This window comes from Thauera carbonicopians (assembly GCF_025699485.1).
Taxonomy (GTDB): Bacteria; Pseudomonadota; Gammaproteobacteria; order Burkholderiales; family Rhodocyclaceae; genus Thauera.
Genome location: NZ_JANUXN010000018.1, coordinates 1 through 81658, shown reverse-complemented (window position 1 = coordinate 81658; position 81658 = coordinate 1). Strand labels below are relative to the sequence as shown.

The 81658-nt window shown below is 67.0% G+C and carries 80 protein-coding genes and 1 pseudogene; 25 read left to right on the top strand and 56 right to left on the bottom strand.

Annotation, left to right across the window (positions count from 1 at the left end):
- Nucleotides 1-150: 150 nt before the first annotated feature.
- Complete coding sequence (locus tag NX068_RS17775) at nucleotides 151-2271, top strand: WD40 repeat domain-containing protein (RefSeq protein WP_263462598.1); 2121 nt, start codon at nucleotides 151-153, stop codon at nucleotides 2269-2271.
- 9 nt (nucleotides 2272-2280) lie between these two features.
- Here NX068_RS17775 and NX068_RS17770 read toward each other — a convergent pair whose 3' ends face one another.
- The 12 genes from NX068_RS17770 to NX068_RS17715 form a co-directional block, all read right to left on the bottom strand.
- Nucleotides 2281-2907 carry a hypothetical protein gene (locus tag NX068_RS17770; protein ID WP_263462597.1) on the bottom strand — a complete coding sequence of 209 codons (627 nt, stop codon included), beginning with the start codon at nucleotides 2905-2907 and terminating at the stop codon, nucleotides 2281-2283.
- Between the two features lie 14 nt (nucleotides 2908-2921).
- On the bottom strand, nucleotides 2922-3563 hold the full coding sequence (locus NX068_RS17765) for a hypothetical protein (RefSeq protein WP_263462596.1): 642 nt from the start codon (nucleotides 3561-3563) through the stop codon (nucleotides 2922-2924).
- A 30-nt stretch (nucleotides 3564-3593) separates the two neighbouring features.
- Nucleotides 3594-5183 carry a hypothetical protein gene (locus NX068_RS17760; RefSeq protein ID WP_263462595.1) on the bottom strand — a complete coding sequence of 530 codons (1590 nt, stop codon included), beginning with the start codon at nucleotides 5181-5183 and terminating at the stop codon, nucleotides 3594-3596.
- A gap of 192 nt (nucleotides 5184-5375) precedes the next feature.
- Nucleotides 5376-5630 (bottom strand): hypothetical protein, encoded by a 255-nt coding sequence (locus NX068_RS17755; RefSeq protein WP_263462594.1) that lies wholly within the window; start codon nucleotides 5628-5630, stop codon nucleotides 5376-5378.
- A gap of 57 nt (nucleotides 5631-5687) precedes the next feature.
- Entirely contained in the window at nucleotides 5688-7214 is a 1527-nt protein-coding gene (locus NX068_RS17750; RefSeq protein ID WP_263462593.1) for a tetratricopeptide repeat protein, read from the bottom strand.
- A gap of 8 nt (nucleotides 7215-7222) precedes the next feature.
- On the bottom strand, nucleotides 7223-7471 hold the full coding sequence (locus NX068_RS17745; protein ID WP_263462592.1) for a hypothetical protein: 249 nt from the start codon (nucleotides 7469-7471) through the stop codon (nucleotides 7223-7225).
- A 245-nt stretch (nucleotides 7472-7716) separates the two neighbouring features.
- Entirely contained in the window at nucleotides 7717-8016 is a 300-nt protein-coding gene (locus tag NX068_RS17740; protein ID WP_263462591.1) for a hypothetical protein, read from the bottom strand.
- Nucleotides 8017-8077: 61 nt separating this feature from the next.
- Nucleotides 8078-8281: a hypothetical protein gene (locus tag NX068_RS17735; protein WP_263462590.1), complete on the bottom strand. Its 204-nt coding sequence runs from the start codon at nucleotides 8279-8281 to the stop codon at nucleotides 8078-8080.
- On the bottom strand, nucleotides 8278-9015 hold the full coding sequence (locus NX068_RS17730) for a hypothetical protein (RefSeq protein ID WP_263462589.1): 738 nt from the start codon (nucleotides 9013-9015) through the stop codon (nucleotides 8278-8280). The genes NX068_RS17735 and NX068_RS17730 overlap by 4 nt, the downstream gene beginning before the upstream one ends.
- 13 nt (nucleotides 9016-9028) lie before the next feature.
- Entirely contained in the window at nucleotides 9029-9478 is a 450-nt protein-coding gene (locus NX068_RS17725; RefSeq protein ID WP_263462588.1) for a phosphatase domain-containing protein, read from the bottom strand.
- 150 nt (nucleotides 9479-9628) lie between these two features.
- Complete coding sequence (locus NX068_RS17720; RefSeq protein ID WP_263462587.1) at nucleotides 9629-10993, bottom strand: sensor histidine kinase; 1365 nt, start codon at nucleotides 10991-10993, stop codon at nucleotides 9629-9631.
- Nucleotides 10990-11715, bottom strand: a complete 726-nt coding sequence (locus NX068_RS17715; RefSeq protein WP_263462586.1) for a response regulator transcription factor — start codon at nucleotides 11713-11715, stop codon at nucleotides 10990-10992. The genes NX068_RS17720 and NX068_RS17715 overlap by 4 nt, the downstream gene beginning before the upstream one ends.
- A 134-nt stretch (nucleotides 11716-11849) precedes the next feature.
- Between NX068_RS17715 and NX068_RS17710 the strand changes: the two genes are divergently transcribed.
- Nucleotides 11850-12620: a hypothetical protein gene (locus NX068_RS17710; protein ID WP_263462585.1), complete on the top strand. Its 771-nt coding sequence runs from the start codon at nucleotides 11850-11852 to the stop codon at nucleotides 12618-12620.
- 148 nt (nucleotides 12621-12768) lie between these two features.
- On the opposite strand, the gene fba is transcribed toward NX068_RS17710, so the two are convergent.
- On the bottom strand, nucleotides 12769-13833 hold the full coding sequence (gene fba, locus NX068_RS17705) for a class II fructose-bisphosphate aldolase (protein ID WP_263462584.1): 1065 nt from the start codon (nucleotides 13831-13833) through the stop codon (nucleotides 12769-12771).
- 104 nt (nucleotides 13834-13937) lie between these two features.
- Nucleotides 13938-15398 (bottom strand): pyruvate kinase, encoded by a 1461-nt coding sequence (pyk, locus tag NX068_RS17700; RefSeq protein ID WP_263462583.1) that lies wholly within the window; start codon nucleotides 15396-15398, stop codon nucleotides 13938-13940.
- Between the two features lie 190 nt (nucleotides 15399-15588).
- On the opposite strand from pyk, the gene NX068_RS17695 reads away from it, so the two are divergent.
- On the top strand, nucleotides 15589-15981 hold the full coding sequence (locus NX068_RS17695) for a hypothetical protein (RefSeq protein WP_263462582.1): 393 nt from the start codon (nucleotides 15589-15591) through the stop codon (nucleotides 15979-15981).
- Nucleotides 15982-16040: 59 nt separating this feature from the next.
- Here NX068_RS17695 and NX068_RS17690 read toward each other — a convergent pair whose 3' ends face one another.
- From NX068_RS17690 to NX068_RS17670, 5 genes are all read right to left on the bottom strand, one after another.
- A complete protein-coding gene (locus NX068_RS17690) occupies nucleotides 16041-17225 on the bottom strand; it encodes a phosphoglycerate kinase (protein WP_263462581.1) in 1185 nt (394 codons plus the stop codon).
- 65 nt (nucleotides 17226-17290) lie between these two features.
- On the bottom strand, nucleotides 17291-18319 hold the full coding sequence (gene gap / locus NX068_RS17685) for a type I glyceraldehyde-3-phosphate dehydrogenase (RefSeq protein WP_263462580.1): 1029 nt from the start codon (nucleotides 18317-18319) through the stop codon (nucleotides 17291-17293).
- Between the two features lie 45 nt (nucleotides 18320-18364).
- Entirely contained in the window at nucleotides 18365-20380 is a 2016-nt protein-coding gene (gene tkt / locus NX068_RS17680) for a transketolase (RefSeq protein WP_263462579.1), read from the bottom strand.
- Nucleotides 20381-20496: 116 nt separating this feature from the next.
- Nucleotides 20497-21372, bottom strand: coding sequence for a phosphoribulokinase (locus tag NX068_RS17675; RefSeq protein WP_263462578.1), 876 nt, complete (start codon nucleotides 21370-21372; stop codon nucleotides 20497-20499).
- A 168-nt stretch (nucleotides 21373-21540) separates the two neighbouring features.
- Nucleotides 21541-22350, bottom strand: a complete 810-nt coding sequence (locus NX068_RS17670; protein ID WP_263462577.1) for an inositol monophosphatase family protein — start codon at nucleotides 22348-22350, stop codon at nucleotides 21541-21543.
- A 49-nt stretch (nucleotides 22351-22399) separates the two neighbouring features.
- On the opposite strand from NX068_RS17670, the gene NX068_RS17665 reads away from it, so the two are divergent.
- The 5 genes from NX068_RS17665 (at nucleotide 22400) to NX068_RS17645 (ending at nucleotide 27828) form a co-directional block, all read left to right on the top strand.
- Nucleotides 22400-23122 carry a 16S rRNA (uracil(1498)-N(3))-methyltransferase gene (locus NX068_RS17665; protein ID WP_263462576.1) on the top strand — a complete coding sequence of 241 codons (723 nt, stop codon included), beginning with the start codon at nucleotides 22400-22402 and terminating at the stop codon, nucleotides 23120-23122.
- A 37-nt stretch (nucleotides 23123-23159) separates the two neighbouring features.
- Nucleotides 23160-24647, top strand: coding sequence for a polyphosphate:AMP phosphotransferase (gene pap, locus NX068_RS17660; protein WP_263462575.1), 1488 nt, complete (start codon nucleotides 23160-23162; stop codon nucleotides 24645-24647).
- Nucleotides 24648-24761: 114 nt separating this feature from the next.
- Nucleotides 24762-26111 (top strand): amino-acid N-acetyltransferase, encoded by a 1350-nt coding sequence (gene argA / locus NX068_RS17655; RefSeq protein ID WP_263462574.1) that lies wholly within the window; start codon nucleotides 24762-24764, stop codon nucleotides 26109-26111.
- Entirely contained in the window at nucleotides 26108-27553 is a 1446-nt protein-coding gene (locus NX068_RS17650; RefSeq protein ID WP_263462573.1) for a diguanylate cyclase domain-containing protein, read from the top strand. Before argA ends, NX068_RS17650 begins: the two co-directional genes overlap by 4 nt.
- A 2-nt stretch (nucleotides 27554-27555) precedes the next feature.
- Nucleotides 27556-27828 (top strand): oxidative damage protection protein, encoded by a 273-nt coding sequence (locus tag NX068_RS17645; RefSeq protein ID WP_068635574.1) that lies wholly within the window; start codon nucleotides 27556-27558, stop codon nucleotides 27826-27828.
- 254 nt (nucleotides 27829-28082) lie between these two features.
- Here the strand turns inward: NX068_RS17645 and phoU are convergent, their stop codons facing one another.
- The 4 genes from phoU to NX068_RS17625 all read right to left on the bottom strand — a co-directional run bounded on the left by phoU (nucleotide 28083) and on the right by NX068_RS17625 (nucleotide 31557).
- Nucleotides 28083-28778 carry a phosphate signaling complex protein PhoU gene (phoU, locus tag NX068_RS17640; protein WP_263462572.1) on the bottom strand — a complete coding sequence of 232 codons (696 nt, stop codon included), beginning with the start codon at nucleotides 28776-28778 and terminating at the stop codon, nucleotides 28083-28085.
- A gap of 89 nt (nucleotides 28779-28867) precedes the next feature.
- A complete protein-coding gene (gene rpiA, locus NX068_RS17635) occupies nucleotides 28868-29530 on the bottom strand; it encodes a ribose-5-phosphate isomerase RpiA (protein WP_263462571.1) in 663 nt (220 codons plus the stop codon).
- A 16-nt stretch (nucleotides 29531-29546) separates the two neighbouring features.
- Nucleotides 29547-30794, bottom strand: a complete 1248-nt coding sequence (gene moeA / locus NX068_RS17630; protein ID WP_263462570.1) for a molybdopterin molybdotransferase MoeA — start codon at nucleotides 30792-30794, stop codon at nucleotides 29547-29549.
- A 133-nt stretch (nucleotides 30795-30927) separates the two neighbouring features.
- Nucleotides 30928-31557: a c-type cytochrome gene (locus NX068_RS17625; protein WP_263462569.1), complete on the bottom strand. Its 630-nt coding sequence runs from the start codon at nucleotides 31555-31557 to the stop codon at nucleotides 30928-30930.
- A gap of 123 nt (nucleotides 31558-31680) precedes the next feature.
- Between NX068_RS17625 and yihA the strand changes: the two genes are divergently transcribed.
- From yihA to NX068_RS17610, 3 genes are all read left to right on the top strand, one after another.
- Nucleotides 31681-32364, top strand: coding sequence for a ribosome biogenesis GTP-binding protein YihA/YsxC (yihA, locus tag NX068_RS17620; RefSeq protein WP_263462601.1), 684 nt, complete (start codon nucleotides 31681-31683; stop codon nucleotides 32362-32364).
- A 200-nt stretch (nucleotides 32365-32564) separates the two neighbouring features.
- Nucleotides 32565-33569 carry a porphobilinogen synthase gene (gene hemB, locus NX068_RS17615; protein ID WP_263462568.1) on the top strand — a complete coding sequence of 335 codons (1005 nt, stop codon included), beginning with the start codon at nucleotides 32565-32567 and terminating at the stop codon, nucleotides 33567-33569.
- Nucleotides 33566-34087, top strand: coding sequence for a GNAT family N-acetyltransferase (locus tag NX068_RS17610; protein ID WP_327084836.1), 522 nt, complete (start codon nucleotides 33566-33568; stop codon nucleotides 34085-34087). The genes hemB and NX068_RS17610 overlap by 4 nt, the downstream gene beginning before the upstream one ends.
- Here the strand turns inward: NX068_RS17610 and NX068_RS17605 are convergent.
- Complete coding sequence (locus NX068_RS17605; protein WP_263462567.1) at nucleotides 34084-34749, bottom strand: pyrimidine 5'-nucleotidase; 666 nt, start codon at nucleotides 34747-34749, stop codon at nucleotides 34084-34086. The genes NX068_RS17610 and NX068_RS17605 overlap by 4 nt on opposite strands.
- Before the next feature lie 12 nt (nucleotides 34750-34761).
- Nucleotides 34762-35685: a methyltransferase domain-containing protein gene (locus NX068_RS17600; RefSeq protein WP_263462566.1), complete on the bottom strand. Its 924-nt coding sequence runs from the start codon at nucleotides 35683-35685 to the stop codon at nucleotides 34762-34764.
- 161 nt (nucleotides 35686-35846) lie between these two features.
- Here NX068_RS17600 and NX068_RS17595 point away from each other — a divergent pair, with 161 nt between their 5' ends.
- Complete coding sequence (locus NX068_RS17595) at nucleotides 35847-36566, top strand: ComF family protein (RefSeq protein ID WP_263462565.1); 720 nt, start codon at nucleotides 35847-35849, stop codon at nucleotides 36564-36566.
- 50 nt (nucleotides 36567-36616) lie between these two features.
- A complete protein-coding gene (locus tag NX068_RS17590; protein WP_263462564.1) occupies nucleotides 36617-37111 on the top strand; it encodes a tRNA (cytidine(34)-2'-O)-methyltransferase in 495 nt (164 codons plus the stop codon).
- A 39-nt stretch (nucleotides 37112-37150) separates the two neighbouring features.
- Here NX068_RS17590 and NX068_RS17585 read toward each other — a convergent pair whose 3' ends face one another.
- The 6 genes from NX068_RS17585 to NX068_RS17560 are packed head-to-tail and all read right to left on the bottom strand — an operon-like array spanning nucleotide 37151 to nucleotide 40201.
- A complete protein-coding gene (locus NX068_RS17585) occupies nucleotides 37151-38161 on the bottom strand; it encodes an NAD(P)H-dependent glycerol-3-phosphate dehydrogenase (protein ID WP_263462563.1) in 1011 nt (336 codons plus the stop codon).
- Nucleotides 38158-38628, bottom strand: coding sequence for an SH3 domain-containing protein (locus NX068_RS17580; RefSeq protein WP_263462562.1), 471 nt, complete (start codon nucleotides 38626-38628; stop codon nucleotides 38158-38160). Before NX068_RS17580 ends, NX068_RS17585 begins: the two co-directional genes overlap by 4 nt.
- Before the next feature lie 14 nt (nucleotides 38629-38642).
- The gene (secB, locus tag NX068_RS17575) at nucleotides 38643-39104 is read right to left on the bottom strand and encodes a protein-export chaperone SecB (RefSeq protein WP_263462561.1); all 462 of its coding nucleotides are present in this window, start codon (nucleotides 39102-39104) and stop codon (nucleotides 38643-38645) included.
- A 46-nt stretch (nucleotides 39105-39150) separates the two neighbouring features.
- Complete coding sequence (grxC, locus tag NX068_RS17570) at nucleotides 39151-39420, bottom strand: glutaredoxin 3 (RefSeq protein WP_263462560.1); 270 nt, start codon at nucleotides 39418-39420, stop codon at nucleotides 39151-39153.
- A gap of 2 nt (nucleotides 39421-39422) precedes the next feature.
- A complete protein-coding gene (locus NX068_RS17565) occupies nucleotides 39423-39839 on the bottom strand; it encodes a rhodanese-like domain-containing protein (protein WP_263462559.1) in 417 nt (138 codons plus the stop codon).
- Between the two features lie 32 nt (nucleotides 39840-39871).
- Nucleotides 39872-40201, bottom strand: coding sequence for an ArsR/SmtB family transcription factor (locus tag NX068_RS17560; protein ID WP_068635587.1), 330 nt, complete (start codon nucleotides 40199-40201; stop codon nucleotides 39872-39874).
- Between the two features lie 164 nt (nucleotides 40202-40365).
- Here NX068_RS17560 and NX068_RS17555 point away from each other — a divergent pair, with 164 nt between their 5' ends.
- The 3 genes from NX068_RS17555 to NX068_RS17545 all read left to right on the top strand — a co-directional run bounded on the left by NX068_RS17555 (nucleotide 40366) and on the right by NX068_RS17545 (nucleotide 44049).
- The gene (locus tag NX068_RS17555) at nucleotides 40366-41712 is read left to right on the top strand and encodes a murein hydrolase activator EnvC family protein (protein ID WP_263462558.1); all 1347 of its coding nucleotides are present in this window, start codon (nucleotides 40366-40368) and stop codon (nucleotides 41710-41712) included.
- A gap of 46 nt (nucleotides 41713-41758) precedes the next feature.
- Nucleotides 41759-43147, top strand: a complete 1389-nt coding sequence (locus NX068_RS17550) for a S41 family peptidase (protein WP_263462557.1) — start codon at nucleotides 41759-41761, stop codon at nucleotides 43145-43147.
- A 143-nt stretch (nucleotides 43148-43290) separates the two neighbouring features.
- Nucleotides 43291-44049 (top strand): HesA/MoeB/ThiF family protein, encoded by a 759-nt coding sequence (locus NX068_RS17545; RefSeq protein ID WP_263462556.1) that lies wholly within the window; start codon nucleotides 43291-43293, stop codon nucleotides 44047-44049.
- 44 nt (nucleotides 44050-44093) lie between these two features.
- Here the strand turns inward: NX068_RS17545 and ribD are convergent, their stop codons facing one another.
- The 7 genes and pseudogenes from ribD to NX068_RS17510 all read right to left on the bottom strand — a co-directional run bounded on the left by ribD (nucleotide 44094) and on the right by NX068_RS17510 (nucleotide 51448).
- Complete coding sequence (gene ribD, locus NX068_RS17540; RefSeq protein ID WP_263462555.1) at nucleotides 44094-45203, bottom strand: bifunctional diaminohydroxyphosphoribosylaminopyrimidine deaminase/5-amino-6-(5-phosphoribosylamino)uracil reductase RibD; 1110 nt, start codon at nucleotides 45201-45203, stop codon at nucleotides 44094-44096.
- The gene (nrdR, locus tag NX068_RS17535) at nucleotides 45184-45696 is read right to left on the bottom strand and encodes a transcriptional regulator NrdR (RefSeq protein WP_263462554.1); all 513 of its coding nucleotides are present in this window, start codon (nucleotides 45694-45696) and stop codon (nucleotides 45184-45186) included. The genes ribD and nrdR overlap by 20 nt, the downstream gene beginning before the upstream one ends.
- 51 nt (nucleotides 45697-45747) lie before the next feature.
- On the bottom strand, nucleotides 45748-46998 hold the full coding sequence (gene glyA, locus NX068_RS17530) for a serine hydroxymethyltransferase (protein WP_263462553.1): 1251 nt from the start codon (nucleotides 46996-46998) through the stop codon (nucleotides 45748-45750).
- 111 nt (nucleotides 46999-47109) lie between these two features.
- Nucleotides 47110-48822, bottom strand: coding sequence for a TRAP transporter large permease (locus tag NX068_RS17525; protein ID WP_263462552.1), 1713 nt, complete (start codon nucleotides 48820-48822; stop codon nucleotides 47110-47112).
- Nucleotides 48819-49430, bottom strand: a complete 612-nt coding sequence (locus NX068_RS17520; RefSeq protein WP_263462551.1) for a TRAP transporter small permease subunit — start codon at nucleotides 49428-49430, stop codon at nucleotides 48819-48821. The genes NX068_RS17525 and NX068_RS17520 overlap by 4 nt, the downstream gene beginning before the upstream one ends.
- Nucleotides 49431-49579: 149 nt before the next feature.
- Nucleotides 49580-50661 (bottom strand): annotated as a pseudogene (locus NX068_RS17515) (TRAP transporter substrate-binding protein).
- A 118-nt stretch (nucleotides 50662-50779) separates the two neighbouring features.
- Nucleotides 50780-51448, bottom strand: coding sequence for a histidine phosphatase family protein (locus NX068_RS17510; protein WP_263462550.1), 669 nt, complete (start codon nucleotides 51446-51448; stop codon nucleotides 50780-50782).
- Between the two features lie 142 nt (nucleotides 51449-51590).
- On the opposite strand from NX068_RS17510, the gene NX068_RS17505 reads away from it, so the two are divergent.
- Both NX068_RS17505 and NX068_RS17500 read left to right on the top strand, forming a co-directional pair.
- On the top strand, nucleotides 51591-52199 hold the full coding sequence (locus NX068_RS17505; protein ID WP_263462549.1) for a TRAP transporter small permease subunit: 609 nt from the start codon (nucleotides 51591-51593) through the stop codon (nucleotides 52197-52199).
- Nucleotides 52196-53833, top strand: a complete 1638-nt coding sequence (locus tag NX068_RS17500; RefSeq protein ID WP_263462548.1) for a TRAP transporter large permease — start codon at nucleotides 52196-52198, stop codon at nucleotides 53831-53833. The genes NX068_RS17505 and NX068_RS17500 overlap by 4 nt, the downstream gene beginning before the upstream one ends.
- 106 nt (nucleotides 53834-53939) lie before the next feature.
- Here NX068_RS17500 and NX068_RS17495 read toward each other — a convergent pair whose 3' ends face one another.
- Both NX068_RS17495 and pmbA read right to left on the bottom strand, forming a co-directional pair.
- The gene (locus NX068_RS17495) at nucleotides 53940-55076 is read right to left on the bottom strand and encodes a TRAP transporter substrate-binding protein (RefSeq protein WP_263462547.1); all 1137 of its coding nucleotides are present in this window, start codon (nucleotides 55074-55076) and stop codon (nucleotides 53940-53942) included.
- Between the two features lie 49 nt (nucleotides 55077-55125).
- Nucleotides 55126-56472, bottom strand: coding sequence for a metalloprotease PmbA (gene pmbA, locus NX068_RS17490; protein ID WP_263462546.1), 1347 nt, complete (start codon nucleotides 56470-56472; stop codon nucleotides 55126-55128).
- Nucleotides 56473-56534: 62 nt separating this feature from the next.
- Here pmbA and yjgA point away from each other — a divergent pair, with 62 nt between their 5' ends.
- Genes yjgA through NX068_RS17475 form a run of 3 tightly spaced genes read left to right on the top strand, consistent with a single transcriptional unit; the run spans nucleotide 56535 to nucleotide 59026 of the window.
- The gene (yjgA, locus tag NX068_RS17485; protein ID WP_263462545.1) at nucleotides 56535-57140 is read left to right on the top strand and encodes a ribosome biogenesis factor YjgA; all 606 of its coding nucleotides are present in this window, start codon (nucleotides 56535-56537) and stop codon (nucleotides 57138-57140) included.
- 51 nt (nucleotides 57141-57191) lie between these two features.
- Nucleotides 57192-57782: a molybdopterin adenylyltransferase gene (mog, locus tag NX068_RS17480; RefSeq protein WP_263462544.1), complete on the top strand. Its 591-nt coding sequence runs from the start codon at nucleotides 57192-57194 to the stop codon at nucleotides 57780-57782.
- A 59-nt stretch (nucleotides 57783-57841) separates the two neighbouring features.
- Nucleotides 57842-59026, top strand: coding sequence for a methyltransferase (locus NX068_RS17475; protein WP_263462543.1), 1185 nt, complete (start codon nucleotides 57842-57844; stop codon nucleotides 59024-59026).
- Nucleotides 59027-59154: 128 nt separating this feature from the next.
- Here NX068_RS17475 and msrQ read toward each other — a convergent pair whose 3' ends face one another.
- From msrQ to NX068_RS17445, 6 genes are read right to left on the bottom strand one after another with little or no spacing between them, the layout of a single operon-like run.
- On the bottom strand, nucleotides 59155-59835 hold the full coding sequence (msrQ, locus tag NX068_RS17470; protein WP_263462542.1) for a protein-methionine-sulfoxide reductase heme-binding subunit MsrQ: 681 nt from the start codon (nucleotides 59833-59835) through the stop codon (nucleotides 59155-59157).
- Between the two features lie 15 nt (nucleotides 59836-59850).
- Nucleotides 59851-60801 carry a protein-methionine-sulfoxide reductase catalytic subunit MsrP gene (gene msrP, locus NX068_RS17465; RefSeq protein ID WP_263462541.1) on the bottom strand — a complete coding sequence of 317 codons (951 nt, stop codon included), beginning with the start codon at nucleotides 60799-60801 and terminating at the stop codon, nucleotides 59851-59853.
- Between the two features lie 57 nt (nucleotides 60802-60858).
- A complete protein-coding gene (locus tag NX068_RS17460; RefSeq protein ID WP_263462540.1) occupies nucleotides 60859-61827 on the bottom strand; it encodes a GGDEF domain-containing response regulator in 969 nt (322 codons plus the stop codon).
- Nucleotides 61824-64922, bottom strand: coding sequence for a response regulator (locus NX068_RS17455; protein ID WP_263462539.1), 3099 nt, complete (start codon nucleotides 64920-64922; stop codon nucleotides 61824-61826). Before NX068_RS17455 ends, NX068_RS17460 begins: the two co-directional genes overlap by 4 nt.
- A 3-nt stretch (nucleotides 64923-64925) precedes the next feature.
- The gene (locus NX068_RS17450) at nucleotides 64926-65468 is read right to left on the bottom strand and encodes a YfiR family protein (protein ID WP_263462538.1); all 543 of its coding nucleotides are present in this window, start codon (nucleotides 65466-65468) and stop codon (nucleotides 64926-64928) included.
- Nucleotides 65469-67625: a TonB-dependent receptor plug domain-containing protein gene (locus NX068_RS17445; RefSeq protein WP_263462537.1), complete on the bottom strand. Its 2157-nt coding sequence runs from the start codon at nucleotides 67623-67625 to the stop codon at nucleotides 65469-65471.
- 305 nt (nucleotides 67626-67930) lie between these two features.
- Here NX068_RS17445 and aroG point away from each other — a divergent pair, with 305 nt between their 5' ends.
- A complete protein-coding gene (gene aroG, locus NX068_RS17440; RefSeq protein ID WP_263462536.1) occupies nucleotides 67931-69016 on the top strand; it encodes a 3-deoxy-7-phosphoheptulonate synthase AroG in 1086 nt (361 codons plus the stop codon).
- A gap of 52 nt (nucleotides 69017-69068) precedes the next feature.
- Complete coding sequence (gene gabD, locus NX068_RS17435; RefSeq protein WP_263462535.1) at nucleotides 69069-70526, top strand: NADP-dependent succinate-semialdehyde dehydrogenase; 1458 nt, start codon at nucleotides 69069-69071, stop codon at nucleotides 70524-70526.
- Nucleotides 70527-70664: 138 nt separating this feature from the next.
- On the opposite strand, the gene NX068_RS17430 is transcribed toward gabD, so the two are convergent.
- Genes NX068_RS17430 through NX068_RS17420 form a run of 3 tightly spaced genes read right to left on the bottom strand, consistent with a single transcriptional unit; the run spans nucleotide 70665 to nucleotide 73086 of the window.
- A complete protein-coding gene (locus NX068_RS17430) occupies nucleotides 70665-71561 on the bottom strand; it encodes a ketopantoate reductase family protein (protein WP_263462534.1) in 897 nt (298 codons plus the stop codon).
- Between the two features lie 54 nt (nucleotides 71562-71615).
- A complete protein-coding gene (locus tag NX068_RS17425; protein WP_263462533.1) occupies nucleotides 71616-72875 on the bottom strand; it encodes an Hsp70 family protein in 1260 nt (419 codons plus the stop codon).
- A 46-nt stretch (nucleotides 72876-72921) separates the two neighbouring features.
- On the bottom strand, nucleotides 72922-73086 hold the full coding sequence (locus NX068_RS17420; protein WP_263462532.1) for a PIN domain-containing protein: 165 nt from the start codon (nucleotides 73084-73086) through the stop codon (nucleotides 72922-72924).
- 37 nt (nucleotides 73087-73123) lie between these two features.
- Here NX068_RS17420 and NX068_RS17415 point away from each other — a divergent pair, with 37 nt between their 5' ends.
- Together NX068_RS17415 and NX068_RS17410 are read left to right on the top strand one after the other, a co-directional pair.
- Nucleotides 73124-73678, top strand: coding sequence for a DUF2242 domain-containing protein (locus NX068_RS17415; RefSeq protein ID WP_263462531.1), 555 nt, complete (start codon nucleotides 73124-73126; stop codon nucleotides 73676-73678).
- Between the two features lie 609 nt (nucleotides 73679-74287).
- The gene (locus NX068_RS17410) at nucleotides 74288-75160 is read left to right on the top strand and encodes a hypothetical protein (protein ID WP_263462530.1); all 873 of its coding nucleotides are present in this window, start codon (nucleotides 74288-74290) and stop codon (nucleotides 75158-75160) included.
- Between the two features lie 14 nt (nucleotides 75161-75174).
- On the opposite strand, the gene mnhG is transcribed toward NX068_RS17410, so the two are convergent.
- The 7 genes from mnhG to NX068_RS17375 form a co-directional block, all read right to left on the bottom strand.
- Nucleotides 75175-75546, bottom strand: coding sequence for a monovalent cation/H(+) antiporter subunit G (gene mnhG, locus NX068_RS17405; protein WP_263462529.1), 372 nt, complete (start codon nucleotides 75544-75546; stop codon nucleotides 75175-75177).
- The gene (locus NX068_RS17400) at nucleotides 75543-75827 is read right to left on the bottom strand and encodes a K+/H+ antiporter subunit F (protein ID WP_263462528.1); all 285 of its coding nucleotides are present in this window, start codon (nucleotides 75825-75827) and stop codon (nucleotides 75543-75545) included. The genes mnhG and NX068_RS17400 overlap by 4 nt, the downstream gene beginning before the upstream one ends.
- Nucleotides 75824-76348, bottom strand: a complete 525-nt coding sequence (locus NX068_RS17395; RefSeq protein WP_263462527.1) for a Na+/H+ antiporter subunit E — start codon at nucleotides 76346-76348, stop codon at nucleotides 75824-75826. Before NX068_RS17395 ends, NX068_RS17400 begins: the two co-directional genes overlap by 4 nt.
- The gene (locus NX068_RS17390; protein WP_263462526.1) at nucleotides 76348-77976 is read right to left on the bottom strand and encodes a monovalent cation/H+ antiporter subunit D; all 1629 of its coding nucleotides are present in this window, start codon (nucleotides 77974-77976) and stop codon (nucleotides 76348-76350) included. The genes NX068_RS17395 and NX068_RS17390 overlap by 1 nt, the downstream gene beginning before the upstream one ends.
- Nucleotides 77973-78314, bottom strand: coding sequence for a Na+/H+ antiporter subunit C (locus NX068_RS17385; RefSeq protein ID WP_263462525.1), 342 nt, complete (start codon nucleotides 78312-78314; stop codon nucleotides 77973-77975). Before NX068_RS17385 ends, NX068_RS17390 begins: the two co-directional genes overlap by 4 nt.
- Nucleotides 78314-81223: a monovalent cation/H+ antiporter subunit A gene (locus tag NX068_RS17380; RefSeq protein ID WP_263462599.1), complete on the bottom strand. Its 2910-nt coding sequence runs from the start codon at nucleotides 81221-81223 to the stop codon at nucleotides 78314-78316. Before NX068_RS17380 ends, NX068_RS17385 begins: the two co-directional genes overlap by 1 nt.
- Before the next feature lie 155 nt (nucleotides 81224-81378).
- On the bottom strand, nucleotides 81379-81658 hold a 280-nt coding region (locus tag NX068_RS17375), incomplete at its 5' end, for a hypothetical protein (RefSeq protein WP_263462524.1).

The window sequence follows — 81658 nt, the reverse complement described above, 5'->3', positions numbered from 1 at the left end:
CGTTTCATAACCCGGCTCGGGGTCGTATGACCACCCCCCAATGTGGTCAACTGTCAGGGGAATACCGTATCAGCACAATCAGGCGTTCTCGAGGTCACGCGGGCCGGCGGTTCGGCCACGAGCCTCTGCCTGCCCGGAAGTGAGACAGCCATGTCCATCGAACTCAGCAACCGCCGCCGCCTGGTCTGGGACTGGAGCAATTTCCTTCACAACGACCTCAGGCTGAGCATCATCGACACGCTCACCGACGCCGAGCTTTGCGCGCTGGAAGGCCATGCCGACTGGGTGCGCGGCGCACTGGAACTCCGGGACGGCCGGCTGCTGACCTGGTCCAGCGACCAGACGCTGCGCATCTGGCGCATGAGCGACGGCGCCTGCGAGACGGTGTTCCGCGCGCACCGGGCCTGGATCTGCGGTGCCCTGGAGGCAGCGCCGGGCATCATCCTTTCCTGGGACGGCGACGGCTGGCTCCACCGCTGGAGCACCGCGACCGGGGAAAGCCGGAATACGCTTGCGCCGTTGGAGGGACCATCGATTCACGATACCGGCTTCCGTGACATCCTCGCGGCCGGCAGCGATCGCCTGCTCACCGTCCATGAATGCCAGGCCCGTCTGATCGATACAGCCGATCTGACCGTGATCCGGACCTGCGAATGGGCGTCGGACGAGAGCGGCTTCTGTTCTTTGAAAGCAGGGTATCTGCCGCCGGCCCATTTCCTGATCCACGACCATGACCGGGCTATCGTGCACTCGCTGGAAGATGGCCACCCCGTGACGGTCTTCAAGCTCCGGGGCCACGAGACGAAGGTTCTGCCGCTGTGCGACGGGCGTCTGCTGTTCCTGCACTGGTCGCACCGGACGAAACGACACGTGATCGACCTGCGGGAACTGCCACCGGCCGGGCGCATCACCAGCAAGCTCATCGCTACGCTGGAATTCGATGGCGAAAGAGTGGAGCACGTCGTCGAACAGGCGGATGGCGAGGTGCTGCTGGCGTTCAAGGACTACCGGGCATTCCTGCTCGGCACGCAGCCGCTGGCGCTGCGCCGCGAGGCGGCACTGGCGCCGGACGGATCGAGCGGTTTCCTGAGCTTCGATCCCGAAGTAGCGGAGAGGGCCGAACTGCTGGCAGATGGTCCGCGAGACCGGCGCGCCCTGCGGGCACATTGGCTGGGTGCCACCGAGACCGGGTTCATGGCGCTACCGCCGAATCGGCATCCCGCTGGCGAGCCCGTGCGTGACGGGCGCTTGCTGCTGGAGGCGGATGGGGGCTTCGAACTGTTCGATCTGCGCAGCGGAACCTGCGAAGAGATTCCTGCGGTCGCCCGCGAAGCCGTCGCCCACAGGGCGCTGGATCGGGGTGCCTGCAACTGGGCTGCGGTCAATGGCAGGAGCGATGGCGTATCATGGCGCATGGCCCGTCTCACCGGCGTGGCGCCGGAAGCGGTGACCGAAGCCATTGCGCCATTGGGGGAACTCCACCAGGAGGGGAGGCAGCGGTTGTGGCTCGTTCCCGCCGAGGGCGGCGCCATCGTCGGCTGGCAGCGCGGACCCGAGCCGGCAGCATGGTGGATCGACCGCAAGGCCGGCGGCGACAGCGTCGAGGTGCTGCCGATTTCCATCGACGCGACCCAGTTCGAGGCGTTCAACGGCTGTCCGCTGATCGCGCCGGACGGCACGGTGCATGCCCTGCGCGGCGGCCGGCTGGCGCCGCTCACGCGGCCTGACCGCAACGATACGCTGCGCGTGCTGCCCGCGTACCGGGACCAGCTCCCCTTCCTGCGCTGGTGCGCCGGCAACCGCATCCTGGCTCGGGATTTCGATGGTGTGGCCGTGCACGATGCCACCAGCCTGAAGTGGATCACCCGGCTCGACGGCGGCCACGGCGTTGCCATCCGGGGCATTCATGAACTGCGCGACGGCACTCTGGTGATCTACAGCCGGTCGGCGCTGCGCAGTTGGCGCACCGCCGATCTGGCGCCGCTGGTGGAGCTGAAAGACCCCGAGGACTGGGGCCCCGGCTGCGAGACACTGGTTTCGCTGCGCCACATGACGGGACTGGCTTTCTGCGTCGGGAAATACTCGATGGATTCGCGTGTGGTGCTGTGGGACGGCGCCACGCAATTACTCGTCCTCGGCGCACATACGGAAGAAGTGGTGAGCATCATGGAGCTGGGAGACGGATACATGGCGTCCTGGTGCGAGGACAGGCGCAAGGGCGACGCCTGGCACATCTGGCGCATTCCGCAGGCGCTGTGGTTCGATCGGTAGAAGCCCGGCCTATCGAACCCTGAGCAGGATCGCCTGGCTTTCCCACGCCGTGCTCCCCAGCATCCCATCCGCCAGGACGCTCTTCACTTCGTCGTCGAGCGCCTTGATGAAGACGTCGCCTGTCTGAGGGGGGTATGCGATCTTGTCCCGCTTCGGATGCAGCCTGGACAAATGCGCGGCCGCAGCCTTGGGGTTCAGAAGCATGATGCCCAGCGTACGTCCGTCCTCGGTGACGAGATACTGCAGCAACCGGCAACCAGCGCCGCCGTCCACGTCGCAATTCTGGGGGCGACCGTTCAGAACGTAGCGGTTGTCGCCGAAGCGGTAGACGGTGAAGAAGTCCTTCGTATAAGCCTTGAACTGCGGATTCTTGCTGATGATCTCGTAGACGTGCTTGCCGTCATGGAGCCGCTCTTCGATTCTGAAAAACCGATCGCTGCCCTTGTACGAACCGGGCCTGGAAAACCATTGCAGCACTTCCCACTCCCCGACCAGGGAGGGGTCCCGCGCAATGTTCCGTTCCAGCCCGGCCTTGTCCGAGACGAACAAACAGCCCGCCAACGACAGGCAAACGACTGCGGCGGGAAACAAGCGGGCGATCCATCGAAAGCGTGTCATGGCAGATTCCCAGGGCATTCGAAACTTCCGGGTCAGCGCGATGGCGCAACCGTCGCGCTTTCCTTCACCTTCCGCGCCAACTCCTCGTCGAAAGCGCGCTGCCCCTCGGCATTCGACAATGCGCTGACGTGCCATACCGGCACATCGACGTGAGTGTCCGCAACCACCGTGAAGAACGCCCGAAGCGACTGCGCATCCAGGGTCTTGGGGCGGCAACGCTTCTCGTTCGAAGCCGGATTCAGTGCCACCCCGGCGGCGGAAAGCTTCTGGGCCGCACCGAGAACGATCTTGCATTCGGGAGCGGTCAGGATGACCTCTCCACCGGGTCCGCGCTTGCCTAGCAGGTAGACGAACCTTTTCTGCCCGCCTGTCTGCCCCCCGATCTGGACCACGAATCTGTCCTGGTCCATTCTCTCGAATGCCACGGTGGAGGATGTGCTCTCGCCCGGCCCCCACCACAATCCGGTATTGGCGCCCAGCCTCTCGATGCGAATGGTGTCGCAGTCACCCACTTCGAGTCCATGAACCAGACACGACCGCGCGTAGCCTTGTGCGATGGGCTGGAACGGCACACCGCCTTTCCCGAAGACCGGCTCCGCAGTCTCCACGCAGCCCGCGATCAATACGACGCCGGCAAGCGTCGGCAACCTGGACATCAAGCCTTTGAACCGCACGTCGACTCCTTCGTGAAACAGCCCTGGATTTCATTGGACCACGGTAGGCCGTGATTGAAGCACGTGCGCGCGCTCCTGGCGATAGGCGCCAGCAAACACCGGGGCCGACGAGCCGGCTTCGCCAGCCCTGACCAGCCGCTGCTTGCGCGTGTCGTAGCGGCCGGTCAGCGCCGCTTGCCCGCGTGAGAAGCGCAACAGATTATCCTGCACGGTCCGCTGGCGATCGCCAAGGCAATCGGCTCCCACGAAAGCCTCGACCTGCGTTTGCAGCATGTACAGGTGTCCGGCCGCCGCCATCGCCGCGTCCATGGTGTCTGCGGTGGATCGTCCGCCCGCGCCGCCGAGCGTTGCCTGGAGAGCCAGGGCCGTGGCCCAGGCGCCGGCCGGGCCGGCGTGGCGTTCGAACACCTCCAGGTGCGCGCGCTCCAGGATCACCTCGACTGGCTGCTCGCGTACCTCGCGCGTGACCGCGCCGAAACGGTCGCGGGTCACCTGCACCAGTTGCGTCGTGCGTTTCACCGGGTGCTGCAGATAGCGTGTGCAGATCCGGCCATGGCTGGCCAGCACGCGCACGAGCACGTAGCTGAAGAACTGGCGATAGTCGGCAACGATGTCGAAACGCCCGGCAGCCAGCACCTCCAGCATGTCGTTGGCGTCCTGCACCGGCCCCCGCTGCTGGTAGGCGCGCATCTGGCTGCGATCCACGACCCACTGGCCGCGTTCGCGGCGTGCCAGCAGGAAGCAGTCTCCCGGCTGCACGCACTGGATATCCCTGGGCATCGGCGAGATCGCGAAGCGGATCGTGGTGGCCTGCGGACAGCGCTGGGCATAGACCGGCGCCACGTCCCGCGCCACCATCTCGAAGTTGCCGATGCTCGGCGGCGGCGACAGCCGGCGCTCGGTCTCGTTGCTGAACATCGGCTCGATCAGTAGGGCCGGGTTGGCCTCGCACAGGCCGACGTGGTGCACACCGGCCACGCTCATCATGTCGCGGTAGCGGATCTGGAAGGGACGTGCCTGGTCGAAGGCAGTGGCCACGCGCCCGTCCTGCAGGGCCCATGCCGCGCGCTTCATCAAGGTGCCCTCGTAGACGAAGTCACCCTGGTGCGCGTATACGGGGCGAAAGCGCAGGCGCACCACTTCCAGCGCGTCGCACTGGCCGGCGAGGGCACGCTGCATCAGGCGCGCCAGTTGATGAACCGAGGCCGGCAGATCCTTGCCGGCGCGCGAGGTCAGAAAGGGCGCCAGGTCCAGCTTGCGCGTGTCCTGGGCCTCGACGAGGAGGTCCATTTCCTGGCTGCAACTGCCCTGAAAGAAGCTGCGCAGGTCGGCGCCCCGGGAGCCGCCCTGGACCATGAAGCCATGCGGCCCGCCACCCGGAACGATGCTTCTCGCCACCCTGGCCACGGCCGCGCCATCCTGGAGCACCAACCCGTCGTCATTGCGTTCCCAGACCTTGAGCTGCTCGCTGGCCGGCGCGGCCGCGGGCGCCGAAGGCCGCGAACCGGGCGACAGGCGTTCGGAAACCTGCTGGGAGACGGTGGCCACGGTTGCGCAGCCGCCCAGCAGGGTGGAGGCAAGCGCGAACGGAAACAGCTTGGTCAGTCGCCCGGCGAACATATGGAAATCTCCTCGGTAACCACGCTTCGTTCCTCGATTCGAGGACAGTAGCAGTTGGCCGTCGATGCGTCGCGTAACAATGACGGTTAGCGGTGTTTGACGCCTGCCATTCACAGTCGCTGGACATGTTCCGCATTCTTGCGGCGCCGGTGCCCGCATCCAGCTGATTCACACGGCTGCATGGCCAAATCGTCAGGTCGATGCGATGACGTAACCCGCCTTCAGTCCGTGTTCCGCACTGATTTCCGAGACATGGTCATGCGCGCCAATCCTTTGATACAGCTTGGCCAGAATGTCTATTGCTGCCTGCACTTCTGCCTCGTAGGCCGCGACGGCATTTATCAGCGCGTGCTCCGCCAGCGCGGCCTGGAGATAGTTTATCGACACATCGATCCTGTCGATGGCCTCGTGTATGTGGCCGTCATTGAGTTCGCAATCTTCAGTCATGGTGAATCCTGACGCTGCGGGAATCGCGGGTTGATCTGACACTACTTCATGGACCATTCAGCGCCTTCTGCGAGCGTGCTCGTAGAGCGCCCGGGCGTCGGATTCATTATCGACGATATAGAACTCACCAGTATCTTGTGAGGACCCCCAGGCGTGGCAGGCAACCTCGCGGCGGCACTGGAGGTCGATCTCCATCGATATGCACCAGCGCCCCGTGTCCGGCTTGCGGTGTGCCGGTGATCGGCCGGTTTTGCGCCACACGCGCAGAGTGCGACCACCGACCTCGATTTCGGCCGGCGCGTATTGAGGGGTCCAACCACTATGTTTCCAGTAGGTGCACCTCGGGGCCGGGAAGGCGGCCTCCTCATCGAACTGCTGCGTGTCGGGCCACCAACGGCCTCGGGTGGCAGCCCGGCCAATGGCAAAATCATTGCGCGAATCAGTGGTAGCCAAGGCGATTGTCTCGTATGAGAAACCAGACCCTGCGTTGCCGCCACGGACCTCGATACGCCCCAGCACTGCTTTGCGCTCCGAATCTTCCACTACGTAGAAGCCATGCGGTGAGTTGATCGTTCTCGTTGTAGCCGCGGTGGTGGGGGCTTTCTCGGGTTTCTTGTCCGACGACAAGATCGTGCCGACAATGACTGCTCCTACAGCGACAGCACCGAGCGCCGTGGCGAAATCATCTTTCGACGTTGGCCGTGCCGCCACGGTTGCCAGTGTTTCCGCTGCCTTGGAATGACCCTGCCGAGCCGCCTTCTCGAGCCAGAATTCGGCCTGGGCAAGATCACGCGGGACGCCATACCCCCCGCCGTAACTGATCGCCAGGTTGTGCTGAGCATTGGCATCTCCTTGCTCCGCAGCTCGGCGAAACCAGCGTACCGCTTCGGTGTCGTTCTGCGCGACGCCTCGTCCGCTTCCGTACATAACGCCCAGACTGTTCTGTGCGTCCGCGTTACCCTGCTCTGCCGCTTTGCGGTACCAATGCAGCGCCTGCCCGGTATCTCGGGCGACACCCTGCCCGTTCTGGTACATCAAACCCAAATTGTTTTGTGCGTCCGCATGACCCTGCTCGGCCGCCTGGCGAAACCAACGTGCCGCTTCGGCATGGTCTTGCATGCCTCGTGCGCTATTTCTATACGCCACGCCAACGTTGTACTGCCCGTACATATTTCCCTGCTCCGCCGCACGCAAGTACCAGCGCGCTGCTTCGGTAGCGTCTCGAGGGACGCCTCGCCCGTTTTCGTACATCAGGCCAAGCTCGATCTGCGCACCTGCGTGACCTTGTGTTGCCGCTTGGCGATACCAATGCACCGCTTCGGTATCGCTTTGCGCAACGCCATGCCCGGACAGATACCTCATGCCCAAGTCGAATTGCGCGACCGCATTCCCTTGGTTTGCACTCGCCATCGTCATCTCGACACGCATCGCCTCAATGGCTTCCTCATGGATCTGCTGCTCGGTCCGGACTGGCGCCGCGGTTTCCTGCGCCGGCACAAGGGTGGGCAACCCGGAAAGCACTGTCGCCGCGAGAACTCCCGACATGCGGACTACACCCAGCAAAGGCTTCATGTATCTGCTCATGCAATCCTCTATCTCGTAAATGCGCGATGCGCGTCCCAGGCCAGGCACGTCATTGCTGCGGTCTCCTTGGCAGACTTGCGTGCGTCGCCACAAAGCGTAACGTGCACGGCGGCCTTGTCGATGAATCCCCAGTCATCGTAGTGGTCCGCGAAGTGCTGAAGATTGTCCACGACAAGGACCAGCGTCGGCCTGTCCAGTTCGATCTCGACGTACTGCCTGTCGCTGCCCGCCGCCCGACGACTGTCTGCCGATTCCATGAATCATCTCCTTTCGGATACTGCGGCCGCGATACTCACTCGAATGTCGGGCCAAGGATGAACCAGACCCGGTTATCTCCGTGACGGATCCAGTAGAGGAAGCTGCCAAACTCGACTTCCCAGTCGGTAGCGACTCCTGCCGAATTGCGCTTGGTGACCGAGAACTGTTTGCCGGGGACGCAGACCGCAACCTGTGCGCGCAGCCGGTCCGCGAATTGGCCGGCGTCGGCCGCCGAGCCGGCGATCTAGTGGCAGGAAAAAGCGCGCTCTTCGAAATACTTCCCCGGAGCGACGCTGCACGACTTTGCACCGGGCAGGGTCAGCGTCGAGATGTAGTTGTGCTTGGGGATGTCTTCGACAGCACTCTTCAGCCGCGGGAAATCCGCGATCATCTCCGTCTCCACCGTGTCGAGCAGCCGGCATAGGGACTGTGCGGCCACCGGCAGCGGCAGGAGGAGGACGGCCATGGCAAACGCCAGGGATTTCGGGGCGTGGCCAGGAGGAACAGGATCAGGCCGATGGATGCAGGTGAGTCTGGATTTCATCGTCGGCTCCGGTGAGGTGGGGGCAATGCCATGCGTTTCTCCATCCATGCGTTTTCACGTTTCAGCGGCGACCTTCATCGGCCGGGCGCCCTGTGGTCAGGTTTGCATCTTTCCCGATAGGGCAGACGAAGGGCGGCGACATCCCCGGCAGTTCGCCGCAGATCGCCCCGTCCGTAGCCGGCACCTGCGCGTGCTGCGACGCGCAGCCCGCGATGACGACGCTGCACGCGCCGAGCCCCACCCACCGCACGATCCGGCGGCTCATCGGACGGCCACCAGTTGTGCGCTCCAGGGAAGGTCCAGCGCCTTAAGTGCCTCGTCCTTCGTCACCGTGGGCAGGCGGTCGCGGGGCACCGGCTGCGGCGATTGCCAGTCGGTTTCGCCGACCGCGAAGAAGCGGTCGATCGCCGCTTCGATGCTGGGACGGTCGATCCGGTCGACATCGAGCACGATACGAAGACCGATGCCGTTGCTGTAGCTGCGGTCCATGCGGAACGACTCGTGAATGACCGGTGGTTCGTCGCGGATGATCTGCGCTTTCAGGCGGTCCTTGTACTCGGAGAATGTCAGCCCGCCGAACTGTTCGTAGCGCACCGGTTCCTTCCAGATCATCCGCACCGTGAGCACCTTGCCGGTGGGCGATACGGTCGCGGGCACGGACTCATGGCTGAATTCCCTGCTTTGCTCACAGGCATCCAGCTGCGCGTAGGCGCGGTCGAACGCCAGATGCCAGACGGCATCCCAGAATGCCATCCGAGCCGTGATCATCTCCGCGTTCCACCAGGTGAACCGATCTCGCCCCGGAAACTGGAAATCGTCCCACTGGCAGCACAGATCGGGCCGGTCGGGATCGGGCGGCACGTGGTAGCTGGTGTAGCGCCCGCCGTACACGGCCGCGTCGCGGCGAATCCGGCCCTTCAGGCGGACGACCTCATCGCTGCGCCGGTGCCGGGGCAGCGTGACGAAGGGGCGGCGCTTGCGGTCGAACCGATCGGTCATGGTCGATGCACTTCTAGAAATCTCCGTCGGCCACCTGAAAGCAGGAGAGCCCTGCTTCTCGCCACATCCCGACAACCTTTCTTCTGTCGTCGAAAATGCAGAACACCTGATCCCTGCCGATCAGCGTCTCCATCCACCCTTTCTTCAATTCTTCGTCAGGCGCGTAGTTGCCCTGCGGCCGCATGACCAGAAGCTCGAACTCGATGCCGTGGCCTCGCAGCCAGGCTTCGGTTTGCGCTCTCACCCTCTCGGATCTCCCGGAGAAGATGACCATCCGATACTTGCCCGTGGACTGGATGATCCTGTAGACATCCATGACGGCCACATTGGGGGAGTCGCCCGTGCAGGCTGCGTCGAATGCGTGAAAATCCTTCTTCTTGCCGCTGACCAGGTGCCTGCGGTGATCGATGAGGGCCAGGGTTCCGTCCAGATCGAAAATCACTGATTGCTTCATCGAGGCCATCCCCTTTTCTCCGCCAGCGGCTGCGCTTCGTTTTTCGATTGGGGGACAGTAGCAGTTGGCCGTCGATGCGTCGCGTAACAATCACGGTTAGGCCGGGCGCCGATGAGCCGCAACGCGCGCGCGCTGCGCCGGGCAATGGGCCGACGAGCCTTACGCCGCCGCCGGCGCGGTATCGGCACGCGGGAAACGCAGCGTCACCTCGAAACCGGGATGCGTGTTGCGCAGCTGGATCCTGGCGCCGTGGCGAATGGCGACCGCCTGCACGAAGCGCAGCCCGAAGCCATGGCCCGCTGCCGGGCCCTGCGCGCCGGCAACGATCAGTTCGGTCAGGTCCTCGCTCGCCGCTCCCGGTCCCTGGTCCCGCACCGAGACGGTCACGGCCTGCGCTTCTGCCCGCACGACAACCCTGACCGTGCTTTCCGGCGGTGAGTGCTTCAGCGCGTTCTCGATCAGGTTCATCACCGCGCCGCGCAGATGCTCCTCCACGCCATGGACCCTGGCGCCCTCGCTGCCCGCGGCATCAACCGCCAGCTCGACGCCAGCGGGCAGCGCCGCATCGCGGTAGAGCTCGGCAGCGGCCGCAACGAACGCCACCGGATCGAGCACCCGGTTCTCGAAGCCCGAGCCGCTCTCCACCTTCGCCAGCGTCAGGATCTCCTGCAGCAGGTCGATCAGCCGCCCCGAGGCGTTCGCCAGGCGTGGCACACCGGCCGCCCGGGCCTCGTCGCGCAGATGCGAGAGCTCGCGGTTCAGCTCATGCGCCGCCGTCTGGCTGAATGCATCCAGCCCATGCACGAGCCGCTCGTTCTCTGCCAGCGCCTCGTTGATGTTGCCCGCCAGTTCCGCCAGTTCGTCACCGTCCTGGGTGATCTCGGGCGCGACGCGCTGCTTCAGGTCCCCGCGGCGCAGCGCCTCGAAGACGGCGTTGGTAGCGGCGATGCGCCGGCGGAACTGCTGCGCGGTGCTGAGCGTGAGCACCGCCGCCAGGGCGAGGAAGCCCGCGAGCAGCACCGCTGCTGCCGGCACGAAGCGGCGCAGCATCGTATCCACCAGTTCCAGGCGGCGTCCGACGAGCAGTAGGAAGCCTCCATCGAGCCGCGTCGCCTCCGCAACGATGCGGCCTGCGGATATGCCGGCTTGGGCGCCATCGAAGCGTAGCCCTCCTTCCACCGCGGGCAGGCCCCGGGGCCAATACGCCAGATTGCCGACGACCTTCGCGCCATCGTGGTGCAGGAGCAGGTAGAGGCTCTGTGTAGGTGCGTCACCCGGTTCGATCTCGATGCGGTAGTCGATCGCGTCGGCGAAGGCGACCACCTTCAGCTCTTCCGCCCGTCGGGCCAGCACACGCAGTTCTGCAGCGATATCGGCGCGGGCCATGCGCTCGGCGGTCTGTGTCAGCGTGAACAGGGCAGCGGCGACCAGCGCGGCATAGAGCAGCAGCGCCAGCAGCAGATTGACGATCAGCAGCCGCAGCAGCAGCGGTCGTCGAGCGGCTGCCGGCGCCGCTGCATTCATTTGGGTATCACCAGCCGGTAGCCGAGGCGCGGGCCGGTCTCCACGCGCGGCCCGTCCGCGCAGGCCGCGAGCGCCTTGCGCAGATTGGAGACGGCGACATTGATCACGTAGTCGCGCGGAGCCACCCGGGCCTGATCCGGCCAGACCAGGCGCCACAGGACCGGGCGGCTCACCCACTCGCCCCGGTGCTCCGCCAGCGTCACCAGCAGCTTGAACCACAGTGGCATCAGGTCGAGCCGCCGTCCGGCCCAGACCGCCACCTGGCTGTCCCTGCGCAGTTCGAGCTGGCTCCACACGACGACCGACGGCGGCACACGTACTGGCGACACGCGGCGGGCCAGGGCACGCAGCCTTGCCCCGAGTTCGTCTGCATCGAAAGGCTTGTCGATGTAGTCGTCGGCGCCCTGGTCGAGGCCGTAGACATGGTCGCTGGCGCTGGACAGGCGGCTCGCGACCAGCGTGCCGGGTGCCGCCCCCTCGATATCCCGGAACCAGGCCAGCAGGTTCAGGCCGTCCTCGCCATCGGCCAACATGCGGTCGAGGTAGATCAGGTCGACGGCTTCGCACGCCAGCAATTCGCGCGCGCCCTGGGCCGTGTCCGCGTGCAGATGCCGCCAACCGAGCCTATCGATGGCGTCGGCAACCTGGCGCGCCAGGCTGCGGTCGTCCTCGACCACGAGGACCGCCAATGTGCGGGCCGTGCCGGCCGTTTCCGTTTCCATGCCTTTCCTGCCACAATTTTCACGAAGAAGTTGAGATGCGACGGAACCAAGCGTAGCGGAACTGCGGCGGTTTCGGGACAGGCACAGCCGTGGGGGCTGCTAACAATTTCGATGATGGAAGGATTTCGACCCATATGCAGGCCCGACACACGATGCTCGGCGTTCTGGCCCTTCTGCTCCTGCTGAGTGCCTGCGCCGGAACCCGGAAGGCGGAAATTCCGCAGGACTCGACACCAACGCTGGAGCAGATGCGGCAGGCAGTGTTGGATTTCGCTCGCGCCAGTGATGCTGGCGATGCGCTGGAAATGGCGCGCGCGGCGGCGGCGCGCAGGCCTTTCGACGTACTGGCGCGTGATGCCAGCTTTCTGACCTCCTCCGCCATGTTCGAAAAAGCCCGGCAACGCGCGGCCGGCGACAGCGAACTGCTGAGGCAGATCGCCAGGCTGGAACGCACGGGTAGTTCGCTGGGTGGCTTGATGGGAGGAGCGCAATCATCGCTGCTACGCCGCTTCGCCGAGCGCAGCGTCCCCTTCGTGGTGGTCGAGGATGAGCTTGTCCTGCGCGAGCCCGATTCGGGAGCACCGCCCGCTATGCCGAGTGATTGCGGTGCCCAAGGGTTCGGGCCTTCATCGAGCCGTGTCCTGAAAGTGGGTGCGAAATCCAGCCTGGTGCTGTGTGGTGACGTGCGCGCGGGACGAACCTTGTTCGTCTACGCGGAAGGCGGTTTGGATGTCCGCCTGATGCTGAGAGTCTTCGATCTGGGAACCGCCGAACGGATCTGCGCGGAGAACCAGCCCAATCCGATCTGCAAATGGCCGCGGCCAGCGAAGGCGACCCGGGCAGTCGTCGAGATCGGCAACCCGGGCAGGGCGGACGTGTCCGTGACATTGATCGCGCATCAGTAGCCGAGATCACCCCCGCTGCGGCGTTGCCTGCGGGGGTTGGTCCGGCAGGCTGCTGGCGGCGTGCGCAGTTGCCCTTCGAAAGCATCCAGGCGGGCGATGTGCGGGACACGCCGGCCGCCCTGTGCGGTGGAAAGGCGCGGCAAGGGCGTCAGCGCACGATCTGGCTCAGTTCGCCGGCCTTGTAGCGCGCGGCCATCTTTTCCAGCGACACCGGCTTGATCCGGCTGGCCTGGCCGGCGCTGCCGAAGGCTTCGAAGCGGGCCTTGCACACCAGCTTGGCGGCTTCGCGCGCCGGCTTGTTGAATTCGCGCGGGTCGAACTTGGACGGGTTCTCGACGAAGAACTTGCGCACCGCGCCGGTCATCGCCAGGCGGATGTCGGTGTCGATGTTGATCTTGCGCACGCCGTACTTGATGCCCTCGACGATTTCCTCGACCGGCACGCCGTAGGTTTCCTTCATGTCGCCGCCGTACTGGCGGATGATCTCGAGCAGTTCCTGCGGCACCGAGCTGGAGCCGTGCATCACCAGGTGGGTGTTGGGAAGGCGGGCGTGGATGGCCTTGACGCGCTCGATCGACAGGATGTCGCCGGTGGGCTTGCGACTGAACTTGTAGGCGCCGTGGCTGGTGCCGATGGCGATGGCGAGCGCGTCGCAGTCGGTCTGCTTGACGAAGTCGGCGGCTTGGTCGGGGTCGGTCAGCATCTGCGAATGGTCCAGCGTGCCTTCGGCGCCGATGCCGTCTTCCTCGCCGGCCTGGCCGGTTTCGAGCGAGCCGAGGCAGCCGAGCTCGCCTTCGACGCTGACGCCGATGGCGTGCGAGAACTTGACCACTTCACGGGTGACGGCGATGTTGTATTCGTAGGAGGACGGCGTCTTGCCGTCTTCCAGCAGCGAGCCGTCCATCATCACGCTGGAGAAGCCGGAGCGGATCGCGCCCATGCACACCGCCGGGCTCTGGCCGTGGTCCTGGTGCATGACGATCGGGATGTGCGGATAGGCTTCGACGGCGGCGTCGATCAGGTGGCGCAGGAAGGCTTCGCCGGCATATTTGCGGGCGCCGGCCGAGGCCTGCATGATCACCGGGCTGTCGCATTCGGACGCCGCTTCCATGATGGCCTGGACCTGTTCGAGGTTGTTGACGTTGAACGCGGGCAGGCCATAGCTGTGTTCGGCGGCGTGGTCGAGCAGCTGGCGCATGGAAACGAGGGGCATGTAGGTTCTCCTGGTGACGGGCGATGGTCGAATCTAACCTCGCATTCTAATACACGAGCCGATGCTGCGTTGCGCGCGGGCGACGGCTTCGGCATGCCGTGGTGTTACAAATCCTGTGATGTCCAGGCACCCTGGACAGGATGGTCGCCGACGCGCACGATCTTGAGCGTGTTGGTGCCGCCCGCGGCGCCGATCGGCTCGCCGATCGTCAGCACAATCAGGTCGCCGTACTCGACCACGCCCTGTTCGAGCAGGATCTGCTCGGCCTCCCACAGCAGCACGTCGCGGTCCTGGTGGGTCTGGCTCATCAGCAGCGGATAGACTTCGCGGTACAGCGTCATCTGGTTGCGGGCGCCGACTTCGGGGGTGAGCGCATAGATCGGCACGCCGCAGTTCAGCCGGCTCATCCACAGCGCGGTCGAGCCGGTCTGGGTCAGCGAGGCGATGGCTTTGACCTTCAGGTGGTAGGCGGTCCACATCGCCGCCATCGCGATCGACTGGTCGATGCGGGTGAATACGCGGTTCAGCACTTCGCGGTCGAGCGTGACCTCGCTCGACTTCTCCGCTTCCACGCAGACCCGGCTCATCGCCTCGACGACTTCGACCGGGAAGCGGCCCGAGGCGGTCTCGGCCGACAGCATCACCGCATCGGTGCCGTCGAGCACCGCGTTGGCGACGTCCGACACCTCGGCGCGGGTCGGCACCGGGCTGGTGATCATCGATTCCATCATCTGCGTCGCGGTGATCGTGAGCTTGTTGCGGTCGCGCGCCGCGCGCAGCATCCTCTTCTGCAGTGCCGGCACGGCGGCGTCGCCGACTTCGACCGCGAGGTCGCCGCGCGCGACCATGATGCCGTCGGACGCGTCGAGGATCTCGTCGAGGTTGGCCACGGCTTCGCTGCGCTCGATCTTGGCGATCAGCAGCGCGTCGCCGCCGCCCGCGGCGCGCATCAACTGGCGCGCCATGTACATGTCGGCCGCGCTCTTGGGGAAGGACACGGCGACGAAATCGACGCCGATCCGCGCCGCGGTGCGGATGTCGTCCATGTCCTTGGCGGTCAGCGCCGGTGCGGTCAGGCCGCCGCCCTGGCGGTTGATGCCCTTGTTGTTCGACAGTTCGCCGCCGACCCTGACGATGGTGTGGATCTCGTGGCCGGCCACACGCTGCACGCCGAGCTTGAGCCGGCCGTCGTCGAGCAGCAGCACGTCGCCCGGTTTCACGTCCTTGGGCAGGTCCTTGTAGTCCAGCCCGACGCGCTGCGCATTGCCGAGCTCGCAACGGGCGTCGAGGATGAAGGCCGCATCGCGTTCCAGCGTGATGCGGCCTTCGGCGAACCGGCCGATGCGGATCTTGGGGCCCTGCAGATCGGCGAGGATGCCGACCGGGCGGCCGACGAGCGCCGCAGCCTGGCGGACGGCGTCGGCGCGGGCGATGTGGGCCTCGGCGGTGCCGTGGGAAAAATTCATGCGCACGACGTCGACGCCGGCGCCGACCATGCGCTGCAACACTTCGAGATCGGACGAGGCAGGGCCGAGGGTGGCAACGATCTTGGTGTGGCGTGGCATGCGGACTCCCGGAAGCGTGTTCCTGCGAACGGCGCGAACTGTGGCATTGCCCTGCATTCTAAACCGGAGTCGGACGACGGCTGCCGCTGCCGCGGGGCTTGCGTCCAGTGCGATGGCATCGTCGCCGGAATGGAAAATCCAGCTTTCGGTGACTAGACTGGAAATCGGCGCACAAGCCTGGGGAAGGACCATGGAATTTGCAGTCGTGCTCGCCCTGATCGCCGGTGTGCTGGCCGGCTGGCTGCTGCTGCAGCGGCGGACGCCGCCGGCGCCCGCACGTACGGAGATGCCGCAGCATCCATATCATTGCGTGGCGCTCGAAGCCCGCGGCGATGGCTGCGAGGCGGTGCGCAAGCTGGCGGGACAGCGCTTCCTTGCCGCCCATGCTCCGCATCTGCCGCTGGCGGACTGTGAAAGCAGCCGTTGCGAGTGCATCTACCGGCACCACGAAGACCGCCGCCACTACAATCGCCGCGATCCTTACGTCCATGCCCAGCGGATGCAGTTCATCGACGCCCGGGAGGACCGCAGGAGCGCGTCTGGCCGGCGCAAGACCGACCTGATGCTGCACCCGATGCCCTGAAGCCATCCCGGCCCGGCAACGGAAAAGGGGCGCCGCGGCGCCCCTTTCGTCGATGTCCTTCAGTCGGCGTAGCGCGCTTCCAGCGCGGCGATCGCCGGCAGGGTCTTGCCTTCGAGGAACTCCAGGAAGGCGCCGCCGCCGGTCGAGATATAGCCCACGTCGTCGGCGATGTTGAACTTGGCGATGGCCGCCAGGGTGTCGCCGCCGCCGGCGATCGAGAAGGCTTCGGAGTGGGCGATGGCCGAGGCCATCATCTTGGTGCCGCCGGCGAACTGGGCGTGTTCGAAGACGCCGACCGGGCCGTTCCAGACGATGGTGCCGGCGTGGGCGATGATGTCGGCGAGCCTGGCCGAGGACTTGGGACCGAAGTCCAGGATGCGGTCGTGCGGGCCGACTTCGTCCACCGAAATGCGGTTGGCACGCGCCAGCGCCGAGACCTCGTCGGCCACCACGACGTCGGTGGGCAGCGGCACTTCGGCGCCGCGCTCCTTCATGATGTCCATGACCTGCTGGGCTTCGCGCACCATTTCGGGTTCGGCCAGCGATTCGCCGATGCGCTTGCCGGCGGCGAGCAGGAAGGTGTTGGCGATGCCGCCGCCGACGATGAGCTGGTCGACCTTGGCCGCCAGGGTCTTCAGGATGGTCAGCTTGGTCGACACCTTGGCGCCGCCGACGATCGCGACCAGCGGCCGCTTGGGATCGTGCAGGGCCTTGCCGAGCGCGTCGATCTCGGCGCCCATCAGCATGCCGGCGCAGGCCACCGGCGCGAAGCGGGCGATGCCGTGGGTGGTGGCTTCGGCGCGGTGGGCGGTGCCGAAGGCGTCATTGACGTAGATGTCGCACAGCGCGGCCATCTTCTTCGCCAGTTCTTCGTTGTCCTTCTTCTCGCCCTTGTTGCAGCGGCAGTTCTCCAGCAGCACGACTTCGCCCGGCTTGACTTCGAAGTCGCCATCGACCCAGTCGGCGATCAGCTTGACCGGCTTGTTCAGCAACTGGCCCAGGCGCACGGCAACCGGCGCCAGGGTGTCGTCGGGGCCGACCGTGCCTTCGGTCGGGCGGCCGAGGTGGGAAGTGACCATCACCGCCGCGCCCTTGTCCAGGCAGTACTGGATCGACGGGATGGAGGCGCGGATGCGGGTGTCCTCGGTGATGTTGCCGGCTTCGTCCTGCGGCACGTTGAGGTCGGCGCGGATGAAGACCTTCTTGCCGCGCACGTCGAGTTGGCTGAGTTTCTTGACTTGCATGATCGTGTGAGTCTCGTGAAAACGCCCTGCGGGGCAGGGCGTCGATGGTTTGCGGTTGCGAACGCTTACTTGGCGTTGACGAAGGCGCGGGCGGCGTCGAGCATGCGGCAGGAATAGCCCCACTCGTTGTCGTACCAGGCCAGCACCTTGACCAGCACCGAGCCGTCCTCGCCCTTGATGACGCGGGTCTGGGTGGCGTCGAAGGTGGAGGAGACGGTGGTGTGGTTGAAGTCGGAGGACACCAGCGGCTCGGTGTTGACCGCCAGGATGCTCTTCAGCGGGCCGTTGGCCGCGGCGGTCATCAGCTCGTTGATCTCTTCCTTGGTGGTGGCGCGCTCGGCGGTGAAGGTCAGATCGACCAGCGAGACGTTGATCGTCGGCACGCGCAGGGCGAAGCCATCGACCTTGCCGACCAGTTGAGGCAGCACCAGGCCGACGGCCTTGGCGGCGCCGGTCTTGGTCGGGATGATGTTTGCGGCGGCGGCGCGGGCACGGCGCAGGTCCTTGTGGCGGACGTCGACGGTGACCTGGTCGTTGGTGTAGGCGTGGATGGTGGTCATCAGGCCTTGCTTGATGCCGACGCTGTCGGCCAGGATCTTGGCGACCGGGGCCAGGCAGTTGGTGGTGCACGAAGCGTTGGAGACGACGGTCATGCCGGCCTTCAGCGCTTCTTCATTGACGCCCATGACGATGGTGGTGTCCACGTCGTCGCCGCCCGGCGCCGAGATCAGCACGCGCTTGGCACCCTGGTCGAGCAGCGCCTGGGCCTTGGCCTTGGTGGTGTAGGCGCCGGTGCATTCCAGCAGCACGTCGACGCCGTGGCTGCCCCAGTTGACGCCCTTGGGATCCTTGGTGGAGTAGAAGGGAATCTTCTTGCCGTCGATGATGATGATGTTCTCGCCTTCGGTGTCGACCGAGGTGGCGAAGCGGCCATGGGTGGTGTCGTACTTCAGCAGGTGGGCGTTGGTGGCCAGATCGCCGGAGGCGTTGATGGCGACCACTTCGAATTCGTTCTGCAGCCCCTGCTCGTAGATGGCGCGCAGCGTGCAGCGACCGATACGACCGAAACCGTTGATGGCGACCTTGATGCTCATCGATGCTTCTCCCTCTTCATGGATACACGAAACCGATTGCTCGCCTCAGGCGAGCACTTTCCTGACCGCGGCCACGACGGCCTCGGTGGTGATGCCGAAATACTTGAACAGCTCGCCGGCCGGCGCGGACTCGCCGAAGCGGTCGATGCCGACGACTTCGCCTTCCAGGCCGACATACTTGCGCCAGCCGTCGCTGACGCCGGCCTCGACCGCCACGCGCGGCAGGCCCTTGGGCAGCACGGCCGCCCTGTACGCTTCGTCCTGGCGGTCGAAGACGTTGGTGCTCGGCATCGACACGACGCGGACGGCGATGCCTGCCTCGGCCAGTTGCTGCCGGGCGGCCAGCGCCAGCGCGACTTCGGAGCCGGTGGCGAGGATGACGGCCCGGGCCGTGCCGTTCGCTTCGGCCAGCACGTAGCCGCCGCGGCGGATATCGGCCAGCTGTTCGGCGCTGCGGGTCTGGAAAGGCAGGTTCTGGCGCGAGAAGCACAGGCTGCTCGGGCCGCTCTTGCGTTCGATCGCGCAGGCCCAGGCGACGGCCGATTCGGTGCTGTCGCAGGGGCGCCAGACGTCCATGTTGGGGATCAGCCGCAGCGTGGCGATCTGCTCGACCGGCTGGTGGGTGGGGCCGTCCTCGCCGAGGCCGATCGAGTCGTGGGTGAACACGAAGATCTGGCGGATCTTCATCAGCGCAGCCATGCGCAGGGCGTTGCGCGCGTATTCGCTGAACATCAGGAAGGTGGCGGTGTAGGGGATCAGGCCGCCGTGCAGGCTGATGCCGTTGGCGATCGCGGCCATGCCGAATTCGCGCACGCCGTAATACACGTAATTGCCGCCGTTGGTCTTGCTCACGCCCTTGGCGCCCGACCACAGCGTGAGGTTGGAGCCGGCCAGGTCGGCCGAGCCGCCGAGCAGCTCGGGCAGCTTGGGCGCGTAGGCTTCGATGCTGTTCTGGCTGGCCTTGCGGGTGGCGATGGTTTCGGCCTTGTCGGTCACCTTGGCCAGCACGGCGGCGACGTGGGCATCCCAGTCGGCGGGCAACTCGCCGGCCATGCGGCGCTCGAACTCGGCGGCGAGTTCGGGGTGGGCGCTGCGGTAGGCGGCGAAGCGGGTGTTCCACTGGGCCTCGGCTTCGGCGCCCTCGGTGCGGGCGTCCCAGGCGGCATAGACCTCGGCCGGGATCTCGAACGGCGGGTGGGTCCAGCCGATGTGGGCGCGCGCGGCCTCGATTTCGGCGGCGCCGAGCGGGGCGCCGTGCACGTCGTGGCTGCCCTGCTTGTTGGGCGCACCGGCGCCGATCACGGTCTTGCAGCAGATCAGCGTGGGCTGGGCGAGGTTGGCCCTGGCCTGCTGGATGGCGGCTTCGATCTCGGCCGGGTCATGGCCTTGCACGTCGCGAATCACCTGCCAGCCGTAGGCTTCGAAGCGCTTGGGGGTGTCGTCGGTGAACCAGCCCTCGACGTGGCCGTCGATGGAGATGTTGTTGTCGTCGTAGAAGGCGATCAGCTTGCCCAGGCCCCAGGTGCCGGCGAGCGAGCAGGCTTCGTGCGAGATGCCTTCCATCAGGCAGCCGTCGCCGAGGAAGACATAGGTGTGGTGATCGACGATCTCGTGGCCGGGGCGGTTGAAGTCGGCAGCCAGCAGCTTTTCGGCCAGCGCCATGCCCACCGCGTTGGTGATGCCCTGGCCGAGCGGGCCGGTGGTGGTCTCGACGCCGGGCGCGTAGCCGTATTCGGGGTGGCCGGGGGTCTTGCTGTGCAGCTGGCGGAAACGCTTCAGCTCCTCGATCGGCAGGTCGTAGCCGGTGAGGTGCAGCAGCGCGTAGATCAGCATCGAGCCGTGGCCGTTGGACAGCACGAAGCGGTCGCGGTCGGCCCACTTCGGGTTGGCCGGGTTGTGCTTCAGGTGGTGGCGCCACAGCACTTCGGCGATCTCGGCCATGCCCATCGGCGCACCGGGGTGGCCGGAGTTGGCCTGTTGCACGGCGTCCATCGCGAGGGCGCGGATTGCGCCGGTGACAGGGTTGAAGACCGGAGGCTTGACGTTGCGGGTCGACTGCATGCTGTGTTCTCGGGCCGGAGGCCACCATCGGAAAAACCGCAATTATCCCTTAAAAGCCCTTGCCGATGCCAATGCCGCAATGGCGCATCGGCCTGTCCGGCGCACCGTTGCGCTGCTCATACCGATTGCCGGCGCCGCTCCATCAGCTTCCAGATCAGCGGCGTCAGGATCAACTGCATCGCCAGGTCGAGCTTGCCGCCCGGAATGACGATGGTGTTGGCGCGGCTCATGAAAGCGTTGGGGATCATGTTCAGCAGGTAGGGGAAGTCGACGCCGCGCGGATCCTTGAAGCGGATCACCACCATCGATTCGTCCTGCGTCGGTACGTCGCGGGCAATGAAGGGGTTCGAGGTATCGACGATCGGCACGCGCTGGAAGTTGATGTGGGTGCGGGCGAACTGCGGCACGATGTAATGCACGTAGTCGTGCATGCGGCGCAGGATGGTGTCCTGCACCGCGTCGGCCGAGTAGCCGCGGATCCGGGTGTCGCGGTGCAGCTTCTGGATCCATTCGAGGTTGATCGTCGGCACCACGCCGATCAGCAGGTCGACGTGGCGCGAGACATCGACATCGTCGGTGACGACCGCGCCGTGCAGGCCCTCGTAGAACAGGCAGTCGGTGCCGACCGGCAGGTCTTCCCATTCGGTGAAGGTGCCCATCGGCAGGTTCCAGCGCATGGCCTGCGCCTCGTTGTGGATGTAGTGCCGGCGCCGGCCGGTGGCGGCTTCGCCATAGGAGCGGAACAGGCTTTCCAGCTCGGCGAACAGGTTGGCTTCGGGGCCGAAATGGCTGATGCCGCGCTGTCCGGCACGTTCGGCCTCTTCGATCTGCTCCTTCATCTCCGCACGCGTGTAGCGGTGGAAGCTGTCGCCTTCGACGATCGCGGCGTTGACGTGCTCGCGGTGGAAGATCGCTTCGAAAGTGTGCTTGACCGTCGTCGTGCCGGCGCCGGATGAGCCGGTGACGGCGATGATCGGGTGTTTCATGGTCATGATGGTCTCCACGCCGCACCAGCTGGTGCCCGTGCTTTAGTATATTGCGGTGCAGCAAAACGGAACAGATCGCAGGCGCCCGGCGAGGAGGCGCCCGGACACCCTTTGCTCAGCTATGCCCTCGCCGCTTGCTGCTCAGCCGGGCGCCCCTGGCCAGGCGCCCATTGCTCAGGATCGCGCCTTCACCCATGCAGACCATTCGGTGAACAGGCTGGGATTGACGGCGGCGATGACGCCGCGCTTCAGCGCCGGGCCGGCCATCAGCGAGCCGCCGTCCAGCGCTTCGGCCACGCCGCCCGCTTCGGCCAGGATCAGCCTGCCGGCGGCGTAGTCCCACAGCATCTGGCCGCCATGCAGGTAGACGTCCAGCCGGCCGGCGGCGACGAAACACCATTCCAGCGCGCTGGAGCCGAAGTTGCGCTGCGAGTAATAGGGCGGACGCACCGCCAGTTCGTCGCCCAGGTGATGGCTGATGCGCTTGAAGTCGACGCCGGCCACCGCATCGCGCAGGCTGGACGCACCTTCGCGCAGCGGCAGTTCGGTGCCGTTGAGAAAGGCGCCGGCGCCGCGCGCGGCATAGAAGGATTCGTCGGTGATCGGGTTGTAGACCACGCCCAGCACCGGCTCGTGGTCGATCAGGTAGGCGATCGACACGGCGAACAGCGGAATGCCGTTGGCAAAGTTGGTCGTGCCGTCGATCGGGTCGATGCACCACAGGCCGCGCCCGCCTTCGTTCCACAGGTGGGCCTGTTCGGTGGCGGTCATTTCCTCGCCGAGCACCTCGCCGGCGAGGAATTTCGGCAAGGCTTCGCTGAAGCAGCGCTGCGAGGCCAGGTCGGCCTCGGTGAACAGCGAACCGTCCGGTTTGCGGTTGCGCGCCGACTTCAGGTAGCGGGGCAGAATTTCGTCGCGCGCGATGTCGCGCACCAGCGATTCGAGGGCTCTGGCACGGGCGAGGCGTTGGGCTGCGGTGGGCATGCGGGCTCCTGGCCGGTCGGCTGCTTGATGCGAGGCCTATAATCTTACGATGATTTCACGTTTCCATTTCCCGGCTCGTCTGCCCGATGGTGGCGAAGTTGCGCTGCCCGACGATCTCGCCCATCACGCGCTGCGCGTGCTGCGCCTGCGCGACGGCGAGCCGCTGGTGCTGTTCGACGGCGAAGGCGGCGAAGTCGAGGCCCGCCTGGTGGTGCGTGGCAAGGCCGGTTTTGCCGTGCTCGGCGAGCGGCGTCCGTTCGATCGCGAATCTCCCTTGCGTGTGGTGCTGGTGCAGGCGCTGGCGGCGGGCGACAAGATGGACTGGGTGGTGCAGAAGGCGGTGGAGCTGGGGGCGGCGGCGATCCAGCCGGTGCAGGCCGAGCGTTCGGTGCTGCGGCTGGCGGGCGAACGTGCGGACAAGCGGCGCGTCCACTGGCAGCAGGTGGCGGTGTCCGCCTGCGAGCAGAGCGGGCGCAACCGTATTCCGGAAGTGGCGCCGATCCGGCCGCTGCTGCAATGGCTCGCTGCCGTGCGTGGGCAGGCTGCCTGGGTGCTGGCGCCGGGGGGGAGCGACGGTTTGCCGGCGGGCGAGCGGCCGGAGGGGGACGTGCATGTGCTGGTCGGCCCCGAAGGCGGCTGGACCGAAGGCGAGCTTGCTGCCTGCGATGCGGCAGGCGTGCGGCGGGTGACGCTGGGACCGCGGGTGCTGCGGACCGAAACCGCGGGACTGGCGGCGCTGGCGGTACTGCAGGCGCGCTGGGGAGATTTCTGACTGGACCCATGCGGTGCTGCAAGGACGGGAGGATGGGATGTTCGAAACCGCGGAGCTCGGCCACAGGACCGACAAGGAAGAGTACGAGACCGCCGTGCCGCCGCTGCGCATGGCCTTGCTCGATGCCCAGTACGAAATCCTCGAGCTGAAGCAGTTCGCCGTCGTCGTGCTGATCAACGGCATCGACGGCGCGGGCAAGGGCGAGACCATGAACCTGCTCGACGAGTGGATGGATTCGCGCCACATCGAAGGCTGGGCCTTCGACCAGCCGACCGCCGAGGAGAGCGAGCGTCCGTTCATGTGGCGTTTCTGGCGGGCGCTGCCGCCGCGCGGCAAGATCGGCGTGATGTTCAACAACTGGTATTCGCAGCCGATCCGCGACCGGGTCGGGCGCATCGGCAGCAAGGCCCGCTTCGAGCAGCGCCTCGGCGAGATCCGCCGTTTCGAGGACATGCTGACGCAGGAAGGCGTGCTGCTGGTCAAGTTCTGGTTCCACCTGCCGAAGAGCGGGCAGAAGAAGCGCCTGCGCGAACTGGAAAAGGATCCGCGCACGCGCTGGCGCGTCACCGAGCGCGACTGGCATTTCTACCGGCAGTACGCGCGCTATCGCGACGTCGCCGCACGCGCGCTGCGCCAGACCAGTACCGGCAATGCGCCGTGGATGATCGTCGATGGCAGCGATCCGCGCTTCCGTGCGCTGTTCGTCGGCCGCACGCTGCTCGCGGCGTTGCAGAAGCGCCTCGAGGCCGCCTGCCGCAAGCACGCGCCGCGCCAGCTGGCACCGCCGCTGCCGCCGTTCATCGACCGGCGCAACCTGCTCGACAGCCTGGTGCTGCGCCGGGAAATGGGCAAGAAGGAATACGAAGAGGCACTCGAAAATCTCCAGGGCCGGCTGGCGCTGCTGACGCGCGAGGCGGCGTTCCGCAGCAGGCATGCGCTGGCGCTCGTGTTCGAAGGCGTGGACGCCGCCGGCAAGGGCGGTGCCATCCGCCGTGTCACCGCGGCGCTGGACATCCGCCAGTACAGCGTGGTGCCGGTTTCGGCGCCGACCGAGGAGGAGTGCGCGCAGCCCTATCTGTGGCGCTTCTGGCGCCACCTGCCGGCGCGCGGCAAGACCGTCGTGTTCGACCGTTCGTGGTACGGCCGGGTGCTGGTCGAGCGGGTCGAGGGCTTCTGCTCGGAAGCCGACTGGATGCGGGCCTACGCCGAGATCAACGACTTCGAGGACCAACTCGCCGACGCCGGCATCATCGTGATCAAGTTCTGGCTGGCGATCGGCAAGGATGAACAGCTGGCGCGTTTCGAAGCGCGCGAGGCCGAGCCGCACAAACGCTTCAAGATCACCGCGGAAGACTGGCGCAATCGCGAGAAGTGGGACGACTACGTCCGTGCCGTGTGCGACATGGTCGATCGCACCAGTACCGAGCGCGCGCCCTGGATCTTGGTCGAGGCGGAGAACAAATATTTTGCCCGGATCAAGGTTCTGCGCACGATTTGTGAGCGCATCGAAGCGGAGCTGGCCTGATTTGGGCGTGGCGATGTCGCCGCGCGCACGCATCCGCTAGAATCCCGCCATCCGAAATTCCGTCGGTTCGGTGGCTTCGCATGCCGCTGGTCCGGCTTCTGCCGCGGTGACTGCGTGAACGCTGAAACGACCTCTGCCGTACCGGTGCCCGACGACCCCACTTCCCAGTTCGTCGCCTGGGTGCGTGGCGCTGCGCCTTACATCCACGCCTTTCGCGGCAAAACTTTCGTCGTCGGCTTCGGCGGCGAAGTGGCGGCGGGCGATCGCGCGCAGCGCCTGGCCTACGACTGCAACCTGCTCGCCGCGCTCGGCATCCGCCTGGTGCTGGTGCATGGGGCGCGGCCGCAGATCGATGTCGAGCTGGCCCGCCGCGGCCTGGAGCCGCGTTTCCACCACGGCCTGCGGGTGACCGATGCCGAGGCGCTGGAGTGCGTGAAGGCAGCGATGGCGGTGACCCGCTTCGAAGTCGAGGCGCTGCTGTCGCAGGGGCTGCCGAACACGCCGATGGCGGGCAGCTACATGCGCGTGACCGGCGGCAACTTCATCACCGCGCGTCCCGTCGGCGTCGTCGATGGCGTCGATTACCAATACACCGGCGCGGTGCGCAAGATCGTCGCCGAGGAGATCAACGCCGACCTCGACCAGCACAACGTGGTCCTGATCACGCCGCTCGGCGTCTCGCCCGCGGGGGAAATCTTCAACCTGGCGATGGAAGAGGTCGCCGAAGCGGTGGCGGTGGCGGTGAAGGCCGAAAAGCTCATCTACCTGTGCGATGCGCCTGGGCTGCTGGATGCCGACGGCGGCCTGGTCGAATCGGTGACCGCGGACGAGGCGCAAGCCAGGCTCGCGAGCGGGGACGGCCTGACCGAGGACCTGGGGCTGTTCCTGCCGTGTGCGATCCGCGCGGTGCGCCGCGGCGTGGCGCGCTGCCACCTGATCGATCACGACAAGGACGGCGGGCTGCTGCTCGAGTTCTTCACCCACGCCGGCGTCGGCACCGTGGTGTCGCGCGACCCCTTGTTCCGCCTGCGCGAGGCGACGGTCGACGACGTCGCCGCGCTCGTCTCGCTGATCACGCCGATGGAGGCCGACGGCACGCTGGTGCGCCGCGGCCGCGAGCTGCTCGAACAGGAAATCGAGCGTTTCACCGTGGTCGAGCACGATGGCGTGCTGGTGGGCTGCGCGGCGCTGTACCCGTTCTCGGAGGACAATGCCGCCGAACTCGCCTGTCTCGCGGTGACGCCGGAATATCGCCGCGCCGGGCTGGGCGACCAGTTGCTGAAGCGCATCGAGCGCCGTGCCCGCGTGCAGCGGCTCGAGCGGCTGTTCGTGCTGACGACGCGCACCGCGCACTGGTTCCGCGAACGGGGCTTCAGCGAGATCGGCCCCGAAGCCCTGCCGCGCAAGAAGCGTGAGCTGTACAACCTGCAGCGGCGCTCGAAGGTATTCGTGAAGCTCCTATGATCCTCTGGCCCAGACGTGCGATGCGGCGGCAGGCCGATGTCGAACTGGCGCTTCTGCGGCAGGTGGCGGAGGGTGTCCACGGCATCGAGGCGGTGTTCGACCGCGACCTGCGCCTGCTGTGGATCAGCCCCTCGATCGAGCGCGTCACCGGGCTGGAGCCGCGGGAGTGCATGGAGGCCGAGGACGCGCTGGATCTGCTCGTACACGAGTCGGACCGCAGCTACTGCCGCCGCATGCTGACGCAGATGGTGGTGGACGGCGTGGCGCAGGATTTCGAGCTGCGGCTCAGGCGGCGGGACGGCGAAGCGGCCTGGGTCGCCTCCCACTGGCGGGCGATGCCGGATGCCGCGCCGGGGCTGGCCGCCCTGCGGTTGTCGGCCGAGGACATCCAGTCGCGCAAGGAAACCGAGTACAAGCTGCTCGAAACGGTCACCGAGCTTCGCCGCGCCCAGGCGCTGCGCGAGCACTACCTGCTGCGCAGCAACGACGAGCGCCAGCGCCTCGCCGCGCTGCTGAACCTGATCCGGCTGGGCATCCTGTTCATGGACCAGGAGCGGCGGGTGTTGTACTACAACCGGGCGATGCTCGAAATCTGGGGCTATCCGGAGGATACGCACCTGATCGGCATGCGCGAGAGCACGCTGCAGAACAAGGCCGCGTCGCTGCTGGAAGATGCCCAGGCCTATTTCGCCCACATCGCCGAGGTGCTGGACGCCAAGCAGCCGATGAGCGACGAGTACGAATTCCGTTTCGCCGATGGACGTGTGATCACCGACCGTTCGGCGGTGGTGGCCGGGGCGGGCAAGGATCAGCGCATCGGCCGGGTCTGGATCTATGAGGACGTGACCGAGGCCCGGCGCATCTCGGCACAGCTGATCTCGATGGCGGAGCGCGACCCGCTGACCAACATCTTCAACCGGCGCCGTTTCCACGAGGAGCTGGAGCGCATGCTGGCCGACGCCGCGCGGCGCGGTACCTCGGTCGGCTTGCTCGGCATCGATCTCGACGGCTTCAAGCCGATCAACGACGCCTTCGGCCACCAAGCGGGCGACGAAGTGCTGGTGAAGCTCGTCGAGCGGGTCGGCAGCGTGGTGCGCCGCAATGAAATGTTCTTCCGTGTCGGTGGCGACGAGTTCTCCATCCTGGTGCCCGATGCCGGGGCTTCGGCCCTGTCGGAGCTGGCCAATCGCCTGTGCGAGTCGATCGGCAATCTGGTGTTCGAGTTCGATGGACACAAGACGGGCGTCACCGCAAGCATCGGCATCGCCCTGTTTCCCGAGCATGGCCGTGACGAGGAAAGCCTGATGGCGGCCGCCGACGAGGCGATGTACCGCTCGAAGGCAGAAGGGCGCAATCGTTGGAGCCTGTCGGCGAGAGGCGGGGGTGAATCCGCTAGAATGCCGGCTTCGAGCTCCGATGAACCCGTTAGCAGAGAGGATTGAACATGGCTCGCATGGTGAATTGCGTGAAACTCGGCCGTGAGGCGGAAGGGCTGGATTTCCCGCCGGTGCCGGGCGCGCTGGGCAAGCGCATCTTCGACAACGTGTCGAAGGAAGCGTGGCAGCAATGGGTCAAGTACCAGACCATGCTGATCAACGAGAACCGTCTGAACCTGATGGATGCGCGCGCGCGCAAGTATCTGGCCGAGCAGATGGAAAAGCACTTCTTCGAAGGCGGCGCGGACCAGGTGAGCGGCTATGTGCCGCCCGCGCAGTGACGCAGCTCTCCTGTAGGCTTTAGCCGCGAAAGCAGTGTTTTGGGGGCAGCAAAGCCGCATTCGTGGCTAGGCGCCCCCGACTCGGTGCTCCCGGCTGGGCGCCCCCGACCAGAGCCGTTCCCGGCGGGACGGTGGCCGATGGGCCGGGCCGCGTGGCCGGCGCGCAGCGAAACTCATCGAGTGCAGCGAAGCGGCACATACGAAAAAGGATGGCCTGGCCATCCTTTTTTATTGTCGAGCAGCCTTTCGGCTACTCAGTTGCCGCTGCGCAGCGCCTCTTCCGACTTGCTGTAGCGCACGTCCTCGCCCTGGGCCAGGAAGACCACGTACTCGGCGATGTTCATCGCATGGTCGCCGATGCGCTCGATCGCCTTGGCGTTGAACAGCAGTTCGAGGCTGCTGGTGATCGTGCGCGGATCTTCCATCATGTAGGTGATCAACTGGCGCATGATCGCCTTGAAGCTGGCATCGACTTCGGCGTCCTCGCGCTCGATGCGCGGCGCCGCGGAGGCGTCGGCACGGGCAAAGGCGTCGAGCGCCGAGTGCAGCATCGCCAGCGCAGCCTGGGCCGAAGGCGACAGGTCGATGCGGGGGGCGAAGCTCAATTCGGCCGAATGCAGGCGCTTGGCCGACTTGGCGATCTTCTTGGCTTCGTCGCCGATGCGCTCGAGATCGGCCACCGACCTGATCACCGTCATCACCAGGCGCATGTCCGTTGCGGTCGGCTGGCGCAGGGCGACGATGTGGTTGCAGGCGTCGTCGAGCTGCTTCTGCATCAGGTTGATGCGCTGGTCGCCTTCGATGACCTGATTGAGAAGGGTGAGGTTGCCGGTGCGCAGGCCTTCGAGTGCGTTCGCGGCCTGCGCTTCGACCAGCCCGCCCATGCGCAGCACGCCGCTGCGGATTTCTTCCAGTTCGCTGCTGAACTGTTTGTAGGTGTGTCCAGTCATCTTCGCCATGTTCCTGTCGATGGAAGCACGCAGGCTAGCACCGCAAGGTTAAGGTTTTGTTGCATGTCACACGGCGATCGAGCGTCGCCTCAGCTGCGCTGCAGGCGCTCCACGCCGGTGCTGCCGGCCAGCAGCAGCAGATCGGCGCCGCGGGCGGCGAACAGGCCGTTGGTGACCACGCCGACGATCTGGTTGATGCGCTGCTCGGTACCGACCGGATCGTCGATCGCCAGGCCATGGGCGTCGAGGATCAGGTTGCCGTTGTCGGTGACGAAGCCTTCGCGCAGGCGCGGCTCCCCGCCCAGGCGGGCGAGTTCGCAGGCGACGTGGCGGCGCGCCATCGGGATCACCTCGACCGGCAGCGGGAAGCGGCCCAGTGTCTGCACGCGCTTGCTGGCGTCGCAGATGCAGATGAAGCGCCGGGCGACCGCGGCGACGATCTTTTCGCGCGTCAGCGCGCCGCCGCCGCCCTTGATCATGGCGAAGCCGCCGTCGATCTCGTCGGCACCGTCGACATAGACCGGAATGCTGTCGATGTCGTTGAGATCGAACACCGGGATGCCGTGGGCGGCGAGCCGCTTGGAGCTGGCTTCGGAGCTGGAGACCGCGCCGCGGATGCGCTCGCGCATGCCGGCGAGGCCGTCGATGAAGTGGTTCACCGTCGAGCCGGTGCCGACGCCGACGATGCTGCCGTCCTCGATGTAGTCGAGTGCGGCGAGGGCGGCGGTTTTCTTGAGTTCGTCCTGGGTCATGTTCGTTTCCCGGTCCTCAGACCAGGCCGTGGAAAGGTTGGATGAAGACGGTGTCGCCGGCCTGCACCGAAGTGCAGTCTTCCGGCAGCACGATGAGGCAGTCGGCCTCGGACATCGAGCGCAGCACGCCCGAGCCCTGGGCGCCGGCCAGCGTGACGCCGGGTTCGGTGCCGTCCCGCAGCAGACGTCCGCGCAGGTATTCGACGCGGCCTGCCGGCTTGCGCAGGGCGAAGTCGGCGCGGACGGCGAAACGTTCGGCCGGCGGCAGCGGCGTCACGCCCATCAGGCTCAGCAGGGCATCCTGGACGAACTGGTAGAAGCTCACCATCGTCGCCACCGGGTTGCCGGGCAGGCCGAACAGCACGGCATCGCCGATGCGGCCGAAGGCCATCGGCCGCCCGGGCTTGATCGCCAGCTTCCAGAACGAAACCTCACCCATGCGCGCCATCAGCTCGCGGATGAAGTCGGCGTCGCCGACCGAGACGCCGCCGCTGGTGATGACGACATCGGCGGTGCCGGCCGCTTCGGCGAAAGCGGCTTCGAGCGCGGCGGGCCGGTCGGGCACGATGCCCATGTCGAGCAGCTCGCAGCCCAGCCGCGCCAGTGCGCCGGACAGGGTGTGGCGGTTGCTGTCGTAGATCGCGCCGGGTGCCAGCGGCTGGCCGATCGAGGCCAGTTCGTCGCCGGTCGAGAAGAAAGCGACGCGCAGGCGGCGGCGCACCACGACCTCGCCGATGCCGAGCGAGGCGATCAGCCCGAGTTCGGCAGGGCCGCAGCGTCTGCCGGCGGCCAGGGCGACGCTGCCGGCAGCGAGATCCTCGCCGGCGCGCCGCAGGTTGCGGCCTTTCTGCTGGCCGGCGGGGATGAAGATCCTGTCGTCTTCGCGGCGGACGATTTCCTGCATCACGACCGTGTCGGCGCCGTCCGGGATGACCGCGCCGGTCATGATCCGCACTGCCTCGCCCGCGCCGAGGCAGGCAGCAAAGGGATGGCCGGCAAGGGCGCTGCCGACCACGGCCAGCATGGTTTCGCTGCCGGCCCTCAGGTCTTCGGCGCGCACCGCGTAGCCGTCCATCGCCGAGTTGTCGTGCATCGGCACGTCGAGCGGGGCGATCACGTCCTGCGCCAGCACGCGCCCGAGGGCGGCATGCAGCTCGACGCGTTCGCTGCCGGTGACCGGGGACAGGCCGTCGAGGATCAGCCGGCGCGCGTCGGCGGCCTTCAGGGGGTCCTGTGCCGTGCTGCTGGGGGATGGATGGTTCATCTGCTGCGTGCTAGTGAAACCGGAAGTTGCCGGGGCGGGCCGGCACAGCCGCCATTTTCACACAAGGGTGGGCACATGAAAAAAGGGGTGGATCGCTCCACCCCTTTTCTGTCCGCACGACGGCCGGCAGCGCTCAGCGCAGGCCGGCGGCGAAGTCCGAGACGGCCTTCATTTCGGCGTCGGTCATCTTCAGCGCGATCATGCGCATCATGCGGTTCGGGTCGTTCTCGCGGCCGCCGTCGCGGAAGGCCTTGAGCTGGGCTTCGGTGTAGTCGGCGAACTGGCCGGCGATGCGCGGATATTGCGCCGGCAGGCCGGCACCGGCGGGACCGTGACAGGCGGCACAGGCGGGAACGCCCTTGGCGGCGATGCCGCCGCGCCAGATGCTCTGGCCGAGTTCGATGGTGTCGAGGCTCTTCGCCGGCTCGGGTTGCAGCTCGAAGGAGGCGAAGTACTTGGCCAGCGCGCGCATGTCGGCTTCTTCGAGGCTGTCGACCATTGCCGTCATGACCGCGTTTTCGCGTGCCGGGGGCTCGCCGTTCCAGCCCTTGAACTCGCGCAGCTGCTTGTAGAGGTAGTCCTCATGCTGCCCTGCGATCTTCGGGTTGGCCGACAACTGGCTGTTGCCATCCGTGCTGTGACAGGCGGCGCAGAGTGTTTCGACAGTCTGTTTTGCCTTGGCGAGGTCCGGAGCCTGTTCCTGGGCCTGCAGGCCGCCGGCGACAAGCAACAGGGACGAGAGCAGCAGGGAACGCTTGGTCATGATGTCCTCGGAAAGCCGTGAGTGATTGTTTCAAACGCGGTATTCTATAACAGGAAACCCGCCTTGCGCGACGCGATGTGGGCTTTGTGGCGCATCCGCCCGGTCTTTCCCCTTCTTTTTTTCATGCCCATCTTCCGCAACGCACAATTCGAGATATCCATCGCCAAGCCGTCCGGCCTGCCGCCGCCTTCCGGGGCGGAAATCGCCTTCGCCGGGCGCTCCAACGCGGGCAAGTCGAGCGCGATCAACACGCTGGCCGGACATGTCCGGCTGGCTTTCGTGTCGAAGACGCCGGGGCGCACCCAGTTGATCAACTTCTTCCGCCTCAACAGCGGTGCGCTGCTGGTCGACCTGCCGGGCTACGGCTATGCCGCGGTTCCCGAGAAGATCCGGCGCGAGTGGCAGGGCCTGATCGAGCACTATCTGCGCAAGCGGGAAAGCCTGATCGGCCTGGTGCTGATCATGGATTCGCGCCATCCCTTGACGCCGCTCGACCGCCAGATGATCGACTGGTTCGCACCGTCGGGGCGGCCGATGCACGTCCTGCTGACCAAGAGCGACAAGCTGTCGCGCGGCGCCGCCAGCGCGGCGCTGCAGGACGTGCGGCGCCAGCTCGCGCCGCTGGGACCGCAGGTGACGGTCCAGCTCTTCTCCAGCCTGAAGAAGACGGGCGTCGAGGATGCCGAACGCGTCATCGGCGGCTGGCTCGGCCTCGCCGGGGCGGATGCCGGGCAGGAAGCTCCGTCCGCGGATCGGGCGGAGGAGGGGCAAATAAAAACCCCCGACCAGGGGAGTAGCCGGGGGTGAAAAACGCCCCGCTGGCGCGAGGCACCCGCTCAGGGAGGTGAAGCGGGAGACATGGCAGCACGCGAGCGCGCCGCCGTCTGCTTGATAAGATAAGACACTTTGCCCGGAAGTTCCGCTGCCAATGCGTTACTTCATGTGTTTCCGGCGTGCGCCGACACGCCGGCCCGGGCCGTTTCGAAACCGACAAGCGAGATCCACAGATGCGACCGACCGGAGCCTTCCCTTCCACCCGCATGCGCCGCATGCGCCGTGACGATTTTTCCCGTCGCCTGATGCGCGAGAACGTGCTGACAGCCAACGACCTGATCTATCCGGTGTTCGTGCATGACAAGCCCGGCCGCGAGGCGGTTGCGGCGATGCCCGGCGTGGAGCGGCTGTCGATCGACGAACTGCTGAAGGTGGCCGAGCAGGCGCTCGAGCTCGGCGTGCCGGCGGTCGATCTCTTCGGTGTCCCCGATCCGGCGGCAAAGACCGCGGACGGCGCCGCAGCCTGGGACGAGGACGGCATCGTCCAGCGCGCGATCCGTGCGCTGAAGGCGCGCTTCCCCGAGCTGGGCGTCATCACCGACATCGCCCTCGACCCCTACACCACCCACGGCCAGGACGGTCTGCCCGACGACAGCGGCTACATCCTTAACGACGAAACCGTCGATGCGCTGGTCAGGCAGTCGCTGTCGCATGCCGCGGCGGGCGCCGACGTGGTGTCGCCCAGCGACATGATGGACGGCCGCATCGGCACCATCCGCGCCGCGCTCGAGGATGCCGGCTTCATCCATACCCGCATCCTCGCCTACAGCGCCAAGTACGCCAGCAGCTTCTACGGCCCCTTCCGCAGCGCGGTCGGCTCGGCGGGCAACCTGGGCAAGGGCAACAAGTATTCCTACCAGATGGATCCGGCGAACAGCGACGAGGCCTTGCGCGAAGTGGCGCTCGACATCGCCGAAGGGGCGGACATGTTCATGGTCAAGCCCGGCCTGCCCTATCTCGACATCGTGCGCCGCGTGAAGCACGAACTCCAGGTGCCGACCTACGCCTACCAGGTCAGCGGCGAGTACGCGATGCTGAAGGCGGCCGCGGCCAACGGCTGGCTCGACGACCGGGCCTGCGCACTGGAAGCCTTGCTGTCGTTCAAGCGTGCCGGTGCCGATGGCATCCTGACCTATTACGCGCTGGAAGCCGCACGCTGGCTGAAGGCCGGCGCGTGATCGTGCCGGGCGCTCCGGCCTTGCCCGCAGTGGGGCTGCGGACGATGCGGAGCAGCGATCTCGATGCCGTGCTCCGCATCCAGCGCGAAGCCTATGGCGACGCCTACCAGGAGTCCGCCGAGGTGCTCGCACGCAAGCTGAGCCTCGCGCCCGAAGCCTGCTGGCTGGCCGAGCGCGGCGGTGAGGCGTTCGGTTATGTCTTCGCCCATCCGTGGCAGGCCGGCGTACCGCAGCTGCATGCGCTGATCGACCGCCTGCCAGGGCAGGCGGACCACGGTTTTCTGCACGATCTCGCGGTGTCGCCGCGCGCCCGCGGCATGGGCGTGGGCCGTGCCCTGTTCGGCACGGTTCGAGCCTGGTCGGAGCAGGCCGGGCACCGCGCCTTGACCCTGGTGGCGCTGGCCGATGCGGCGGCCTACTGGCGCGGATTCGGCTTCGTGCCGCAGGCCCTGAGCCTGCCCGACGGTTACGGTGCCGGTGCGGTGTTCATGCGGCGCAGCCTTGCCGCAGCGGGCTAGTAGGCGTTCGGTCGTCCGCCGAGCAGCCGGCCGTATTGGCGGCGAAGGTCGAGGATGGAGGCCAGCTTCATATCCACATAGGCCGGCGTGCGCAGGTTGCGGCTCACCAGCACGGTGCGCATTCCCAGCCGTTTCGCGGTGCGCAGGTTGACGGCCGAATCTTCCAGCATCACGCAGCGGGCTGGGTCCAGGCGCCGCGAGGACAGCAGCTTGCGGTAGCCGCGGATGCCGGGCTTGGGGTGGTATTCCAGGTCCTCGATGGCGATCACGTCCTCGAACAGCTCGTGGATGCCCATCAGCCCCAGCACGGCCAGGGCGTAGTGGCGCGGTGCGTTCGAGAACACGAAGCGACGGCCCGGCAGCTTGCGCAGCATGCCGCGCAGCGCGCGGTCGAACACCATCATCTCGTGCAGGCGATCGAAGCGATGGGTCTCGATCAGGAAGTGCGCCGGGTCGGTGCCGTGATGGCGCATCATGCCGAGCAGGGTGGCGCCGTAGCGGCGCCAGTAGTTCATCCGCAGGGCATTGGCGTCCTCGGGGGACAGCGACAGGTGCTGTTCGAGATAAGCCGTCATGCTGCGGTTGATGTGCGGAAAGATGTGCGGGCTGGCGTTGTGCAGCGTGTTGTCGAGGTCGAACAGCCAGACGGTACGGTTGGGCATGGCGACGTCGGTTCAGCGCGGCGTGGGCCGGGGCTGGAAGCGGACGACGCTGCGGCCGTCCTCGGTGGTCTTCGGCGCGGCTTTCCAGGCATGGCCCTGGATGATCTCGAAGGTGGCGGGCAGCCGTCCGTCCCGGCGCAGGGCTTCGTAGGCGGCGCGCGCCTGTGCCCAGCCGCTGCGGCCGGACAGGCCGCGCGGGCGGCCGACGGCGGCATTGGCGGCGCCGCTGGCGCGCAGGTCGGACAGCAGGCCGTCGAGTTCGGCATAGGTCAGCGTCAGCATCTCCATGTCCATCACCGGGTCGGCGAAGCCGGCCTTGACGAGGGCGTCGCCGAGGTCGTGCATGTCGATGAAGCGGTGCACGCGTTCGCCCGCCGTGCGGGGCAGGGCGTCGCGCAGTTCGCGCAGCGAATCTGGGCCGAGGGTGGAAAACATCAGCAGGCCGCCGACTTCCAGCGCGCGGTGGATCTCCTGCAAGGCCGGCAGCGGATCGTCCAGCGCCGGCAGCATCAGGTTGGACCACACCAGGCCGAGGCTGCCGCGGGCGAAGGGCAGGCGGCGGGCGTCGGCGACGGCGTGGGGCAGGGGCACAGCCTTGCCGCCGAGCAGGCGGCGCAGCAAGCCGGGAGCGGGGGCGCCGTCGCGCAGGCGCTGGCCGGCGCGGGCCAGCATCGGCACGGCGAAATCGGCTGCCAGCACGCAGGCCTGAGGGAAGCGCTGCACCAGGCGGGGCAGGTCGGCGCCGGTGCCGCAGCCGAGGTCGAGCACGCGCTTCGGCTCGATGCGGATGTAGTCGAGGCGCTCGTCCATCCGGCGGGCGATTTCGCGCGCCAGGACGTCGGCGCCGTCGGCCGTCGCCGCGGCGCGGGCGAAGCGGCGGCGCAGCAGGCCGTGGTCGAGCGCGAAATTCGCGTCGCTGTCGCCCGTTTCGCTCATCGCGCGCTCCGCGGGCGAGCAAGGCCCGCGGCCTTGCCGTCGTGAGCGGTGGCCGTGTCGCGTCGGTGCGCTACACGGTCGGCTTTGATCGAAGTCATTGTCATTTCCGGCGCCGGGGGCTGTAATGGCGAACCCCGAATGTTCTGCCATTGATCAAAATCTTGTCAAACCGAACTCGAGACCTGCGCCGCCTGCTGGCCCGCGTGCTGGACGTGCTGATGCCGCAGGACTGCCTCGTCTGCGGCGAGGCGGCGCAGGCGTGCGGCGTGTGCACCGCCTGCCTGGCCGAAATGCCGCGGCGGTCGCCCAGTGCGTGCCCGGTCTGCGCCCTGCCGGGGCTGGATGGCGGGCCCTGCGGGCAATGCCTGCGTCAGCCGCCGGCCTACGATGCGACGCTGGCCTTGTTCGACTACGTGTTCCCGGTCGATGTGCTGGTTCTCGCGCTCAAGTATCGGCACCAGTTGAGCGTGGCCACTTTCCTCGCGGCCGAACTGCGCGTGCTCGGCGAGCAGATCACGACCGATACCGACGTCATTCTTCCGATGCCCTTGCATGCGCGCAGGCTGGCCGAACGTGGCTTCAACCAGGCGGTGGAGCTTGCGCGTCCGCTGGCCCGTGAGCAGGCCTTGCCGATGGAACTGGCCTGCGTGCGCAAGCTGCGCGACACGCCGCCGCAGGCTTCGCTGAGCCGCGAAGAGCGCCTGCTGAGCCCGGCCGGTGCCTTCCGCTGCGATCGTGCACTGGATGGCCTGCATGTACTGGTGGTCGATGACGTGATGACCACGGGGGCGACGCTGGACGAACTGGCGCGCTGCCTGAAGGCGCAGGGCGCGGCGCGGGTCACGAATCTGGTCGTTGCCCGCACGCCGGCACCGGCCTGAGCTACAGTGCCGGCTTCGCGCGCAAGGCGCTGTCCGCCACTTCCGTCCCGATGTTCGAGATCGTCCTCTACCAGCCCGAGATTCCGCCCAACACCGGCAACATCATTCGCCTCGCCGCCAATAGCGGCAGCCGCCTCCATCTGATCGAGCCGCTGGGTTTCGACCTGTCCGACAAGCAACTGGCGCGCGCGGGGCTGGACTATCACGATCTGACCTGCGTCACCGTGCATCCGGATTGGGCGCAGTGCCGTGCGGCGCTGGAGGGGAGGCGCTTCTTCGCGTTGTCGACCCGGGGTGTGCGGCGGCACGACGCTGTGGCTTACCGCGAAGGCGACGTGTTCGTGTTCGGGCCGGAGAGCCGCGGCCTGCCGGCGGAACTGCTGGCAGGTTTCGAGCCCGAGGCGCGCATCCGCATTCCGATGCGGCCGACCAACCGCAGCGTCAATCTGTCGAATGCGGTGGCGGTGGTGGTCTATGAGGCCTGGCGCCAGCATGGCTTTGCCGGCGCTGCCCAGGCGGAGCCGCCTCACGCAGGGCCGCTTTAAGCGGGGCGCTGCAGGCGGGGTTGTCTCGGGCTGGGCGCTCTATTCGTGGCGCGGGTCGCGTGCCAACAGTTTCTCGACTGCGGTTCGTGCATCGAGGCCGTGATGCAGCAGCGCATCGACCGCTTCGCAGATCGGCATTTCGACCCCATGGCGCCGGGCCAGGCCGACGACTTCGCGCGCGGTGGAGACGCCTTCGGCAACGTGGCCGAGGTCGCGCAGGATGTCGGCCAGCGTGCTGCCCTTGGCGAGCTCCAGGCCGACGCGGCGGTTGCGCGAGAGGTTGCCGGTGCAGGTCAGGATCAGGTCGCCCATGCCGGTCAGGCCCATCAGCGTTTCGCTGTTGCCGCCCAGCGCGGCGGCGAGGCGGGAGATTTCGGCCAGGCCGCGGGTGATCAGCGCGGCGCGGGCATTGAGGCCGAAGCCCATGCCGTCCGACACGCCGGCGGCGATGGCCATGACGTTCTTGACCGCACCGCCGACCTCGCAGCCGACGACATCGGTATTGGCGTAGATGCGCAGGCGCGGCTGGTGCAGGGTCGCCACCCAGTGATGGGCGAAGGCCGCATCGGCGGCGGCGAGGGTGATCGCGGTCGGCAGGCCGCGCGCGACTTCGGCGGCGAAGCTGGGGCCGGTCAGCACGCCGCTGGTGGCCGCGTCGCCGAGCTCTTCGGTGACGATTTCATGCGGCAGCCGCCCGCTTCCGGCTTCGAGCCCCTTGCAGGCCCACAGCAGCGGCGTGCCGGGCTGCAGGCGGTGGAGGGCGCGCGCGGTGTCCCGCAAGCCGGCCAGCGGCGTGACAACCAGGTGGAGATCGGCGCCTTGTGCCGCACGGGAGAAATCGGCTTCGAAGCGCAGTGTGTCGCTGAGGCGGATGTCCGGCAGATAGCGGCGGTTCTCGTGCGTCAGGGCGAGTGCCCGCAGGTGTTCCGCGTCCCGTCCCCACAGGCATACCTCATGGGCGGCACTGAAGGCCTGGGCCAGCGCAGTGCCCCATGCGCCCGCGCCGAAAACGGCGATGCGGTGGCGGCAGGGCTGCGTGTCGGCGGTCACAGTCCCCAGACCTCGTTGATGCGGATGTAGCCTTCCTCGCCGTCCCGATGGCGTACCTTGGCCCAGCCGAGCGAGGGCGGCTCGACCAGGTCGAGCACGACGTTGCGCACCGCTTCGAAGCTGGGTGCCGCGTCGTCGCGGGCTTCACGCCGGATGACGGCGCGGTCCGCGGCGACGAGCACGGTGCGGCGGTTGGAGAGCACGCGGCTTTCCAGCCAGTTCAGGGAGCCGCCGGGCTCGCGCACCTTGACCCACTTGTCGAGCCTGACGACGACTTCGACCGGGGTGCCGGAGCGCAGGATGAAAAGGCGCTTGCCCTGCTCCGAAGGGGTGTCGTACAGGATTGCCTGCTCGGTCAGCGAGCGGAATTCGATCGCCTGCGCCAGCGCCGGCCCCGCCACCACGCCGGCGAGTACGGCGAGCATCGTGATCAGGCGGGGCAGGATGGGGCGGCGCAGGGATGTCATGGCGGCAGGCCTCGTCACTGGATCGGCGTTTCGCCCTGCTGCGCGGCGGCCTGCTGGCGCTGCGACTGGTACAGCGCCTCGAAGTTGACCGGCGACAGCAGCACGGGCTGGAAGCCGGCGCGGGTGACGGCGTCCGACACGGCTTCGCGGGCATAGGGGAAGAGGATGTTGGGGCAGCCGATCATCATCACCGGTTCGAGGTCGGCTTCGGGCACGTTGCGGATCTGGAAGATGCCGGCCTGGGCCACTTCCACCAGGAACAGCGTGCGGTCTTCGCCGATGGTGGCGGAGACGGTGACGGTCAGCGTGATCTCGAAGACGCCGTCGTCGATGTTCTTGCCTTCGGTGCGGAGCTGGACATTGACTTTCGGCGCCTCGCGTTCGAGGTAGATCTGCGGTGCACCCGGCACTTCGACCGACAGGTCCTTGACGTACAGTTTTTCGATCGAGAAGACGGGTTGGGTGTTTTCAGACATGGGATGGGTATCCGGTGAGTGAGGATTGGACTGCGGGAAGGAAGGCTCAGGCGGGTTCGCCGCGCAGCATCGGTTCGAGCTTGCCGGCGCGGTCGAGCGCCATCAGGTCGTCACAGCCGCCGACATGGTAGCCGCCAATGAAGATCTGCGGAACCGTGCGCCGCCCGGTTTCCTCGATCATGCGCCCGCGCTGGGCGGGATCGAGATCGGTGCGGATCTTGTCGATCTGCGTCACGCCCTTGCTGCGCAGCAGCTGTTCGGCGCGGATGCAGTAGGGGCAGGTCGCCGTGGCGTACATGCGGATCGCGGCGGGCATGCTCATTTCCTCTTGCGGCTGACAGGCTGGCCGGCCTTCTGCCATTCCATCATGCCGCCGCGCAGGTTATAGACCTTCTCGAAGCCGGCCTTGCGCAACTGCGTGGCGGCCGAGGTCGAGCGCGTGCCGGTGGCGCAGCAGAGGATCAGCGGATGGCTCTTCCACTTGTCCAGCTCGCCGCTGCGGCGCTCGAGGTCGCCGGCGGGAATGTGGCGGGCGTTGGGAATGTGGCCCTGGGCGTATTCGCCCTGGTCGCGCACGTCGATGACGACGGCGTCTTCGCGGTTGATCAGCATCGTGGCTTCGACCGGGGAAAGCTGGCCGCCGCCGCCTCGGCCGCGTGCCAGGTCGACGAGCAGCCAGCTGCCGCTTGCGGCGGCCAGCGCCGCCCAATACCAGTTCTGTTGCAGGAATTCCACGAAAAACGGTGCTCCGGTAAGGGGAAGGGAAATCAGCCTTGCTCGTCATCGACGCCGCAGAACACTTCGCGCATCAGCGCGATGAGCTGCAGCGTGCGCGGATCGCCGACGCGGTAATAGACGCGGTTGGCATCCTTGCGCGTCTGCAGCACGTCCTTGTCGCGCAGGATGGCGAGATGCTGCGAGATGTTGCTCTGCGAAGTGCCCACCGCATCGACGATGTCCTGCACGCAGACTTCGCCGTCGCCGAGCACGCACAGAATCTTCAGGCGCAGCGGATGGGCGATTGCCTTGAGCGCGCGCGCGGCGGTTTCTATGTGCTCGTTCTTGTCGATGAGCGTGAAGATGTCGTCTTTGTTCACGGTAGGGCCGGCGGAGCAAAGCGCTAGTATAAAATAAGGCGTCTCCGTCTTGCGCGCTCGGCAACGTGCCGGGCGCGGATCCGCTCTTCGTTCGTGTCCCCTTGGCCTCGTTCGGCTTTCTTCCTGCAACTTCGCTCATTCCCTTGAATCGGAATTCTCGCTTCATGCGTATCGCTGGCCGTGGCTATCTGGCTGCTTTCGTCCTTGGCTGCATGCTGGCGTCGGCGGTGGCGCCGAATGCCGTTCGCGCACAGGCCACGGGCGACATCGCCGACAAGCGCTCGGATCTCGACGACCTCAAGAAGCGTATCCGCGACCTGCAGCAGGAAATGTCGCGCACCGAGGCGAACCGTTCCGATGCGGCAAAGGCGCTGACCGAGTCGGAGCGCGAAGTGTCGCGCGCGCAGCGCCGGGTGTTGCAGCTGCAGCGCGAGCGCGCCGAGGCCGATGCGCGGCTGGCCGAACTGGAACGGGAGCAGCAGCAGGCGGGCGCGCGCATCGATGCCCGTCGCGGAGAGTTGGCCGAGTGGCTGCGGCGGCACTACGTGCATGGTGCGGCGGATGGCGTGGCGCCCTTGCTGTCGGCGCGCGATCCGAACCAGATCGCGCGCGACGCCTATTATCTCGAACAGCTCGGCCGTGCCCGCCTGGGCCTGATCGAACGCATGCGCGCCGATCTGCGCGAAACCGAGCTGCGTGCGCAGGAAATCGGCCGCCGGCGGGACCGCGTGGCCGAGCTCGAAACCCGGCAGCACGAGCAGCGCAAGCAGCTCGAAGCCAGCCTGCTCCAGCGCAAGGCTGCGCTGGCCGAAATCTCGAAGCAGCTGCAGAGCCAGAAGCGCGAAGTGGCGACCTTGCGCGAGGACGAGCAGCGTCTGGCGAAGGTGATCGACACCCTGGTCAAGCGTGCCCGCGAAGCGGCTGCACGCGAGGCAGCAAGGAAGCTGGCGGAACAGCGCGCGGCCGAGGCGCGTGCCGCCGCCGCGGCGGCCCAGGCGAAGGCGGCCGGGAATGCCACGCCGCCGTCGGCTGCGGCCCGCCCGCCGGCGCGGCGTGCGGAGCCGGTCGTCGGTGAAGCGCGCAGCAGCGCAGGGGCGACGCCGACCGGCGTGCGCTTCGCCCAGCTTCGCGGCCAGTTGCGCTTTCCGGTGCGCGGCGAACTCGTCGGGCGCTTCGGCGCTCCAAGGGCGGAAGGTGGCACGACGTGGAAAGGCGTGTTCATCCGGGCGGGCACCGGAGCGGACGTCAAGGCGGTCGCGACGGGCGAGGTCGTGTATTCGGACTGGTTGCGCGGCTACGGCAATCTGATCATCATCGACCATGGCGGCGACTACCTCACCGTGTATGGCAACAACGATACCTTGCTGAAGGAAGTGGGCGACGCGGTGTCCGGCGGCGACGCGATCGCCAGCGTGGGCACCAGCGGAGGGGGTGGAGAATCGGGTTTATACTTCGAACTCCGCCATCAGGGCCGCCCGCTCGACCCGATGCAGTGGGTGCGACTCAACTAGATCAAACGGTGCGAAGGGCAGGAGCCGCTTCCCCGATGGAGTTCTCATGCGCAGCAAGCTGAAACAGCTCGGCCTCGTCATGACCGGCGTGTTCGCCGGCGTGGCGCTCAGTCTCAATTTTTCCGCCAACGCCGACCGCACGACCCAGATGCCGCTGCCGGTCGAGGAATTGCGCGCCTATGCCGACGTGTTCAATGCGATCAAGCAGGGTTACGTCGAGCCGGTCGAGGACAAGAAGCTGATCGTCGATTCGATCAGCGGCATGCTGTCGGGGCTCGATCCGCATTCGGCCTACCTGGACAGCGAAGCCTTCAAGGAACTCCAGGTCGGCACGCAGGGCGAGTTCGGCGGGCTGGGCATCGAGGTCGGCATGGAAGACGGCTTCGTCAAGGTCATCTCGCCGATCGAGGACACGCCTGCCTTCCGCGCCGGTGTCCAGGCCGGCGACCTGATCGTCAAGCTCGACGACACGCCGGTGAAGGGCATGAGCCTGAACGATGCGGTGAAGCGCATGCGCGGCAAGCCCAACACCACCATCGAACTGACGATCATGCGCAAGGGCGAATCGCGGCCGATCGTGCTCAAGCTGACGCGTGAAGTCATCAAGGTGCAGAGCGTCAAGTCCAAGCTCGTCGAGCCGGGTTATGGCTACCTGCGCGTCGCGCAGTTCCAGGAGAACACCGCGGCATCGGTGGTCCAGCATCTGAACAAGCTGAGTGCCGAAGGGCCGCTCACCGGACTGGTGCTCGACCTGCGCAACGACCCGGGCGGCCTGCTGCATGGCGCGGTGGGTGTGTCCGCTGCCTTCCTGCCGCTGGGGGCGAGGGTGGTATCCACCGACGGCCGCACCGAGGACGCCAAGCGCGAATACCGCGCGATGCCGGACGACTACCTGCGCGGCACACGCGACGATTTCCTCCGCCGCCTGCCCGCGGGCATCAAGGAGGTGCCGATGGTCGTGCTGGTCAATGCCGGTTCGGCTTCCGCGTCCGAGATCGTCGCCGGCGCGCTGCAGGACCACAAGCGTGCCGTCGTGATGGGCACGCAGACTTTCGGCAAGGGCTCGGTGCAGACCATCCTGCCGCTCAACAACAGCACCGCGATCAAGCTGACCACGGCGCGCTACTACACGCCGAACGGCCATTCGATCCAGGCCAAGGGTATCGAACCCGACATCGTCGTCGAGGAGAGCGCCAATGGCTCGAACCGCCGGCTTCGCGAAGCCGACCTGCAAGGCCACTTGGGCAACGACAAGGATCCCGAGGCCGAGCTCAGGGCCAAGGAGGCCGGGCAGAAGGACGGTGCTACCGACGAGGCCGAGCCGGTACGCTTCGAGCTTGCCGGCCAGGACGATCACCAGTTGCAGCAGGCGATCAACCTGCTCAAGGGCCTGCAGATCGTCCAGGGCAAGAAGGCGTCCGAGCCGAAGCCCTGACCGGGCACCCTTGAGCCGGACGCCCCTGGCCGGGCGCCCCTGATTCCGGTGGGAATGTACCGGGTGCCCGCCTTCTCGGGCGGGCTCCGGTCGCCGCATAGACTGCGCGAGTTCCCGCTCATTTCACGCATATTCTCCGCCGCATGAACGACGATCAGTTGCTGCGCTACAGCCGCCACATCCTGTTGCCCGAAATCGGCGTCGAGGGGCAGGAGGCGCTGCTCGGCGCGAAGGTCCTCATCGTCGGTGCCGGCGGCCTCGGTTCGCCGGCGGCGATGTATCTCGCCGCGGCCGGCGTCGGTTCACTGGTGATCGCCGACGACGACGACGTCGACCTCACCAACCTGCAGCGCCAGATCCTGCATTCGGCCGAGACGGTCGGCCGGCCCAAGGTCGAATCGGCGCGGATCGGCCTGCAGCGCCTCAACCCGCTGGCCGAGGTCGTGCCGCTGCAGGCGCGGCTCGATGGCGATGCGCTGGACGAACAGGTGGCGGCGGCCGACGTCGTGCTGGACTGCTGCGACAATTTCGCCACCCGCCATGCGGTCAACCGCGCCTGCGTGAAGCTGCGCAAGCCGCTGGTGTCCGGTGCCGCGATCCGCTTCGACGGGCAGGTCTCGGTGTTCGACCTGCGGCGGCCGGAGGCGGCCTGCTATCACTGTCTGTTTCCGGAAGGTGAGGACATCGAGGAGGTGCGCTGCGCGGTGATGGGCGTGTTCGCGCCGATCGTCGGCCTGATCGGCACGACGCAGGCCGCCGAGGCGCTGAAGCTGATCATCGGCTGCGGCACGCCGCTGGTCGGGCGCCTGCTGCTGCTCGACGGTCTGGCGATGGAGTGGCGCAGTATCGGCTTCGGCCGTGACCCCGGTTGTGTCGTCTGTGGCGGCGAATCCGGTAGCTGAAGCCTGGCCGAGGCCGCAGGCCGTGCCGTAGCACGGCGATGTGCTTATCGCTTCGCCGGCAGACCGGTCGCCAGGCGCGCGAGGATGCGGATGTCGCGGCCGAGCTGGCGCAGGTCGCGGAGGTCGAGCCGGGTGGCGTCTTCCAGCCGCGTCAGCGCGGCGAGATTGAACAGGCCGTGGGCGGCGTCACCGGCCAGTATCGGCGCCAGATACAGCAGTAGCTCATCCACGCAGCCTTCGCGCAGCAGCGAGCCGTTGAGCTTGAAGCCGGCTTCGGCGTGGACTTCGTTGAGGCCGAGCGTGCCGAGTTCGCTCATCAGGCGCGGCAGGTCGACCTTGCCGGCGGCGTTCGGCAGCACGATCAAGCGGTGCCCGGCGGCCGACAGGCTGGCGATGCGTGCGCCGTCCTCGGTGGCGGTGGCGATCAGGATCGGTTCGCCCTGCAGGATGCGGGCGGCGGGGGGTACGTCCAGCCGGGCATCGACCAGGATGCGCAGCGGCTGGCGCTCGCAGGCGAGCTCGCGCACATTGAGCTGCGGGTCGTCTTCCTTCACCGTGCCGATGCCGGTCAGCACCGCGCAGGCGCGCGCGCGCCAGGCGTGGCCGTCGCGGCGGGCCTCGGGGCCGGTGATCCACTGGCTGATACCGTTCTCCAGTGCCGTCTTGCCGTCGAGCGTGGCCGCGGCCTTGAGCCGCAGCCAGGGCCGGCCACGGGTCATGCGCGAGACGAAGCCGAGGTTCAGTTCGCGTGCTTCGGCTTCCAGCAGGCCGTGTTCGGTGGCGATGCCGGCGGCGCGCAGGCGCGCCAGGCCGCGTCCGGCGACGAGCGGATTGGGATCGTCCATGGCGGCGACGACGCGGGCGACGCCGGCCTCGACCAGGGCATCGGCGCAGGGCGGCGTGCGGCCATGGTGCGAGCAGGGTTCGAGCGTGACGTAGACGGTGGCGCCGCGCGCGGCTTCGCCCGCCTGCCGCAGCGCGTGGATTTCGGCATGAGGCTCGCCGGCGCGGCGATGCCAGCCTTCGCCGACGACGGCGCCGTCGCGCGTCAGCACGCAGCCGACGCGCGGATTGGGGGACGTGGTGTTCAGGCCGAGCGCGGCGAGCTGCAGCGCGCGCGCCATGGCGGCATGGTCAGCCGCCGAAAAGGTCATGGCCGGAATCCAGTTCGGGTTTGGCGGGCTTGCCGCGGCGGGAGCGGGGCTGCACTTCGCGGATGAGTTCGGAGAATTCATCCACGTCGGCGAAGTTGCGATAAACGGAAGCGAAGCGGATGTAGGCGACCTTGTCGAGCTTTTTCAGCTCTTTCATCACCAGTTCGCCGATCTTCTCGCTCGGTACTTCCTGCTCGCCCAGCGACAGCAGGCGGGCCTCGATGCGGTCCACTGCGGCGTCGACGGCATCGATGGTGACGGGGCGCTTGCGCAGCGCCAGCTTCATGCTGCCGGCCAGCTTGTCGTGATCGAACTCGGTGCGGCTGCCGTTGCGCTTGACGATGTGCGGCATCTTGAGGTCGATGCGCTCGTAGGTGGTGAAGCGCTTGTCGCATTTCGGACAGCGGCGGCGGCGCCTGACGACGTCGCCATCCTCGTTCTCGCGCGTATCGGTGACCTGGGTGTTGGGGTCAGCGCAGAAAGGGCATTTCATGGCCGGAAGGCGCTGCGGGGCGGGCGTGGTCGGCTCGCCCCGCGTTCGGGCTTACTTGCCGTACACCGGGAACTTGGCGCACAGCGCGGCGACCTTGTCGCGCGTGCGGCCGATCACCGTCTGGTCGTGCGGGGCATCCAGCACGTCGGCGATCAGGTGGGCGACCTGTTCGGCCTCGATCTCGGTGAAGCCACGGGTCGTCATCGCCGGCGAGCCGATGCGGATGCCGGAGGTGACGAAGGGCTTCTCGGGGTCGTTCGGGATCGAGTTCTTGTTGACCGTGATGTGGGCGCTGCCCAGCACCGCCTCGGCTTCCTTGCCGGTGATCTTCTTGTTGCGCAGATCGACCAGGAAGACATGGCTTTCGGTGCGGCCGGAGACGATGCGCAGGCCGCGCTCCTCGCCCAGCACGCGGGCCATCACGCGGGCGTTGGCGATCACCTGCTCCTGGTAGTTGCGGAAGGCTGGTGTGGCGGCTTCCTTGAAGGCGACCGCCTTGGCGGCGATGACGTGTTCCAGCGGGCCACCCTGCAGGCCGGGGAAGATCGCCGAGTTCAGCGCCTTCTCGTGCTCGGCCTTCATCAGGATGATGCCGCCGCGCGGGCCGCGCAGGGTCTTGTGCGTGGTCGAGGTGACGACGTCGGCGTGCGGCACCGGGTTGGGATAGAAGCCGGCGGCGATCAGGCCGGCGTAGTGGGCCATGTCCACCCAGAAGATGGCACCGACTTCCTTGGCGATCCTGGCGAAACGCTCGAAGTCGATGCGCAGCGAATAGGCCGAGGCGCCGGCGATGATGATGCGCGGCTTGGTCTCGCGCGCCAGCGCTTCCATCTTGCCGTAGTCGATCTCTTCCTTGTCGTTCAGGCCGTAGGCGACGACGTTGAACCACTTGCCCGACATGTTCAGCGGCATGCCGTGGGTGAGGTGGCCGCCTTCGGCCAGGCTCATGCCCATGATCGTGTCGCCCGGCTTGGCGAAAGCCATCAGCACCGCCTGGTTGGCCTGCGAGCCGGAGTTCGGCTGCACGTTGGCGGCTTCGGCGCCGAACAGCGCTTTCAGGCGGTCGATGGCCAACTGCTCCACCACGTCGACATGCTCGCAGCCGCCGTAGTAGCGTTTGCCGGGGTAGCCCTCGGCGTACTTGTTGGTGAGCTGGGAGCCCTGGGCTTCCATCACCGCCTGGGAAACGTAGTTTTCCGAAGCGATCAGTTCGATGTGGTCTTCCTGACGCTTGTTTTCGGCCTGGATGGCGGCCCACAGCTCGGGATCGACTTTGGCGAGAGTGTCTTGCGAAGAGAACATGGATGGAACCGGTGATGAGTGGCTTTAAAAGCGGATGTTACCACGCAGCCCGGGGGCTGCATCGAGCGCGATTCCTTACGGAGTCCGCGCACGAGCGCCCCCGGCAAAGGCTCACCATCCGCCGCCGCCATCACCTCCTTCCTCGCCGCTGCTTCCTCCTTCGTCGCCCCAGCTGTCGCCGCCAGTCGGCGCCTCGATGCGGATCGTATCGAGATCGACGTCGACCGCCTTGTCCAGACTGCCGGTGATCAGGCCCGGGAAGGCGATCAACAGCGCGAGCACGACGATCTGCAGGAAGACGAAGGGCAGCGCGCCGCGGTACATCTGCCCGGTGCGGATGCCTTCCATGCGCTTGCCGGTGACGCGATCGACGAAACTCGATACCGGCGTGATGCTGCGCAGGTAGAGCAGGGCGAAGCCGAAGGGCGGGGTCAGGAAGGAGGTCTGCAGGTTGACCGCGATCAGGATGCCGAACCAGATCAGGTCGATGCCCATCTTCTCCGCCACCGGCCCCAGCAGCGGCAGCAGGATGAAGGCGATCTCGAAGAAGTCGAGGAAGAAGCCGAGCAGGAAGACCACCGTGTTCACGAACAGCAGGAAGCCGATCTCGCCGCCGGGCAGCTGGTCGAACAGGTGTTCGACCCAGTGGTTGCCGTCCACCGCGGTGAAGGTGAAGCTGAACAGCGTCGAGCCGATCAGGATGAAGAGCACGAAGCAGGACAGCCGGGTGGTGGCTTCGAGTGCCTGGCGCAGCGTCTTCAGATCCAGCCGGCGGCGCAGCAGCGCCATCAGCAGCGCGCCGGTCGCGCCCATCGCACCGCCTTCGGTCGGCGTCGCGACGCCGAGGAAGATGGTGCCGAGCACGAGGAAGATCAGCGCCAGCGGCGGCACCATTACGAAGGTGAACTGTTCGGCCATGCGCGACAGCAGGCCCAGGCGCAGCAGGCGGTTGATGCCGGCCAGGATCATCGACAGGATGGTACCGAAGGTCATGGCGACGACCACGGTCTCGTCGCGGGCGGGCGATTGGGGTTCCGTGCCCTGAATCCAGCCGAGGATGTCGCCGTAGAGGTAGCCGAAGGCGATGGACGCGCCGATGACGACGCTGCTGAACACCAGCAGCGAGCGTCCGCCGGAGGTGCCGTCGGCTTCACGGAAGGTGCGTGCTTCCGGCGGCATCGCCGGCACCAGCTTGGGCAGGAAGATCGCCACCGCGATGATCAGCAGCGCGTAGAACCCGATCAGCATGAAGGCCGGCGTGAAGGCGCCGCGGAACATGTCGCCCACGCTGGTGCCGAGCTGGTCGGCAACGACGATCAGCACCAGCGAGGGCGGCAGCGCCTGCGCCAGCGTGCCGGAGGCGGTGATGGTGCCGCAGGAGAAGGCCGGGTTGTAGCCGTAGCGCAGCATGATGGGCAGCGAGATCAGGCCCATCGAGATCACCGCTGCGGCGACCACGCCGGTGGTGGCGGCCAGCAGCGAGCCGACGAACAGCACCGACAGCGCCAGCCCGCCGCGGATCGGGCCGAACACCTGGCCGGCCGTCTCCAGCAGATCCTCGGCCATGCCGCTGCGTTCGAGGATCAGTCCCATCAGCGTGAAGAAGGGAATCGCCAGCAGGGTGTCGTTCTGCATGATGCCGAACACCCGCAGCGGCAGCGCCTGGAACAGCGTGGCCGGCAGCAGGCCGAGTTCGATGCCGATGAAGCCGAACGCGAGACCGCAGGCGGCCAGCGAGAAGGCGACCGGGAAGCCGGAGAGCAGGAACAGCATGAGCGCCCCGAACATGATCGGGGCGATGTTGGCGGTGAAGAGCTCGATCATGGTTGGCGCGCCTCGTTGCTGGCATCGGAATGTGCAGCGTCGGCGGCGCTGGCGTCGTGGTCGTCTTGGCCGCCGTGGCCGCCGCCCGATCTGAGTGGATCGGGGCCGTGGCCGGTGAGATAGGCGACACGCTTGATCAACTCGGAGATGGACTGCAGCCCCAGCAGTACGAAGCCGAGCGGCACCAGCGCATACACCGGCCAGCGGATCAGGCCGCCGGCATTGGACGACATCTCACCCGAGTTGTAGGCCTGTGCGACGATGGGCCAGGCGAAGCTGACCATGAACCAGCACAGCGGTATGACGAAGAAGATGATGCCGCCGATGTCGATCCAGATTCGCGTGCGCGGCGACAGCCGGCTCGAAATGACGTCGATGCGGACATGGTTGTTCTGCAGGAAGGTGTAGCCGGCGCCGAGCAGGAACACGGCGGCGAACAGGTACCACTGGATTTCGAGGAAGGCGTTCGAGCCGACGTTGAACGCCTTGCGAACGATGGCGTTGATCGCACTGATGAGGGTGGCGACAAGGATCAGCCAGATGATGGATTTTCCGACCAGCCGGCTGAGCCGGTCGATGATCAGGGAGATGTCTAGCAATGTGTTCATGATCTCGGCCGTTGGGTGGTCGGGGCGGTTCTGCGGGGCCCGGCATGCCGGAAGCGCGCAGAGCTACATCGACGGGCACGACAACGCTGCCCGCCATTCAGCGGGCAGCGGTGGATGACGGAACCTTGCCCGCCCGTGGGCAGGCGCAGTCAGAGCTTCTGCGCTGCCATGTACTGGTCGTAGTTGCCTTCAGCGATCGGCTGCCACTGATACTGTTCGGCGAGGAAGCGGGAGTAGTCGGGGTAGATCTTCTTCCAGGTCGGGTTTTTGTCGTTCAGCTCCGCATAGACTTCACGGGAGGCCTTGAACGCCGCGTCCATGAAATCCTTCGGGAAGCGTGCCAGCTTGGCGCCCTCGGCGATCAACTGCTTCAGCGAACCCGGGTTGCGGGCGTCGTAGCGTGCCTGGCAGGTGGCATGGGCGGCGCGCGAGGCCTGATCGACGATGGCCTTGTACTCGGCGGACAGGCTGTTCCACTGCTTGTCGTTGATGTAGACCGAGAATTGCGTGCTGCCTTCCCACCCGCCGGGAAGTAGTAGTTCTTGGCGACCTTGTGCAGGCCCAGGCGCAGATCGTCGTAGGGGCCGATCCACTCGGCCGCGTCGATGGTGCCCTTTTCCAGCGCCTGGTAGATTTCGCCGGCCGGAATGTTCTGCGACACGGCGCCGAGCTTTGCCAGCACGCGGCCGCCGAAGCCGCCGATGCGGATCTTCAGGCCGTCGAAGTCCTTGACCGACTTGATCTCCTTGCGGAACCAGCCGCCCATCTGGGTGCCGGTGTTGCCGCAGGGGAAGTTGATGATGTTGTACTGGGCATAGAACTCGCGCATCAGCTTCATGCCGTTGCCTTCGAACATCCACGCGCTCATGGCGCGCGAGTTCATGCCGAACGGGATGCAGCAGTCGAAGGCGAAGCTCTCGTCCTTGCCGAAGAAGTAATACGGCGCGGTGTGCGCGCATTCGATCGTGCCCTGCTGCACCGCGTCCACCACGCCGAAGGGCGGGACGAGCTCGCCGCCCGGATGGACCGAGATCACGAACTTGCCGCCGGTGGCATCCGATACGTACTTGGCGAAGGCTTCGCTGGCGCCGAACACGGTTTCGAGCGATTTGGGAAAGCTCGACGCCAGGCGCCAGCGGATCTGCTGCTGGGCATGCACGATGGCCGGTGCAGTGCCGGCGGCCAGAATACCGGCCATGCCGGTGCCTTGCAGGAATTTACGGCGTTCCATGTTCGTCTCCTCTGTTGTGCATCGAAAATTTGTATCCGATTATAGATGCAATTATTCAGCAGTCGGAAACCACGGAAAACCCTAATATTTCACGAAATCGTTGATTTCGCCCCGTTCGTCATATGTTCGGCAACTCGTCCAGCGCGCTGCCGAGGTGGCCCTCGTCGGCCCAGGCAAGCAGGCGCCAGCGTCCGTCGGTGCGCTCGATCCAGTTCAGCGCGGCATTGGGAATCGGGAAGTCGCGCGCTGTCTCCAGCGGCGTGCCGCTCGCCAGCCGGCGGGCGATGTCCAGTACGCCGCCGTGGGTGACGACCAGCACGGTCTGGCCGGTGTGGCGGTCGGCGATGTCGCCCAGCACCGCGTCGACGCGGGACGAGAACGCGATCAGGCTTTCACCGTGTTGCGGGAAGCCGAAATCGAGCTCCCGGGCCTTGAAGCGCCGGTAGAGCTCGGGGTGCTGGCGTTCGGCTTCGTCGTAGGTCAGGCCCTGGAACAGGCCGTAGTGGCGTTCGCGCAGGCGTTCGTCGTGGATCGCCTCCAGGGCCTGCTGACGGGCGATGGCTGCAGCGGTCTGGCGTGCGCGCATCAGGTCGCTGCAGTACAGCGCGGCGAAGCCGTGCCCCAGCGCCTGCAGCCGCTGCGCCGTGGCCGCGGCCTGGGCCAGCCCGGTTTCATTGAGCGGGATGTCGACATGCCCCTGCAGGCGGCGTTCGGTGTTCCAGGCCGTTTCGCCGTGGCGGACGAGGCAGAGGCGGCATGTTTCCGGCGGTATCGATGAGTTTTCCATATAAGACGTTTTGATGAAGGTGTACGCGCGAGAAATGGAGGCTGTGAAATAATGCCGGGCTTTCGATGGGCTTGCTTGCGCGCGCATGTGCGCAGGCGCGGCGGTTGTTCAGCGTGTCGCCGCGCGTTTCTGGAGTTTCCCCGTGTCCTTATTGCTGCGAATTGCCCGCTTGATCGACTGGATCAACGAACGGGTCGGGCGTAGCGTGATGTGGCTGGTGCTGATCGCCGTGGTGATCAGCGCAGGCAACGCGCTTGCCCGCAAACTGTTCAACACGAGTTCGAACGCACTGCTGGAAATCCAGTGGTACCTGTTCGCCGCGATCTTCATGCTGGCGGCAGGTTACACCTTCCTGCGCAACGAGCACGTGCGTATCGACATCCTCACCAGCCGGCTGTCGCCGCGAGGACAGAACATCGTCGACGTGATCGGCATCCTGTTCTTCATGCTGCCGATGGCGGTGCTGATTCTATGGCTGTCGCTGCCGATCGTGATGAGCTCGATCCAGTCGGGCGAGATGTCGCAGAACTACGGCGGCCTGATCCGCTGGCCGGTCAAGCTGCTGCTGCCGCTGGGCCTGGGCCTGCTGGTGCTGCAGGCCCTCTCCGAACTGATCAAGCGCATCGCTTTCCTGACCGGGCACGGACCGAATCCGCTGGTCAAGAAATCCGCCGGTGCGGGAACGGAGGAACTGGTCGCTGCGATCAAGGCGAACAGTGTCAAGATCGATGAGCAGGGGCGCACGAAATGACCGAGTTCATCATCGCCAACATGGCGCCGCTGATGTTCGCGTCCATGATCCTGTTCCTGCTGTTCGGTTTCCCGGTGGCGTTCGCGCTCGCGGCCAACGGCATCCTGTTCGGCCTCATTGGCATCGAGCTCGGCCTGCTGCATGGCGCGCTGTTCCAGGCGCTGCCCGAGCGGGTGTTCGGCATCATGGCCAACGACACCTTGCTGGCCGTGCCCTTCTTCACCTTCATGGGCCTGATCCTCGAACGTAGCGGCATGGCCGAGGATCTGCTCGACACCATCGGCCAGCTGTTCGGTCCGGTGCGCGGCGGCCTCGCCTTCGCGGTGATCTTCGTCGGTGCGCTGCTGGCCGCGACCACCGGCGTGGTGGCGGCCTCGGTGATCTCGATGGGCCTGATCTCGCTGCCGATCATGCTGCGCTACGGCTACGACCATCGTATCGCGAGCGGCGTCATCGCCGCTTCGGGTACGCTGGCACAGATCATCCCGCCTTCGCTGGTACTGATCGTGATGGCCGACCAGCTCGGCCGCTCGGTCGGCGACATGTACCAGGCGGCGCTGCTGCCGGGGCTGATGCTGACCGGTTTCTACGCGGTCTACGTCGCTGCCGTCGCGATCGTGCGCCCGTCCCACGTGCCGGCCATGCCGCTCGAGGCGCGCACCTTGCGCGAGGATGACGGTTCGAGCGGCCTGCGTTCGCTCGCCGTCCTCACCGTGCTGTCGGTGGCCGGTGCCTGGCTGTTCATCGACTGGTTCTACGAAGACGGCGCGCCGCGCGACGAGATGGGGGTGGTGGCTGCAATGGCGGCAATCGGCATCGCCTTCGTCGTCGCCATGATCAACCGCCTGTTCGGCCTCGGCCTGCTGTCGCGCATGGCCGAGCGCGTGACCTTCGTGCTGATTCCGCCGCTGGGCCTGGTCTTCCTGGTGCTCGGCACGATCTTCATCGGCATCGCGACGCCGACCGAAGGTGGCGCGATGGGCGCGGTCGGTGCAGTGCTGATGGCGGTGTCGCGCAGGCGCCTGTCGATGACACTGCTGAAGCAGGCGATGGACTCGACGACCAAGCTGTCGTGCTTCGTGATGTTCATCCTGATCGGCTCGAGCGTGTTCGGCCTGACCTTCCGCGGCGTCAATGGCGACCTGTGGGTCGAGCATCTGATGACTTCGCTGCCCGGCGGCGAGATCGGCTTCCTGATCGCGGTCAACGTGCTGGTGTTCCTGCTCGCCTTCTTCCTCGACTACTTCGAGCTGGCCTTCATCATCGTGCCGCTGCTGGCGCCGGTGGCGGACAAGCTGGGCATCGACCTGATCTGGTTCGGCGTGCTGCTCGCGGTCAACATGCAGACCTCCTTCCTGCACCCGCCCTTCGGTTTCGCGCTGTTCTTCCTGCGCTCGGTGGCGTCGGAGAAGGTGAAGTCGTCCTCGATCTACTGGGGCGCCGTGCCTTTCGTGATCATCCAGCTCTGCATGGTCGGCCTGATCATCGCCTTCCCCGGCCTGGTGTCCTACGGCGACGGCAGTCCGAAACCGGGCGAGCAACAGGAACTGAAGCTCGACGAGTTGCTGGGCGGCGGCGCGTCGCCGGCGGACGATGCCGCTTCCGACCTGCTGCGTCAATTGCAGGGCGATTGAACCCAGGGAAACGCAGCCGTACCAAAAAAATGGCCCGCGCATCGAGCGCGGGCCATTTTTTTCGCCTCATCCGACCTGGCTCGAGGCCGGACGTCGGCAGATTCGCTCAGCGGATCGATTGCATGAAGCGGTCGTAGCTGCCTTCCGCGACGCTGAACCAGGCGTTCTGCGCCCTGCGGTATTTCTCGAACTCGGCATAGATCTTGGCCCAGGCCGGATTCTTCGCCGCTTCCTCGGCATACAGCTCCTGCGATACCTCGTAGCCGCGCTTCATGATCTCGTTCGAGAAGGTCTGCAGCTTGACGCCCTGCGACAGCAGGCGGGCCAGCGCTTGCGGGTTCTTGTGGTCGTAGCTTGCCGTCATCAGGATGTGGGCCTCGCGTGAAGCGGTGCGGAACGCAGCCTGGTATTCCTTCGGCAGCTTGTCCCACTCGGTCTTGTTCACATAGAAGTGGACCACCGGGCCCGGCTCCCACCAGCCCGGCGCGTAGTAGTTGGGCGCGACCTTGTGGAAGCCCAGCTTCTCGTCGTCATAGGGCGCGACCCATTCGGCGGCGTCGATCGTGCCCTTTTCCAGCGCGGGGTAGACGTCGGGGCCGGCAAGCTGCTGCGGGATGGCGCCCATGCGGGCGAGGATTTCGCCGGCGATGCCGGCGATGCGGATCTTCAGGCCCTTGATGTCCTCGAGCGAGTTGATCGGCTTGCGGTACCAGCCGCCCATCTGCACGCCGGTGTTGCCGCCGAGGAAGGAATAGATGTTGTAGTTGCTGTAGAACTCGTCCAGCAGTTCCTGGCCGCCGCCGGCGATGATCCAGGCGTCCATCTGGCGTGCGTTCAGGCCGAAGGGCACGGCGGTGCCGAAGGCGAAGGTCTTGTCCTTGCCGACGTAGTAGTACGAGCAGGTATGGCACATTTCGACCGTGCCCTGCTGCACGGCGTCGAGCGCCTGCAGGCCGGGCACCAGTTCGCCGGCCGGGAAGATGCGGATGTCGAACTTGCCGTCGGTGATTTCGCGCAGGCGGTTGGCGAGCATCTCGGCGCTGCCGAACAGGGTGTCGACGCTCTTCGGAAAGCTCGAGGTCATGCGCCACTGGATCGACGGCAGGCCGGTCTGAACGGCCGGTGCGGAGGAGGCGGCGGCGGGGGCTGCGTGTTGTTCGGACTTGCCGCAGGCCGCGAGGCCGAGGGCGGCGCCAGCCGCAGCGCCGGCACCGGCCTTCTTCAGAAATGAACGACGTTCCACATGAACTCCTTCAGGACAGTGATGAGGTATCGATGTACGGCAGCCCGCGTCAGCGGCCCGCCACCTTCATGCGCTCGATCAGGACCGAGCCGCAGTGCTTGGCCCCGCGCGGCAGCGCATCGTTGCCGATGGCGACGATGTTGCGGAACATGTCGCGCAGGTTGCCCGCGATGGTGACTTCTTCCACCGCGTGCTTGATCTTGCCTTTCTCCACCCAGAAGCCCGCCGCGCCGCGCGAATAGTCGCCGGTGACGTAGTTCACGCCGTGGCCGAGCAGTTCGGTGACGAGCAGGCCGCGATCCATCTGCCTGATCAGGCCGGCCAGGTCCTGCTCGCCTGGCCTGACGATCAGGTTGTGCGAGCCGCCGGCGTTGCCGGTGGTCTGCATGCCGAGCTTGCGCGCGGAATAGGTGGACAGGAAGTAGCCGTTCAGCACGCCGTCGGTGACGACTTCGCGATCGCGGGTGGCGACGCCGTCGCTGTCGAAGGGGCTGGAGCCGAAGGCCTTCTTCAGGTGTGGCCGTTCCGAGATGCCGACCACCGGCGAGAACACCTGCTGGCCCAGGCTGTCGAGCAGGAAGCTCGCCTTGCGGTAGAGCGCACCGCCGCTGACCGCCTGCACGAAGCTGCCGATCAGGCCGACCGCCAGCGGCGCCTCGAACAGCACCGGTACTTCGCAGGTGCGGATCTGCCTGCCGCCCAGGCGCGCCAGCGCGCGTTCGCCGGCGATGCGGCCGATGTCCTCCGCGCTCATCAGTTCGGCCGGATCGCGCCGCGAGTCGTACCAGTATTCACGCTGCATGCCGTCGCCCTCGCCGGCGATCACCGAGCACGACAGGCCGTGGCGGGTGCTAGCATAGCCGCCGATGAAGCCGTGGCTGTTGGCCGAGACGAAATGCGACTGCTGGATCGAGGTGCTGGCGCCTTCGGAGTTGCTGATCTGCGGGCCGACCGCGAACGCCGCCGCCTCGCAGCGGCGGGCCAGCGCGATTGCCTCATCGACGCCGATCGCCCAGGGGTGGAACAGATCCAGCTCGGGCATGTCCTTCTCGCGCGCCATCAGCGCGGCGTCGGCCAGGCCGGCGCAAGGGTCGGGCGCGGTGAAGCGGGCGATCGACAGCGCGGCATCGACCGTGGCCTTCAGCGCCTTCTTCGAAAAGTCCGAAGTGCTCGCATAGCCGCGCTGCTGGCCGATATACACGGTGACGCCGACACCCTTGTCGCGGTTGTATTCGATCGTCTCGACTTCCGCCTTGCGCACGCCCACCGACTGGCCGAAGCCTTCCGAGACATCGGTTTCGCAGGCGCTGGCGCCGTGCTTCTTCGCATACTTGAGGATGTCGGTGGCGATTTCGCGCAGATGCGCCTGGGAGAAGGAGAAGCCTTGGTCGGACATGGGCGGGCTGCTGTCGGGCAAAGGCTATAATCTTAACCCGTCCAAGCCCCGAGCCAGCCGCAATGCGTTCAGATTCGCGCCCCTCCCACGATGAAGACGATTTCGTCGAGCCGCCCAGCAAGAGCAGCCTCAAGCGCGAAATGCACGCCTTGCAGGCACTCGGCGAACAGCTCGTCGCGCTGTCGCCCGAACGCCTCAGGAAGGTGCCGCTGCCCGATACGCTGTACGAAGCGGTCCGCGCTGCCCAGGGTTTCAAGATGGAAGCCCGCCGCCGCCAGATGCAGTACATCGGCAAGCTGATGCGCAAGATCGACCCGGCGCCGATCCAGGCCCAGCTCGACATCTTCAACGGCAACTCGGCCGCCGAAGTGGCGAAGATGCATCGCCTCGAACGCCTGCGCGAGCGCCTGCTGGAAGACGAGCAGACCATCGGCGCCATCGCCGAGATCTGGCCCGACGCCGACCTGCAATACCTGCGCACGCTGCGCCGCAACGCGCTGAAGGAGCGCGAGGCCGGCAAGCCGCCCAAGGCCTTCCGCGAGATCTTCCGTGTGCTGCGCGAACTGCAGGAAGCGCAGGACGCGGCCGCCGAAGCTGGCGGCGCCGAAGCTGCGCATGACGATGCAAACGAGGGCGGCCGGGACGACGGTGGCGATGCGCGCGCCTGATGCGCGAAGCGTGCTCCGCACCCGGCTTCCCCGTATAGCGAGACGATTCCCATGAGCGAACCCATCCGTATCGGCCTGGTGTCGATCAGCGACCGCGCTTCCGACGGCACTTATGAAGACCAGGGCATTCCCGCGCTGCAGGACTGGCTGGGCAGGGCGCTGACTTCGCCCTGGAGCGCCGAGACGCGGCTGATCCCCGACGAGCGGCCGTTGATCGAACGCACACTGGCCGATCTCGCCGACCAGGCCGGCTGCAGCCTGGTGCTGACCACCGGCGGCACCGGCCCGTCGCCGCGCGACGTCACGCCCGAAGCCACGCTGGCCGTCGCCGACAAGGAGATGCCCGGCTTCGGCGAGGAAATGCGCCGCATCAGCCTCAACTTCGTGCCCACCGCCATCCTGTCGCGCCAGGTCGCGGTGATCCGCGGCCGCTGCCTCATCATCAACCTGCCCGGCCAGCCCAAGTCGATCCGCGAAACGCTCGAAGGCGTGCGCGATGCCGACGGCGCGGTGCGCCACGTCGGCATCTTTGCCGCCGTGCCTTATTGCATCGACCTCATCGGCGGCCCTTACGTCGAAACCGACGAGTCGGTGATCAAGGCCTTCCGCCCGAAGAATGCCATCCGGCCGAAACAGGTCTGAAGCGGGTTCCGGGTGAAACGATTGGTGCGAATCGAGGCGGGTAGAGTGAGCCGGACGGGATGAGCGAACAAGGATTGCTGCTGTACTGGACCGAGGGCGAGCTGTCGCACTGCGCACACTGGCGCTCGGAAAACGGCCAGCCGCCGCCGAAGCGGGTGGTGGTGGCCGACGATACCCTGAGCGCCGACACCGCCTGGCGCCTGGCCTGCGAAGGCACGGCGCTGCTGTGGCGGGGTGACTACCACAATGCCCGCCAGTTGCTGCAAGCCATGGCCCGTCGTGCCGGTCGCCGGTCGGGCAAGAGCGGTGGCAAGGCTGGCGGGAAAGCAGGCGGAAAGGGGACTCAGGCGGCCGCGTCGCCGGCCGAGGCCTTCCACCTGCACCGCATGGCCCAGGCGCAGCGGGCGCGGACGCTGGGCATGCTGCTGATCCCGGTCGAAGCCGGCGGGCGCATTGCGCTGCGCCGCGCGCCCGACGTACACGATGCATTGGCCGAAGCTTTCGGCGACGAGCACGCGGCGCTGCTGCAAGCGCCGTTCGTGCTGTCGCTGCGTGAACTGCTGGGCCTGATCGGCGCGCACGAATGGCGGCGCAAGGGCGTTTTGGTGCCGGCGCTGGGTGAGCGCATCCATCCCTGGTACGGCGTGTTCTCGCCGATCCGCGGCGAATACCTCGATCTCGTCGCCCGCGTGCCCTTGCCGGCGAAAACGCTCGCCTTCGACATCGGCACCGGCACTGGCGCCATCGCCGCGCTGCTGGCGCGCCGCGGCGTGCAGCGCGTGGTGGGGACCGATCTGTCGCCGCGCGCGCTCGGCTGCGCGCGCGACAATCTCGCCCGGCTGGGGCTGTCCGCGCAGGCCGAGGTGGTCGAAGCCGATCTCTTCCCCGCCGGCCGCGCGCCGCTGGTGGTGTGCAATCCGCCGTGGGTGCCGGCCAAGCCCACGTCTGCCGTCGAGCATGCCGTCTATGATCCCGGCAGCCGCATGCTGCGTGGCTTCCTGCAAGGCCTTGCCGCGCATCTGGAAGCGGGCGGCGAAGGCTGGCTGATCCTGTCCGATCTCGCCGAACACCTCGGCTTGCGCAGCCGCGCCGAACTGCTCGGCTGGATCGGCGATGCCGGCCTGCAGGTGCTCGGTCGCGAAGACGTCCGCCCACGGCATGCCAAGGCCACGGATGCGGACGATCCGATGCACGCGGCGCGGGCGGCGGAAGTGACTTCGCTGTGGCGGCTGGGCGTCGCCTGAAGCAGCGCCGCAGGGTGGAACGAAGCGAAACCCATCGGTCGGGATGTTCGCTGGGGGGATGGGTTTAGCCTTCGGCCCGACCTGCGCGGCCCGGCCTACGCGGCTCGACCTACGCGGCCCGACCCATCCTACTTCTGCACGATCCTGATCACGGGCCTTTCCAGGTGCTTCGCCGGCGGCGGCACCGACAACTGGCGGCGGCGTTCCTGTTCGCGCCACCAGGCGCGCAGGCCGAGCAGGGCGGCGAGGATCAGCGCGTAGATGAAGGGTTTCAGCAGGTCGGCCTTCACCAGCCACCAGAAATGCACCACGGCGAGGATGGCGATGGCGTAGATCGAGCGGTGCAGCGACTGCCAGCGCCGGCCGCCCAGGCGGCGGATGGCGGCGTTGCTGGAGGTGGCGGCGAGCGGGATCAGCAGCACGAAGGCGGCGAAGCCGACGGTGATGAAGGGGCGGTCGAGGATGTCGCGGGCGATCGCCTGCCAGTCGAAGAACTGGTCCAGCCAGACATAGGTGGTGAAGTGCGCGGCAGCGTAGGCGAAGGCGAACAGCCCGAGCATGCGCCGCAGCCGGAGCAGCCAGTGCAGCCCGGTGTAGCGCCGCAGCGGGCTGACCGCGAGCGTGATCAGCAGCAGGCGCAGCGTCCATTCGCCGCTTGCGCGGGTGATGGTTTCGATGGGGTTGGCACCGAGCGTGTCGTTCTGCCAGCCCAGCGCGAGTTGCACGGCGGGGACCAGACAGGCCAGGAAGACGGCGGCCTTGATCAGGGCGATCTGCGTGCCTGAGGGCGCGCGCAGGAAATTCGGCATGTCGGGGGGCTTCTCTCAGTAATACGTGCGCAGATCCATGCCCTGGTACAGGCCGGCCACCTGCTCGGCATAGCCGTTGAACATCAGTGTCGGCCGCTTGCGGATCTCGCCGATGCGGCGCTCGGTGGCCTGGCTCCAGCGCGGGTGCGAGACTTCCGGATTGACGTTGGCGTAGAAGCCGTATTCGTGCGGCGCGGCGCGGCGCCACGACGTCGCCGGCTGCCGTTCGGTGAGGCGGATGGTGGTGATCGACTTGATGCTCTTGAAGCCGTATTTCCACGGCACCACCAGGCGGATCGGCGCGCCGTTCTGGTTCGGCAGCACTTCGCCGTACAGGCCCACGGCGAGGATGGTCAGCGGATGCAGGGCCTCGTCCAGGCGCAGGCCCTCGGCGTAGGGCCATTGCAGGACCGGACGGCGCAGCATGATTTCCGGGTCGTAATGGCTCAGGAATTCGACGTACTTCGCGCTGCCCAGCGGCTCGACTGCCTTCAGCAGCGCGGCCAGCGGAAACCCCACCCAGGGGATGACCATCGACCAGCCCTCGACGCAGCGCAGGCGGTAGATGCGCTCTTCCAGCGGCGCCAGCTTCAGCAACTCGTCGATGTCGAAGCGGCGCGGCTTGCCGGCCAGGCCTTCGACCGCGACGGTCCATGGCCGCGTGAGCATGCGTCCGGCGTTCTGCGCCGGGTCGCCCTTGTCGGTGCCGAATTCGTAGAAGTTGTTGTAGCTCGTCACCGCCTTGCGCTCGGTCATGGCTTCGGTGGTGCTCAGTGGCGAGGCGACGGTGGCCAGGCGCTCCGACGCCGCCCTTGCCGTCCCGCCCAGCCCCTGCCACAAGGCCGCGCCGGCTGCAATGCCGAGCCCGCCGCGCAGCAGCAGGCGGCGCCGTTCTTCGAACAGTGGGCGCGGTGTGATTTCGGCAGGGCGGACAGTGGCGGCGGCCGATGTGGTTCGGATCAGCATGTGGAGTTTTCAGGCGGGGATGCGGTTCCGGATAGACCGTCGGAACGGTCGAGGGGTTCAGCAGGGGCGCGTGGAAGAGGTGGCCGCCGCCACATTCACGGTGCCGTGCCCGCCGGGCTGCGGCGGCGTGCGCGCCCAGACGATGCGGTTGCGGCCGGCGTGCTTGGCATCGTAGAGCGCGCGGTCGGCGGCGAGGAACAGCTCCTTGCCCACCTCGGGCGTCGTCGGCACATGGCTTGCGCCTCCCAGGCTGAGCGTGAGCTGCAGCGGCCTGCCGTCGGCGGTCTGGAACGGCATCGCGGCTATGCGCTGGCGCACGGCTTCGGCAAACTCGGCGGCGCCATCCTCGTCGACGCCCGGCAGCAGCAGCACGAATTCCTCTCCACCGTAGCGGCAGACGAAATCCCCGGGGCGCTGTATCGCCCGTTTCAGGGCCTGCGCCACGCTGCGCAGCGCTTCGTCGCCTTCCGCATGGCCATAGGTGTCGTTGATCCGTTTGAAGTGATCGACGTCCGCCACGATCATCGACAGCGGAAGCGCATGGCGCAGGCAGCGCCGCCATTCATGCTCCAGGGTTTCGACGAAGCGCCGCCGGTTGGGGATGCCGGTGAGGTTGTCGAGCATGGCGAGTTGTTCGAGCAGGCGGCGCTGTTCCACCAGGCGCAGGTGATTGCGGACCCGGACGCGGACGATCGGGGGATGGAAGGGTTTGGTGATGTAGTCGACGGCGCCCAGTTCGAGGCCGACCTTCTGGTCATCGAAGGAGTCCAGCGCGGTGATGAAGATCACCGGCGTGTCGCGCGTGCGGTCGTCGTCCTTGAGCTGGCGGATCACCGCATGGCCGTTCATGCCCGGCATCACGACATCGAGCAGGATCAGGTCGGGCTGCAGTTCGCGTGCCAGCGCCAGCGCCTGTTCTCCGCTCTTGGCCAGGAGCAGGCGGCATTCGTGCTGCAGCAGTTCGGTGAGCAACTGGCGATTGTGCTTTTCGTCGTCGACGACGAGTACGGTGGAATCGGCATTCATGTCGGTGCCTGGATCATGTCCTCGCGCAGGGCGGCCAGCAGTGGCAGGGCGGTTTCGTATTCGACATCTTCGATCAGCGTGCGTATCGCTTCCGCATGGTTTTGCCAGGCCGAACCTTCCAGCAGGCTGCCCAGCCTGCGTATTTCGCCTTCGGCGCGAGCATCGTGACGGGCCAGCAGCGCCAGCGTTTCGTCGATCAGCGGCAGCGCCTCCTCCACTTGCCGTGCAGTCTCGGCAGCCGATGCCGGCCCCGCTTCCGGCGTTCGCGTGCCGGGCAAGGTTGCCAGTGCCGAGCATACGGCACGCAGGCTTGCCTCCAGTGCCTGCAAATCGGCCTCGCCGGGCGCCTGGCCGGCGCGCAGCCGGTGCTCCAGGTCGCGCGCCTGCGCAGCCAGCCCGGCAGCACCGATGGTCGCCGCGCCGGATTTCAGCGAGTGTACCCAGCGGTGAGCGGTTTCGGTATCCCCATATGCCAATGCCTGGTGCAGTGGAGCGCCTCCGCTGGCGAAGGCCGCGGCGAATTCGTCGAGGATGCGGCGGTACAGGGCCGGACGGCCGAGGTGGTTGGCCAGGCCGCGGACCATGTCGATGCCGGGCAGTTCGGCAGGCCAGCCTGCCGTGTCCGGTGCCGCGGCCTGGGTTGCCGGCGGGCAGTCGGCCGCCGCGACCGTGGCCGAGGTCGATGCGGGGGCGTCGGTGTCGCGCGCCGGCAGCCAGCGCAGCAGCGCGGCGTACAACATGCCGACGTCGATCGGCTTGGTGAGATGATCGTTCATGCCGGCCTCGAGGCTGCGCTGGCGGTCGCCGTCCAGGGCGTGCGCGGTCATCGCGATGATCGGGATGTCCGGGCAGTTCGAGCCGGCACGGATGCGCCGCGCCGCCGCCAGGCCGTCCAGTATCGGCATCTGCACATCCATCAGCACCAGGTCGCAGCGCTGCGCCGCGAGCCTGGCCAGCGCTTCCTCGCCATTGCTGGCTTCGGCGACCTGCAGGCCGGTGTCCTGCAGAAAGGCGCGGGCGATTTCACGGTTGAGCGGCATATCGTCGACGACCAGCACCCGGGCGCCGCGCAAGGGTGCCAGGGCGGCTGGAGCGGGAGGCTGGGCAGCGGAATCGGCAGGAGGCGTTTCGGCGCGGGCCTCGTCCAGGGCGGCCCGCAAGGTTCGCGGCAGGGCAGGCTTGACCAGCGTGGCGTCGATGCCGACGGTATGCGGTTGCCCGTCCATGCCGGCGTGGCCGGTGTTGCCGGTCTGCAGCACGACTTTCGGGAAGGGCAGGTCCGCGCTGGCGAAAACCTTGCCGAATCGGGTGCGCAACTGCCTTGCCAGCGCCAGGCCGTCGCTGTCGCCGATGCGCCAGTCGAGCAGGATCAGGTCGAAGGCGTCGCCGGCGTCGAGCCCTTCCTGCAGTAGCGCAGCCGCCTGGCCTGCGTCCGCGCAGGCATTCGCGCGCAGCCCCTGCTGGGCGCACAGGGTCGACAGCACGTGGCGGCCGGACGGGCTTTCGGCGACCACCAGGGCATGGCGGAAGCCGATCTCGGCCGGGGCCGCCTCATCGGCCTGGGCAATGGGCAGCTCGAGCTCGACGTGGAAATGCGCGCCTTCGCCGGAAACGGACTCGACGTCGATGCGCCCGCCCATCATGCGTACCAGTTGTGCGCAGATCGACAGCCCCAGCCCGGTGCCGCCGAAGCGGCGGGTGATGGAGTCGTCGCCCTGGGAGAAGGGCTGGAACAGCACGGCCTGCTGGGCGGCGGTGAGGCCGATGCCGGTGTCGTGCACGCTCAGGCGCAAGGCTGCCTTGCCGGCCGGGGCTGCGCCGGCGCGCAGGCCGACGTGCAGCATGACTTCGCCCTGTTCGGTGAATTTCACCGCGTTGGCCAGCAGGTTGATCAGGATCTGGCGCAGGCGCAGCGGGTCGCCGACCAGCCGCGTCGGCAGGTTTTCGTCGGGCAGCATCAGCAGCTCGACGTTCTTTTCCTCCGCCCTGAGCGCCACCACGCTGAGCGCCTGCTCGCACAGCTCCAGCAGATCGAAGGGAATCGACTCCAGCGGCAGCTTGCCGGCTTCGATACGGGAGTAGTCGAGCACGTCATTGATGACGCCGAGCAAGGCTTCGGACGAGGCCAGCATCTTGTCGAGCTGGTCGCGCTGCCGGCGCGTCAGCGTCGAGCGGCGCAGCAGTCCGCCCAGGCCGATGATGGCGTTCATCGGGGTGCGGATCTCGTGGCTCATCCGTGCCAGGAACTCCGATTTTGCCTGGTTGGCGCGGTGCGTTTCGGCCATCGCCGATGCCAGTGCATGGGTGCGCTGCTCGACCAGTTGTTCGAGATTGTCCCGGTAGGCAGCCAGCTCGGCGTCGCGCGCCTGCACGGTGTCGATCAATTCGTTGAGGCCGCGCCCCAAGGCGGCGATTTCGGTACCTCCGCCGGGCTGCGCGCGTGTCCTGAGATCCGGATTGTCGGTCAGCCGCCGCAGCAGGTCGCGCAGCGCATGGACTGGCGCCAGCAACCGGCGCATCACGCGCGACATCGACGCCAGCGTCGCCGCCAGTACCAGCAGCAGGACCGTGGCCGCCTCCAGCGCCGAGCGTAGGAAGACCTTGCCGAGATGATCCAGCGAGGCGACCAGCTCGAGCCGGGCCGCCTGCCGCTGGCCTTCCAGCACCGGGGCCCAGACGGTCAGCCTGCCGTCGCCGAAGCGGTGGCCCGTTGCCTCGTCGGGCGCATCGCTTGCATCGGCGGAAGGGCTGCCGTTGCGCGCATAGCCCGCCAGCAGGCCGTTGTCGGGCAGTATCAGCCGGGCTTCGAGGATCAGCGGGTTGGCCGACAGTGCCTGCAGCAGGGCGTCGGCCTCGCGGTAGTCGGCGAAGACCACGGCCGCACGGCTGTTGCTGGCGATCAGGGCGGCTTGAGCGGAAAGCGAGGCCACCCATTCGGTCCGCAGCAGGCGCTGTTGCTGGAACGACATCAGGGCGAAGACCAGCAGGGTCGCCACGCTCAGGGCGACGGCGCCGAGCAGATTGAGGCGCCCGCCCAGGGTGGCCGGCAGCGAGGCTGCCAGGCGCGCGATGCGATGTCGCGGCTGCGGGCGCATCGGCTAGTCTCCCGGAGGGCGGGCGAGGCGCAGCAGTTGGGCGCTGAAGCTGACGCCCCGTTCGCGTGCCACGCGCTGGTTGATCACGATGTCGATGCCCGTACCCTCGCTCCGGACGAGCAGTTCGACGATGCCGCCGGACTGGGCGAAACCCTTGATGTCGGATACCGTCACCTGCGGGCGCCGGTGCAGTTGCGACAGGATGGCCCCCAGGCGATGCCGTTCGGAGTTGCCGATGAACACCATGTCGCAGTCGGCGGCCTGGGCGGCATCGTCCAGGTAGCGCACGCTGAACGTGCGTTCGTCGGTGACGGAGCGCTGCAACTGGGCCAGCGCGTCTTCCAGGCCGCTTCTCCCCAGGTGGCAGATCGACGGCGAGGGGGCGTCTTCGAGCGGTGGTTCATAGACGAACAGCGGCAGCTTGAACAGCAGGACGGCCTTCAGGGCCTGTTCCGAAGCGGCATGGGGCGGCGGCTGTGCCGCGGCCAGTCCGCAGCATAGTCCGGCAAGCAGGCCTGCAAGGGCGCGCGTGTATCGCCGCCACATTTAGAAGCGGTACTCCAGCGTCGCCATCCAGCTGCGCGGTTGTTGCGGCATCGTCAGCAGGGTGCTGTCGGCGGCCCCGTGGGCGACGTGGTAGCGGCGGTCGAACAGGTTGTCGATGTCCAGCCACAGCGTGGCGCGCCCGTCCAGCAGGCGATGCCAGCCCAGGTGCAGGCTGGCGACCCACCAGGCGTCGGCCGTCAGGTGACGGCCCGGCCGCGCGGGATTCCTGCGCCCGGTGGTGGTCTTGCCGACCCAGGTCAGGCGCGGCGTGATCGTCAGCGTGTCGCCGTAGCGCCAGGTGCTGCCGAGCTTGAACTTGTGCTTCGCGACATAGGGCAGGTCCCAGTTCCGGGCGTCGTCGCCCGTCTGGAGGGTGCCGTCGATGTAGCTCAGGCTGCCCCACACTTCGCCGTGCCAGGCTCCGGCGGTACGGAATTGCCACTGGCCGCTGATGTCGAGGCCGGTGTGGTGGGCCTTTCCGGCATTGCCCTTGATCGTGGTTTCGCTCAACACCGCGCCGGGGATGTACTGCGTCGGCACCTTCTCGTTGAGCGTGGCGATCAGGTTGTTGATGTGGCTGTGGTACAGGTGGGTGACCAGGTTCAGCGATGGTGTCGGGCGCCAGTCCCAGGTCAGGCCGAGCGTGCGCGCACGTTCGGCTTCGAGCTTTCCGTTCGGGGCACGGAAACCCTTGCCAATGTAGCGTCCTTCCTCATCCCGGGCGCCGCTGAAGGCGCCGTATGCCGACAGCGACTCGTCGTAGGAGGGCGCGCGGAAGGCTTCGCCGTAGGACAGCTTGAAGACGTGCCGGTCCGCTGGTTGCCACACCGCGCCCAGGCGCGGATTGAGGCTGCTGCCGTAGCCCGAGTGGCGATCGTGGCGCACGCCGATCATGGTGGTGAACTGCGGTGTCCACTGCGCCTGCCATTGCAGGTAGCCGAATTCGTTGTGGTGGCGTGCCGAGGGGATCAGGATCGGCAGGTCGGTGTTGGCATAGTTCAGGCCCTGGCCGTGCGTCCCCAGCGATTGCTGGTAGCGGCGCGGCAGGTTGGGCGTCAGCATGGCCTCGTAATCCTGGTAGCCGATGCCGGCCTGCAGATCGTGCGCAGCGTCGATGCGCCAGTGGAGCGTGGGCCGGATGCCAGTGCGGGTGGCCTTGGCATAGTTGTAGCCGCGCGCGCCGAAGCCGGTGTATTTGTTCAGGTAATTGGAGTCGGGGTCGGCTTCCTGGCGTGCATAGTCGATCAGCAGGCGGCCCTCGATGTCCTCCGTCAACTGGAAGCGTGCCCGTGCGTACAGGGTCTCGGAAACCGTTTCCCAGCGCGCATGGCGGTCGTACAGGGCCATGTCGGTACGGTCGCCCGTGCTGGTCGGCTGGCCGAAGCCGTTGCGGTAGTAGCCCAGCGTCAGATGTTCGGTGAGGTCGGCGCGGGCGAACAGGCTGTGGCTTTCGATGCCATCGATGTGGCGGTGGCGGGCCTGCGCCGGCACGACGATCGTGCCGTCGTAATCCTGTGCATCCACCGCGGGAAAATCATCCGGATAGTAGTGGTCGAGCGGCGCACGGTCGCTGCGCTGCTTGTGCCCGCCCAGGGTGAAGCGCACGTCCTCGGCCGGCTTCAGCGTGAACAGGAACTGCGCTTCGCGGCTGTCGAAGCGTCCCGCACCCACCGAAGCCCAGTTGTCGCCGGCCTGCTCGCCCTGGTCGGTGATGATGTTGATGACACCGGCCACCGCGTCGGCGCCGTACAGCGCCGCCGCCGGCCCATAGACCACTTCGACCTGGCGTGCCATGTACAGCGAGAAGTTGCGGGCCACGGCGATCTTGCCGCCGGCAGGGTCGTCGACGCGGACGCCGTCGAGCATGATCAGCAACTGGTTGTTGCTGTTGAAGCCCTGCAGGCTGAAGTTGTTGAAGATCGACGAACGGCTGCCCGCCATGAAATCGACGCCGGGCAGGTCGCTCAGCAACTCGCCCAGGTCGCGATAGCGGCGGGCCCTGATCTGCTCGCGGGTGATCACGATCACATGGGCAGGAGTGTCGTCGCGTCGCTCGACGCGGTGCGAGGCGGTGACGATCGGCGTCTGGATGAGTTCTTCCAGCGACAGCGGCAACAGGCGCAGCACGTCCTCGCTCGCGCCTGCCTGCACCGGCATACAGCACGACGCCACGAATCCCGCCACACATAGGGTTCGGCATTTCGGCCGGTGTCCGAGCACAGTCAGCGCCATTTCTCACCCATGAGTTTCACCTACCCGATCGAACCGGCGATGATCCCACAACAGGTCACGTATGTGACATGCCGATGTGCCGGATTGGCGACAAACTACGGCGAGTCATGGAAAAAATCACGCATTTGGGATAAGCCGGGCAAGCCGGGCGCTGTATCTGCTCCGCCTGTTGCGGGAAATGCGAGCTAGAATCACAAGTTGTTTCCAGCCAGAGATGCCGAGTTTTTGCCATGCCCGCTTCCACCAAGATCCACATCGACGACGTCCGCATCCAGGAAATCAAGGAGCTTGCGCCGCCGGCGCACGTGCTGCGCGAGTTTCCGGCCACGCCCAAGGCTGCGACCGTCGCTTACGAGGCGCGCCAGTCCATCCATCGCATCCTGTTCGGTGCCGACGACCGTCTGCTGGTGGTGATCGGCCCGTGTTCGATCCACGATCCCGCGGCGGCGATGGAATACGCCAGCCGGCTCAAGGCCGAGGCCGACCGCCTGAAGGACGATCTGCTGATCGTCATGCGAGTCTATTTCGAGAAGCCGCGCACCACCGTGGGCTGGAAGGGCCTGATCAACGACCCCGGCCTCGACAACAGCTACCGCATCAACGACGGCGTGCGCCTGGCGCGCAAGCTGCTGTGGGAAATCAACGAACTCGGCCTGCCGGCCGGCACCGAGTTCCTCGACATGATCACGCCGCAGTACATTGCCGACCTCATCTCCTGGGGTGCGATCGGCGCGCGCACCACCGAAAGCCAGGTGCATCGCGAACTCGCTTCCGGCCTGTCGTGTCCGGTCGGCTTCAAGAACGGCACCGACGGCAACGTGCGCATCGCGGTCGATGCGATCAAGGCCGCGCAGTCGCCCCACCATTTCCTGTCGGTGACCAAGGCCGGCCATTCGGCCATCGTCACCACCCGCGGCAACGAGGACTGTCACGTCATCCTGCGCGGCGGCAAGGCGCCGAACTACGATGCCGCCAGCGTCGATGCCGCATGCAAGGAGCTTGCCGCCAGCGGCGTCCAGGGCAAGGTCATGATCGACTTCTCGCATGCCAACAGCCGCAAGCAGCATCGTCTGCAGATCGAGGTCGCCGACGACATCGCCCGCCAGCTTGCCACCGGCGAGGACCGCATCATCGGCGTGATGGTCGAATCCCACCTCACCGAGGGGCGCCAGGACCTGGTGCCGGGCAAGGAGCTGGAATACGGCAAGAGCATCACCGACGCCTGCATCGGCTGGGAGGACAGCGTGAAGGTGCTCGACACGCTTGCCGAAGGCGTGCGCCAGCGCCGTGTCGAGCGCGCAACCCGGTACGAATAAGGCGCTGAGTCCGCATCAGCGACGGGACACATCAATCAACGGAGGCCGTGCCATGCAACTGACCGATTCCGCGCTGCTGCGCACCCAAGCTTATATCGACGGCGCCTGGCGCGACGCAGCCGACGGCACCCGCTTCGACGTGAACAATCCGGCCGACGGCCGCGTGGTGGCAAGCGTGCCGGACATGGGACGTACCGAAACCCGGCAGGCGATCGAGGCCGCCGCCGCCGCCCTGCCGGCATGGCGGGCGCGCACTGCCAAGGAACGCGCCGCCGTGCTGCGCAAGTGGTGCGAACTGATGCTCGCGCACCAGGAAGACCTGGCGCTGCTGATGAGTTCGGAGCAGGGCAAGCCGCTGCCCGAAGCGCGCGGCGAAGTGGCCTATGGCGCGTCCTTCCTCGAATGGTTCGCCGAGGAAGGCAAGCGCATCTACGGCGATGTGATTCCGGCGCACGGCGCGGACAAGCGCATCGTCGTGGTCAAGGAGCCGATCGGCGTGGTGGCGGCGATCACGCCGTGGAACTTCCCGATCGCGATGATCACGCGCAAGGCCGGCCCGGCACTGGCAGCCGGCTGCACGATGGTGATCAAGCCGGCGGAGGACACGCCGCTGTGCGCGCTGGCGCTGGCCGAGTTGGGCGAGCGTGCCGGCCTGCCCAAGGGCGTGCTCAACATCGTCCCCACTGCGAGGGCGGCCGAGGTCGGCGGCGAGCTCACTGCCAACCCGCTGGTGCGCAAGATCTCGTTTACCGGTTCGACCGCAGTCGGCAAGCTGTTGATGCGCCAGTCCGCCGACACGGTCAAGAAAGTGTCGCTTGAACTCGGCGGCAACGCGCCCTTCATCGTCTTCGACGACGCCGACCTGGATGCCGCGGTGGTGGGCGCGATGGCCTCGAAGTACCGCAATGCCGGCCAGACCTGTGTCTGCGCCAACCGCCTGATCGTGCAGGACGGCGTCTACGACGCCTTCGCCGCCAAGCTGGCCGAAGCGGTGGCGAAGCTGAAGGTCGGCCCGGCATTGTCGGGCGACGTCCAGCAAGGCCCGCTGATCAACGAGGACGCGGTCGCCAAGGTCGAGACCTTGCTCGCCGATGCGCTCGACAGGGGCGCGCGGCTGGTCTGCGGCGGCAGGCGGCATGCGCTCGGCGGCACCTTCTTCGAACCCACCATCGTCGCCGACGTGACGCCGGCGATGCGGGTGGCGCGCGAGGAAATCTTCGGCCCGGTGGCGCCGCTGTTCCGTTTCCACACCGAGGAAGAAGCGATCCACATGGCCAACGACACCGAGTTCGGCCTCGCGGCGTACTTCTACGCCCGCGACATCGGCCGCGTATGGCGGGTCGCCGAGGCGCTGGAATACGGCATCGTCGGCATCAACGAAGGCATCATCTCGACCGAGGTCGCGCCCTTCGGCGGCATCAAGGAGTCGGGCATCGGCCGCGAAGGCTCGCGCTACGGCATCGAGGACTTCGTCGAGATCAAGTACCTGTGCATGGGCGGCATCCGCTGAACTGATTCACGGCATCGTCCCGCTGAGCGGGCTTCGCTGCGCGACCCATCCACGACAGCGCCATGGATGGAGGGTGTGGGCCGCGCAGGCGGGGCCGCGCACGCAGGTGGCGCCGCAGGCTCAACCCGTCGTTCGCGGCTACGGAGCGGCGGTGCCTTCCAAGGTCCTGATCAGCGTGTAGATGGCGCGATGGACCGGCAGCGCGAGGCCGGCTTCATCCGCCAGCTTCAGCAATACGCCGGTGATGGCGTCGATCTCGGTGCGCCGCCCGGCCAGCACGTCCTGCAGCATGCTGGCGCGGTTGCCGGCCGTCGCCGTCGCCACCGCATGGACGCGGGCATGGGCGGCAGCCTCGTCCAGCGCCAGCCCCTGCGCATGCAGCACCGGCCAGGCCTCGTGCACCAGGGTGTCGAGCAGCAGGCGGTGCGGCGGCTGCAGCAGCGCGCCGTTGGGCACGCGGAACAGCGCTGCGAGCGGATTGATGGCGACATTGACCAGCAGCTTGGCCAGCCGTGCGGCGGCAATGTCCGGTGCTACGCGGGCGACGAAGCCTGCGGCCACCAGCAATTCGGCAACCGCTTCGAAGCCGGGCGGCAACAGCGTCTCGCCGGCACCGGCCGGGTGCACGCCGTGCGCATCGCGGTAGGCTCCTTCGGTGCTCACGCCCTGGCCGACCAGCAGCGCCGGGCCGGCGGCGGGCAGCAGGTCTTCCACCAGCCCGTTCTGCAGCGACAGCACGCCCCGGGGCCGCATCGCCAGTGCCGTGGCCGCAGCCGTGGTGGTGTCGCCCGTCTTGACCAGCACGATCACCCAGTCCGCCTCGGGCGCTTCGTCCGGCCCGAATACGTCCAGCTGCCGCAACTGGGCGCCGACGGGGACTCCCTGGCGCAAGGCTTCGGCACGCTGGCGGTCGCGCGCGATCACCGCGACCGGAACGGTATCGGCAAGGCGCGCCGCAAACGTGAGGCCGAGCGCGCCGGCGCCGATGATGGCGAGTGGATAGCGAGGGTGAGGGGAAGGGGGCGTAGTGTCCATGACAGCGAGTGTCCGCCATCGGCATGACTTGCGGCAAGAGGCCGGGTGACGGGCTCAGCCGTAGCGGCGCGCAGCTTCCACCGCCAGGCCGGCGCCGATGCTGCCGTAGAGATCGCCTTCCACGGCGCGCGCCGACGGCAGTTCGGCGGCGATGCGGGCGCGCAACTGCGGTACGCCGCTGGCGCCACCGGTGAAATACACGGTATCCACCCGTTCGCGGCGGACGCCCGCATCGCCGAGCAACTGCGCCACGCAGCCGCCGACACGTTCCACCAGCGCCGCCGTTGCGGCAGCAAAGTCCGCTGCCGTGATCGTGTGCTGCAGCCCGTCTTCGAGCCGGCCGAGATCCAGGGCCGCCGCGGCCGCGGTCGATAGGTCGATCTTGGCCTGTTCCACCTGCAGTGCCAGCCAGTGGCCTTCGCGCCGGCTCAGCAAGCGCGCCAGGCGGTCGAGTCCGGTGCGCTCGGCGGCATCGCGGTAGATGTTCTGGAAATCGTTCCAGGCCTGGCGGCTGTAGGCCGTGTTGATGGTGTGCCAGGTCGACAGCTGGAAATACAGGCTGGCCGGGACGTGGGCGCCGTTCTTCATCAGGCCGCGGTGGCCGAGCAGGGGCATCACGCAGTCCAGGCTCAGGGCGCGGTCGAAATCGGTACCGCCGATGTGGATGCCGGCATTGCCCAGCAGATCCGCGCCGCGTTCGTCGTGGCGGGCGCGTTCGGGCGACAGCCGGACCAGCGAGAAGTCCGCCGTGCCGCCGCCGATGTCGGCGACCAGCACCAGTTCCTCACCCGACAGCGAGCGCTCGTAGTGCAGCGCGGCGCCGATCGGCTCGAACTGGAAGCTGACTTCGGCAAAGCCGACCTGGCGCGCGATCGCTTCCAGCGTGTCCTGCGCCTTGCGGTCTGCGGCCTCGTCGTCATCGACGAAATGCACCGGACGGCCGAACACCGCATGGTCGAAGCCGCGGCCGGCCTGTGCTTCGGCGCGCTGCTTGAGTTCGCCGATGAAAGCGGCCAGCAGGTCGCGAAAGCGCAGCGCGCGGCCCTGGACCTCGGTCTGGCCGTCGATCAGGCTGGAGCCGAGCAGGCTCTTCAGCGCGCGCATCAGACGGCCCTCGTAGCCTTCGAGGTATTGCGCCAGCGCGTCGCGACCGAAATGGGTCGTGTCTTCGTCGGCATTGAAGAACACCGCCGACGGCAGCGTCGGCCTGCCGTCCTCGAGCGCCAGCAGCGGAGCCGCCGCGGGCCGCAGCCAGCCGGCGGTGGAGTTGGAGGTGCCGAAGTCGATGCCGCAGGCGCGGGCGGGAGCATGCATGGAGGCGGGCGGCGCAGGGCCGGTGCGGCGGAAACGGCTGCGCATGTTAGCCCACGGAAAGGGGATGTTCCACCGTGTTTGCGCCCGCATGGGCCGAAATGCCCGTCTGCCGGCCCTTCTTTTTCAGCTCGGCGGTGATCCGGCCGGAAATGTATGGGGCTGTTTCGTCGAAGGCTTGCGCATGTACCGGGGATAAGCGATGTTTTACCATTCGTATCTGTCCTGCTCGAAGAGCCCTGCAGTCGTCCATGCCCCCAGCCGCCCTTCGCCTTTCCCTTGCCGGTGTTTCCGTTCTGCTGTTCGCGGCCTGCTCCTCGCCGCCGCCGGTGTATGACATGGAAACCTTCCAGCACGAATCTCCGTTCGCCACCTGGAGCACGCGCGAGCCCGCCGAGGCATGCGAGCTCGGCAAGCGCGCCCTGCTGAGCCAGGGCTACCGGATCGAGGGCACGGACATGGTGCGGATCAGGGGCGAGAAGCTGTTCCAGCCCACGCCGGACGAAGGCGTCACGCTCAACATCACGCTGGTGTGCCTGCCGAGCAACGTCGGCGCCGTGATCTATGCCAATGCGCTGCAGACGCGCTATGCGCTGAAATCGAGTTCGACCAGCACCGGCCTCAGCGTGACCGGCCTCGGCTCCATCTCGCTGCCCTGGACGGCGGCCAAGGAATCGCTGGTCAAGATCGGCGAGGAAACCGTCACCAGCCCGACGTTCTACCGCCGCCTGTTCTCGCTGATCCAGACGCTCGACGGCACGCGGGTCGATGCTCTCGAACTGGGTGGTGACGGCGCTGCGCAGTGAGCGATGCGCGAGCGGGTGCAGGCGGCACCAGATGCGACAGCCGCACCTTCAACCGGGCCGGACCGCCGCCGTTGATCTCCAGGGCATCCGCCAGGCCGACACGGAAGCCGCCCTGCGGAATCAGTCGCTGCCGGTCGCGCAGGAATATCCGCGCCAGTGGCACCACGTTGCCCGTTGGGAAAGTCCGGGCCGATAGTAGCCTATAATCCGATTCCGGCTTTTCTCCAGCGCCCGCCTGCCATGATTTCCCTCCGCCCCGACGAATTTTCGCCCGCACCGCATGCTGCGGGCCGTCGCGTGGGCCGCAGGCGGACCATTCCATCATTCCAGCGCGGCCTCGTGCTGGCGCAGGCTTTCAAGATCACGGGGTCTCCCGCCGTACTTTCCCCGGCCGTGCGGGGTCGGCACCGGGACTGATCCCAGGCCACCCCGCACGGCACCTTGCCCGGGGCGCTTCATGCGCGCCCTGATCAACGTGCAGCCAGTGCGGAACGCCGGATGGCCCGGATTTCTTCCGCCTTTCGCTTCCAGGCAGGGCGTTTCCACTCCCAGGCTGCAGTCACGATGCCACGCACTGCGTGGCGAGGCATTTGCACATGGGGTGATGAAATGGTTCTCACAAGAAGCTTCGTCCGGGCCAAGCGCCCGTGCACCGACGGATTCCGCTGGTTCGTGCGCCAGTTCGGCGAAGGCGGCAACTACCAGGAACTGCTCGACCAGATGGTGGTGGCCGGGCGGGTGGGGGATGCCTGCTGGCTGCTCGAACAGTTCGGCCCGACCGGCGAGCTGCGTGTCGTCGATGCGGTCGAGGCCGATGCGATCGTGTTCGCCGGCACGCTGGAAGTGCGGGGCAACGTCGATGTCGAAGGCAGGCTTTACGTCGGCGGCGATCTGCGGGTCGAGGGGGGCGTGCGCGTCGGCGGCGAATTGATCGTCGGTGGCGACTTGCGGGTGGAAGGCGGCGTGCGGGCGGAAAGCCATGCCGATGTCGGCGGCGACATGCGCGTGGGCTGGGGCGTGGATGCGCTGGGCGATCTGCGCTGTGCGGGAGAGCTCCGCGTGGGCTGGGATGTATGCTGCAAAGGACGCATGCGGGTGGAGGGCAATGCCGGCATCGGTTCCGATCTGCGCTGCGAAGGCGAACTGCGTTGCCGCAAGAGCCTGCAGGCCGGCGGCGGCATCAACGTGGTGGCGAATCTGCGCGTGGATCAGGGGATCGTCGCAGGCGCTTCGGTCGAGGCCGGCATGCATCTGGAAGCCGGCTGGGGCATCAAGGCGGGCGGCCTGATCCGTGCCGAAGCGGCTATCCGGGCCGGCGAGAGTCTGCAGGCCGGCGAAGGGATTCGTGCCGGCGACGGCTATGGCGTGTATGCCGGGCTGGATGTGCAGGTGGAGTCCTGGGAAAGCAGCGCCCGCGTCTGCGCGCCGGTGAAGCCCGACAGCCTGATGAGCGGCTGGTGGGCCGGGCCCGCCGTGTGTTGAGGGCGGCGGGCCGCTCAGGCGTCGGTGGCTGCGCCGTCGGTGCCCGTCTTCTCCTCGTCCGCGAGGTGTTCCTTGCGCAGGTCGCGATAGACGGCGGCGCGCATGATCATCATCGCCACCACCGGCGCGGTCATCAGCACGAACACGCTGATCAGCAGTTCGTGGATCACCAGCCTGGACTGCGTCGCGGTGAAGTAGATCATCGATGCGATCAGGATGCAGCCCGCGCCCAGCGTGACGGTGATGGCCGGGCCGTGGATACGCTGGTAGAAATTGCCCAGCCGCAGCAGGCCCAGGGCACCGATCAGCGAGATCAGCCCGCCCAGCACGAGCAGGAAGGCCACCGGCAGTGCAGCCCAGACCGGCAGGGTTTCGGCGATGCTCATTCGATCACCTCGCCGCGCATCAGGAACTTTGCCAGTGCGACCGTCGATACGAAGCCGAGCAGCGCGATCATCAGTGCCGCCTCGAAGTAGATCTGGCTGCCGTGGCGGATGCCCAGCATCAAGGCCAGCAGCATCGCGCACATCCACAGCGTGTCCAGGGCCAGCACGCGGTCCTGCGCGGACGGGCCGATGAGCAGGCGCAGGGTGCACAGGATCATTGCCAGCACCACGCAGACGAGTGCGAAGACGATGGCTGCCGACAGCAGGCTCGCGGTTGTCACGTCGTTTTCTCCCGTTCCGAATGTCTGGGTTGTTCGAACACCTCGATGATCGGTTGTTCGTAGTGCGATTTGATGGTGTCGATCCACCATTGTTCGTCGTGCAGATCGAACACGTGGAGCAGCAGTTCGTGGGTTTCGGGCACGATCTCCACCCATACCGTGCCGGGGGTCGAGTTGATCAGGCAGGACAGCAGGGCGAGGCCGTAGGGGTCGCGCAGGTCGAGAGGGATGTGGATGAACTGGGAATTGACCCCCTCGGTGCGGCGGAACAGGATGATCCGGCTGACGTTGAAGCACGAGCGCACGATCTCGATCAGCGACAGCCACAGCAGGCGGAACAGCACGAACGGCCGCGAGATGCGCGGATAGCCCTGGGGTTGCAGCGGGCGGGCGAGCACCGGTGCGACGATGCCGAGCACGGCACCGAGCAGCAGGTGGGCGGGCTCGATGGTCTGGTTGAGCAGCAGCCACATCAGCAGCAGGCACAGCGACAGCAGCGGGGAGGGGAGCCAGCGTTTCATCATTCCGCCTCCTGCCGGGGCATGCGCGTCACCGCGGGCTCCTGCAGTACGCGTTCGCCGTAGGTGGAGGTTTGCGTCAGCCCGGCGACGGTACGGTCCAGGTAGTCGAAGACCGGTCCGGCCTGCACCGTGAGCAGCACGCAGAAGGTGACCAGTGCGGTGATCGGCGCCGCCTCGGTGAATTGCAGCCGCGGCGGTGCGATGTCGCCCGAGGCCCAGAAGATGCGCACGCCCAGCCGCATCAGGGCGATGATGGCGGCCAGGCCGCCGACGATGACCAGGGCGATGAAGCCCCAGGTCAGCCCCGGAATGCGGCCGTCGGTGGGCAGGATGTCGAGCAGCGCGTGGAACAGGCTGAACTTGGCGACGAAGCCCGACAGCGGCGGCATGCCGCTGATGACCAGCGCGCAGGCGGCGAAGCTCAGGCCCAGAAAGGCCAGCGTGCCGGGGATGCCCTGGCCGACCGGGTCTTCGGGCTTGTCCTCGATGGCGAAGGCTTCCATCGTGATCGCGATCAGCGCCGCGCCGGGCGGGCGGATGCGGTCGGTGAGTTCGACCAGCAGCATGAAGGCCGCCATCGCCAGCGTCGAGCCGAGCAGGTAGTACAGGCCGGAGGCCAGCACCGGGCCGCCGGCCAGGCCGATCACGGCGAGCAGGGTGCCGGACGAGATGATCGCGCCATAGCCGGCCATGCGCCCGCCGTCCTGGCTGGCCAGCATGCCGACCGCGCCGAAGAACAGCGTCGCCATGCCGCCGATCGTCAGCGCGGTGAAGCCGAAGCCGGCCAGTGCTCCGGCACCATCGCCGAACACCGTCATCCATACCCGCAGCACGGCATAGACGCCGACCTTGGTCATCAGCACCAGCATCGCTGCGACGGGCGCCGAGGCCGAGGCGTAGGTGCCGGGCAGCCAGAAACCCAGCGGCCACATCGCACCCTTGGTCAGGAAGGCCAGGCCGAGGGTGGTGACGCCGATCGCCAGCAGCCAGGTGTCTTCGGTGCCGAGCAGGGCGACGCGCATGCCGAGGTCGGTGAGATTGAGCGTGCCGCTGGCGGCGTAGATCAGCGCCACGCCGATCAGGAACAGGAAGGACGCGACCAGGTTGATGGCGATGTACTGCATGCCGGCCCGGATGCGCTGCAGGTTGTAGCCGTGCAGCACCAGGCCGTAGGACGCCGCCAGCATGACCTCGAAGAAGACGAACAGGTTGAACAGGTCGTTGGTCAGGAAGGCGCCGTTCAGGCCCATCAGCAGGAACTGGAACAGGGTGTGGAACTGGATGCCCACCCGGTCCCAGCGCTTGGCCGAGAACACCAGCACCGCCAGCGCGATGGTGGCGGTGAGCAGCAGCATCAGCGCGGTGAGCCGGTCGACGAGCAGGGCGATGCCGAATGGCGCGGGCCAGTTGGCGGCGAGATAGACGCCGATGCCGTCGGGCCAGTAGCCGCCGTCGGCCATCACCAGCAGCGCTGCGGCCAGCAGCCACAGCAGCACCGTGTTGGTGACGCTGAGGGCGAATTTGAGCGTGTAGCGGCTCTGCTTGACCGGGATCAGCAGCGCGCCGGCCAGCAGCGGCAGCAGGATCGGCAGGACGATGAAGTGCTGCAGGAAGGGCAGGGCGTTCATTCGCGCGGCTCCTTGCCGTCCACATGGTCGCTGCCGGTCAGGCCGCGTGCGCCGATCATGATGACGAGATAGAGCGCGGTGGTCGCGAAACCGATCACGATGGCGGTCAGCACCAGGGCCTGCGGCAGCGGGTCGGCGAACTGGGAGGGGTCGATGTCGGGGCTGAGGGTGATCGGCGGACGGTCGACCGATAGCCGGCCCATGGCGAAGATGAAGATATTGACGGCGTAGGACATCAACAGCAGACCGGTGATGAGCTGGAAGGTGCGGGGCCGCAGGATCAGCCAGATGCCCGAGCCGAACATGACGCCGACGGCGAGCGCGATGACGATTTCCATTACAGCGCTCCTCCGTTGGCGGCGGGAACGGCCGCATCCGCGGCCTGCTCGCCCGCCTTCTTGTGTGCGCGCAGCGACTGGTGCGCCAGTGCGACCAGCATCAGCATCGTCGTGCCGACCACCACCGCGAACACGCCGAGGTCGAAGACGAAGGCGCTGGGCACGTGCAGTTCGCCGAGCACGGGAAGATGGAGGTGCGCGGTGTGCGAGGTCAGGAAGGGATGGCCGAAGGCCCAGGAACCCAGGCCGGTGAGGCCGGCCAGCAGCAGGCCGAGACCCAGCCAGCGGTGGGGCCTGAGGGTGATGTGGGCCTCGACCCAGGTCGCGCCGGCGAGCATGTACTGGACGAGGATGGCGACGGCGAAGATCAGGCCGGCGACGAAACCGCCACCGGGCAGGTTGTGCCCGCGCATGAAGAAGTAGGCCGCGATCACGCCCATGAAGGGCAGCAGCGTGCGCAGGTAGATGCCCGGTACGAACAGGTAGCCGCTGTCGGCCTGCTCGGACGGCGTCTGCCGGCTGGCCGGGTCGAAGGCGTGCAACTGCTGTTGAGGCACTTCGGCGCTGTCGGGCGCCGGACGGAAGCGGCGCAGCAGGGCGTAGACGGTGAGCGCGACGATCGCCAGCACGGTGATCTCGCCCATCGTATCGAAGGCGCGGAAATCGACCAGCAGTACGTTCACCACGTTGCTGCCGCCTCCACCGGAGAGTGCGTTGAGCACGAAGAAGTCGGCGATGGTGTCCGAGGCGGGGTGCACCAGCACGGCGTAAGTCAGCACCGCCATCGCCAGGCCGCCGGCCACGGCAAGCATCATGTGCAGCGCACGCCGTGTCCAGTCGCGGCGGGAGGCGGCCGCCTGTATCTCCGCAGATTCGATGCGGGGCGGCAGCCAGCGCAGGCCGAGCAGCAGCAGCACGGTGGTGACGGTCTCGACCATCAACTGGGTCAGTGCGAGATCGGGTGCCGACAGCCACAGGAAGGTGGCGGCGGTGATGATGCCGGTGCCGCCGACCAGCACCAGGGCGGTCAGGCGGTGGTATTTCGCCATCCAGGCGGCGGCGATCGCGCAGGCACCGCCGATCAGCCAGATGCCGGCGAACAGCGGGTCGAAGCCTTCCAGCGGCAGCACCGTCCAGTCGGGCGGCTGCCCGACGAGCAGCAGCGGGACGGTCAGCAGCATCAGCATCAACAGCAGCAATTGCTTCTGCAGTTTCGAAGTGCCCAGGTGGCGGACCAGCCATTCAGCCGCGCGGGTCAGCGACTGCATGGAGGTTTCGTAGGCCTGGGCGCCGTTGAAATGGCTGAGCAGCGGTGCGCGCGTGCGCTCGCGCAGGTTGAAGCGCCAGCGCAGCACCGAGTACAGGGCGATGCCGCCGAACAAGGCGACGATGCTCATCAACAGGGGCAGATTCCAGCCGTGCCAGGTCGCCAGGTTGTAGTCGGGCGTGTGTTCGCGCAGGCTGGCGGCCACCGCCAGGTCGAGGACCGGACCGATGCTGATGGCTGGCGCGACGCCTACCACCAGGCAGGTGAACGCCAGCAGTTCGACCGGAAAGCGCATCCAGCGCGGCGGTTCGTGCGGGTCGCGCGGCAGTTCGCCGGCCGGCTTGCCGAAGAAGATGGAGATGAAGCGCAGCGAATAAGCAACGCTGAACATGCCCATCGCCACCGCGGCGACCGACATCCACCAGTTGCGGTCGCCGCCGACCTGCAGCGTTTCGGCGAAGAACATTTCCTTGGACAGGAAGCCGTTCAGCAGGGGCACGCCGGCCATCGCCGCGCTGGCGACGATCGCCAGCGTGGCGGTGATCGGCAGCTTGTGGCGCAAGCCGCCCAGCAGGCGCAGGTCGCGCGTGCCGGTCTCGTGGTCGATGATGCCGGCGGCCATGAACAGCGAGGCCTTGAAGGTGGCATGGTTCAGGATGTGGAAGATCGCCGCGACCATCGCCAGCGGCGTGCCGATGCCGATCAGCACGGTGATCAGGCCGAGGTGGCTGATCGTCGAATAGGCCAGCAGGCCCTTGAGGTCGTGCTGGAAGATGGCGATGAAGGCACCGATCAGCAGGGTGCCCACGCCCGCGCCGCCGATGATCCAGGTCCATTCCGGCGTGCCCGACAGGGCCGGCCACAGGCGCACCAGCAGGAACACGCCGGCCTTCACCATGGTGGCCGAATGCAGGTAGGACGACACCGGCGTGGGGGCCGCCATGGCGTGCGGCAGCCAGAAGTGGAAGGGGAACTGTGCGCTTTTGGTCAGCGCGCCCAGCGCGATGAGCAGCAAGGCGGTCAGGTACAGGTCGTCGCTGCGGATGAGTTCGCCGGCCGCCAGCACGATGTCGAGATCGTAGCTGCCGACGATGTGGCCCAGCACGAGCACCCCGGCGAGCAGGCACAGGCCACCGGTGGCAGTGACGGTGAAGGCCATCCGCGCGCCGCGCCGGGCGTCGGCGCGGTGGTGCCAGTAGCCGATCAGCAGGAAGGAGGTCAGGCTCGTCAGTTCCCAGAACACCACGAGCTGGACCAGGTTGCCCGACAGCACCACGCCCAGCATCGAGCCCATGAAGGCGAGCAGGAAGGAGAAGAAGCGGGGCACCGGGTCATTCGGCGACATGTAGTAGCGCGCGTACAGCACCACCAGCAGGCCGATGACGAGTACCAGCAAGGTGAACACCCAGGCCAGGCCGTCCATGCGCAGCAGGAAGTACAGCCCTTGCGCGGGCAGCCAGTCGAAGCCTTCGCGCAGCACCGTGCCTTCCGACATCTCCGGATAGAGCAGGATCGCGACGATGAGCCCGTAGACCGCTACTCCGGCTGCCAGCCAGGACTCTCGGTTGCGGGCGTCCTGTGGCATCGATGCCGCGATCAGGCTGGCGATGAAAGGGACGAAGACAAGGGAGGCAAGCAGCATCGGGCCGTGGCTGTCGGGGAGGGGGACGACCACGAAAGATACCACAGCAAATACCGCGCCAAGATGTGTCCGATCGACGAAATTTCGTTCTTTTTGCAGCTGTTAGCTTGCTTTGCGGCGAGGCCGAAATGTCGATAAGGAGCTTCCCTAATGGGTCATGGGGCATGCACGCCGGATTGCTCCATATGTTCATATTTATGGAGCAGTTGTTCCGTACTGACATGCTCCGTCGATGATGTCGTCCCCGGTATGCGAACGGTTTTTGCCGTAACTGCTTGAAGGGAAATGAGCTTGTCGTACTGGCACGGTGCCTGCTGGAGCTGCGTGGTGGCGGTCGACGCCCATGAACACCAGAACGAGGAGACATCGAGATGATCTACGCAATGCCCGGCCAATCCGGGGCCCCGGTGCAGCACAAGGCGAAGTACGACAACT

What these genes read in the sequence shown, in the direction of transcription:
- NX068_RS17740 (WP_263462591.1), bottom strand. Translation starts at nt 8,016, where the DNA reads ATGAAATCCAGACTCACCTGCATCCATCGGCCTGATCCTGTTCCTCCT.
- NX068_RS17445 (WP_263462537.1), bottom strand. Translation starts at nt 67,625, where the DNA reads ATGCCGGTGCAGGCAGGCGCGAGCGAGGACGTGCTGCGCCTGTTGCCG.
- fba (WP_263462584.1), bottom strand. Translation starts at nt 13,833, where the DNA reads ATGCCCCTCGTTTCCATGCGCCAGCTGCTCGACCACGCCGCCGAACAC.
- yihA (WP_263462601.1), top strand. Translation starts at nt 31,681, where the DNA reads ATGCCCATCTTCCGCAACGCACAATTCGAGATATCCATCGCCAAGCCG.
- mog (WP_263462544.1), top strand. Translation starts at nt 57,192, where the DNA reads ATGAGCGAACCCATCCGTATCGGCCTGGTGTCGATCAGCGACCGCGCT.
- pap (WP_263462575.1), top strand. Translation starts at nt 23,160, where the DNA reads ATGTTCGAAACCGCGGAGCTCGGCCACAGGACCGACAAGGAAGAGTAC.
- ribD (WP_263462555.1), bottom strand. Translation starts at nt 45,203, where the DNA reads ATGACCTTTTCGGCGGCTGACCATGCCGCCATGGCGCGCGCGCTGCAG.
- NX068_RS17500 (WP_263462548.1), top strand. Translation starts at nt 52,196, where the DNA reads ATGACCGAGTTCATCATCGCCAACATGGCGCCGCTGATGTTCGCGTCC.
- hemB (WP_263462568.1), top strand. Translation starts at nt 32,565, where the DNA reads ATGCGACCGACCGGAGCCTTCCCTTCCACCCGCATGCGCCGCATGCGC.
- NX068_RS17425 (WP_263462533.1), bottom strand. Translation starts at nt 72,875, where the DNA reads ATGCATGCTCCCGCCCGCGCCTGCGGCATCGACTTCGGCACCTCCAAC.
- secB (WP_263462561.1), bottom strand. Translation starts at nt 39,104, where the DNA reads ATGTCTGAAAACACCCAACCCGTCTTCTCGATCGAAAAACTGTACGTC.
- NX068_RS17730 (WP_263462589.1), bottom strand. Translation starts at nt 9,015, where the DNA reads ATGACCGATCGGTTCGACCGCAAGCGCCGCCCCTTCGTCACGCTGCCC.
- NX068_RS17715 (WP_263462586.1), bottom strand. Translation starts at nt 11,715, where the DNA reads ATGGAAACGGAAACGGCCGGCACGGCCCGCACATTGGCGGTCCTCGTG.
- NX068_RS17735 (WP_263462590.1), bottom strand. Translation starts at nt 8,281, where the DNA reads ATGAGCCGCCGGATCGTGCGGTGGGTGGGGCTCGGCGCGTGCAGCGTC.
- NX068_RS17410 (WP_263462530.1), top strand. Translation starts at nt 74,288, where the DNA reads ATGGTTCTCACAAGAAGCTTCGTCCGGGCCAAGCGCCCGTGCACCGAC.
- msrP (WP_263462541.1), bottom strand. Translation starts at nt 60,801, where the DNA reads ATGCTGATCCGAACCACATCGGCCGCCGCCACTGTCCGCCCTGCCGAA.
- aroG (WP_263462536.1), top strand. Translation starts at nt 67,931, where the DNA reads ATGCCCGCTTCCACCAAGATCCACATCGACGACGTCCGCATCCAGGAA.
- NX068_RS17695 (WP_263462582.1), top strand. Translation starts at nt 15,589, where the DNA reads ATGGAATTTGCAGTCGTGCTCGCCCTGATCGCCGGTGTGCTGGCCGGC.
- NX068_RS17380 (WP_263462599.1), bottom strand. Translation starts at nt 81,223, where the DNA reads ATGCTGCTTGCCTCCCTTGTCTTCGTCCCTTTCATCGCCAGCCTGATC.
- phoU (WP_263462572.1), bottom strand. Translation starts at nt 28,778, where the DNA reads ATGACTGGACACACCTACAAACAGTTCAGCAGCGAACTGGAAGAAATC.
- moeA (WP_263462570.1), bottom strand. Translation starts at nt 30,794, where the DNA reads ATGAACCATCCATCCCCCAGCAGCACGGCACAGGACCCCCTGAAGGCC.
- msrQ (WP_263462542.1), bottom strand. Translation starts at nt 59,835, where the DNA reads ATGCCGAATTTCCTGCGCGCGCCCTCAGGCACGCAGATCGCCCTGATC.
- glyA (WP_263462553.1), bottom strand. Translation starts at nt 46,998, where the DNA reads ATGTTCTCTTCGCAAGACACTCTCGCCAAAGTCGATCCCGAGCTGTGG.
- NX068_RS17475 (WP_263462543.1), top strand. Translation starts at nt 57,842, where the DNA reads ATGAGCGAACAAGGATTGCTGCTGTACTGGACCGAGGGCGAGCTGTCG.
- NX068_RS17420 (WP_263462532.1), bottom strand. Translation starts at nt 73,086, where the DNA reads ATGGTAAAACATCGCTTATCCCCGGTACATGCGCAAGCCTTCGACGAA.
- NX068_RS17430 (WP_263462534.1), bottom strand. Translation starts at nt 71,561, where the DNA reads ATGGACACTACGCCCCCTTCCCCTCACCCTCGCTATCCACTCGCCATC.
- NX068_RS17770 (WP_263462597.1), bottom strand. Translation starts at nt 2,907, where the DNA reads ATGCCCTGGGAATCTGCCATGACACGCTTTCGATGGATCGCCCGCTTG.
- NX068_RS17545 (WP_263462556.1), top strand. Translation starts at nt 43,291, where the DNA reads ATGAACGACGATCAGTTGCTGCGCTACAGCCGCCACATCCTGTTGCCC.
- NX068_RS17665 (WP_263462576.1), top strand. Translation starts at nt 22,400, where the DNA reads ATGATTTCACGTTTCCATTTCCCGGCTCGTCTGCCCGATGGTGGCGAA.
- rpiA (WP_263462571.1), bottom strand. Translation starts at nt 29,530, where the DNA reads ATGACCCAGGACGAACTCAAGAAAACCGCCGCCCTCGCCGCACTCGAC.
- gabD (WP_263462535.1), top strand. Translation starts at nt 69,069, where the DNA reads ATGCAACTGACCGATTCCGCGCTGCTGCGCACCCAAGCTTATATCGAC.
- NX068_RS17415 (WP_263462531.1), top strand. Translation starts at nt 73,124, where the DNA reads ATGCCCCCAGCCGCCCTTCGCCTTTCCCTTGCCGGTGTTTCCGTTCTG.
- yjgA (WP_263462545.1), top strand. Translation starts at nt 56,535, where the DNA reads ATGCGTTCAGATTCGCGCCCCTCCCACGATGAAGACGATTTCGTCGAG.
- NX068_RS17395 (WP_263462527.1), bottom strand. Translation starts at nt 76,348, where the DNA reads ATGAAACGCTGGCTCCCCTCCCCGCTGCTGTCGCTGTGCCTGCTGCTG.
- grxC (WP_263462560.1), bottom strand. Translation starts at nt 39,420, where the DNA reads ATGCCCGCCGCGATCCGCATGTACGCCACGGCGACCTGCCCCTACTGC.
- NX068_RS17525 (WP_263462552.1), bottom strand. Translation starts at nt 48,822, where the DNA reads ATGATCGAGCTCTTCACCGCCAACATCGCCCCGATCATGTTCGGGGCG.
- NX068_RS17460 (WP_263462540.1), bottom strand. Translation starts at nt 61,827, where the DNA reads ATGAATGCCGATTCCACCGTACTCGTCGTCGACGACGAAAAGCACAAT.
- NX068_RS17580 (WP_263462562.1), bottom strand. Translation starts at nt 38,628, where the DNA reads ATGACATCCCTGCGCCGCCCCATCCTGCCCCGCCTGATCACGATGCTC.
- NX068_RS17645 (WP_068635574.1), top strand. Translation starts at nt 27,556, where the DNA reads ATGGCTCGCATGGTGAATTGCGTGAAACTCGGCCGTGAGGCGGAAGGG.
- gap (WP_263462580.1), bottom strand. Translation starts at nt 18,319, where the DNA reads ATGAGCATCAAGGTCGCCATCAACGGTTTCGGTCGTATCGGTCGCTGC.
- NX068_RS17760 (WP_263462595.1), bottom strand. Translation starts at nt 5,183, where the DNA reads ATGTTCGCCGGGCGACTGACCAAGCTGTTTCCGTTCGCGCTTGCCTCC.
- NX068_RS17590 (WP_263462564.1), top strand. Translation starts at nt 36,617, where the DNA reads ATGTTCGAGATCGTCCTCTACCAGCCCGAGATTCCGCCCAACACCGGC.
- NX068_RS17670 (WP_263462577.1), bottom strand. Translation starts at nt 22,350, where the DNA reads ATGCCCACCGCAGCCCAACGCCTCGCCCGTGCCAGAGCCCTCGAATCG.
- NX068_RS17555 (WP_263462558.1), top strand. Translation starts at nt 40,366, where the DNA reads ATGCGTATCGCTGGCCGTGGCTATCTGGCTGCTTTCGTCCTTGGCTGC.
- NX068_RS17675 (WP_263462578.1), bottom strand. Translation starts at nt 21,372, where the DNA reads ATGACCATGAAACACCCGATCATCGCCGTCACCGGCTCATCCGGCGCC.
- NX068_RS17605 (WP_263462567.1), bottom strand. Translation starts at nt 34,749, where the DNA reads ATGCCCAACCGTACCGTCTGGCTGTTCGACCTCGACAACACGCTGCAC.
- NX068_RS17550 (WP_263462557.1), top strand. Translation starts at nt 41,759, where the DNA reads ATGCGCAGCAAGCTGAAACAGCTCGGCCTCGTCATGACCGGCGTGTTC.
- NX068_RS17720 (WP_263462587.1), bottom strand. Translation starts at nt 10,993, where the DNA reads ATGAATGCAGCGGCGCCGGCAGCCGCTCGACGACCGCTGCTGCTGCGG.
- tkt (WP_263462579.1), bottom strand. Translation starts at nt 20,380, where the DNA reads ATGCAGTCGACCCGCAACGTCAAGCCTCCGGTCTTCAACCCTGTCACC.
- NX068_RS17710 (WP_263462585.1), top strand. Translation starts at nt 11,850, where the DNA reads ATGCAGGCCCGACACACGATGCTCGGCGTTCTGGCCCTTCTGCTCCTG.
- NX068_RS17725 (WP_263462588.1), bottom strand. Translation starts at nt 9,478, where the DNA reads ATGGCCTCGATGAAGCAATCAGTGATTTTCGATCTGGACGGAACCCTG.
- NX068_RS17455 (WP_263462539.1), bottom strand. Translation starts at nt 64,922, where the DNA reads ATGCGCCCGCAGCCGCGACATCGCATCGCGCGCCTGGCAGCCTCGCTG.
- NX068_RS17690 (WP_263462581.1), bottom strand. Translation starts at nt 17,225, where the DNA reads ATGCAAGTCAAGAAACTCAGCCAACTCGACGTGCGCGGCAAGAAGGTC.
- pyk (WP_263462583.1), bottom strand. Translation starts at nt 15,398, where the DNA reads ATGCCACGCCACACCAAGATCGTTGCCACCCTCGGCCCTGCCTCGTCC.
- NX068_RS17650 (WP_263462573.1), top strand. Translation starts at nt 26,108, where the DNA reads ATGATCCTCTGGCCCAGACGTGCGATGCGGCGGCAGGCCGATGTCGAA.
- NX068_RS17510 (WP_263462550.1), bottom strand. Translation starts at nt 51,448, where the DNA reads ATGGAAAACTCATCGATACCGCCGGAAACATGCCGCCTCTGCCTCGTC.
- nrdR (WP_263462554.1), bottom strand. Translation starts at nt 45,696, where the DNA reads ATGAAATGCCCTTTCTGCGCTGACCCCAACACCCAGGTCACCGATACG.
- NX068_RS17390 (WP_263462526.1), bottom strand. Translation starts at nt 77,976, where the DNA reads ATGAACGCCCTGCCCTTCCTGCAGCACTTCATCGTCCTGCCGATCCTG.
- NX068_RS17600 (WP_263462566.1), bottom strand. Translation starts at nt 35,685, where the DNA reads ATGAGCGAAACGGGCGACAGCGACGCGAATTTCGCGCTCGACCACGGC.
- NX068_RS17385 (WP_263462525.1), bottom strand. Translation starts at nt 78,314, where the DNA reads ATGGAAATCGTCATCGCGCTCGCCGTCGGCGTCATGTTCGGCTCGGGC.
- NX068_RS17755 (WP_263462594.1), bottom strand. Translation starts at nt 5,630, where the DNA reads ATGACTGAAGATTGCGAACTCAATGACGGCCACATACACGAGGCCATC.
- pmbA (WP_263462546.1), bottom strand. Translation starts at nt 56,472, where the DNA reads ATGTCCGACCAAGGCTTCTCCTTCTCCCAGGCGCATCTGCGCGAAATC.
- NX068_RS17450 (WP_263462538.1), bottom strand. Translation starts at nt 65,468, where the DNA reads ATGTGGCGGCGATACACGCGCGCCCTTGCAGGCCTGCTTGCCGGACTA.
- NX068_RS17750 (WP_263462593.1), bottom strand. Translation starts at nt 7,214, where the DNA reads ATGAGCAGATACATGAAGCCTTTGCTGGGTGTAGTCCGCATGTCGGGA.
- NX068_RS17775 (WP_263462598.1), top strand. Translation starts at nt 151, where the DNA reads ATGTCCATCGAACTCAGCAACCGCCGCCGCCTGGTCTGGGACTGGAGC.
- NX068_RS17745 (WP_263462592.1), bottom strand. Translation starts at nt 7,471, where the DNA reads ATGGAATCGGCAGACAGTCGTCGGGCGGCGGGCAGCGACAGGCAGTAC.
- mnhG (WP_263462529.1), bottom strand. Translation starts at nt 75,546, where the DNA reads ATGAGCATCGCCGAAACCCTGCCGGTCTGGGCTGCACTGCCGGTGGCC.
- NX068_RS17520 (WP_263462551.1), bottom strand. Translation starts at nt 49,430, where the DNA reads ATGAACACATTGCTAGACATCTCCCTGATCATCGACCGGCTCAGCCGG.
- NX068_RS17625 (WP_263462569.1), bottom strand. Translation starts at nt 31,557, where the DNA reads ATGACCAAGCGTTCCCTGCTGCTCTCGTCCCTGTTGCTTGTCGCCGGC.